We start from the raw sequence: 111,614 nt of genomic DNA, 5'->3' as shown, positions 1-111,614 counted from the left end.
CTCGGGGGGGAGGAGGAGAGCCCATAAAGCGCTCACCATCCTGACGATACGATCTTTCATAGGTCGTTCAGCTCCTCGTAGCTGTTCGGCTTAGCCCTGGCTCGACCGGTGAAGCGGCCGGGTCAGGGCGCTTTGATGACCCTTCAGGTCAAGCGCCACTGCTGGTGGCATACGTTCTCTTGGTGCACGCGCTGGCGCAGCTCGGCATACATGTTTGTCTCGTGCGGCTGCTGCTCTGCCTTGGCCTGTCTGGCCCATGGGCAGATGGGGGCTCCGCAGCCGCACGGCGGGTACTTCAGTGGTGACTCATACGCCCTTGTGTCTGCGGTTTCCGCAAAGACCTGCGAGACGACTCGGTGTTCCGGGGTGTCCAGTTGGGTTGCGGCTTGCTCGTCTGTGCTCACGCCTTGGCCCTCCCTGTGTGCTTGTTCCTGGCTGGCCCGTGCTCGCACTAGGCAACCGCCCGACCACGCTCAGCGGTACCCTCGGGAAGGCGGCAAGAGTTAAGAGCGCTAAGCGGTCACAGCAGGGGAGTTGGGGACAGTGACGACACGTCATCCGAACGCCGGACTGGAGCGGCTGCACCGGGAGACCGGCTGGACCCTTCGCCAGCTTGCCCAGGAGATCAACCGGTTAGGCACGGAGCGGGGCACCCCGGTGGCCTACCAAAAGCCGTCCGTTCATCAATGGTTAAACGGTCAGCTCCCGAAAGAATCGGTCCGGCCGCTGATCATTGAGGCGTTCTCTCGAAAGCTGCTGCGGCCCGTTACATACGGGGAGGCGGGATTTCCCGAACCCGCAGAAGAGTCGAAAAACCCTCCGGCCACCGTTGAGGGTTTGATGGAACTCGGAAGGCAAGACATGGACCCGTCACGCCGTAGCGTTCTAGGTGCAGGGCTTTTCTCTGTCGCCCTTACTGTCCCTGGCTGGCAAGATGTGGTCGACCGCATGGAAGCGATTAAGCAGAATCCGAAATTACGTATCGGTCAGGCTGAGGTAAGGGCCGTTTTGGCAATGACTGAGCGCCTTTCAGATCTTGATGATGATTTCGGCGGACGCTATGCCCGGCCTATGGCTGCCGCCTTCCTTGTGAATACGGTGAGCCCGTATCTCAAGGCCGAATCATCCAGCGAGACGCGCAATTCAATGCTCTCCGCAGCCGCATTTCTTTGCTACTTGACTGGATGGATGGCGGTGGACGAAGGGGCCCATGGGAGAGCACAGCAGTATTACGTGACGGCCTTGGAACTTGCGGGAGCAGGCGGCGACCACCGCACGTACTGTCACGTCCTTCGCGGCATGTCAGTGCAGGCGGCGAACCTGGGTCATGGGGCACCAGCCGTCAGGCTCGCTAACGCAGCCACCGAAGCGGCCCCGGAGTCCACCCCACGAATGCGAGCCTTTATGGCTGGGCAACAAGCTCACTCCTACGCCCTGGCTGGCGAGAGGGCAAACGCACTCACCGCCCTGCGCGAGGCAGAGCGAGCGGTTAGTCAGGCAGAGAGTGGGCTCGGTACTTTTGGCGGCTTCAGCTCAGCCACTTTGGCGTACTCAACTTCCGAGGTGCGATATGCCTTGGGTGACGTGAAAGGGAGCGTGGAATCACTAGGCGATCATTTTCGTCTGCGCGACTCAACCGACAGTAAGAGGTCAGAGATCAAGTTCAATGCCATGCTGGCGCAAAGGCAACTTGAGATCGGACACCTTGAGGCGGCCTGTGCAACGTGGGGCCTCGTTCTTGATGCCTACCCCAACATCCATTCCGGCCGCATCGATGAGCTTGTAGGTAGGATTCCCTCTCTCCTGCGTCCCTATCGATCGAACTCGACGGCCCGCCAGATTTACGGGCGCTCACTGGAGGCAACTCCAGTTTGAGAGAGACCTGTTGGGCGGCTGGGTGGGTGTAGTCAGGCTAGGCCTGGATCCCGACTCTCCGGGGCGCCATCACTCAACGGGTGGTGGGGCTTCTTGCTGCCCTGGTTCGGCTGAGCTTGGGCGCGGATGGGCGGCCTGCCTGCTTTTGGCCGGCTGGCCCGGCACACCCGCAGGATCTTGTCTTGGTGGGGTGACGGGGAGCTGCCTAAAGCCTGTCGCCGTCCTCCGCCCCCGGCCATCCTGGAATGGGCATAGGTGAAGGGAAGATCAACTGTGTTACGGCGTAAGAAGGTCGGGGCGGGCGTCCGCACGAAGGGGCGCGGCATGGTCTACGTCCTGGAGGACGCGGACGGGCATCAGTGGGTCCAGTGCACGGGGTACCGACTGGAGTCGCCGTGTCGCGCAGTTCGAGCTGGGCACCGAGAACGTTTACCAGTAGGTCGGTCTCCTGGCTTTCATCGTCAAGGTGCCCTATGCCGTCGTACGGCCCCATTCGATCGGTAAGCCACGGGCTCAGTTTCGGGCGCTTCAACGGGTCCATCGCGCCGGACACTTCCCAGTCATCGGCCCATGCGATGATGTGGGCGTCGTTAGCCTTGGTTACGGCAAGAACCTGGTCTAGCTGCTTCTCTGGGCTCTGGCTTGCTTCATTCTTCCGGCTGAGTCGGCGGACCGCTACCAGGCAGCGACCGCAGCCGTCATACGGTGTCGTTGCGGGAGTTTCCGCGTTCTCCATGGTGCGCCTCCTAGAAACTGTGTTCTAGGGATTTTTGCCTTGTCGAACGCGGGTAGAAACCGTACCGGCGCAGGCGTGTCGGCGTCCGGGCGCGGCGCGTCGGGGAGGTCCAGCAGCTCCCGGCCCCGCTCGTCCCGGAAGGTGACCAGCTCCCCGCGGAGCGCGGCGTCCGCGCCCGGCAGCCCGGTGAGCCCGGACCAGGCGCGTACGTCGGCGGTGGCGGCGGGACCGTACGCGGCGAGGTAGCGCCGGACCAGCGCCTGCCCCACCGGGTCGGACCCGTCCGGGGACGGCGGGTCGATCTCGCGCCCCAGCCAGGAGGAGACCAGCGCGTTGCGCACCCCCGCCTTCGTCCGCCACACCCCGCGCGGCGGCAGCTGCACCATCGGCAGGACACCGGCGACCAGCATCACGCCCAGTGGCCGCGTGCCCGGCTCCGGACGGCTTCCGGCGACCGCGCGGGCGAGCTCGGCCAGCGAGCGGGGCTCGCCGTCGGCCATCGCCGCCCGCCCCGCCGCCGCGAGTCCGTCCAGGTCGACCCCGGCGAGCTCGCGGCGGTAGACCCCGAGCACGCGCTGCCGCAGCATGGCCTGGTGGCGGGCCCGCCAGGCGAGGACGTCCTCGGCGGTGACGAGGTGCACGGTCCGGCGCATGAGATGGGTGCGTACGACGTGCCGCCCGGTCAGCAGGCCGGAGAGCGCGTCCGGCCGGAACCCGCGCAGCCGGGACCAGAGTCCGGTGAACGGCTCCTACGGCCGGTGGACCTACGGCTGTCGGGCGGGCGGCTCGCATCGGGGGCGGGGGGTGGGGGCTTGGGGGAGGTCATGGTGGTCGGGCCTTTCACCTCGTACGCGTTCTCCGGCACGGGCCCACCGTCCCAGGAGTAGCGGTCAGATGGTGTCCGCTACTCCGTGCACGGTGGGTGTCATGCCGAGGGAGACGAATCCCCTCAGCCGGCCAGCTCTCCGAGGAGCGCCCAGGTGCGGCGCCGGTCGGCGTCCCCGGCGACCTCCGTCCCCGCGAAGACCACCTCGGTGGCCCCCGCGTCCCGGTAGCGCCGAACCTCCGCGGCGACCGCCCTTTCATCGCCGATCACCGCCACATCGACCGCCTGCCTGCCGCCGGAGAGCTCGATGGCGCGTGTGTAGGACGGGATCTTCTCGTAGAACGCCAACTGCCCGGCGACCCGCTCCCGTACGGCGTCGACGTGGTCGGTCACCACGCCGTTCACCAGCGCGACGATCCGGGGCGCGGGCCGCCCGGCCGCCTCTGCCGCGGCGGTGACGGCCGGAACGATGTGGTCGGCCAGGGTGCGCGGCCCGGCCAGATAGGGCAGGATCCCGTCCGCCAGCTCCCCGCTGGCACGGAGCGCCTGGGGGCCCATGGCGGCGACGAGCAGGGGCACCCCGGCCTCGGCGCCCGGGACGCGCGCGGGGATCGGGGTGGTGGCCGTGAGCAGTTCCCCGTGGAAGTCGGCGGAGCCGGTCTCGGTCAACTGCCGCAGAGCGGTGAGGAATTCACGCAGCCGGGCGATGGGCCGCTCGAAGGGGATCCCGAAGCCCCCCTCGACCAGGTGCTTGGCGCCGAGCGCCAGCCCGAGGTGGTAGCGGCCGTGGGTGGCGGCCTGGGCGGTCTGGGCCTGGCTGGACACGAGCAGGGGGTGGCGGCCGAAGATGGGGATGGCGGACGTCCCCACCTGGAGGCCGGGCACCTCTCGCCCGACGATTCCCGCGAGCGCGGGTGAGTCCACGCCGAAGCGCTGACCGAACCACGCCGACCGCAGCCCGGCGGCGGACGCCTCGCGGGCGAGCTCCACGGTGGCGTCGATCTCGTTGTCGGCATCGCGCGCGTTGAGTGCTACTCCCATAGCCATACCGATGGCAACGGGCTGCGGAAGGGCCTATATTCCGTACGGTGTGACGGCTGCTTGTCATTCGTGTGAACGGGTGCACCGCCCGCACGGGGATCGGACCACCCGACCGGGCCGTCACCCAGCGACCGGCTCAACGCCCCGCCCTTCAGCACCACTTGACCGGCGCCGCCCCAGCAACTCGGCGACCCGGTGGAACCCTTCCGCCCCGTGGCCGAGCCCGATGGCCTGCCGGGCGAGGCCCTCGGCCGCGCGCATGACACCTGCGTCGATGCCGTGGGCCTCGGAGGTGTGGATGACGTGGGCCATGGTCGACACCGTGGAGGTGAGCGGATTGCCCTCGCCGGAGAAGACCCCCTGGTCCACCTCCTCCGCGACCTCCGCGAAGATCGCCGGAAGGATGGCACCGATCCCCGCCGCGAAGGGCGCCAGCTCCCGGGCGGTGATCCCTTCGGCCCGTGCCACCGCCAGGGCGTGGTTGTAGCCGGACATCGCGGTCCAGAAGATGTCGAGCAGCGCGATGTCGTAGGCCGCCGCGCGGCAGATCCTCTCGCCCAGGTGGGTGTTGGGTGCCGCCCAGCGTGTCGAGTACGGCCCGGTGCTCGCGGTAGACCTCCTCGGACCCGCTGTAGAGGATCACCGCGTCGGGGGTGCCGATGGTCACGGTGGGCGTCATGATGGCCCCGTCCAGGTAACGGACCCCGTGCTCGACCGCCCACGCGGCGGCGTCCCGGGCCCGGTCCGGGGTGTCGGCCGTCAGATTGACCACCGTGCGCCCCTTGAGCGCGCCGGTGACCGCGTCGCGCCGCAGGATGGCGTCCGCCGCGTCGTAGTTCACCACGCAGACCACGGTCAGCCCGCTCGCGGCGACGGCCTCCTCCGCCGACGGGGCGCTGACCGCCCCTCGCTCGACCAGCTCCCGGTCCCGTCCCGGCGTCCGGTTCCAGACGGTGGTCCGCAGTCCGGCTTCCAGGAACGCGCCCGCCAGAGCCCGCCCCATGGGTCCCAGGCCGATGACGGTGACGGCAGACTGTTCACGCTGTTCACTGTGGAGAGACATGGCTCAACTCCGTACGTGTATAGGTATGTTCTCGACGAATGGGGCGATGATGACGCGCAGCCGTGCCCAGGACCCGAATGTCTGCGGGGTAACCGCCGCGATCGCTGTGATCGACGGAAAGTGGAAGACAGGCCTGATCTGGCTGCTGGCCTCGGGCCCGCGCCGCCCGGGCGAGTTGCGCCGTCAGCTGCCGGGCCTCAGCGAGAAGGTGCTGACTCAGGCGCTCCGCGAGATGGAGGCCGACGGGCTGGTGCGCCGGGAGGTGCACGACGTCCTGCCCCTGAAGACGACGTACTCGCTGACCACGAACGGCCAGGAACTCTCCGAACTCCTGGACGCCCTCTCCGACTGGGGCCACCGCCGCCTGGAGACGCTCACCGAGACACAGACCGCCTCCTGACGCATCACGGTCCCCCTTCCGTTCCGGCCCTCCGTTCCGGCCCTTCCGTTCCGGCGGCCCTCCACCAGGATCGGTCCGCCGCGGGCCGGTGCCCAGTACCCACTAGAAAGTGGCTACGGGGCCCGGCCGGGCCCCACCTGTCCGACCGTCGAGGTCAGCGCGCCGCGAGGTCGGCGAGTAGCTCGGCGGCGGGCTTCGGGTGGACGAGCCAGCGAAGGTGGCTCCCTTCGAGGGTCCGGACGTCGAAAGGGTTGTCCGGGGTGAGCGCGTCCGCTTCGCGGATCATCCGGTTTCTCGACTTGTTGCGCTGCCCGGTGTGCCGCGCCTGTCTCCGACCCGACCGTGGCTCACTGCGCTGCCCGGAGGGCCACACCTTCGACATCGCCCGTCAGGGCTACGTCAGCCTGCTGACGGGCATCCGCGCCACCAGCGGTGACGACGCAGCCATGGTTCAGGCCCGAAACCGGTTCCTGTCCACCGGCAGGTACGCCCCTGTCCACCAGACCCTGACTCGTATGACAGCCGACGCCCTGCCTGGTCAAGGCACGGTCGTAGACATCGGGTGCGGCACCGGCTACTGCCTGGCCGGCGTACTCGATCAACTGCCCGGCACCCGCGGCCTGGGGCTGGACACGTCAGCATGCGCCCTGCGCTCAGCAGCCCGAGCCCATCCGCGAGCTGCTGCGGCTAGCTGGGACGTCTTCCGCCCCTTCCCCTTGGTTGACCAGGGGGTCGACGTCGTGCTGGACGTGTTCGCCCCGCGCAACCCGTCCGAGTTCCACCGAGTGCTCCGTCCGACCGGCCGGTTGATCGTGGTGCGGCCCACCGAGCGGCACCTGGCCGAGCTACGGGGCCAGATCCCCGCGATGGTCAGGATCGACCCGGACAAGGAACCGCGCCTGCAACAGGCGCTGGACCCCTACTTCCAGGCCGCCGGTACCCAGCACGTCGAATACACCGCGCCCCTGAGCAGGCAAGAAGCCATCGACCTGGTGGGGACGACACCGAGCGCACGCCACCTGACCCACGCGGACCTGAGCGGCCACGGCTCCCTGCCCAGTCAGGTGACCGTCTCCGTGCTGGCCACCTCCTACCAGCCTCGGTAACCACGAGCGGGCGGATGCGCCTGCTGAACAGACAAACCAATGGGCGCACCTGGCGCCCCACCTTCCTGGCAACTCGGGCAAGGTGGGGCGGCCGTCCACTGGCCGTCGTGATCGCCCAGGCCATCCGACAGCCGGAGCGGTGGGCACTGCCCTCGCGGGCAGGTGGCTCTGGTGGGCTGGTTGCTGCGCAGATCAGCCGGGACCCGTTCACTTCACACTGCAGACCCGGTGGGAAATCGCAGATAGACCGGGAACGGACAACAGTTGTCGCTACGAGTCACCCCCGCCCGGACGTGGCACGCGACACTTTTGCAAGCATGTGCTTGCAAAAGTTAGCGATGGTGTTGCAGTATCGAACCATGGCATCACTCAACGTCGGCAATCTCGGTGAGTACCTCCGGGAGCAGCGCCGTGCCGCGCAGCTCTCGTTGCGGCAGCTCGCCGATGCCGCCGGGGTGTCGAACCCGTATCTCAGCCAGATCGAGCGGGGCCTGCGCAAGCCCAGTGCGGACGTGCTGCAGCAGGTCGCCAAGGCGCTGCGGATCTCGGCCGAGACCCTCTACGTACGGGCGGGAATCCTCGACGAGCGGGAGCGGGAGGAGCTGGAGATGCGGGCGGTCATTCTGGCCGATCCGTCGATCAACGAGCGGCAGAAGAACGTCCTGCTGCAGATCTACGACTCCTTCCGCCGCGAGAACGGGTTCGTGCCCGAGTCGGACGAGCCGGACGAGCCGGACGAGACACCCGGGGCGGATGACACACCCGGGGTGGATGAGACGCCCGAGACACCCGGGGTGGATGACACGCCCGGAGTCGATGCCGGAAAAGACGACAACCCTCATAGCTAACAGCTGGTTTCTGATGATCCGGGAGGACCACAGTCATGGCCATCACCGATGACCTGCGCAAGACCCTCACCGACCGCACCCCCCTCTACTTCGCCGCCGGTACGGCCGACCTGGCCGTGCAGCAGGCGCGTAAGGTCCCGGCGCTGATCGAGCAGCTGCGGGCGGAGGCGCCCGAGCGGTTCGAGGCCGTACGCAACACCGACCCCAAGGCCGTGCAGGAGAAGGTGACCACGCAGGCCAAGGAGGCCCAGGCCACCGTGCAGGCGAAGGTCACCGAGGTGTTCGGCTCGCTCGACGCCGCCGACCTGAAGAAGCTGGGCGAAAGCGCTCAGGACCTGGCGCTGCGCAGCGTGGGCATCGCCGCCGAGTACGCGGTCCGGGCCCGGGAGACGTACGAGAAGGTCGCCGTCCACGGCGAGCAGGCCGTACGGACCTGGCGCGGCGAGACGGCCGACGAGATCGTCGAGATCGCCGCCGCGATCGAGGCCGAGCCGAAGGCCGCCCCCGCCCCGAAGCCCGCGGCCAAGAGCGAGCCTCAGACGGCCGCCGTGAAGCCGACGGCTGCGCAGCCCGCCCCCACCGAGGCGAAGGCCGCGCCCGCCAAGAAGGCTCCCGCCCCGCGCAAGCCCGCCGCCAAGAAGACCACTCCGCCCGCCGGGAAGTGACCCGGACGGATCCGTTCGGCCCGTACGAAGAGTGACCGGGACGCGGGGCGGGCACCTTTACCGGTGGCCGGTTCGTTGTCCCGGTACCTTGGCCGCAGGGCGCTCATCCACTCACTAGGCGGTACACACCATGTTGCTCTCAGCATTCGGCTCATTCCTCCAGCTGCTCTATCTGGCGATGCTGGTGCTGGCCGTGGTCGCCTTCTTCTTCGCGGTGACCGCCCGGGAGGACGCCTACCGTGCCGCCGACAAGAAGAAGAAGTCCTTCTGGCTGATCATTCTCGGCGTCGCCGTCGCGGTGAACCTGCTCATCCCCTTCCTCTTCCTCCAGCTCGCGGGCGTGGTGGCGTCGATCGTGTTCATGGTCGACGTACGTCCCGCGCTCAAGGAGGTCTCGGGCGGTCGAGGTGGCCGCCGGGGCGGGTCCAGCAGCGACGGGCCCTACGGGCCGTACAACGGCGGGCGCTGAAGACCCCTGGCGATACCCGGGGCAGCGGCGGTCGACGCGGGGCCGGAGCGTGAGGCGCTCCGGCCCCGTCGCCGTGTCCGCTCCGGGTCGCGGCCCAGCAGCAGCACCGCCACGTCGTCCGTCAGCTCGCCGCCGTTCAGCTCCCGCACCTCGGCGACCGCGGCCTCCAGCAGCTCCTCGCCCGCCAGCCCCTGCTCCAGGCGGCTGTTGACCATGGCGACCATGCCGTCCTGGCCCAGCCGCTGACTGCTGCCCGCGCCGACACGGCCCTCGATGAGCCCGTCCGTGTACATCATCAGACTCCACTCCCCGCCCAGCTCGACCTGGCGGCGCGGCCACCGGGCGCGTGGCAGCAGCCCGAGCGCCGGCCCGCCGTCCTCGTACGGGAGCAGGCGCGCCGGCCGGCCGTGGCGGGCCAGCAGCGGTGCGGGGTGGCCGGCCAGGCAGAGTCCGGCGCGGCGGCCGTCGGGGGCGATGTCGACGGTGCAGAGCGTCGCGAAGATCTCCTCGCTCTGCCGTTCGTGCTCCAGCACCTGCTGGAGGGTGGAGAGCAACTGGTCGCCGCAGAGCCCGGCCAGCGTCAGCGCCCGCCAGGCGATGCGCAGCTCGACGCCGAGCGCCGCCTCGTCCGGGCCGTGCCCGCAGACGTCGCCGATCATCGCGTGGACCGTGCCGTCGGGAGTGCGCACGGTGTCGTAGAAGTCGCCGCCGAGCAGGGCGCGGCTGCGGCCGGGCCGGTAACGGGCGGCGAAGCTCAGGTCGGAGCCCTCCAGCAGCGGGGTGGGCAGCAGGCCGCGTTCCAGGCGGGCGTTCTCCTGGGCGCGCAGTCCGGACTCCGTCAGCTGGTGCTGCGCGATGTCCGCCCGCTTGCGCTCGACGGCGTACCGGATCGCGCGGCTCAGTACCCGCGCGTCCAGCTCGCCCCGGAAGAGGTAGTCCTGAGCCCCGACGCGTACCGCCTCGGCCGCCAGCTCCGTGTCGTCCTGCGCGGTGAGCACGAGGACCGCGTGGAGCGGGGCGATCCGCAGGACGTGGGTGAGGACCGCCAGCTCGGCGACCCGCCCGGGGACGGGCTCCGGCCGGTGCTCCGCGCCGGGTCCGGTGGAGGCGGTCGAGATTGCGGTGGTGGCCGGCACGGGCAGCGCGAGGTCCAGCAGGATGCAGTCGACGTCGTCGGTGAGCAGCCGGCCCGCCTCGGTGAGGTTGCGGGCCGTACGGATACGGACCCGGGTTCCGGCCGCTGCCGAGAGTTCGGGTCCCGTGATGCTGCCCGCCGGGTCGTCCTCGATCACCAGGACGGTGAGGTCGCCGCCATGGTTGGTCTCCGCAGCGGGAGCGTCACGTTGCTGCGGTACGGGTACGGGCATCGGTTCGGGTCCTTCCCTCCCCCCGAGGGCGCGGCGGGACGACGATCGACGACCCGCCAGTCGGGGACGATAGCGGTCTCCGGCGGGGGAACGGAATGGCGCACGGGGACCGGCCCCCGTCATATGCGCCGTCATAAGCCGCTTCCTGGCACGGATCCGGCGGGATGGGGCGCCCCGGGGGCGGGGGAGAGGCCATGACAAACATCACCCGCGTACGCCCGCGCCCAGACCCGTCGCGTGGCGCCGCTCACGTCCCTTGCGGGGAGCTCACGTTCGTCCCTTGCGGGGGAGCTCACGTTCCCTGCCGGGGCTCGCAGGGAAGCTCACGTTCCTCGTAGGGAAGCCCACGTTCCTTGTGAGGGGAGGGGAGAAGGGGCCCTTCGGAAGAAGACGAGCCCTACTTGTCCGGCCGGACCACGCCGAGGATCTTCATCGAGCCCGCACCCGCCAGGGTGACGTGGCGGCCGGGGCGCGGGGAGTGGACGATCGCGCCGTCACCGACGTACATCCCGACGTGGCTGGCGTCGGCGTGGTAGATGATCAGGTCGCCGGGGCGCATGTCCTGGATGCCGACGCGCGGGAGCAGCCGCCACTGCTCCTGCGAGGTGCGCGGGATCGGCCGCCCCGCCGCTGCCCACGCCTTCGAGGTGAGTCCCGAGCAGTCGTACGAGCCGGGGCCCGTCGCCCCCCATACGTACGGCTTGCCGATCTGCGCGGTGGCGAAGGCTATGGCCGCCTTGCCGGCCGCGCTCGCCTCGCCGCTGATGTCCCCGACGCCTTGGCCGGGGCGGGTGGCGAGCCAGGCGGACTGCGCCCTGTTCGCGGCCTCCTGCTCCAGCTCGCGCAGCCGGACTCGTTCCTTCTTCTCCAGCCGCGATTCGAGCTTCTCCGCCGCGGCTATCTGGGCGTTGATCTTCTTCTTGGCCTTGGCCTGCTTGACCCGGTCGGCTTCGAGCTTCTCCCAGTGGGTGCTCGCGTCCTGGGTATAGGTCTGCAGGTCCTCCTGGGTCCGGTTCAGCTCGGCGAGGACCGTCTTGTTCGCCTGCTGGCTCGTACGGATCTTGTTGACGCCGTCCAGGAAGAGCCGCGGGTCGTCGCTGAGGACCAGCTGGGCGCCGGGCGGCAGGCCGCCGTTGCGGTACTGCTCGCGCGCCTGGGCGCCGGCGCGGTCCTTCAGCTCGGCTATGCGGGCCTGGCCGTCGACGATGGCCTTGGCCAGCTTCACGATCTCGCCGGACTGCTTCTTGGCCTGCTCCTCGGCGAGGTTGTACGCGTCCGTGGCCGCTCCGGCCTTCCGGTACAGCGTCTCGATCTGCGCACGGACCTTTTCGAGGTCCTCCTCCGAAGACGGGGACGAGGAGGAGGACGAAGGCGCGCGGGAGCCGGGAGCCGAAGCGGAAGGGGGCGGCGACGAGTCCGGCGTCGGCGCGGCCATCGCCTGGACCGGGACGGTCAGCAGGCCCAGCGCGCAGACCAGCGTGATGGCTGCGGCGGCACAGTGGCGTCGGTTCACGAGCTCCCCCTCCCGGCTGGATCCGGGCCGGTCTCCGGGTCCAGGCAAGGACAACGGTCAAGACAAAAAGCGACAAGAGCCACAAAGGCAACTAGCGTTGGATAGCGTGCACTTGACTTACCGTCAGTAACGTCAGGTGACGTCGTGATCGTGCCATGTCGTCCGGTAAAGCAACAGGGGCAGTCAGCAGCTGATGCCTCGTACCCCCGCCGGCTGACGCCTCGTACCCCCATCCCCAGGGACGAACGACACACCTGTGGCGTTCCCCGCAAGAGCATACTTTCGCCCGGTCAGGCGACGTTCAGCGACGTTCAGCGACGTGCAGCGACGTGCAGCGACATCCAGCGACGTTCAGCGAAGGTCGGGCCGCAGCGCGTCCCACGCGACGGTGATCTCGCCCTGCCGCCACCTCCGCACGCCGTCCGTCACCGGCCAGTCGGCCGCCAGCGCCCGCACCGCCGCGATCCAGCGCTGCCGGGCACCGAGCGACGCGTACGGGGAGGCCGCCGCCCAAGCCCGGTCGAAGTCGCGCAGGAACGCGTGGACCGGCTCGCCCGGCACGTTCCGGTGGATCAGCGCCTTCGGCAGGCGCTCCGCGAGGTCGGAGGGGCGCTCCAGCGAACCGAGCCGGGCTGCGAAGGTGACCGTGCGCGCCCCCTCCGCCCCCAGGGCCACCCATACATGCCGGCGCCCGATCTCGTCGCAGGTCCCCTCCACCAGCAGCCCGCCGGGGGCGAGCCGGGAGCGGAGCCGCGTCCAGACCTCGGGGACCTGGTCCTCGTCGTACTGGCGCAGCACGTTCGCCGCCCGGATGAGCGTGGGCCGCGCCTCCAGCGGGATCTCGAAGCCACCGTGGACGAAGGTGAGCCCTTCGCGCTCGTACGGCTTCGCGGCGGCGACCCGCTCCGGATCGATCTCGATGCCGGCCACGGCGGTGCGGGGCTCGACCGTACGAAGCCGGGCCAGCAGCTCGACGGCGGTCCAGGGGGCCGCCCCGTACCCGAGATCGACGGCCACGGGGGCGTCGGCGCGGCGCAGGGCCGGGCCGTGCGCGGCGGCGATCCAGCGGTCCATGCGGCGCAGCCGGTTCGGGTTGGTGGTCCCGCGGGTGGCGGTGCCGATGGGGCGCTGACGCATGCGGCGAGCGTATGCGACGGGGGAGGGGCGGGTACCCGCAGGCCGGAGGGGACGGCATCCCGTCCGTGCCCCCCTCAGGGCCGGGCGCGGGCGGAGATGCCGCCCCTTCCCGCGTCCGTAATGATTTGGCAAAGCGGAAATGAAAGGCGGGATTCCGCTGTTCTCGCCCTTCGGAGGGCCCCGCGCCCCTCCGCAGTGTGCCCCGAGCGAGGAGGACCGACGACGTGAGCCAGTACGTCTCCCGGCTCGGCTCCACCCGGACCGGCCCCCGGATCCGGTTCCCCGGCGGCTTCTCCGGGTCCTCCCGCAAGCCGCGTCGCATTGCGATGCTCTCCGTGCACACCTCCCCGCTGCACCAGCCGGGCATGGGCGACGCGGGGGGGATGAACGTCTACATCGTCGAGCTGGCCAAGCGCCTTGCCGCGATCAACATCGAGGTCGAGATCTTCACCCGGGCCACCACCGGCTCGCTGCCCCCCGAGGTCGAGCTCTCGCCCGGCGTCCTGGTCCGGCACGTCGACGCGGGCCCGTACGAAGGGCTCGCCAAGGAGGACCTGCCCGCCCAGCTCTGCGCCTTCACGCACGGCGTGATGCAGGCCTGGGCCGGACAGCGCCCGGGCTACTACGACCTCGTGCACTCCCACTACTGGCTCTCCGGTCAGGTCGGCTGGCTCGCCGCCCAGCGCTGGGGCGTCCCGCTCGTGCACGCGATGCACACCATGGCCAAGGTCAAGAACGCCGCGCTCGCCGAGGGGGACACCCCCGAGCCGGCCGCCCGGGTCATCGGCGAGACCCAGATCGTCCGCGCCTCCGACCGGCTGATCGCCAACACCGCCGAGGAGGCCGACGAGCTGGTCCGCTTCTACGACGCCGACCCCTCCGCCGTCGCCGTCGTGCACCCCGGTGTCAACCTGGACCGCTTCCGCCCCTTCCCCAAGGACTCCGGCAAGCTCCGTCCAGGGCATGCCCGATCCGGGGATGCCCGATCCGCCCGCGCCGCCGCGCGGGCCCGCCTGGGGCTGCCGCAGGACGCGCTGATCCCGCTGTTCGCGGGGCGCATCCAGCCGCTGAAGGCCCCGGACGTGCTGCTGCGCTCGGTCGCCGTGCTCCTGGAGCGGGACCCCTCCCTGCGCTCCCGGATCGTGGTGCCCGTCGTGGGCGGCCCGAGCGGCAGCGGGCTCGCCAAGCCCGAGGGGCTGCAGAAGCTGGCCGCCCGGCTGGGCATCGCCGATGTCGTACGGTTCCATCCGCCGGTGGGCCAGGACCGGCTGGCGGACTGGTTCCGGGCCGCGTCCGTGCTGGTCATGCCGTCGTACAGCGAGTCCTTCGGCCTGGTCGCCATCGAGGCCCAGGCGGCCGGTACGCCGGTGGTCGCGGCGGCGGTGGGCGGGCTGCCGGTGGCGGTGCGGGACCAGGTCAGCGGCTTCCTCATACCCGGCCACGACCCGGAGGCGTACGCCCGCGCGCTCGAACGGTTCGCGGACGCGCCGGAGCTGGTGGAGCGGATGGGGGCGGCGGCCACCGCGCACGCGCAGTCCTTCGGCTGGGACACGGCGGCCTCGGCGACGGCCGACGTCTACACGGCGGCGCTGGCCGATTACCGCCGCCGGGCGCGTACGCACCACGGCTGAGGCCGCCGGGCGCGTACGCACCACGGCTGAGGCACTCCTGCCGGCCGCCCGGGGCTGACGTACGCTCGCTGCATGGCTGACGTACCCGATGAAACAGCAGCGGCCCAGGTCATCGAGGCGACGCTGAACGAGGCCGGGCTCACATGGGAGAGCCCGGCACCCGGCAGCTACGTGGTGACGCTGCCGGGCACCCGCAAGCTGTCGACGACCTGTTCGCTCATCGTCGGCAAGCACTCCCTCTCCCTCAACGCCTTCGTCGTCCGCCACCCGGACGAGAACGAGGCCGAGGTCCACCGCTGGCTCCTGGAGCGCAATCTCCGTCTCTTCGGGCTGAGTTACGCGATCGACTCGCTCGGTGACGTCTACCTGGCCGGGAAGCTCCCGCTCTCCGTGGTCACCCCCCAGGAGCTGGACCGGCTGCTCGGCACGGTCCTGGAGGCGGCCGACGACTCGTTCAACACCCTTCTCGAACTGGGTTTCGCCAGCTCGATCCGTAAGGAGTACGCGTGGCGGGTCTCGCGTGGCGAGTCGACGCGGAACCTCGACGCGTTCAGCCACCTGATCAAGCGCTCGTCCGACGGCTGACGTCGTCCAGGGCGCCCCAGGAGACGGGCGTCCGTCCGGGCCGGCGTCTCAGGGCACGGTCTCGACGAGCATGACGAGCATGACGAGGCAGAGGTAACTCCGTTGCGGGCGAGCCGCATCCGTACGGACTCGGTGGACTCCGGGACCCCGCCCGCTCGCGGCGAGGGTTGTGCGGCGGCACCGCACAGTGGGTTCACAGGATGATCACAGCGGAATCACGATCGAGGGGGAGGGCCGCTGGGCGGGGCATCGGTCAGAGGTTCGATCGTAAAGTGTGGATCACTGCGACGGGCCGTCCCAGGCGGCGTCGAAGTGCCGTACGGGGGAAGGGCGGTCGCTCCCCGAACTGGAGAGAAGAACCATGCGCGCCACTGTCGTACGCCGTACCGCCCTCGCCGCCTGTGCGGTCTCCCTGACCCTGCTGGCCACGGCCTGCGGCGGCTCGTCCGACTCCGACGCCGAGGGCGGGAAGGGCGGCAGGGCCGGGAACGCGGCGGAGGGTGGTTCGAGCGCCTCGAAGACGTCGGCCAAGGCGCTCAGCGCCGCCGAACTGGAGACCGCGTCGCTGAAGCAGGGAGACGTCGCGGGCCACAAGGTCGCCAAGGCGGGTCCGGACGACGAGGTTCCGGCGGACGGCATCAAGGTCGACAAGGAAGCCTGCCTGCCGGTCGCCCACGCCATGTACGGCGTGGCGCAGGAGGGTTCGGTGGCCACCACGAAGCGCAAGGTGATCACGGAGCCGAAGGCCGGCGGCAAGAAGTCGCTGAAGGACATGACGGAGGGCGAGGCCGAGGACGCGCTGACGGCGGCCTTCGACCTGACGTCCACGTTCGTCGCACTGAACTCGTACGACGGGACGGCGGGCCCGGACGCGTTCGCCGCGCTGAAGAAGGCCGCGGCGGACTGCGCGGGCGGCTTCACCGCCACGGTCGCCGGTGAGCCGACGAAGATCGCCTCGGTCACCGAGGAGAAGGTCACCGGCGGCGACGAGTCCGCGGCTTGGACGGTCACCTCGCAAGACGACGGCAACCAGGCCCCGTTCAAGCTGGCCGCGCTGCGCGAGGAGGGCACCGTGGCGACGTTCTTCGCCTTCAACCTGGCAGCGGCGGGCGGCGGCGCGAAGTTCACCGTGCCGACGGAGGTCGTGGCGGCGCAGGCCAAGAAGCTCGGCTGAGGCACCGTCGTACGTCCCCCTGCCCTGGGGGCTCGGGTGCAGGGGACGAAGGCCCCTGCACCGGCCCCCGGGCAGAGGCGAAGGCACCCCTGTCCTGGGGGCTCGGATTCAGGGCAGGGGCACGAGCCGGACGACGGTGACGGTCAGCACGGACCGGGAGACGTAGTAGAGGACGATGGCCCCCGAGACGGTGGCCTCCCGCCGGTCGCGCTCGCTCTTGACGGCGGACGAGGCGTGCCCGTACGGCTCCCTGCCCAGGGTGCGGGCCATCTCGTCCCGGAAGGACTCGCCGTCGCGCATCTTGGCCAGGGTGTCGTCGGCCGGCGGGGCGTAGGAGATGCGGAAGCTCAAGCGACGCTCCGCCTCTCGGCCTCGTCCTGCGCCAGCCGGTCCAGGATCCGTTCGGCCTCGGGATCGGGAACGGCCTCCAGCATCCAGTGCCGCATGACGGCCTGGATCTCGTGGACTCCGGCCTCGTTGATGGCGAGGTCGAACTCGTCGCGTCTCTCCTCGGGGAGCGCGGCCCGGATGTCCGGGATGCTGTTGGGCACCTCGACCTCGGTGCCGCCGACGAAGGTCTTCAGAGACTCGCCCATGATCGCTCTCCCCGATCTCCTCGCCCTTGAGGCATTGCGCCGGATGCCCGGGCCGCCCCCGCCGGGCGCCCGCGATCACCCGTGGGATCGCCACGGGGCGGCATGGCCCCACGGTAGTGCGTATGCCGGGCACTTGGACCTCGTAGGCCACGCCTCGTGCTTGCCGCTGCACGGTGCCGCTGAGGGGCTCGCCCCTCAGCCGCGCCCGAGCTTCTCCGCCACCCGGTCGCGCAGGAGAACGTACTCCTCCCGAAGCCGCCGCCACTCCTCGATGGGCGGCCGAGGTATGGCGATGCCCCCGCTGACGATCTCCTCGGGCCCGAACTGCTCCCGGGTCAGGTCGATTTCGACGCCCGTGCGCAGCCGGTTCCACCAGTGATAGTCGATGCGCCGTCCGTCGACACGCACCTCGCCCCGGATCAGCTCTCCGCCAAGCAGATCGTTGAGCACCATGGCGGTCACCCCGCACTGGTCCCGCGCCGGATTGTCCGGACTCCACCGGTCCCGGTACTCCGGTGTACAGGTCTCGGCGCTCCAACTGTCGCGGAGGGCACGTTCGATGTCGGTGAGCAGGTAGGTCGCCATGGGGCCATCGTGGCAGGACCCACTGACAACGCAGCGGCCCGTCGCATCGCGGGCCGTACGGATGGACACGCCCCGCGGCCGCTTGCAGCAACCGGCCACGTACCGGCGCAGCCTCTCCGTGCCGAACCCCGTGGCTGAGCGCGGCACGGGAACCCGGTGACAACGAGCTACGGCCCCCTGGCAACCGGATACGGCGGACTCGTACTCTCCAGGTCATGGAATGGACAGCGTTGGTCGCCGCGGTGGTGGGTGCGGTCATCGGGGTGGGCAGCACGCTCGTCACGGACCGAGCGACGTGGCGACGGGACACGCGTGAGCAGGACAGAGAGACCCTGCGCACACTGGCTGCCCAGTTCCTGGAGGCCCTGACCGAGGCGCGCGACACCATAAGCGATGCCAGCAGATCGGGGCACCTACCCGTGGACGAGCGGGCCCAGCTTGCTCGCGCCGGGGTCCTCGCCCACGGCGTGCACGCGAAGCAGTACCAACTGGAGCTGGTGGCCACAGCAGAGGTGGCCGAATTCGCCAGGGACGCCGCCTACCAACTGGTCCTGTATCGGGACGCCGTAGTCACCGGACATCTCCGTGACGATCCGGAGTGCGCGGAGGCACGGCGCGCATTCCGGGAGGCCCGTCACAGGCTCATGGCAGCCTTGCGGTCCTCACTGGTTCGCCCCTGAGCGGCCGGAGGGGCGTCGGTACGCCACGGTGGAACGACGGCCCGCTCCGGGCACGACAAGCCCCCCACCCGCGGTCGGACCGCAGGCGGGGGGCTCGCCGGGAAACGCGCGGGCTACTTCTTCTTGCCCTGGTTCTTCACGGCCTCGATGGCCGCCTTCGCCGCGTCCGGGTCGAGGTACGTGCCGCCCGGCTTCAGCGGCTTGAAGTCGGCGTCGAGCTCGTAGGAGAGCGGGATGCCCGTCGGGATGTTGAGGCCCGAGATGTCCTCGTCCGAGATGCCGTCCAGGTGCTTCACCAGGCCACGGAGGCTGTTGCCGTGAGCGGCGACCAGGACCGTGCGGCCGGTGAGGAGGTCGGGGACGATGCTGTCGAACCAGTATGGGAGCATCCGGACGACGACGTCCTTCAGGCACTCCGTGTCCGGGCGCAGCTCCGGGGGGAGGGTCGCGTAGCGCGGGTCGTCGAACTGGGAGTACTCGGCGTCGCGGTCCAGCGACGGCGGCGGGGTGTCGTACGAGCGGCGCCAGAGCATGAACTGCTCCTCGCCGAACTCGGCCAGCGTCTGGGCCTTGTCCTTGCCCTGGAGGGCGCCGTAGTGGCGCTCGTTCAGGCGCCAGGAGCGGCGGACCGGGATCCAGAGGCGGTCGGCGGACTCCAGGGCCAGCTGCGCGGTGCGGATCGCGCGGCGCTGCAGGGACGTGTGCAGGACGTCGGGGAGCAGACCGGCGTCCTTGAGCAGCTCACCGCCGCGGACTGCTTCCTTCTCGCCCTTTTCGGTGAGGTTGACGTCCACCCAACCGGTGAACAGGTTCTTCGCGTTCCATTCGCTCTCGCCGTGGCGGAGGAGGATCAGCTTGTACGGTGCGTCGGCCATGAGTCCGAGCGTAATCGAACCCGTACGGCCTCCGCGCGCCCGCCCGGGTGGCGGACACGCGGGCCGCCGGGGCGTGGAGCGGGGCTGATGACCGGCGCCCGCCGGGGGGGGGTAGTGCGTGCTGACGCGCGGCGCCCGCCGAGAGGCAGGGCGTGCTGACGCGCGGCGCCGTCACGAGGTGGGGCGCGCTGACGATTGACGGTCGGCGTCAATCCGGTGGCGGGTGGGAAGCGCGGCTTCGTAACGTACGGACTGCCATCGGGGCGCTTACCCGATGTGCCTCGTTCCGTACGTCCCGTGGGGGGAACCGCATGTCCGTCGCCGGTCTCAGAACAGCCGTCCGCGAGACCGTCTCCGGGCTGCCCCGGGCGTTCTGGTGGCTCTGGCTCAGCACGCTGGTCAACCGGCTCGGCGCCTTCGTCGCCACGTTCATGGCCCTGTATCTGACCCTGGAGCGCGGCTACTCGGCCTCGTACGCCGGTCTCGTCGTCGCCCTCCATGGGCTCGGCGGTGTCATCTCCTCGCTCGGCGCCGGGGTGATGACCGACCGGCTGGGGCGGCGGCCCACCATGCTCATCGCGCAGACCTCCACGGCCGTCTCCGTGGCGGTGCTCGGGTTCATGGAGCACCCCTTCGCCATCGCGGGCGTCGCCTTCCTCGTCGGCATGGCGAGCAACGCCTCCCGCCCCGCCGTGCAGGCGATGATGGCGGACATCGTGCCCCCCAAGGACCGCGTGCGGGCCTTCTCGCTCAACTACTGGGCCATCAACCTCGGGTTCGCGGTCTCCTCCGCCGCGGCCGGGTTCATCGCCGAGTACAGCTACCTCGCCGGCTTCGTCGGCGAGGCGCTCATGACGCTCGTCTGCGCCGTCGTCGTCTTCGTGAAGGTGCCGGAGTCGCGTCCCGCGCAGGCCCCCGTGAAGACCGTCGGCGGCAAGCGGGCCAAGGACGAGGTGCGGCTCACCACCGTCCTGCGGGACGGGCGCTTCATGGGCGTCGTGGGGCTGTCGTTCCTGGTGTCGCTGATCTTCCAGCAGGGGTACGTGGGGCTGCCGGTGGCGATGGGGGCGGACGGGCTCTCCAGCTCCGACTTCGGTACCGCCATCGCCGTCAACGGTGTGCTGATCGTGGCCCTCCAGATCCCCGTCACCCGCTTCATCCAGCACCGCGACCCGCGTCGGCTGCTGATCGTCTCCTCGTTGCTCGCCGGGTACGGCTTCGGGCTGACGGCCTTCGCCGGGTCCGTCGGGGTGTACGCCCTGACGGTCTGCGTCTGGACCCTCGCCGAGATCGTGAACGCGCCCACCCAGACGGGGATCGTCGTGCAGCTGTCGCCGGCTCAGGGCCGGGGCCGCTACCAGGGCATGTACACGATGTCCTGGTCGGTGGCCGCGCTCGTCGCGCCCCTGATGTCCGGCTTCGTGATCGACCACTACGGCGCGGCCTGGCTCTGGGGCGCCTGCGCGGTGATCGGTACGGTCGCCGCCTTCGGCTACTGGCTGCTGATGCGCAACCTGCCCCGCGAGGAGATCCTCGACGAGGAGAACGTCCCCGAGCCCGCTCCCGTACCCGCTCAGGCCCGGCCGGACCAGGCCGAGCCCGGCGCGGCGGCGGTGTCGGTGTCGGTGGAGCGCGCGGTCTGACCTCCGTACGGGGGAGGCTCCGTACGGGGGAGGCCCCGTACGGAGAAGGGGACGCGGCGACATCGCCCGGCCGCGGAGACACGGCGGCGGCGCCCGCCCGGCGAGACCACCGGGCGGGCGCCGGCGCATGCCTGCGAGGTGCGTGGCGCCGGTCAGCCCGAGCAGCCGCCGCACTGGCACGGAGCACCGGACTGGCAGCCGCACCCGCAGCCCGAGCCGCAGCCGCAGGCGCCGAGCACGGGCAGGTGCACCACTTCGGTCGGGGTCTCCAGCTGGGGTTCGGTCATGGGGGAATCGGCCATGGTCCCTCCTCAGGGGCGTACGGCTGGGCGGCCGACGCCGATGCGCCGCCGCCGGGGACGTGACGACACGGCGCGTACCGCGTACGGCCATGGCGCCGTCCCCGCCCCATTGCATGCCCATCCCGCCCGGCGCATCAACGGCGCACACGTGCAGGAACGCATGTGCGACTCGCGTGCGCCGGGTGCGTACCGGGCGGATACGGGGTGCGTGCCGGGTGCGTGCCTGCTGTGCAGGGGTGCCGTGCGCGCCCTCTCGTAACGGTCAGGAGCCCTCCACCGGCGTCGCCGCCTGGAGCTCGTCCGCGTGTTCACCCGTCACCAGGTAGACGACGCGCTTCGCCACCGACACCGCGTGGTCCGCGAAACGCTCGTAGTAGCGGCCCAGCAGCGTCACGTCGACGGCCGTCTCGATGCCGTGCTTCCAGCGGTCGTCCATCAGGTGCTGGAACAGCGTGCGGTGCAGCAGGTCCATCTCGTCGTCGTCCTGCTCCAGCTGGAGTGCCAGATCGACGTCCTTGGTGATGATGACCTCGGCGGCCTTGGCCATCAGCCGCTGGGCGAGCTGGCCCATCTCCAGGATCGTGGCGTGCAGGTCGTGCGGGACCGCCGACTGCGGGAAGCGCAGCCGGGCCAGCTTCGCCACGTGCTGGGCGAGGTCGCCCGAGCGCTCCAGGTCGGCACTCATCCGCAGCGAGGTCACCACGATCCGCAGATCGGTCGCCACCGGCTGCTGACGGGCGAGGAGGGCGATCGCGCGCGCCTCCAGGTCGTGCTGGAGTTCGTCGACCTTCTGGTCGCCGGCGATCACGCTCTCCGCGAGCTTCAGGTCGGCGTCGAGCATGGACGTGGTCGCCCGGCCGATCGCCGATCCGACCAGCCGGGCCATCTCGACCAGGCCTTCTCCGATCGAGTCGAGTTCCTCGTGGTAAGCGTCGCGCATGGAAGTCCCTCTCCAGTTCCAACTGAGGCCGGGGTCTCGGACCGACCCCCACGGTTACACGGTGCGGCCGCAACGCGTCCGTATCCGGCCCCCTAAGTGAACCGGCTCCATCCCCTCGGTGAACTCTGGGCGACGAGTGTTCGAGATGGCACTCGGACGGCTGGGAGAGTGTCTGCGCACCCGCATAACCTTGAAGCATGGACGTGAACGCGGCGGTCGCCGCAGCTGCAGCGATCGCCGGGCTCTGTACCGGTGTGATCGCCATGCTGGCGTTCCGCTGGAGCGAGCGCGACCTGAAACGGCCCACGCGTACGTCTCTGCGGCCGGACGGCAACGCCGCCCTGCCGCCGGGAGTGGACACGGTCCTCTCCGTGCTCAGCTCCTCCGCCGTCGTGCTGGACGAGAGCGACGGGGTGGTCAAGGCCAGCTCCGCCGCGTATGCGCTGGGCCTGGTCAGGGGCGGTCGCCTCGCTGTCGAGCCGATGCTCAACATGGCCCGCGACACCCGGCGTGACGGTGAGATACGCCAGGGCGAGCTGGACCTCCCCCGGCGCGGCACCGGCCGGGGGGACACCCTCGCCGTCTCCGCCCGCGTCGCCCCGCTGGGCTCGCGGCTGGTGCTGCTGCTGGTCGAGGACCTCACGGAGGCCCGCCGGATAGAGGCGGTACGGCGCGACTTCGTCGCCAACGTGAGCCACGAGCTCAAGACCCCCACGGGAGCGCTTTCACTCCTCTCCGAGGCGGTCATGGACGCCTCCGACGACCCGGAGGCGGTGGTGCGGTTCGCCGGGCGAATGCAGATCGAGGCGACCCGGCTGACCAATCTGGTGCAGGAGCTCATCGACCTCTCCCGGGTGCAGAACGACGATCCCCTGGAGGACGCCGAGCCGGTCAAGGTGGAGGTGCTCGTCGCCGAGGCGATCGACCGCTGCCGCCAGCAGGCCGGCTCCAAGCAGATCACCATGGCCTCCGGCGGCGCCGAGGGCCTCACCGTCTGGGGCAACCGGGGCCAGCTCGTCGGAGCCCTCGGCAACCTCGTCGAGAACGCCGTCAACTACAGTCCCGCCCGCACCCGGGTCGGAATCGCGGCGCGCCGCACCGCCGGGCCGGGCGGGGACCTGATCGAGATAGCCGTGACCGACCAGGGCATCGGCATCTCGGAGAAGGACCGCGAGCGGGTCTTCGAGCGGTTCTACCGCGTCGACCCGGCCCGCTCCCGCGCCACCGGTGGCACCGGTCTCGGCCTGGCCATCGTCAAACACGTGGCCGCCTCGCACGGCGGGGAGGTCACCGTCTGGAGCTCCGAGGGACAGGGCTCCACCTTCACCCTCCGGCTGCCCGAATCGGGCGCCGTGAGGGAGCGCACCACCGGCGGACCGCTTATCGTCAACGGCGTCAACGGCGTCGGCGGCGAAGACAAGCCCCCGTTCGAGACCGACTCCTATGACCCCTTCCCTGCCCCGGAGGCTCTTCCGTGACCCGAGTGCTTGTCGTCGAGGATGAGGAATCCTTCAGCGACGCCCTGTCCTACATGCTGCGCAAGGAAGGCTTCGAGGTAGCGATCGCCGCGACCGGCCCCGACGGCTTGGACGAGTTCGAGCGCAACGGCGCCGACCTGGTCCTGCTCGACCTGATGCTGCCCGGCCTGCCCGGCACCGAGGTGTGCCGCCAGCTGCGCAGCCGCTCCAACGTCCCGGTGATCATGGTCACCGCCAAGGACAGCGAGATCGACAAGGTCGTCGGGCTCGAAATAGGAGCCGACGACTACGTCACCAAGCCGTTCTCCTCGCGCGAGCTCGTCGCCCGCATCCGCGCCGTCCTGCGCCGCCGCGGCGAACCGGAGGAGGTCACCCCGGCCGCCCTGGAGGCGGGTCCGGTCCGGATGGACGTGGACCGGCACGTGGTCACGGTCTCCGGCGGCAAGGTCGACCTCCCGCTCAAGGAGTTCGACCTCCTGGAGATGCTGCTGCGCAACGCAGGCCGCGTGCTGACCCGCATGCAGCTGATCGACCGGGTCTGGGGCGCGGACTACGTCGGCGACACCAAGACCCTCGACGTCCACGTCAAGCGCCTGCGCGCCAAGATCGAGCCCGACCCCGGCGCACCGCGCTACCTCGTCACCGTGCGGGGCCTCGGGTACAAGTTCGAGCCGTAAACCGCGGGACCCGTAGTACTGACTGGCACGACGTGCGGGACCCGTACGACGCGAGGGGGCGCTTCCCGACCGGGAAGCGCCCCCTCGCGTAGCCGCGCGCGTGTTCCGTACGAACGCGGGCGCACGCCCGCGGGCGGCGTCCGACGTTCGTGACCTATGCGGTCGGCGTCGGCCGTTCGTGTCGTGCACGGTCAGCGTCGGCCGTTCGTACACGTACGCGGCCAGCGTCAGCCGTTCGTGTCGTGCACGGTCAGCGTCAGCCGTTCGTATACGTACGCGGTCGGCGTCGGCGTTCGTGTGCGTACGCGGTCAGCGTCAGCCGCTCGTCCCGGTCTCCGGGGAGCCCTCCGTGCCGCCCTGCTGCTCCGCACCGGTCGCCGGGGACTCCGGGGCGCCCGGGGTCTCGCCCGCCGGCGCGCCCGGCGTCTCGGAGCCACCTGCGCCCGGGGTCTCGGAGCCATCCGCGTCCGGGGTCTCGCTCGGCTTCGGTGCCGGGGCCTCGGGCCGCGCGGTGGGACCGAAGTCCTTGTAGTAGCCGGTCGCCGGGACGACGTTCGCGCCGAGTGCGACATCGCCGGTGCGGCTCAGCTTGAAGACGACCTGCTGGACGTTGCCGTCCTGGGTGGCCTCGCGGCCCTCCTCGATCACGGCGGAGGCGTTGCCCTCGCCGCCGAGGATGACCCGGCCGCCGGCCGGGATCTCGACGGGGCCGCTGCCCTTCGAAGCCTGGAGCTTCACGCGGACGTCGGTGCCGGGCAGCGTGATGCTCTCCAGGACCTCGGCCTCGCTGCTGTCGTTGAACAGTGTCGCGGTGACCGCGGCGGGGCCCTCGGCCTCGGGCTCGGCCTGCGTGATCACGTTCACGTTCTGGACCTTGACGGAGCCCACCGAGGTGGCCGCGTTGTCCGGCCTGACCTTGAGCGTCTCGGCACTGTTGCCCGCCGCGCAGGCGGACAGGGAGACGATCGAGAACGCGATGGCAGTGGCGGCGAGAGCGCCGTGTCGAAGGCTGCGGCTCACGGCGGCGGCAACTCCTTGAACGATCGGACTGCGGACTTCGGACGTCGGGCGTTGGGCTGCGCGCCCCGCGGACGGCCGGGGAAGGGATGACGTAAAGCCGTCCTAAGGGTGTGTCAGCGGCCTTAGGCTACCGAGCCGCCCGCCCCGCCCCGCACCCGACCCGCCTCTAGGACGTGCGGGTCTTCCCGCAGCGTCCGGCCGGCCGCGGTGAGCTGTCACGGACCTGCCGCGGCGAGCGGCGACCGGGGCGCACCCGCCCCGGGCCCGGCGGCCGACACGACATGTGCCGTTCACGTAATCCCCGTGATCAATTCCTTGGGCCGCGGCGCATTCCCCGGGAAAGGCGTCGTGTGGAGCGGGCCTTGATCAATTTCATTGGACACCGGTACATACATCCGTACGGGTGATCGACGGCCGAACGGAGTACGGAAAGTTCACCATCCGGAACCCGACAAAACGGGACTTTCGCCCTCTTCTGTGGGGCTTCCGGGCCGTGTGACGCGAGCGTTTCGCTCCGGTCGTACAGCCGCTCCGACCTGCGAATACCGTCTTCCGGAAGCCTTCCGCAGCACGTTCGTGTTGCTGTTGTCAAGCCCCGAGATATGCCCTGACCTGCGAAAACGCCATTCAGGAGAGGGGATTCTCGTGTTACTCTGGATAGCCACGGAAGGGGTACCTGTCACATGACGTTCAAGGTTGGCGACACCGTGGTCTATCCCCATCACGGGGCCGCGCTGATCGAGGCTATCGAAACTCGCCAGATCAAAGGCGTGGACAAGACCTACTTGGTGCTCAAGGTCGCCCAGGGCGACTTGACGGTTCGTGTGCCGGCGGACAATGCGGAGTTCGTGGGCGTGCGCGACGTGGTCGGGCAGGAGGGGCTGGACCGGGTCTTCGAGGTGCTTCGCGCGCCGTATGCCGAAGAGCCGACGAACTGGTCCCGGCGTTACAAGGCAAATCTGGAGAAGCTCGCCTCGGGCGATGTCATCAAGGTCGCTGAAGTGGTGCGTGACCTGTGGCGTCGTGAGCGCGAGCGCGGTCTCTCCGCCGGAGAGAAGCGCATGCTTGCCAAGGCCCGCCAGATCCTGGTGAGCGAGCTCGCTCTCGCGGAGAACACGAACGAGGACAAGGCCGAGGCCCTGCTCGACGAGGTCCTCGCGTCCTGAACCGGATCGCACCGGTCATGAGAATGTGCCGCGGTGCCCGCTGACCAGCCGTTTGTACGGTGTGTCGTCGGGCGCTGCGGCATGTCCGGGCCCGCACAGCCAAGAGCCCGGACCCCGGACCCCGGATATACCGGACGTATGAGACCGGACCGGATTCAACGGGTTACCGAAAGTGCCGGAGCGAGAGCCCGACTTCCGGTAACCCCGTGCTCGTCCGTACTCGACGTACCCGTCCCTGCCCGGTGACGGACGGGTGGGTGCGTCAGCCGGACCACTGTTCACCGCTGCGACTCCGCTCGATCCGGGTGTCACGGAAGGGGCCCGGTCCAAGTCAGGGCGTCACGCCCGGCTTGGTGGGCCCCTACCCACGTCGCCCGTGGAAACAAACCTGCCGAACCTTCGGACCTTTCCTCCCGGCCCCCTCGGGCCCTCGGACCTTCGGAGTGCAACCGATGTCATCGACGCCACCCCCGCCCGATCGGCCGCGCCCCCTCCGTACCGCCGCGGTGATTCCCGCAGCCGGGCGGGGCATACGGCTCGGACCGGGCACGCCCAAGGCCCTTCGGGCGCTCGGCGGCACGCCCATGCTCATCCACGCGGTCCGCGCCATGGCGGCCTCCCGGGCCGTCTCCCTCGTCGTGGTGGTCGCCCCGCCGGACGGCGCGCCCGAGGTGAAGCACCTTCTCGACGAGCACGCCCTGCCCGAGCGCACCGACTACCTGGTGGTGCCCGGCGGGGACACCCGGCAGGAGTCGGTGGGCCTCGGACTCGACGCGCTGCCGGAGGACATCTCCGTCGTCCTGGTCCACGACGCTGCCCGCCCTCTGGTGCCGGTCGACACGGTGGACGCCGTCGTGGAAGCCGTACGGAACGGGGCGCCCGCCGTCGTGCCCGCCCTGCCGCTCGCCGACACCGTCAAGGAGGTCGAGCCCGCGGCGGTGGCGGGGGAGCCGGAGCCGGTGCTCTCCACCCCCGTACGGGCCAGGCTGCGCGCGGTGCAGACCCCGCAGGGTTTCGACCGGGACACGCTGGCGCGGGCCCACGCCGAGGTCGCGCTCGACGGCGAGGGCGCCACGGACGACGCGGGCATGGTCGAACGCCTCGGGCAGCCGGTCGTCGTCGTCCCCGGACACGAAGAGGCCTTCAAGGTCACCAGGCCGCTCGACCTCGTGCTGGCCGAAGCGGTACTCGCCCGCAGGAGGGCCCACGATGGCTTCTGAGCACACCGCGGGTGAGCACACCGCCGGCGCGCCCGTCATCCCGCTCGTCGGGATCGGCACCGACATCCACGCCTTCGAGGAGGGCCGCGACCTGTGGTGCGCGGGCCTGAAGTGGGAGGGCGAGGGCCCTGGTCTGGCCGGCCACTCGGACGCCGACGTCGTCGCGCACGCCGCCTGCAACGCCCTCTTCTCCGCAGCCGGCCTCGGCGACCTCGGTCAGCACTTCGGCACCGGCCGCCCAGAGTGGTCCGGCGCCGCCGGCGTGACGCTGCTCACCGAAGCCGCCCGGATCGTCCGCGCCGAGGGGTACGAGATCGGGAACGTCGCCGTCCAGGTCGTCGGCGTACGCCCCAAGATCGGCAAGCGGCGCGACGAGGCGCAGAAGGTGCTGTCCGCCGCGGTGGGCGCCCCGGTCTCGCTGTCCGCCGCCACCACGGACGGCCTCGGCTTCACCGGGCGCGGCGAGGGCATCGCGGGGATCGCGACAGCGCTGGTCTACCGGGCGCGCTGACCCGAGAGGGCCCGTACGCCTTGCCCATCGCCCATCGCCTATCGCCTATCGCCCACGGCCTCTCGCCCATCGCCCATCGCCCACGGCCTCTCGCCCATCGCTCGGCACGCTCGGAACTAGGGCGACGCGGGAAGTATCAGAGGGAACGCGAGGTTGGGGGGAGAGTCAGAGGATCACGCGCCAGCCACCAGGAGGACGTACGTCATGACCGCCGCACTCTCCACCGAGCTCAAGGACCTGCTCGACTCCCCGGTCTTCGTCAACATCGCCACCATCCAGCCGGACGGCAGCCCGCAGGTCTCACCGGTGTGGGTGAAGCGCGACGGCGACGACCTCCTGGTCTCCACCACCGTCGGCCGCCGCAAGGAGACGAACCTCCGCCGCGACCCGCGCGTCACCGTCGTCGTCCAGCCGGCCGACAACCCGTACACCTACGCCGAGATCCGCGGCCGGGCGGAGCTGACCACCGAGGGCGGCCAGGAGCTGATCGACGAGCTGTCGCTGAAGTACAGCGGCAAGCCGTACGCGGAGTTCAACCCGAACTCCGCCCAGGACGCCCCCCGGGTCGTGGTCCGGATCACCCCGCGCAAGGTCGTCGGACGCCTTTGAGGAGCACCTGAGAGCCCTCGGCGGCGCTGCCCCGACCAGGCCGGTATCAGAAAGTTGCCCCGCGATCGCCCATGGGTCGCGGGGCACTGGTGTCGGCCTACTACCCTTGAGGCGTGACTATTCGCCTGCACGACACCAGCGCCCGGCAGATCCGTGACTTCGTCCCGCTCGCAGCGGGCTGTGTCTCGATCTACCTCTGTGGCGCTACCGTCCAGGCCGCACCGCACATCGGGCACATCCGTTCCGGACTCAACTTCGACATCATGCGCCGCTGGTTCACCTACCGCGGCTACGATGTGACGTTCATCCGGAACGTCACCGACATCGACGACAAGATCATCAAGAAGTCCGCCGAGCAGGGCCGCCCCTGGTGGTCGATCGGTTACGAGAACGAGCGCGCGTTCAACGACGGCTACGACGCGCTGGGCTGCCTGCCGCCCACCTACGAGCCCCGGGCCACCGGCCACATCACCGAGATGATCGAGATGATGCGCGGCCTCATCGAGCGCGGCCACGCCTACGAGGCCGACGGCAACGTCTACTTCGACGTCCGGTCCCTCCCCAGCTACCTGGAGCTCTCCAACCAGGAGCTGGACGACCTGCGCCAGCCCTCGGGCGAGGGCGAGACCGGCAAGCGCGACCAGCGGGACTTCGCCATGTGGAAGGCGGCCAAGGAGGGCGAGCCCAGCTGGGAGACCCCCTGGGGCCGCGGCCGGCCCGGCTGGCACCTGGAGTGCTCCGCGATGGCCCACAAGTACCTGGGCTCCGCCTTCGACATCCACGGCGGCGGGATCGACCTGATCTTCCCGCACCACGAGAACGAGATCGCCCAGGCCAAGGCGTACGGCGACGCGTTCGCCAACTACTGGGTGCACAACGGCTGGGTCACCATGTCCGGCGAGAAGATGTCCAAGTCGCTGGGCAACTCCGTCCTCGTCAGCGAGATGGTCAAGCACTGGCGCCCCATCGTCCTGCGCTACTACCTGGGCACCCCGCACTACCGGTCGATGATCGAGTACAGCGAGGAGTCCCTGCGCGAGGCCGAGTCCGCGTTCGCGCGGATCGAGGGCTTCGTCCAGCGCGTCACCGAGAAGGCGGGAGAGGTCGTCGCCCCCGCCGCCGAGGTGCCGCCCGCCTTCGCCGAGGCGATGGACGAGGACCTGGGTGTGCCGCAGGCCCTGGCGATCGTCCACACCACCGTCCGCCAGGGCAACAGCGCGCTCGCCGCCGACGACAAGGAAGCCGCCGTCGCCCGCCTCGCCGAGGTCCGGGCCATGCTCGGCGTCCTCGGCCTCGACCCGCTCGACGAGCACTGGGCGGGCGAGGGCGACCGGGGCGAGGACCTCCATGGCGTCGTCGACACCCTCGTACGCCTGGTCCTCGACCAGCGGCAGTCGGCCCGGGCCCGCAAGGACTGGGCCGCGGCCGACGCCATCCGCGACCAGCTCAACCAGTCCGGACTCGTCATCGAGGACAGCGCCAGCGGTCCCCGGTGGACGCTCGGACCGCGCTGAGCCGCACCCTTCCGAACGGCGCGATTGTGCCGCCCGGCGATCCGGGCGGCACACTTGTCCTCATACGTACGCACGTCTGAAAGCAACGAAACAGGTAGGTCATGGCCGGGAACAGCCAGCGCAGGAACCGCCGCACGTCCAACAAGAAGGGCATGCAGGTCGGCAGCGGTGGTCAGCGACGCCGTGGTCTCGAAGGCAAGGGACCCACGCCGCCCGCCTCCGCCCGCAAGGGACACAAGAAGAACCGGGTGGCCAACGCCCAGGCCAAGCAGGCCGCCGCCCGCCGCCCCGCGCCCCGGCGCGGCGGCGTGAAGGGCACCTCCGAGATGGTCGTGGGCCGCAACCCGGTCTACGAGGCCCTGCGCGACGGCGTGCCCGCCACCACCCTGTACGTCCAGCAGTACATCGACAACGACGAGCGCGTCCGTGACGCCCTCAAGCTCGCCGGCGAGCGCGGCAACATCAACCTGATGGAGGCCCCGCGCCCCGAGCTGGACCGGATGACGAACGGCCTGAACCACCAGGGCCTCGTCCTCCAGGTCCCGCCGTACGAGTACGCGCACCCGGAGGACCTCACCGCCGCCGCGTACGACAACAACGAGGACCCGCTGATCGTCGCCCTCGACGGCGTCACGGACCCGCGCAACCTGGGTGCGATCGTCCGTTCGGTCTCCGCGTTCGGCGGCCACGGCGTGGTCGTCCCCGAGCGCCGCGCGGCCGGAATGACCGCCGGCGCGTGGAAGTCCTCGGCCGGTACGGCGGCCCGCACCCCGGTCTCCCGGGTCACCAACCTGACCCGCGCCCTGGAGGGCTACCAGAAGGCGGGCCTCACCGTCGTCGGCCTGGCCGCCGACGGTGAGCACACGGTGGAGGACCTTCAGGAGCTCGCCGGTCCGGTCGTCATCGTCATCGGCAGCGAGGGCAAGGGGCTGGGCCGCCTCGTCGGCGAGACCTGCGACTACCGCGTCCGGATCTCCATGCCGGGCGGCGCCGAGTCGCTCAACGCCGGTGTCGCGGCGGGCATCGTGCTCTACGAGGTGGCGCGCCGCCGCGGATAGCCGCGCCGCACCCCGGTACGGCGTTCGCGCGGTGACGGCCCCGGCGACGGGCTCCCCGACCCGCCGAGTTGACGCGCGAACGCCGAACAGGGTTCCAGGATGCCCGAGTTTGGCCGGATCTTGACGGGTCTCGGACACATCGGGCCGGTCAAGGCAGTGTCCTAAACACCCATCACTCGGTTAGATGAGTGTGGACACCAGAACGCCTCGGTTCGACGAGCAACCCGCCCTGAGCATGACCAAGGTGGACAGCGACCCCGCGCAGGTCATCGTCAACCACGCCAGCTTCCGGGTGCAGCTCGCCCCGGGCCAGCGCGCACGGCTGCGCGCTGCCCCCGCGGAGACGGCCCGTATCCCCGCCATGAGCGGTGCCGGCGGCGGCCGCAGGCGGGCACCGGTCGTCTGGAGCGGCAGATCGGCCCCGGGCGACCCCGGCGCCACCGGCCTCCTCCAGGCCGTACGCAACTCCACCGCCGACCACCTCGACACCGCGCTCGTCGCCGGCACCGCGGACGGCCACGCGGCGGGCGCGACCCAGGTCATCCCGCTCCTGGAGGAGACCCAGCCCAACCCCGTACTGACCGCCCCGCAGCAGCCCGGACGCACCGGACCCCTCCTGCCGCCCATGCGCCGGGCCGTCGGCGCGTACGACTCCGCCGACGACGAGCCGGACATCCCCGCCGCCGACGACGACGGCTACGAGGACACCTCCGAGGCCCGCGCCCGGCGCCACGGCAACGACCCCGTCCGGCACGCCTACTACCCCGGCCACCGGATGAACCTCGGCGTCGTCCTGCTGCCCATGCGGGTCCTCCTCGGCTTCATCTCCATCTACGCCGGCATGGGCAAGCTCTGCGACCCCGTCTACTTCGACGGCGGTGAGCGCGGCTCCATGGTCAAGTGGCTGAACTCCCTGCACCCCTGGGCGCTCGCCGAACCGCTCCGCGACTTCGCCCTCTCCCACCCGGTCGGCGCCGGACTGTCCGTCGCCTTCCTCCAGGTCGTCGTCGGCGTCCTCACCGTCCTCGGGCTCTGGCAGCGCGTCGCCGCCTCTGTCGGCGCTCTGCTGTCCGCCGCCCTCCTGGTGACCGTCAGCTGGCGCACGGTCGCCGTGTACGACGCCCCCGACATCATCCTGCTCGCCGCCTGGAGCCCCCTGATCATCGCGGGCGCCCCCGTCTACTCCCTCGACGGACGGCTCGCCGGAGAAGCCTGGCGCAGGCTCGGCCCCCGCTCCGAGATCTGGGACCTGCGCCGACGCGTCCTGCGTCGCGGGGCCGTCGTCGCCAGCGTCGTCATCGGCCTCACCCTGCTCATCGGCTCCATCCTCGGGGGCGCCGTCCGCTCCACCGAGGTCGTCACCGTCCCCGGCCGCAACGACAACCCCACCAACCGCCTCCCCGGCATGCCGCTGCCCCAGGAGTCCACCGGCGAACGCCAGGCCTCCCGTACGCCCCAGGAGCAGAAGCGCCGCCCCGAGCCCACCCGCTCCGGCGAGGCCGACACCCCCGCCCCCGGACAGGCCACGCCCGGCGCGACCCGCGACTCCGGCGGCGGGCAGAGCACCGGGGCCGGCACCCAGCCCAGCCAGACCCAGGGCACCGGCCAGGCACCCCCGCAGCAGACCACCCCCCAGCAACCTCCCGCCACCACCAGCGCCGGCCCCACCTCCTCCGGCTCCACCGGCTCGGGCGGCTCCACCGGCGGCGGCTCGGAGCCGGAAGCCCCGCCCACCTCCGGCGGCGGCGAAGGCTCGACGTCGGGCGGCTCCTCCGGCGGCGGCCGCAACCCGATCGGCGGCCTGCTCGGCTGACCCGCGGAACGAACGAAGAGGGGCGGCCCCCACCCGGCTTCGGGTGGGGGCCGCCCCTTGGTGGCACGTCCTGCGGCGAGGGCTGTCAACCCGCCTGGGCGCCCAGCTCGCGCGCCGCCTCGGTGAGGTCCTTCGCCGTGTCGATCGCCCGCCAGTACGCCCCATGAGGCAGCGGATACCCGGCCAGCCGGCGCCCCCGGGCCAGCCGGGGGAATGTGGTCCGCTCATGGTCGCCCTGGTCCGGCAACATCCCCGTGAAGGCAGGGGAGAACACGTACACCCCCGCGTTGATCAGATACGGCGAGGGCGGCGACTCGATGAAGTCCGTGATGTGCCCGAACGCGTCCGTCTCCACCGCACCCCAGGGAATCCGGGGCCGAGCGAGGGCCAGTGTGGCGGTGGCGTCGCGCTCCGCGTGGAAGGCGGCCATCTCCCGCAACGAGAAACGGGTCCAGATGTCGCCGTTGGTGGCGTACCAGGGCTGCTCCGGATCGGGCAGCCGCTGCGCCGCGTACTTCAGCCCGCCACCCCGGCCCAGCGGCTCCTGCTCCACCACGGTCGTGACCCGCAGCGGCAACGCGGCGGACTCCAGCCACTCCTGTAGCACCTCGGCGAGATGCCCGCAGGAGACCACGGCATCGGTCACGCCCTCGGCGGCCAGCCAGGAAAGCTGATGGCCGATGATCGGGGTCCCGGTTCCCGGGATCTCGACCATCGGCTTCGGGCGGTCATCGGTGTACGGCCGCAGCCGTGACCCCTGGCCACCGGCGAGGATCACGGCCTGCGTCGGATACGTATGCATGGCAGGCACGATATGCGGTGCCCGCGGACGGCGGCCCCTGGCGGCCGCCGTCCCGCGTCAGCTCCGCGCGGCTCCGCTCGGTCCAGTTGAACCGAACGACTCAACCGGACCGAGCGACTCAACCGGATCGAGCGACTCAGCTGAACCGAGCGACGCCCGAGGCGAACGACGTGTCGCAGACCGGGCGGGAGAAGCGCTGCGCGCGCGTCGGGCCGTACTGCTCGACGGCGGCCCTGCCGAGCGCCCGCGCGATCGACATGCAGTGCCGCGCCAGCGACGGGCGCTGCTCGACGGCTCGCTGGAGGCCCGTGAGCGCGGTGCCCGGGTCCTTCTCCTGGAGCTCGACGAGCAGCTTGTCGCGCAGGATGTCCTGCGCGGCGCGGGGCTTGGCGGGCTTGGACACGGTCTCCGATGAGGCGGCCAGCAGCGTGGAGTCTTTGTCCGCTGCCGCCCACGGAACGCTGGTGACCGCGAGGGTCCCGGAGAGCACCATGACGACGGGCAGGACGAGGGCGAAGGATCGGCCGATGCGCCGAGCGGTGTGGGTCACGCAGCGAGCGTAGCGTTCGGTGATGACTTGGCGACATTTCGTCACTCTCGCGGGGGATGGTTCGACGCGCCCTTTCGAATGCCAGGTTGACGAACCAGGGGGAAATGCCCTGTGTGCCGGGGTATTTGACGCTGCCCGGCACCGAAACCCCCAACCGCCCCGGACCATGCGAACGGCCCCGCGCCCCTTTGGAAGGGGCACGGGGCCGAGCGTACGACAGGGAGGCAGGCCGCGTCGGTCGGCGCGGCGCTCGCCGGTGACGGGGTCCCGTCAGTTGGTGAGGCGCTCACCGGTCGAGGTGGCGAAGACGTGCAGCTCGTCCGGGCGCGGGACGACGTGCAGCTCGGTGCCCTTCTCCGGCACGGCACGGCCACCGACCCGGACGACCAGGTCCTTGTGCTCGCCGCCGACGGTGGTGGAACCGTAGACGAACCCGTCGGCGCCGAGCTCCTCCACCACGTTGACGGAGACGGCGAGACCGGCCGGCGCGTCCGAGGAGTCCTTGGAGAGGGTCCTCGCCGCGGCGCCGCCGTGCTCGACGATGTCGAAGTGCTCGGGACGGATGCCGACCGTGACGGTGGTGTCGCCGCGGTCCGCGGCGGCGGTCAGCGCCTCACGCGAGACCGGGACGACGCTGTTGCCGAACTTCACGCCACCGTCGGTGATCGGCACCTCGACCAGGTTCATCGCGGGGGAGCCGATGAAACCGGCGACGAAGAGGTTGGCCGGGCGGTCGTACATGTTGCGCGGCGAGTCGACCTGCTGGAGCAACCCGTCCTTCAGTACCGCGACCCGGTCGCCCATGGTGAGGGCCTCGACCTGGTCGTGGGTGACGTAGACGGTGGTGATGCCGAGGCGGCGCTGCAGCGAGGCGATCTGCGTACGGGTGGAGACACGGAGCTTGGCGTCGAGGTTCGACAGCGGCTCGTCCATGAGGAAGACCTGCGGCTCCCGCACGATGGCCCGGCCCATCGCCACCCGCTGACGCTGACCACCGGAAAGCGCCTTCGGCTTGCGGTCCAGGTAGTCGGTGAGGTCCAGCATCTTGGCGGCCTCTTCGACCTTCGCCCGGATGTCGGTCTTGTTCACACCGGCGATCTTCAGCGCGAAGCCCATGTTGTCCGCGACGGACATGTGCGGGTAGAGCGCGTAGTTCTGGAACACCATGGCGATGTCCCGGTCCTTCGGCGGCAGGTGCGTGACATCGCGGTCACCGATGCGGATCGCACCGCCGTTGACGTCCTCAAGACCCGCGAGCATGCGCAGGGAGGTCGACTTGCCACAACCGGAAGGACCGACCAGGACGAGGAACTCACCGTCCGCGATGTCGATCTCGAGCTGGTCCACAGCCGGCTTCGTGGAGCCGGGGTAGACGCGGGACGCCTTGTCGAACGTGACACTGGCCATGCTGAATCTTCTCCTCCACCGGCAGGAACGTGCCGGACGATCCGAGTAGGGAGTGGGCTGGTCCACAGACGCGAACCTGCCGTGACGCTACCTGGCGTTCCCCGATCTGTCAGTAGTCCGGGGCACAGGGAAACCGCGAACGGTCCGGGCGCGCGGTTGGTTACACTGCTCCGGCACGCCTCCTTAGCTCAGCTGGCCAGAGCAACGCACTTGTAATGCGTAGGTCGTCGGTTCGAATCCGACAGGGGGCCCGGTGGGAAGCCCAGGTCAGATCCGTTCTGACCTGGGCTTTCTTGTGTGTTGTGGCCGTCCCGTGCTGAGGGTCAGGCCGAGACCGGGGCGCCGAGCGTCAGCTCGACCTCTTCTCGTGTTCCGGTGAACTCGCGGACCGCCCAGGTGCGGGCGCCGATGGCCGTACCCGCACCGGTGGTGTACGCCGGGACGGTGAGCACCGGGCCGGCCGGGTCCTCCGTGCGGAGTTCCGCGTCCGTGGCCGCTCCGTCGGAGAAGCGCAGGTACACGTCGATCGGTTGCGGGGCCGCGGCGAAGGCGGCGGGGTCGGGCAGGCCCTGGAGGTGGCAGCGGGCGCCGGGGAAGAGGTGGGTGTGGCCGCAGAGGGCCAGGAACGTGGTGGCGTTGTCCGCATCGGTGGGGGGCTGGGGCATGGGAGTGCTCCTGGAGGGGCGGGGAGGTGCGAAAGGGGTGGGTCTGGGCCCTGTCCACTCTGGTGGCCGGGAGCGTCGGTGGTGGGGAGGCGGCGGTGGTCCGGGAGTCGTGTTCCCTCCTTCCGCGCCGCTGGGCCCAGCACCCTGGGTGTGAACTCCGCGCGCCGGGAGCGTAGTTGTGCGCGGGTCAGGCCTTGTTCCGCATCAGTGGCTGCGAGGGGAGGGAGGTGCGGACGCGTTCGTGTGGTGGTGTGGAGGGGCCCGGTGGGTGGGCCGATGACGGCGGTCTCTCGGTCGTCCGTATGCGGATCGCGGGGGTGGTGGTGTACTGGGAGGGATGGCCGATCGATCGTGCGGCCCGTCCCGCCCCGGCCGGGCCGGTGACTGATGGGGATGCCCATGCGCCGCCCTCGTAGTGTTCCGAAAGCTCTGGCCTGCGCCGGTGCCGTCGTCCTGATGGCGGCCGTCGGGTGCGCCTCCACGGGAGCGGCCGTCGGTGCGGAGGCGGGTGCCGAGAGCCGGGCAGGTGCCGGGACCGGGGCCGGTGCGTCGAGCGGCGTGATCGCCGACAAGGCACCTGCCCCTTCCGTCGCGCGTACGGCCCCGGAGTCCGGCCCGGCCATCGTCCCCGCCGGGCCGGCCGAGCGCACCGTCTCCGCCGGGCCGGCCGAGCGCACCGTCTCCGCCGGGCCGGCCGAGCGCACCGTCTCCGCCGACCGGACCGACCCCCGTACCGAGACCGCCGTCCTTGCGATCCCCGCCATCGGCGTCGCGGACCTGGACGTCGTGCCGTACGAGGGGACGACGGACGACCGTCCCGGCAGCCGGATCCAGGACCGGGGCGTGGCCTCCAGCCCGTACGGGGAGGGGGGCGGGGTCGGGCCGGGAGAAGTGGGCAACTACCTCGTCACCGCGCACCGGCTGAGCGCCGGAGGGGTGCTGCGGGATCTGCCGGATCTCGGCAAGGGCGATCTTGTGTACGTGGTGGAGGACGGCACCCGGTACACGTACGAGATCACCGGGACCCGGCAGACCTCCTTCCGCAGTGAGCGTTCGCTCGCCGAGCAGCGGGCCGAGGTACCGGGGCGGCCCGGTGAGGAGCCGGCCCGGGCGATGATCACGATCTCCACCTGTGCGACGCCCGAGGACGACGCGGCCGGGAACTTCTGGCGGGACGCCCTCGGCAATCCCGAGCACCGGATCGACAAGGTGGGCGTGCTGGTGGCCGAGAGCCCGGCGCCTTAGCCCGGCCTCAGTGGCGGCCCGAGACGCGGTCCGCCGCCTTCGCGATCGGGTCGGTGCCGGGGCGCGGCGAGGTCGTCTCGCGGCGGTCGGCGGCGCGGTAGGCGGCGTACAGGCCGTGGACGCCGAGCCAGCGGAAGGGTTCGGGCTCCCAGCGGCGGACCTTGTGGTTGACCCACGGGAGCGTCGTGAGGTCGGTGGGGCCGGCCTGGCCGGAATCCTGCTGGATCAGGTCGCGCAGGGTGCGGGCGGCGAGGTTGGCGGTGGCGACGCCGGAGCCGACGTAGCCGCCCGCCCAGCCGAGCCCGGTGGAGCGGTCCAGGGTGACGGTGGCGCACCAGTCGCGGGGGACACCGAGGACGCCGGACCAGGCGTGGTCGATGCGGAGGCCCGCGGTGGTGGGGAAGAGGCGGACCAGCAGGTCGCGCAGGGCATCTATGGTGGCGGGCTGGGTGCGGCCGTCGTTGTCGGTGGCGGAGCCGTAGCGGTAGGGGTAGCCGCGGCCGCCCAGCGCGATGCGGTCGTCGGCGGTGCGCTGGGCGTAGAGGTAGGCGTGGGCCATGTCGCCGAGGGTCTCGCGGCCCTCCCAGCCGATGGTGTCCCAGATGCGGGCGGGGAGCGGTTCGGTGGCGATCATGGAGGAGTTCATCGGGAGCCAGGTCCGCTTGAGCCCCTTGAGGCCCGCCGTGAAGCCCTCGGTGCAGCGCAGGATGTAGGGGGCGCGGACCGTGCCGTACGGGGTGACGGCGTGCTTGGGCTTGATCTCGGTGACCGGGGTCGACTCGTGGATCGTGACGCCGAGCGCCTCCACGGCGTTCGCGAGGCCCTTGACCAGCTTGGCGGGGTGCAGCCGGGCACCGTGCGGGGTCCAGGTCGAGCCGACCGCGCCGGTGACCTTGACACGCTCCGCGGTCTCGCGTGCGCCGCGCAGGACCCGGTCGGTCTCGCCGAAGGCGATCTCGACGCTGTGGAAGTCCTTGAGCCGGGCGAGCTGCGCCGGGGTGCGGGCGACCTCCAGGACGCCGCCCTGGTGGATGTCGGCCTCGATCTTCTCCTCGGCGGCGGCCCGTACGACCTCGCCGACCGTCTCGTTCATCGCCTTCTGGAGCCGTACGGCCGCGTCGTGGCCGTGCAGCTTCGCGTACCGCTCGCGGCCGGCGATGCCGTTGTACAGCCAGCCGCCGTTACGGCCGGAGGCCCCGTAACCGCAGAACTTGGCCTCCAGCACGGTGATGTTCAGGAAGGGGACGGCCTTCTTCAGGTAGTACGCCGTCCAGAGCCCGGTGTAGCCGCCGCCGACGATGCAGACGTCGGCGCTCGCGTCGCCGGGGAGGGGTTCGCGGGGGGCCGGTGTGCCCTCCTGCGCGTACCAGAACGATATGCCGCCGTTGACGGTACTGACGGTGCTCATGATGCCCCTGGTGTCCCTGTCCGGTGTGATGCCGAGCGTACGTGTGGCGGGACGTTACTGCGCGGCGGGGTGTTTCGTCTCGCCCAGGGTGCGCACGGGGCGCCCCCGCTCGCCTGTGCGCGGGAGTGGGGGCTGCGGGGGCGGTGGGGGTGCTGGTGGTGCGGTGACCGGCTGGGCCGGGGCGGGGGCTGATCAGGGTTCCAGCACCACCTTGCCGATCGTGCCGCGCGTCTCCAGTGCCCGGTGTGCCGCGGCCGCTTCGGCGAGCGGGTAGCGCTGGACGGCGGGGCGCAGCCGGCCGGCAGCCGCCTCGGTAAGGGCGCGGGTCTCCAGGGCACGCAGGCCGCCGCCCCGCTCGATCATCTGGGGCCCGAGGACGGAGTCGGAGGTGATGGCGCGTTCGGCCAGTTCCTCAGGGGTGAAGGTGAGGGGTTGCCCGTCGCGGAGCCCCTCGCCGGACCAGCCGTAGACGATGTGCTGCCCGCCCTTGCCGAGCAGGCCGACGGCGCTGCGGGCGGTGGTCCCGCCGACGGCGTCGTAGACGACGGTGGCCCGCAGGTCCGTCGCGTCGAGGAAGGCCCGGGCGTGGCCGGACCAGTCGGGGAGGGTGTAGTCGAGCGCGAGATCGGCGCCGTTCGCCTCCGCCCGGGCCACCTTGGCGGGGCCGCCGGCCAGGGCGATCACGGTGGCCCCCGCGCCCTTGGCGTATTGGACGAGGAGGGTGCCGATCCCGCCCGCCGCCGCGGTGACGACGGCTACGGAGTCTGGGCCGAGGTCGGTGAAGCCGAGGATGCCGAGGGTGGTGCGGCCGGTGCCGATCATGGCGACGGCCTCGGCGGCGCCGAGTGCCCCGGGAAGCTCGTGGAGCCTGTCGGCCTCGGTGACGGTGAGTTCGGCGTAGCCGCCCGGTGCCATGCCGATGTGGGCGACGACGCGCTTGCCCAGCCAGCCGGGGTCGGTGCCCTCGCCGAGCGACTCGACGGTTCCGGCGACCTCGCGGCCGGGGATGGTGGGGAGTTCGGGGGGAGCCGGGTAAGGGCCGCTCCCGCCTTCCCGCAGGGCGGTGTCCAGGAGGTGCACCCCGGCCGCCTCCACGGCGATGCGGACCTGGCCGAGGCCGGGGACGGGGTCCTCGGCCCGCTCGTACGTGAGGTTCTCGGCGGGGCCGAAGGCGTGGAGGCGGATGGCGTGCACGAAGGGCTCCCTGGGACGGAGGGGCGGGCTGTGCCCCCAGCCTCGTACCTCAGGTGCGGTTGCGGTCAACCCTGGGTCGTCAGGTGCGGTTGCGGTCGGCTCGGGCCGTCAGGTGCGGTTGCGGTCGGCCCCGGACCGTCAGGTGCGGTTGCGGTCAACCCTGGGCCGTCAGGTGCGGTTGCGGTCGGCCCGGGCCGTCGGGTGCGGTTGCGGTAGCCCTGGGCCGTCAGGTGCGGTTGAGGTCGGTCCTGGATCCGGAGTGCTGTCCGACGGCCTTCACGGCGAGCAGCGCGGCTTCGAGGCCGCTGGTGAAGGAGACCTCGCTGAGGAGTCCCGGGGCGGCGACCTGGTCGCCCGCCAGGAAGATTCCGTCGCCGCGGATGACGGAGGGTCGGTCTCGCCAGGTGGTGCCGGGGAGGTCGACGGCGCCGGTGCGGCCGTCGGCGAGGGCCTCGCTGCGCCAGGTGGTGCGCTCCCGCCAGCCGGGGAAGCCGAGGTCGAGGAGTTCCTCGGCGCGGGCGGTGCCCTCCGCCCTGCGCGCGTGCGGGCCGATCGGGAACTGGCCCTGGAGCAGTTGTTCCCCGGCCGGGGCGAGACCGGGGTCCTGGGCGGTGAACCGTTCGAACCAGCCGGGCGCGTCCAGATCCGACATGACGAAGGCGTCGCCGCGCCGGGTGCGCACGGCCAGGTCCACCAGGACGGTGCGCCCGCTCTCCCAGGTCAGGGTCGCGTCGTCGAGGAGGACGCGGGCGGCGTCGAGGGAGGTGGCGACGATCACCGGTCCGGTGCGGGCCAGCTCACCGAGCGTACGGGTGTCGACGCGGGCGGCGGTCTCGACGGCGACCCCGAGACCGCGGGCGTGCCCGGCCATCCGTCCGACGAGCCGCTCCCAGCCGCCGACCGGGTAGCGGGCCTCGGGCGGGAGCGAGGCGAGCCGGTACAGGCGTTCCTGGACGAACCGGGCGGAGAGGGCACCGGGGTCGTGATGGAACAGCGCGGTGGCGGCGAAGTTCGCGGCGGCCCGGGCGCCCTCCTCGCCGGCCTGTCCGGTGGCCCAGCCGGAGAAGTCGGCGTCCACGGGGGTCGTGCGGGGGTCGCGGCGCGCGAGCCGCAGCAGAGCGGCGGGCGGCATCCGGCGGGCGGCTCCCGCCCACCGGAAGCGGAAGCGGAGGACTTCGCGGGGTGGTACGGAGACGACGGGGCCGAGGAGATCGCGCCGGGCGAGCCAGGCCCAGTGCGGTCCGCGCCGGTACAGGGCGTGCGGACCCTCGTTGGCGCGGTGCGCGCCCTCGGTGGTCCTGGCCCGGCCGCCGAGCGTCCGGTGGCCCTCGTGCAGGGTGACCCGGGCGCCGGATTCGGCCGCGGTGATCGCGGCGGTGAGCCCGGCGAGCCCTCCGCCGATGACGTGGATGTGCCCCATGGCTGGATCTCCTTCGCTTCTTCGATGATGCGACGGATCGGGGGCCGCGTCGCGTGACACGGGGCGCGGGGGCGTTGTCAGTGGGGTGCGTCACGATGGGGTCATGGCAGCGAGTGCGGGCAGGACGAGCGGGAGCAAGAAGGGCACCATCGCGGCGGCGCGGCGCCCGGAGGTGCGACTGCCGCCGCTCGTCGCGTACGGGGGGAAGGGCCTTGAGCCGGACGGCGACTACGACGGGGTGCGGTTCGACGGGGTGGACCTGGCGGACGCGTCGGGAGCGGGCGCCCGGTTCATGGACTGCGCGCTGGACGGCTGCGTCCTGGACCGTACGGAGCTGGGGCGGGCGCGCTTCATCGACTCGGTGCTGACGGGTGTACGCGGGGTGGGCACCGACCTCGCGGGGGCCTCGCTGCGGGATGTGGAGGTGGTGGACGCGCGGCTGGGCGGGGTGCAGCTGCACGGGGCGGTGCTGGAGCGGGTGGTGGTGCGGGGCGGAAAGATCGACTACATGAACCTGCGCAAGGCCCGGCTGAAGGATGTGGTCTTCGAGGGCTGCGTGCTCTCCGAGCCGGATTTCGGTGACGCGCATCTGGTGCGGGTGGAGTTCCGGGACTGCGTGCTGAAGCGGGCCGACTTCAGCGCGGTGCGGATGGACTCCGTGGATCTGCGGACGGTGGCCGAGCTGGACATCGCGCGCGGGGTGGAGCGGCTGGCGGGTGCGGTGATCAGCCCGGCACAGCTGATGGAGCTGGCCCCGGCGTTCGCGGCGCAGATCGGGGTGCGGGTGGAGGGGTAGCCGTCGGCGGGGGTCCGCGCGGTCAGATTCGGGGGAAGCGGGCCTGGAGGTCCCAGATCACGGGGTTGTCGGCGAGGCCGTCGTGCAGGTCGGCCAGGTCGGCGATCAGGTCGTGCAGGAAGTCGCGGGCCTCGCGGCGCAACAGGGAGTGGCCGAAGGTGAGCGGGGGCTCGTCGCCGGGCATCCAGTCCGCCTCGACGTCGACCCAGCCGAAGCGCCGCTCGAAGATCATGACGTCCGAGGACTCGGTGAAGTCCAGCTCCGCGTACTGCCGCCGGTGCGAGCGGTTACCGCGCGGGTCCTGGTCGATCTGCTCGACGATGTCGCACAGCGCCCACGCGAAGTCGAGCACCGGCACCCATCCCCAGGCTGTGGACACCTCACGGTCCGCCTTGGTGTCCGCGAGGTAGACGTCACCGGAGAACAGGTCGTGCCGCAGGGCGCGGACGTCCGCCCGGCGGTAGTCGGTCTGCGGGGGATCGGGGAAGCGGCGGGAGAGGGAGTAGCCGATGTCGAGCACGGATCGATGGTGTCATGCCGACGGGGTGGTCCGACCCGACCGGGTGACGCGAGTGGATATGCCGGACGCACACGCCGAGCGGTGTGTCCGTCCCGGACGAGGCGCGGCAGCGCGTCACCGCCTGCACGGACCTCTCGGTGTTCGACGTGTGGTTCGAGCGGGCAGTCACCGCGCCGACCGCCGATGCGGTGTTCGACACAACTGACCCCGAGAGGCGAGGGAGCGGCGGTTCGTGCTCTCACGGCAGCAGCCGCTGCTCCTTCGCCACCGAGACCGCGCCCGCGCGGGTGTCGACGCCGAGCTTGTCGTAGTCCGCCGTGCGGAAGGCGTTCACCGCCGTCTCCTGGAACGCCCCCACCTCCGAGCTGGTCAAGCGCCTGGAGCAGGCCCCGAACCTCAAGGACATCCCCGGCACCCTGTTCCTCGCCGGCGGCGCCCCGGTGCAGGTCAAGGGAGCCCCGGTGGCGGGCATCGGGGTGGCCGGCGCGCCCAGCGGCGACCTCGACGAGAAGTTCGCCCGGGCGGGCGTCGCGGCGCTCGCCCGATAGCCAACGCCCGCCGGCCGGCCCGCACGCAGCGACACCGGCCCCTTGCTACCGCTGTCCTCCGAGCCCGAGCCGTCCGCCCGTCCCCCGGGGCGGGCGGCTCGGGCCTGGTCTCCCCCCCGGGGCCGGGGAGCCGAGGCCCGGTCTGCCCCCCGGGCCGGGGAGCCGAGGCCCGGTCTGCCCCCCGGGCCGGGGAGCCGAGGCGCGGTCCGCCCCCGGCCCCGGAACCGGCCCCGGAACCGGCCCCGGAACCGGCCCCGGAACCGGCCCCGGAACCGGCCCCGGAACCGGCCCCGGAACCGGACTCGGCCCCGGCCCCGGAACCGGACCCGGCCACGCCCCCGGCCACGGCCCCGGCCCCGGAACCGGACCCGGCCACGCCCCCTGCCACGGCCCCGGCCCCGGAACCGGACCCGGCCACGCCCCCGGCCACGGCCCCTAGGATCGACCGGTGAACCTCCGACCCCCGGCCGCCGCCCCCCTCCTGCTCGTCCTGGCCCTCCTCGGCTCGGGCTGCTCCGGCGGCGTCGAGGGCACCCCGGGTGCGGCCGGACTGCGCGACCCGTACTTCCCCGGGCTCGGCAACGGCGGCTACGACGTCACCCACTACGGCCTGGAGCTCGACGTCGACCCGGCCGCGAACCGGCTGCGCGGCACGGCCACGATCACCGCCCGCGCCACCCAGAACCTGAGCGCCTTCCACCTCGACCTGGCCGGGCTAGAGGTCGAGGGCGCCACCGTGGAGGGGCGCCCGGCGGCCGTGAACCGGGCGGGCAAGGAGCTGACGATCCGGCCGGGCGCCGCGGTGGAGGACCGGCTGCGCAAGGGGCGCACGTTCACCACCGTCGTGCGCTACTCCGGCTCCCCGCAGGCGATCACCGACGCCGACGGCGAGGAGGAGGGCTGGCTGCGCACGACGGACGGCGCGGTCGCCCTCGGTGAACCGACCGGCTCCATGGCCTGGTTCCCCGGCAACCACCACCCGAGTGACAAGGCGGCGTACGACATCGAGGTGACCGTCCCCGACCCGCTGACGGCCGTCTCCAACGGAGAGCTGGTCTCCCGGCGCACGGCGGGGGGCCGCACCGCCTACGGCTGGCGGACCGCCGAGCCCATGGCGAGCTATCTGGCGACCGTCGCGGTGGGGCGGTTCACCACGCGGCAGTCACGCACGCCCGAGGGCGTCCGCCTGTTCACCGCCGTGGACCCGCAGTCGGCGGCGGCGAGCAGGGACGTGCTGGCGGAGATGCCGGCGGTGCTCAAGTGGTCGGCGGAGAAGTTCGGTCCGTACCCCTTCACCTCCGCCGGGGCGATCGTGGAGCGGCCGGACGACTCGGCGTACGCGCTGGAGACCCAGAACCGGCCCGTCTTCCCCGGCCCGCCCGACACCGCACTCCTCGTCCACGAGCTGGCCCACCAGTGGTTCGGGAACTCCGTCACCCCCGCCACCTGGCGGGACATGTGGCTCAACGAGGGCTTCGCCACGTACGCGGAGTGGCTCTGGGCCGCCGACCACGACGACGTACCGATCCAGGAGAGCTTCGACGAGGCGTACGAGGACGAGGCCAACTGGGCCTTCCCGCCAGCCGCCCCGCCCGCCGCCGTCGACCTCTCCGACCCGCCGGTGTACGGGCGCGGGGCCATGGTCGTCCACCGCATCCGCCTCGCGATGGACGACGACGAGGCGTTCTTCGCCCTGGTCGGAGGGTGGACGAAGGCGCACCGGCACGCCAACGCCTCGACCGACGACTTCACCGCGTACGTGGAGGAGGAGACCGGCCAGGACCTCACCGAGCTGTGGGACGCCTGGCTGTACGGCGAAAGCCGGCCGCCCGCGGCGGGCTGACCGGCTCCCGTGCCTCCGTACGGCGGGGGCTCCTTGACGTCGACCCCGGCCAGGTGGCCGAGACCGCCTTCAGCTCCTCGCTGTCCGCGCCGAACAGGTCGGTCGCCGCCTTCTCGGTGGCGACGCGAGCGCCCGCGTAGTCGGCGGTGGAGGTCATGTGGACGGAGAGCGTCCTGTACCGGGTCTGGTACGCCTTCTCCCGGCCGATGCCCGTCAGCGTCGAGCCGTCCGAGGCCGGTGAGTCGTACGCGACGACGTTGACCGTCTTCTTCCCGCTGCCCTCGACGAGCAGGTGGAAGAAGTGGTTGGCGACGCCGGAGGCGTGGTGGTCGTCCAGGCCGCCGAGGCTCCCGTCCCCGTGGTCGGCCGAGCTGCCGTCCTTGCCGGGCTGGTCCATGCAGCGCAGCGGGGGGTGCGGTGGTGTCCGGTGTTCGGTGGAGTGGCGGGATTTTGGTGTGCCGCACACGCGAGTTGACGGCACATCACGGGCGGGAGCCCCCGGCCGCGTGTGCGGCCGGGGGCTCCCGCGCGTGATCTCGTGCGCTCGGGTCAGAGGTTGACGCCGAAGTCGCGGGCGATGCCGCTCAGGCCGGAGGCGTAACCCTGGCCGACCGCGCGGAACTTCCACTCGGCCCCGTTGCGGTAGAGCTCGCCGAAGACCATGGCGGTCTCGGTGGCGGCGTCCTCGCTCAGGTCGTAACGGGCGATCTCGGCGCCGCCGGCCTGGTTGAGGATGCGGATGAACGCGTTGCGGACCTGGCCGAAGTTCTGGCTGCGGGTCTCGGCGTCGTAGATGGAGACCGGGAAGACGATCTTGTCCACGTCGGCCGGCAGGCCCGCCAGGTTGACGTTGATCTGCTCGTCGTCGCCCTCGCCCTCACCGGTGACGTTGTCGCCGGTGTGCACGATGGTCTGGTCAGGCGTCGACTTGTTGTTGAAGAAGACGAAGTGGCTGTCGGAGACGACCTTGCCGGCCGCGTTGACCGCGATCGCCGAGGCGTCGAGGTCGAAGTCGGTGCCGGTGGTGGTGCGGACGTCCCAGCCGAGGCCGACCGTGACGGCGGTCAGGCCCGGGGCCTCCTTGGTGAGCGAGACGTTGCCGCCCTTGGACAGGCTTACAGCCATGGGAAGTCCCTTTCCTCGTCGTGCGCGGGCGTTCGTGCCATCACGAAAGCTACCGTCACCTGTCCTAACGCGGTCGGCAGACCACGAGGTTCCTGTTCGCTTTACTTTCTTTGCCGAACTTCCTCCCGACGGGGCATCGGGGCGACGTCAGGAGGGGACTTCGGGCGCAAAAGAAGGTGACGTACGGGGCGTCGGGCGGGGAACATGGGGGTCATGTCCGGGCCCTATGTCATCCGCGGCTCGGTCTCCCTGCCGGAGGCCGAGCTCATGTGGCGTTTCTCCCGCTCCTCCGGGCCCGGCGGCCAGCACGTCAACACCAGCGACTCCCAGGTGGAGCTGCGCTTCGACCTCGCGGCGACCGACGCGCTCCCCGAGGTGTGGAAGGCGCGGGCGCTGGAGCGGCTGGCGGGCAGGCTGGTGGGCGGAGTCGTCTCCGTACGGGCGTCCGAGCACCGCTCCCAGTGGCGCAACCGCGAGACGGCCGCCGTCCGCCTCGCCGCACTCCTGGCCGAGGCCACGGCACCGCCGCCCAAGCCGCGGATCAAGCGCAAGATCCCGCGCGGGATCAACGAGCGCAGGCTCCGCGAGAAGAAGCAGCGCGGCGACACCAAGCGCGGCCGCTCGGGCCGGGACTGGTAGCCGCCGCTCGGGCCGGGTCGCGGCGGCCGTCCAGGCCGCCGCGGGGACAGTAGCCCCTCCGGCAGCGACCGGCAGCGTCAGCCCGCCGCCCGACCGGCAGCGGCAGATCCCGCACCCCTCCGGCAGCGACCGGCAGCGTCAGCCCGCCGCCCGACCGGCAGCGGCAGATCCCGCACCCCTCCGGTAGCGGCAGATCCCGCCCCTCCGGTAGCGGCAGACCCCGCACCCTCCGGTAGCGGCAAGCCACGCGCCCGACCGGCAGCGGCAGATCCCGCACCCCTCCGGTGGCGGCAGGCCGCGGGCCCGGTCACCCCAGCTGTCGGTAGCGCCCCTTGAAGTACGTCAGCGGGTCCCCGTCCGGGCTCGGCAGTTCCGCCGTCACCACCCGCCCGATCACCAGCGTGTGGTCGCCGGCCACCACGCGCTGCTCGGTGCGGCACTCCAGCGTCGCCAGCGCCCCGCCGATCAGGGGCGCGTGCGTGACCTCGCCCCGTACGTACGCCAGGTCCTCGAAGAGCAGCCGGTCGCTGATCCGGCCCTTCATGGCGAACCGCCCCGCGATGTGCCGCTGGCTCGCCGCCAGGACGGAGACGGCCCACAGCGGTTGCTCGTCGAGCAGGTCGTCCATCCGGGAGTCGTTGCGCAGGCTCACCATCACCAGAGGCGGGTCCAGGGACACGGACATGAAGGCGGTGGCCGTCATCCCGACGTCCTCGCCACGGCCCTCCTCGTCGAGCGGCGGCTCCTGGGCGGTGACCAGCACCACTCCGGCGGCCAGCCGCGCGAGTGCTGCGCGGAACTCGTCGTTGCTCACCCCCTCAGCATGGGGGATGGGCTCGGGACGCGGGGTGGCGGGAGTCGTCTGCAGCACACCGGAACGCTAACCGGGGGCGACGGCCCGCGACATCGGGCCGGAGGACCAGGCCGGCCCCGTCCGGTCCTAGGACTCGGGGTCCGACGGGCGAGGGCGGGTGCCGAAGGCCTCCGAATCCCGGCGGGTGGCCGAATACGTGCGGCCGGATTTGCTTCAGGGAAAACGACGGACCATCCGAAGAGTCACCCTCACCACTGGACCATCTGTTGTGACTTGAGTCACAGAGTCCATTTTCTGCTGACCCTGTGTACCGGGTGCACAGCTCACTGTGATTCAGTGGCCGTGACACTGCAAACAAGTACGTCGATATGAAACCTGGAGTTGCTGTCGAGGTCTCGGGGAGTGCGAGCAATGGAGGCCGAGTCGGAGCCCTACGTCCGCCTTGCGACCATGCGGCAGCTGCACCAGGCCGTCGCTGATCTCAACACGGCGCGGAGCCTGGCGGACACGCTGCAGACCGTGGCGGACGGCATCGTCACCGGTCTCGGCTACGAGCTGGGCTGCGTCAACCTGGTCCGGCCCGACGGCGACCTCGTCATCGCCGCCTTCGCGGGCAACGCCGCCGCCGAGGCCCTGATCACCGGCCGCGTCGGCTCCCGCGCGTCCTGGGAGCGCCGGCTCTCCATGGGCGAGTCCTGGGACCAGCTGCGGTTCATCCCGCACACCGAGGGCTGGGTCCTGCTCGACGACGACGTACCGCAGTGGCACACCGAGGGCCCCGAACCCCGCTTCGAGGACGAGTGGCACCCGCTGGACCGGCTCTACGCCCCGATGTACGCCTCCGGGGGCGGGCGGGATCTCCTCGGGGTCATATCCGTCGACCGGCCGCGCAACGGGCGCCGCCCCGGCGCATGGGGGCGCGAAGCGCTCCAGATGTACGCCTCACAGGCCGCCATCGCGATCAGTAACGCTCGCTTGCGAGCAAACATGCAGCGCGCACTGGTCAGGCTGGAGCGCGAACAGCAGGCGCTGCGGGCCAGCGAGGAGTCCTTCCGGCAGGCCTTCGAGTACGCGCCCAGCGGCATGGCCATCGCCGAGATGGGCGGCGACCAGCACGGCCGGCTGCTGCGCACCAACGACGCGCTGTGCCGGCTGCTCGGCCGCCCCGCCTCCGTGCTGCGCCGCTACTCCTTCGCCGACCTGGTCCACCCCGAGGACATCGGCACCCTGCTGCGCACCTCCGCCGAGGGCGGCCGGGCGGAGCTGCGGCTCGGCCGGCGGGACGGCACCTATCTCTGGGTCTCCCTGCGCAACTCGGTCGTCGCCGACACCGCCGACGGGCCGCGCTTCCTCCTCACCCACGTCGAGGACATAGAGGAGCGCAAGCGCCATGAGCTGAACCTGGCCCACCGCGCCTCGCACGACGCGCTCACCGGGTTGCCCAACAGCGCCGAGCTGAGGTCCCGCCTCAGCGACCGGATCTGCGAACGCCCGCACTCCCCGGCGGCGACCGCGATCGAGGCGCTGGACGCGGCGTACGGGGACGTCGAGTCGTCCCTCACCCACGGCTATCCGGCCGACGGGTACGAGGGCGAGGCGGTGCCCGGCGGCGGGCTCTACGACCACCACGTGCACGCGGTCGCCCCCGACGAGGACCACGACGACGGGACGAAGGGGCTCGCGGTCCTCTTCTGCGACCTCGACGGCTTCAAGTCCATCAACGACCGGTTCGGGCACCACACCGGTGACGCGGTCCTCATCGAGGTGGCGCGGCGGCTGTCCACCTGCGTCCGGGACGGTGACACGGTCGCGCGGCTGGGAGGTGACGAATTCGTCGTCCTCGCCGACGGCCTCGGGGCCGCGGACGCCGCTGACCTGGCGGTCCGTCTGCGAAACGCCATCATTCCGCCGATCAGGGTGGACGGGCGTGCCGTCCGGGTGGGGGCGAGTTTCGGCATCGGCTGGGCCGAGTGCGGGATGAGCGTGGAAGAGGTCCTGCGCTCCGCCGACCAGCGGATGTACGTCGAGAAGCGGTCCCGGTCGAAGGTTCACCGCAGGGCCGGCTGACGTTCACGGCCGATCCCTCCCCCTACCCCGTACCCGTTCCCCCGAACCCGGCCCCGCCCATGATCGCAATTCGGGCCGTGCTCCGTTCGAGGTAGGCTCGGCCGGTCGGCGACGGCTGGCGACATGGTGAGGAGTGACCCAGGGATGACGGCCGGAAACAACGGCGCGAGTAAGCCCGAGGACGACGATCCGTTCGGCTATCTGTACGCGGACGGACAGGCGGCGGGCGCCCAGCCCCCCGGTCAGGGCGGTTACGGCTACCCGGGTCCGGCCGCGCAGCCGGGCGTGCCCAGAACGTCGTACAACCAGGTGCGGACGGTCGGCGAGCGCCAGTACGGGCAGCACCAGGTCCCGCCGCAGCAGGGCGGGTACGGCTACCCGCCCCAGCAGGCTTACGGCCAGCAGCCCGCGCAGCAGTACAACCGGCCGAACCCGCAGTACGCGGCCCCCGAGACCTACCCCGGCGGCGCGACCACCGCACAGCACGGCTCGGTGCCGGGCGGCGGCGCTTCCGGCCGCGGCGGCCCGAACACCAAGGCGCTGCTGATCGCGGCGGTCGCCGTGGTCGCGGTCGTCCTCGTCGGCATCGGCGCCGCCCTGCTCTCGGGCGACGACGACAAGGACAAGAAGAACAACGAGGCCGTCTCCTCCCAGGGCCCCGCCGACAAGGTCGAGGAGTCCGACAAGCCGGAGAAGAAGCCCGAGAAGTCCGCGAAGCCGGTCGAGCTCCCGAAGCAGGACGCGGCGACGCTGACGCTGGGCGGCTCGGCCTCCCTGGACAGCACGGTCAAGGGCGCCAAGGGTGCCAACGGCAACTACATCAACCTGAACGAGGTCGGCCGGTCGGCCACCTGGACGGTCGATGTGCCGGAGGCCGGCCCGTACACCCTGTACGTGACCTACGGCGTGCCCGGCAAGGACGCGAAGACGACCCTGACGGTCAACGCGCAGGAACCGCGCTCCATCAACATGAAGAACTTCGCGCAGGCTCCCGAGGGCGACCTGGAGAAGGGCTGGACGAACACGTACGCCTACGTCCAGCTCGACAAGGGCTCCAACACCCTCAAGCTGTCCTGCGAGACGGGCGACCAGTGCGATGCCAATCTCGACCAGCTGGAGCTGAAGTCGGGACACATCAAGTCGAACGGCTGACCGCGAGCCGCCGCACCTACGCCCTGACCGCCGCCGAGGTGGTCAGGGCGTAGGCGTGTGCGGCTCCACGCTCACCCGCGGCAGCAGCTCCGCGTAGGCCGCCGCGTCGAACTCGCCAGCCGTCGGGGCCAGTACCGTCGCCGTCGACAAGGCCACCGCGCGGGCCAGCCGGCCGGGCCAGTCGAGCCCTTCGGCCAGGGCGGAGAGCAGCCCGGCCACCGCGGAGTCACCCGCTCCGGTCGGGTTGCCGCGTACGGCGGCGGGCGGGGCGGCGCGCCAGGTGCCCTGCGGGGTGACCGCGAGCAGCCCGTCCGGCCCGAGCGAGGCGATCACCGCGTGGGCCCCTCGGCGGCGGGCGTCCCCGGCGGCGCGCAACGGTTCGCGGAAGCCGGTGAGCTGGGCCAGCTCGTCCGCGTTCGGCTTGACCAGGTCGGGGCGGGCGGCGAGGCCCCGGCGCAGGGGTTCGCCGCTGGTGTCCAGCAGGACGGGTACGGAGGCGGTGCGGGCGATCCGGACCAGTTCCGCGTAGGCGCCGACGTGGATGCCGGGCGGCAGCGAGCCGCAGAGCGCGACCGCGTCGGCGGCATCGACGAGCTCCTCGTACGTCCGCAGGAACGCGGCCCATTCGGCGGGGCCCACCTGCGGTCCGGGCTCGTTGAACTGGGTGGTGTCGCCGGTCGAGCGGTCGGTGACCGCGAGCGTGCGGCGGGTGTTCCCGGCCACCGGTACGAGGGCGTCGCGTGGCGGGAGCGGGGCGAGGAGGCCGCGCAGGACGTCTCCGGTGGCCCCGCCGACGAAGCCGGTGACCACGCTCTCGTGGCCCAGCGCGCCCAGCACCCGGGCGACGTTGAGCCCCTTGCCCCCGGGGCGTTCGGCGACCTCGCCGACCCGGTGGCTGCTGTGCGGGACGAGTGCGTCCACGGTGTACGTCACGTCGAGCGCGGTGTTCAGAGTGACGGTCAGGATCACCTGGTCCGGCCCCTCCCTCGATCCGTCGATCCGTGGCACGTGACTCGCGGTGCGAGCCTGGTGATCATGTCAAAGGGAGGGCGGCCGGGCCCAGTCCCGGGGTCCGACCGCCATCTCTTCGTTACGTGCTCACCACGTGCTCACCGGGTGGGGGCTCAGGCCGTCTTCGGCTCGATGATCCACTCGCCCTTGCGCATGACGCCGGCCAGGACGAAGTCCTCGTCCAGCACCACCAGGTCCGCGTCCTTGCCCGGTTCCAGCGAACCGACCCGGTCGTCCACGCCGAGGAGGCGGGCGGGGTTGGCGGAGATGGACCGGACGACGTCCTCCACCGGAATCCGGTCGATGGTGACGGCCCGGCGGAACGCGGTGTCCAGGGTGAGGGTCGAGCCCGCGATGGAGCCGCCCTCCACCAGCCGGGCGACGCCGTCGCGGACCTCGACGGCGAGCGGGCCCAGCTCGTACAGCCCGTCGCCGAAGCCGGCCGCGTCCATCGCGTCGGTGATCAGCGCGACCCGGCCGGCGCCCTTGTGGCGGTAGGCCAGCTCCAGGACGGCCGGGTGCAGATGCGTGCCGTCGTTGATCAACTCGACGGTGATCCGGTCGTCCTCCAGGAGGGCGGCGATCGGACCGGGCTCGCGGTGGGCGAGCGGGGGCATCGCGTTGAACAGGTGCGTGGCGACGGTGGCGCCCGCGTCGATCGCCTCGGCGGTCTGCTCGTACGTCGCGTCCGTGTGGCCGATCGCGGCGATGACGCCGAGCTCGGCGAGCAGCCGTACGGAGTCGAGTCCGCCGGGCAGTTCGGTGGCGAGGGTGACCATCCGGGCGGCGCCGCGTCCCGCGTCGACCAGCTTGCGGACCTCGGCCGGGTCCGGATAGCGCAGCAGTTGCTCGCTGTGGGCGCCCTTGCGGCAGGGCGAGATGAAGGGGCCTTCGAAGTGGATCCCGGCCAGGTCGCCCTGTTCGACCAGCTCGGAGAGGATGCCGGCGCGCCGGGCGAGGATGTCCATCTCGTCGGTGACCGTGGAGGCGACCAGGGTGGTGGTGCCGTGTTCGCGGTGCGTACGGATGCCGTGGAGGACCTCGTCCACGGTGCCGGAAGTGAAGGAGGCCCCGCCGCCGCCGTGGTTGTGCATGTCCACGAAGCCGGGGACCACCCAGTGGCCGGTGAGGTCGATGACCCGGGCGTCCTGGGGCGCCGAGGCGGAGATCCGGGTGGACTCGACGGTCACCCGGCCGTCCGCCACGGTGCCGGTGGGAAGGACCACCCGGGCGCCCGCGAGGACCGTGCTGTCTGCTGCGCGTCCGGTCATCAGGCGGATACCTCCGTGGCGAGTAGATCCCAGGCGAGCAGCCCCGCGCCCAGGCATCCGGCGGTGTCCCCGAGGGCCGCCGGGACGATGTGGGGCAGCTTCTGGAACGTGACGCGTTCCTCGACGGCCGCACGCAGTGGTGTGAACAAGGTTTCCCCGGCCTCGGCCAGACCGCCACCGATGATGAGCGTGCGCGGGTCCAGCAGGGTGAGCGCGGTGACGAGCCCGGCGGCGAGCGCGTCGACCGCGTCCTGCCAGACACCGATCGCCGCCGGGTCGCCCGACTCGACGGCCTTGGCGCAGTCCGCGGCGTCCGCCTCGGGGTCCCCGGAGACGGCGGCCCAGGCCCGGGTCACCGCGGAGGCGGAGGCCAGGGTCTCCAGGCAGCCGCGCTGGCCGCAGCCGCAGTCCGGGCCGTCCGGACGGACCACGATGTGGCCGATCTCGCCCGCGTACCCGTGGGCGCCGGCCTCGATCTCGCCCGCGATCCCGATGGCCCCGGCGATCCCGGTGCCCAGTGGCACGAACAGGAAGCGGTCCGCCCCCCGCCCGGCGCCGATGCGGCCCTCCGCGAGGCCGCCGGTGCGCACGTCGTGGCCCAGGGCGACCGGGATTCCGCCGAGGCGTTCGCCGAGCAGGGCGCGCAGCGGTACGTCGCGCCAGCCCAGGTTGGCGGCGTAGACCGCGATCCCCTTCTCGGCGTCGACGATGCCGGGCACGGCGACCCCGGCGGCGACCGCGGCCTCACCGAGGTGCTCCTCACCGTGGGCGCGCAGGTCCGCGGCGAACGCCAGGATGGTCTCCACGACCGCGTCGGCGCCGCGCTCGCGGCCGGTGGCCCGCCGCGCCTCGTGCAGCAGCGTGCCGTCGGTGCCGACCAGCGCGGCCTTCATTCCGGTGCCGCCCACATCGAGGGCGATGACATGTCTCACGAGAGACAGTTTCGCCCGGCGACCCCTAAAAGGTCTAGTCCACTAGCGCGGTTTGTTGCGCACCCATACAAAATGAAGAACGAGGGAACTCGGACCGTTTTCCACGGGAAAGCCATGAAATGGGCACCGGGAACGGAGTCCGCTTCACTCAATGGTCTGGACCAAGATACGGGTTCGGGGCGCCGACTGCCAGAGGACGCGGGCCAGTTGTGGCCCGCGAGGTCCCCAGACGTTGCCGAAGCGATACGCCGGTGGTGTAGACCTTCCCCTCGGCCTGAGGGAAAATCGCAGTTCATCCGGACGGTGGCAGGACGGGTGGCGGGACCGAGGCCGGCCGATGAGAGGTCCGCACGGCGACGCCGCGCCTGCCGTCCGTGAGCCAAGGTGATCGACGAGGATGGGCGAGGCTGTGCAGCGGCGCTTTACGGTTCTGACCGCGGTGGTGGCCGCGCTGGGTATGACGGCAACGTTGTCGGGGTGCGGCGGTGACAGCGGCACGGGCGACGTCACCCTCAAGCTGGTCGCCGCCGACTACGGCAACAGCGCGGCCAACAGCTCCGAGAAGTACTGGAGCGGTGTCGCGGCGGGCTTCGAGAAGGACAACCCCGGCATCAAGGTCGAGGTGAACGTCTACTCCTGGAAGGACGTCGACCGGAAGGTCGCCGAGATGGTGAAGGCGGGCCAGGCCCCCGACATCGCCCAGATCGGCGCCTACGCCGACTACGCCAAGGCCGGCAAGCTCTACACCGCCGACGAGATGCTGGCCATCCGCACCCAGGCCAACTTCCTGCCCTCCCTCACCGACGCGGGCAAGGTCGACGGCACGCTGTACGGGCTCCCGTTCGTCGCCAGCACCCGGCTGCTCTTCTACAACGAGAAGCTCTTCGGGCGGGCCGGCCTGGACGCCCCCAAGACCTGGGACGACATCCAGAAGGACGCCACCGCGCTCAAGGCGAAGGGGGTCACCTACCCCTTCGCCCTGCCGCTCGGCCAGGAGGAGTCCCAGGCGGAGACGCTGATGTGGCTGCTCAGCGGCAGCGGCGGTTACGTCGACGACGTCGGCTCGTACGACATCGACTCGGGCCAGAACATCGCCACGTTCACCTGGCTGCGGGACAACCTCGTCGGCCAGGGCCTCACGGGCCCCGTCGAGCCGGGCAAGCTGGACCGGGCGAAGGCGTTCGAGGCCTTCACCAAGGGCGAGGTCGGCATGCTCAACGGCCACCCCACGCTGATGGAGGAGGCCGAGGCCAAGGGCGTCAAGGTCGGCATGGTGCCGCTGCCCGGCGCCGAAGGGCCGACCAAGGGCTCGATGGGTGTCGCCGACTGGATGATGGGCTTCAAGCAGAACGGCAACCGCAAGGCGATCGGCAAGTTCTTCGACTACGCCTACACCGACGAGAACGTGCTCGCCTTCGCCGACGAGTACGACCTGCTCCCGGTGACCGGCACCGCGTCCGCCGAGATGGAGACCGACGCCAAGCACGCGAAGCTGCGCGCGTTCCTCGCGGCGCTGCCCAACTCCCAGCTGCCCCCGTTCGGCAAGACGTCCTGGGCGACGGTGAGCGAGTCGATCAAGACGAACATCGGCGAGGCGGTCGCGCCCGGCGGGAGCCCGGAGCGGGTGCTCGGGGCGATAGCCGACGAGGCGACGAAGGCGGAGAGCGCGGAGTAGGCGCAGTGCCCAGAGTAGGCGCGGAGCGCGGGGTGGGCGCAGTGCCCGGAGTAGGCGCGGAGCGCGCAGTGGGCGGGCGCGGTTAGGTTGGTCGTATGACCGCTCCTGACGCCGAGCCCGCGCCTTCCCCCCGGGACCTGTCCGACCGTGACCGTGCTCTGCTCGCGCTGGAGCGCAGGTCCTGGGCGGGGCCGGGGGCGAAGGAGCGGGCGATCCGGGAGGAGCTGGGGATCTCGCCGGTCCGCTACTTCCAGCTCCTGAACGCGCTGATCGAGGACGAGCGGGCGCTGGCCGAGGACCCGGTCACGGTGAACCGCCTGCGCCGGCTGCGGGCGGCGCGGCGGGAGCGGCGCTGAGCCTTTTCGGGGGACGCTGCCCCTGGGCCCCCGCTCCTCGATCGCCGAAGGGGCTCGCTTTTGCCCGGTCGGGCGCTTTCGCCCGGTCGGCCCGCACCTCCGTGTCCGGCCGAACCCCGCTAGGCTCACCCCCATGGGCAGCCACTCCGCACAGTCGCCGATCCCGATCCCGACCCCGACCACCCCGGCCGGCCGCGAGGGTCTGGACGCCATCCTCGCCCGCCCCGACCGCGCGGTCATCGCCCTCGACTTCGACGGCACGCTCGCCGACATCGTCCCCGACCCCGAACGCGCCCGCGCCCACCCCGGCGCCGTGGACGCGCTCGCCGCGCTCGCCCCGAAGGTCGCCTCCATCGCCGTGATCACCGGCCGCCCCGCCGGCGTCGCCGTCCGCCACGGCGGCTTCGCGGGCGTCCCCGGCCTCGATCACCTGGTGGTCCTCGGCCACTACGGCGCCGAGCGCTGGGACGCCGTGACCGGCACCGTGAACGCCCCCGCCCCGCACCCCGGCGTCGCCGCCGCGAGGGCCGAACTCCCCGGCGTACTACACGAGTTCGGCTCCTGGCGCGGTACCTGGATCGAGGAGAAGGGGCAGGCCGTCGCCGTCCACACCCGCCGCGCCGACGACCCGCAGGCCGCCTTCGAGACGCTGCGCGGCCCCCTCGGCGAGCTGGCCGCACGCCACGGACTGATCCTCGAACCGGGCCGCCAGGTCCTGGAGTTGCGCCCGCCGGGCATGGACAAGGGCGTCGCCCTGGCCACGTACGTCACCGAGGTCGACGCCGAGTCCGTCCTGTACGCGGGCGACGACCTCGGGGACCTCGCCGCCTTCGCCGCGGTGGAGAAGCTGCGCGGCGACGGCCCCGACGGCATCCCGGGGCTGCTGGTGTGCAGCGGCAGCGCGGAGGTGCCCGAACTGGCCGAGCGCGCCGACCTGCTGGTCCCGGGCCCGGCCGCCGTGGTCGGTTTCCTGGCGGCCCTGGCCGAGCAACTCTGAGGGCCGCCGCGGCGGCGGCCCCTCACTCCTGCCGGAGCGCCTCCAGCTGGTCCAGGAACCACTGCTGCGGCGGGAGCGCCGTCGCCGCCTCGGCCAGCCGCTTGGTGCGGCCGGTCCGCTCCTCGGCGCTCATCGACAGGGCCTCGTGCAGCGCCTGCGCCGTGCCCACCACGTCGTACGGGTTCACCACGATCGCGTGCTCGCCCAGCTCCTCGTACGCCCCCGCCTCCCGTGACAGCACCAGTGCGCAGCCGTGGTCGGAGACGACGGGGACCTCCTTGGCGACCAGGTTCATGCCGTCGCGGATCGGGTTGACCAGGGCCACGTCGGCCAGCCGGTACGCGGCGAGCGAGCGGGCGAAGTCGTCCTTCACGTGGAGGACCACGGGCGTCCAGCCGTCCGTGCCGAACTCGCCGTTGATCTCGGTGGCCAGGGTCTGGACCGCCGCCGTGTAGTCCCGGTAGACCGAGAGGTCCTGGCGGGAGGGATAGGCGAAGGCCACGTGGACCACGCGCTCGCGCCACTGCGGTTGGGTCTCCAGCAGGGCCCGGTACGCGTGCAGGCCGCGCACGATGTTCTTGGACAGCTCGGTACGGTCCACCCGGACGATGGTCTTCCGGCCCTCGCCCACCTGCTCCCGCAGCGCCGCCATCCGCTCGTCCACGTCCGCCTCCTGCGAGCGCCGCCGCAGGAAGTCCGCGTCCGCCCCGAGCCCGTGCACCCCGATCCTGGTCCGGCCCGTCCCGCCGAGGATCTCCGTACAGCAGCCGATGAACGCGTCCGCCCATCGCCGGGTCAGGAACGCGGCCCGGTCCGCGCCGAGGATGCCGCGCAGCAACTGCTCGCCGATGTCGTCGGGCAGCAGCCGGAAGTAGTCCACCGGCGCCCACGGGGTGTGCGAGAAGTGGCCGATCTTCAGGTCCGGGCGCAGCTCGCGGAGCATCCCAGGGACCAGGGCCAGGTGGTAGTCCTGCACCAGCACCGCCGCCCCGGGCCCCGCCTCCTCGGCGAGCGCCTGGGCGAAGGCCCGGTTGTACGTCTCGTAGGAGGTCCACTGGCGGCGGAACTCCGCGCCGAAGACCGGCTCGACGGGGGTCTGGTAGAGCAGGTGGTGCACGAACCACAGCACGGAGTTGGCGATGCCGTTGTACGCGGCGGCGTGGATCTCGGCGTCGATGTCGAGCATCCGGACGCCCGGCTCACCGACCCCGCGCCGCACGGCCTCGCGGTCGCCGTCGCCGAGGGCCGCGCAGACCCAGAGTTTGTCGTCGACGGCGCTCAGGCCGGAGACCAGACCGCCCCCGCCGCGCTTGGCGTCGAGTGTCCCGTCCTCGCCGAGCGTGTACGTGATCGGGCCGCGGTTGGAGGCGACGAGGACCTGGGCGGTGGACGGGGCGGCGGGTTCGGGGTGCTCGGAGACCATGTAGCGGAACCTAGCCCGTAAGGGAAGCCGCCAAACGCCTCAGCGCCCGCCCGCCTCACCGGCCGCACGCCGCGCCACGCTCACGCCGTCCGCCACACCGGCCTCACGCCTCGCCACCCGCACGCCTCGCGCACCTCCTGCCTCACGCCCGCCCGCCTCGCCACCCGCACGCCGTGCGCACCTCCCGCCTCACGCCGCGTGGCGCTTCGCGTACTCCGCGATCTCCCGCATCGGCGGTCGCTCCTCGGTGTCCACCGCGTGGGTGCGCGGCACGAACCCCGCCTCGCCCCGCTCGAACTGCGTCAGCTCGGGCCGCACCAGATGGCCCCGGGAGAGCCGCAGCTGCGCCGTGCGGTAGATCGTCGCCGCCATCCGGCCCAGCGCCTGGCCGTCCTGGTGGCGGTGGCGCCGCACCCCGACGTCGACCTGGCCCAGCGCGTCCAGGCCCACGGTGTGCAGTGCGTCCACGAGGAGCCCCAGCTCCACTCCGTAACCGACCGGGAAGGGCAGCCGCTCCAGCAGGGACCGCCGCACCGCGTACTCGCCGCCCAGCGGCTGCACGAAGCCGGCCAGCTGCGGCCAGTGCAGATTGAGCAAGGGGCGTGCCACCAGCTCAGTGACGCGGCCGCCCTGGCCCGTGCTGCCGTCGAGCGGACGGTCGTACATCGCCTTGACGAACTGCATGGCGGGGTCGGTGAGCAGCGGCCCGACCGTCCCCGAGACGAAGTCCGGGGAGAAGTCCTTGAGGTCGGCGTCGACGAAGCAGACGATCTCGCCGCTGGTCACCAGGAGTGACCGCCAGAGCACCTCGCCCTTGCCGGGCAGGGCGGGTATGCGGGGCAGGATCGCGTCCCGGTGGACCACCCGGGCGCCCGCCGCGCGCGCGACGGCGGCGGTGGCGTCGGTGGAACCGGAATTGATCACGACGAGTTCGTCGACCAGGCGGACCTTCTCCATCAGCTCCCGGCGGATCGTCGTCACGATCGCGCCGACCGTGGCCTCCTCGTTCAGCGCGGGCAGCACGACACTCACCGAGGTGCGGTGCGGATCGGCGCTCCGGGCGTCCGTGAGCCGCCCCAGCGGGCGGTCGGCGGACGACCAGGAACGCCTGGCCAGCCAGCGTTCCACCTCTTCGATCACGGTCTGAACTCCTTGCTGGTGCGCTGCATGTGATCCATCTCGCCGTTCGGACGACTGTCTCGACGGTCCGGTCCGTCGGTTACAGTCTTGAACAACGCGGACGACCCCCGCATCTCGGGGTCCGCCGTCACACAAACGCCTGGATCGAAGATCCAGTGCCACAGAGCTCATCCAGAGGGACTGAGGGAACGGCCCGTTGAAGTCCCGGCAACCCTCCTACCGACCGCGAGGTCACGGTGGGGAAGGTGCCAATTCCGTCTTGCGGCGAAATGCGCTGCAAGGAAGATGAGGAGAAAGGGCCTCCGCCATCATGGCTGTTCAGACCATTGCAGGGAACACGACTTCTGCTGCCGACGCTTCTTCCGTCGATGCCTCCACCGTGGACCTCGGTCCCGCCGCGGCGCTTTCCTGCCGCGAGTGCGGCGAGCGTTTCGAGCTCGGCCCCCTTTTCGCCTGTGCGTCCTGTTTCGGGCCACTGGAAGTGGCGTACGACCTGCCCGTCGGCGATCCGGAAGAGCTGCGTCAGCGCATCGAGGCCGGCCCGAACAACATCTGGCGCTACGCCCCGCTGCTGCCGGTTCCCGCCGATGTCGCGGAGAAGCCCAATATCAACCCCGGTTTCACCAAGCTGGTCAAGGCCGACAACCTCGCCCGTGAGCTGGGCGTCACCGGCGGTCTGTACGTCAAGGACGACTCCGGCAACCCGACGCACTCCTTCAAGGACCGCGTCGTCGCCATCGCCGTCGAGGCCGCCCGCGCCTTCGGTTTCACCACCCTCTCCTGCTCCTCCACGGGCAACCTGGCCGGTGCCGTCGGCGCCGCCGCCGCCCGCGCCGGACTGCGCTCCTGCGTGTTCATCCCGCACGACCTGGAGCAGGGCAAGGTCGTCATGGCCGCGGTGTACGGCGGTGAGCTGGTCGGCATCGAGGGCAACTACGACGACGTCAACCGCTTCTGCTCCGAGCTCATCGGCGACCCGCTCGGCGAGGGCTGGGGCTTCGTCAACGTCAACCTGCGCCCGTACTACGGCGAGGGCTCCAAGACCCTGGCGTACGAGATCTGCGAGCAGCTCGGCTGGCGGCTGCCCGACCAGATCGTCATCCCGATCGCGTCCGGCTCCCAGCTGACGAAGATCGACAAGGGGTTCCAGGAGCTGATCAAGCTCGGCCTGGTCGAGGACCGGCCGTACAAGATCTTCGGCGCCCAGGCCGAGGGCTGCTCCCCGGTCTCCGCCGCCTTCAAGGCCGGTCACGACGTGGTCCGCCCCCAGAAGCCGAACACCATCGCCAAGTCGCTGGCCATCGGCAACCCGGCGGACGGCCCGTACGTCCTCGACATCGCCCGCCGCACCGGCGGCGCGGTGGAGGACGTGAACGACGAGCAGGTCGTCGACGCGATCAAGCTGCTGGCGCGCACCGAGGGCATCTTCGGCGAGACGGCGGGCGGCGTGACTCTCGGCGTGACGAAGAAGCTGATCGAGGCCGGCGTGATCGACCCGGCGCTCACCACCGTCGTCCTGAACACCGGTGACGGGCTAAAGACGCTCGACGCGGTCTCCGCGACCTCGCAGGCGACGGCCACCATCAAGCCGAGCCTGGACGCGTTCCGCGCCGCGGGCCTCGCCTCCGCCTGACCCACCGAGACCGAGCAGACCGCGACCGAGTCCGAGCGACCGAGTCCGAAGCAAGAAGGGCACCCACCATGAGCGTCAAGGTCCGCATCCCCACCATCCTCCGCACGTACACGGGCGGCCAGGCCGAGGTCCCGGCGGAGGGCGCGAAGCTCTCCGAGGTCATCGAGTCCCTGGAGAAGGACCACCCGGGCATCGCCGCCCGCGTCCTGGACGACCAGGGCAAGCTGCGCCGCTTCGTGAACGTGTACGTCAACGACGACGACGTGCGCTTCGAGGGCGGCCTCGACGCGGCCACGCCGGACGGCGCCGGCATCTCGATCATCCCGGCCGTGGCCGGCGGCTGCTGATCCGACTGCCCTCAGCTGAACAACCGTTGCCCCCTCCGCGACACAAAGCGGAGGGGGCAATTCTGCATGGTTGAGCGCGGTACAGTTGGGGAAGCCCCCTCCGCTGCTCGTGCCGCCCGCATATGAGAATGCGCCCGGCCCCGATAAGAAGCAGCCAAAGTACGTGAACCCCTTGCGGCATAAGTGGCCTTTGCCTGGCCCGACTTGCCCGTAAATCTCAGCAATCCCGCGTGTTCGGGCGTTCGTCTGTGCCCAGAATTCTCGTCCGATTGACCTGTTGCAGAGGGCAGTTGGGCGGATACATTCGGCCGCGGTCGACGCGCTGCGGCGCCGCGCACCCTCTCCTGTCGGAGGGTGAGTTCCGACCCGGGCCCGCGAAGTGCGGTCCCGTGCAAGGGCCAGTAATAGGGGAGTTAGGCATGGCTCAGGGCACCGTCAAGTGGTTCAACGCGGAGAAGGGGTACGGCTTCATCGCGGTCGACGGTGGTGCGGATGTTTTCGTCCACTACAGCGCGATCCAGATGGACGGGTACCGCACCCTCGAAGAGGGTCAGCGAGTTGAATTCGAGATCTCGCAGGGCCAGAAGGGGCCCCAGGCCGACATGGTCAAGCTCGCCGTCGGCTGAGCCCGGCGCGGCCGTCCGACGTCACTACTCACGCACCTAGGGCCCGACCCCGGATCAGGGGATCGGGCCCCAGGTGCGTCCCGGGACCGTATGGCGGGCACCGGCCTGAGGCGCTTGCACTCTCGGGGGTCGAGTGCTAATCATTGGCGTTAGCACTCTCCAGGTGAGAGTGACAGAAACTTGGACCGGGCCGGTGAGGCCCGCAGGCGCGGTGGGGCAAGGAACCACCACGCACGCTGGCCGTCCGTCGCGGGCGCCTCTCGGTCCGGAGAATCCACCCCTGTCCGGGAGGACCACTTCACATGGCCAAGATCATCGCGTTCGACGAGGAGGCACGGCGCGGTCTCGAGCGCGGGATGAACCAGCTCGCCGACGCCGTCAAGGTCACCCTCGGCCCCAAGGGCCGTAACGTCGTCCTCGAGAAGAAGTGGGGCGCGCCCACGATCACCAACGATGGTGTTTCCATCGCCAAGGAGATCGAGCTCGAGGACCCGTACGAGAAGATCGGTGCGGAGCTGGTCAAGGAGGTCGCCAAGAAGACGGACGACGTCGCCGGCGACGGTACGACCACCGCCACCGTTCTCGCCCAGGCTCTCGTCCGCGAGGGTCTGCGCAACGTAGCCGCCGGCGCCAACCCGATGGCCCTCAAGCGGGGCATCGAGAAGGCCGTCGAGGCCGTCTCCGCCGCTCTGCTGGAGCAGGCCAAGGACGTGGAGACCAAGGAGCAGATCGCTTCGACGGCTTCCATCTCCGCCGCCGACACCGAGATCGGCGCCAAGATCGCCGAGGCGATGGACAAGGTCGGCAAGGAAGGCGTCATCACCGTCGAGGAGTCCCAGACCTTCGGTCTGGAGCTCGAGCTCACCGAGGGTATGCGCTTCGACAAGGGCTACATCTCGGCCTACTTCGCCACCGACATGGAGCGTATGGAGGCGTCGCTCGACGACCCGTACATCCTGATCGTCAACTCGAAGGTCGGCAGCGTCAAGGACCTGATCCCGCTGCTGGAGAAGGTCATGCAGTCGGGCAAGCCGCTGCTGATCATCGCCGAGGACGTCGAGGGCGAGGCGCTCTCCACCCTGGTCGTCAACAAGATCAAGGGCACGTTCAAGTCCGTCGCCGTCAAGGCCCCGGGCTTCGGCGACCGCCGCAAGGCCATGCTCGCGGACATCGCCATCCTCACGGGTGGCACCGTGATCTCCGAGGAGGTCGGTCTCAAGCTGGAGAACGCCGGCCTGGACCTGCTCGGCCGTGCCCGCAAGGTCGTCATCACCAAGGACGAGACCACGATCGTCGACGGTGCCGGTGACAGCGACCAGGTTCAGGGTCGCGTCAACCAGATCCGTGCCGAGATCGAGAACTCCGACTCGGACTACGACCGCGAGAAGCTCCAGGAGCGCCTGGCGAAGCTGGCCGGCGGCGTGGCCGTCATCAAGGCCGGCGCCGCCACCGAGGTGGAGCTCAAGGAGCGCAAGCACCGCATCGAGGACGCGGTGCGCAACGCCAAGGCCGCCGTCGAGGAGGGCATCGTCGCCGGTGGTGGCGTGGCTCTGCTCCAGGCCTCGGCCGTCTTCGACAAGCTCGACCTCACGGGTGACGAGGCGACCGGCGCCAACGCCGTGAAGCTCGCGCTGGAGGCCCCGCTCAAGCAGATCGCCGTCAACGGTGGTCTCGAGGGTGGCGTCGTCGTGGAGAAGGTCCGCAACCTGCCGATCGGTCACGGCCTCAACGCCGCGACCGGCGAGTACGTCGACATGATCGCCGAGGGCATTCTCGACCCGGCGAAGGTCACGCGCTCCGCTCTGCAGAACGCCGCCTCCATCGCCGCGCTCTTCCTCACCACCGAGGCCGTCATCGCCGACAAGCCCGAGAAGGCCGGCGCGGCCGCTCCGGGCGGCATGCCGGGCGGTGACATGGACTTCTGATCCGCCGCGGAGCCCCGGGTCCGCCGGGTGCCTCCGGCCGATCGAAGTTCCGCGTACGTCGCGTAGTGCGTCCCACAGGGGCGGTACCTCCTTCACGGGAGGTGCCGCCCCTGTGGCGTGTCCGGGCGTCGGTGGGCGTGTTCCGGGCCGGTGGGCTTGTTCTCCGGGCCATTGGGGGTGATCTCCGGGCCGGTGGGGGGGTGATCTCCGGGCCGGTGGGGGTGTGCGAGGCCTGTTCCCGGGGTGCGCGAACGAGTGGCTGGGGGGGCGGACGGGCGGCTGGAGGGCGCGGCGAGTGGTCGGCTTGGCCGAATGTTTACTTGCCGCCCCCTTCCCCCTGCGGCAGGGCCAATCCTCGCGCGTAGGCCGATGCCGGTGGCGCGCCAGTCAACCATGGGATAGCGCGGTCGCGGAGGCTGCCGGGGGCGCGACAGCTGGTTCTCCCGTTCTGCCGGAGGCCGTTCGATTTCCGGGCAGCTCATTGCCGGTTCCGGACGCCGCGCACAGCCATTGGTCCAGTCCACTGCCCTGTGGTGCCCCACTGGTGTGCGACTGCACATGCCGACCGGTCGGTGCCTCACCGTACGGCCGGGCGGCTCGGCACCGGCCTCGTCCGCTCACGCTATCCGGCCAACTTCGCGCGGTAAGTCGGAATCATGCGTACCGGTCCGGCGGCGGGACATGATGGCCCTGGTGTTCACCTGGTGAACACCAGTCGCATGAACAACTCCAGTTATGCAGCTGCCAGTTGGGCATAACGGTCGTCAACCGCACAGAAGGGAAGGTGTCATGAAGCAGCAGAAGAAGGCTTACGTGAAGCCGTCGCTGTTCAAGCAGGGCGACTTTTCGAAGAAGACCGCCGGTTACTTCTACGGCTCGTACAAGGAGTACTGGGTGCGGCGCATCGTCTGATCCGCCGAGCCGCTCCCCGTACCCGTTCCCGGTATTCAGCGGGAGAACTTCCGAAAGGTGAAGATGCCCGGCCTGCTGCGTGACTACTTCGTCGTCCTGCCGGACAGCGTGGCGGGCCACGCGGTGGCCGGGCGGCTTCCCGCACCGGACGCGACCGGGGCGGTGGCGGACGCTCCCGCCGGGGCGAGGGGCGACGCCCGCACCGTCGCCCACCCCTCGGGCCGCCCCTGGGTCGTCGCCCGCCCGCTGGTCCGCAAGGTCAGCCACTCCAGCCGGGGCGACGACGCCCTCGTGCTCATCGGCCCGGACCGCGTCCCCGAGGCCGTGCTCGCCGGCCTCCTGGAGCGTGTCCGCGACCGGGCCGGCCTGGAGCGCCGCCTCGCCCGGCTGCCCGGCCTGCACCACGTGGTCGCCCGGCTCTCCGGTGAGACCTGGATCCGCGGTACCGCCTCCGGGCTGCGCCGGATCTACCACGCCCGGCACCCGGAGGCCGGCACCATCGCCTCCGACCGCCCGGCCGTCCTCGCCCGCCTGACCGGCGCACCCCTGGACGACGGGGCGCTCGCCCTGCGCATGCTCGACTTCCTGCCGCACCCCCTGAGCCGGCGCGCCCTGTGGCGGGGCGTGCACGAGACGGGGGCCGGGTACGGACTGACCCTGCCCGCCGCAGCACCGGGCACGGCCGCCGCTCCCGGCCCTCGCACGTACCGCTGGTGGGAGCCACCGCCCCCGGAACTCCCCCTGGCGGAGGGCGCCCGAAGGCTGGGGGACGCCGTCGCCGCCTCCGTACGGGCCCATGTCGGCGGCCTGGACCGGATCAGCTGCGAGCTCTCCGGCGGCCTGGACTCCACGGCCCTCACCTTCGCCGCCCGCGCCACCGGCCCGGCATCGCTCTCGCTGCTGACCGTGGCCGCCCGGGACCGCTACAGCGAGGACGAGACGTGGGCCCGCAGAGCGGTGGAGGCGGCGGACGGGAGCGCTCCGGGAACCAGCGCCCTGGACCACCACGTCATCCCCGCCGACCACGCCCCCTACTTCTACGCCGACCTCGCCGCCACGGCCGCCGAGCTCAACGACGAACCGCTCCCCGTCGCCCCCGGCCGGGCCCGCGCCCACCTGCTCCTGCGCCGCGCCCACGCCACCGGCTCCCGCTACCACCTCACCGGCTACGGCGGCGACGAACTCTTCCTCGGCCTGCCCCACGCCTACCAGGACCTCTTCCACGGCAACCCGCTCACCGCCTGGAACCACCTCAGCGGCCTGCGCCACCAGCTCGGCTGGCCCCTGCTGCCGACGCTGAAGGCCCTGCTGGACCGCTCCACCTTCCCCCGCTGGCTCGCGGGCGCGGTCACCACCGAACCCCAGCCCGTCACCCGCACCCCGTTGCTCTCCTGGGGCGTCCGGCAGTCCCTGCGCCCCTGGTTCACGGACCATGCCAACGCCCTGATCACCGAGGAGTTCCGGGCCGCCGCCGAGCGCGCCGAGCCGATCGACCCGTGGCGGGGGCGGCATGTGGACATCGACGCGGTACGGATGGGGGCGCGGCACTTCCAGGCCATGGAGGACATCGGCATGACGATCGGGCTGCCGGTCGCCGCGCCCTTCTACGACGACCGGGTCCTGGAGGCGACCCTCGCCGTACGCCTGGAGGAGCGCATCAGCCCCTGGCGCTACAAGCCGCTGCTCGTCGAAGCGATGCGCGGGGTGGTGCCGGATGCCTTGCTCGCCCGTACGACGAAGGACCACATGTCCTCCGACGAACACCAGGGCCTGCGCGAACACGCACCGGAACTGGCGGACTTGTGGACCGGCTCCCGCCTCGCCGAACGCGGCCTGACCGACGCCCGCCGGCTGCTCCGACTGGCGGCCGAACCCTTCTCGCCGGTCCTGGTCGAGCACTCGATCAGCTCCACCGTGGCCGGGGAGACCTGGCTGCGCACGGCGGAGAACGCCTGGCCCACCCCCTCCCCGTCGACCCCCACGACCAGCGAGGCATCCCTGTGAAGCTCAGAAAAGGCATCGCCGTCACGACGACCGAGTACGGAGCCGTCCTGCTCGACGAGAAGGACGGCTCCTACTGGCAGTTGAACGACACCGGCGTCATCGTCGTCGAGACCCTGGCGGCGGGCCTCGCCCCCGAGGCGGCCGTCGAGCGGATCGTCGCCGAGTTCGACGTCGAGCGCGCCGAGGCCGAGGCGGACGTCGCCGAACTGACCCGGCAGCTCGTCGAGGCGAAGATCCTGCGCCCATGACCACCGAGATGACGATGCCCCGCCGTGGCGCGGGCCCGGGCGGACTGCGGCTGCGCACCGCGATCGCCGCCGCGTTCGTCCTGGCCCGCCTCAAACCGGGCCGCCTGCGCCGGGTGCTGGCCCGGTGCAGCCGGGGCGCGCGCCCGGCCACGTACGACGGGACGCTGGAGGTGTACGAGGCCGTCACCGCCACCAGCCGCCGCTGCGCGGGCCGTTACGGCTGCCTGCCCCGCTCGGTGGCCATCGCGCTGGCGTGCCGGATGGCCGGGACCTGGCCGGACTGGTGCGCGGGGGTCCGGACGGCACCGCCGTTCTCGCCGCATGCTTGGGTACAGGCGGGGGGCCGTACGGTCGGCGAGCAGGCGGAAGCGGCCGATCTGCGTCCTTTGATGGTGGTGACGGTACGCGAGGGGGTTCCGGGTGAGCGCGGTGGCGGGGACGACGGGGGCGGGGACGGGCGGGGTGTCTGAAGAGGCTCAGGGGGCGAGGGCACCCGGGCTGGACGCGCCCCACGCGAAGGGCCCCGGCGGTTCGGGCACCACCCCCCTCCGCCTTCTCCTGGCCCGGGTCCGCCCCCACCGGGGCGTACTGATCCGCGCGGGCCTGCTCTCCCTCGCCGGGTCCGCGGCCGGGCTCGCGATGCCGCTGATGGCCAAGTACGCGGTCGACGCGTTCGCCGCCGACCGCTCGCCCGTGGCCCCGCTCGTCGCGCTCACCGCTCTGGTACTCGCCGGGGCCTGCCTCTCCGCGTACGGGCGGTACCTCATGGCTCGTACGGGCGAAGGCGTGGTCCTCCGGGCGCGCGATCAACTCGTGGGCCGCATCATGCGGTTGAAGGTCCCGGCGGTGGACCGCCTCACCCCCGGCGACCTCCAGTCACGGGTGACCAGCGACACCACCCTCCTGCGAACCGTCCTCTCCAGCGGCCTGGTCGAGTCGTTCAACAGCGTGCTGATGCTGCTGGGAACGGTCGCGTTCATGGCGTACATGGACCTCACGCTGCTGGGCGTGACGCTGGTGGTGATCGTCGGTATCGGAGCCGTAACCGCCTTGCTCATGCCGCGCATTCAGCGCGCGCAGCTCCGCGCACAGGAGTCCGTCGGGGCGATGGGCGCGGCACTGGACCGGGTGCTCCAGGCGTTCCGTACGGTCAAGGCGAGCGGCGCGGAGGAGCGCGAGACGGCGGCGGTCGCCGAGGCGGCACGGCACGCGCACGACCGGGGCGTGTCGGTGGCGAAGTGGTCCTCGGTCTCCGACGTCACGATGATGATGTCGATCCAGCTGGCCTTCCTGGCCGTGCTGGGCGTCGGGGGCGCGAGGGTGGCGTCCGGCTCCCTCGACATCTCCTCACTGATCGCGTTCCTGCTCTACCTCTTCTACCTGATGGGCCCGATCGGCGGCCTGGTCGAAGGCTGGACCGGCCTGCAGAGCGGTCTCGCCGCCGTACGCAGGATCGACGAGGTGGAGTCCCTGCCGGGCGAACCCTCCGGTGGCGGAGCCGGGGGCGTGCGGGGGGAGGGCACCCCGCTGGGTGTCACCTTCCAGGACGTGACCTTCGGGTACGGGGACGAGCGCGCTCCCGCCCACAAGGGCGTCACGTTCGACGTGCCGACGGGCGGGCTGGTGGCGCTGGTGGGCCCGTCGGGGGCGGGCAAGTCGACGGTGTTCAGCCTGCTGGAGCGGTTCTACGACCACGACGGCGGCACGATCACCGTGGACGGCCGGGACATCCGGGACTGGCCGCTGGCCGAGCTGCGGGCCTCACTCGCGTACGTGGAACAGGACGCCCCGGTCCTGGCCGGGACGCTGAGGGAGAACCTCCTCTTCGCCGCCCCCGGCGCCCCGGAGGACCGGCTGACGGAGGCGGTGGCCCGCACCCGCCTGGACGCGTTGGTCGGCCGGCTGCCGGACGGCCTGGACACGGCGGTCGGCCACCGGGGCGTCACCCTCTCCGGCGGCGAACGCCAGCGCATCGCCATCGCCCGCGCCCTGTTGCGCCGCCCGCGCCTGCTCCTGCTGGACGAGGTGACCTCGCAGCTGGACGCGGTCAACGAGCAGGCGCTGCGCGATGTCATCCTCGAACTGGCCGAGCAGACCACGGTGCTGGTCATCGCCCACCGCCTCTCCACGGTCCGCCACGCCGACCGCATCGTGGTCCTGGAGGAGGGCCGCGTCCGCACGGCTGGCACGCACGAGGAGCTGATCGCCTCGGACGACCTCTACCGGGAGCTGGCGACGACGCAGCTGGCGGCGGAGGTGCGGTGAGGGGTCAGCGGGCGTAGTTCTTCAGCTCCTCGGTGTCCAGGGTGAGGTCGACGGGGGCAGGGAGGGTGACGGCGTCGCCATAGTCGTAAGAGCGCTCGGATCTCGTCGTTTGAGCTTCGGAGGACGGCCGGAGCGGGCCCCCGGGAGCAGCGGTGCGGCGAGATCGCCCGGACGGGGCAGGTGACGACGATCACTCCGATGCCCCGCCGGTGATGTAGACCGGATGTCCGGTGGCAGGCGTATACCCGGTGAAACGAAAGATCCGGGAGCCACTTTTGACCGTCGAGGAGTTCGAAGAGTTCTACGCCCAGACGGTCGCGCGTCTCACAGGCCAGTTGTACGTGATGACGGGGGACCTCCAGGAGGCGCAGGACGTCGTGCAGGAAGCGTTCGTCAAGGCGTGGGTCCGGCGTGGGCGGCTGGAGCGGGACGGGCAGCCCGAGGCGTGGATCCGTACGGTCGCCTGGCGTCTGGCGGTGAGCCGGTGGCGCTTCCGGCGGCGGTCGGCGGACGCCTGGGGCCGCGGGAGCGGGGTGCCGGAGCACGTCGCGCCGCCGGACCCGGACCACGTGGTGCTCGTCGACGCGCTCCGTGAGCTGCCCGCCCAGCAGCGGCGGACCCTGACCCTGCACTACCTGTGCGACCTCACGGTCGAGCAGATCGCCGGTGAGACCGGGCTTTCCACCAGCACGATCAAGACGCATCTGGTTCGCGGACGGACGGCGCTCGCCCACCGTCTGCGGGACCCCCGCATGGAGGAGGCTCCTGATGTCTGAACCACGGGACCCGGTGGGGCCGGGCGATCCGTTGCGGTCCCTGTTCCGGCAGGCCGGGGAGTTCGGGCAGGGCCGGTCCGTGGCGGACCCCGCCGCCCGCATCACCGAACGCGGTATGCGGGCCCAGCGGCGCCGGATGGCCGCGCTCGCGGTGGGGGTGTGCCTGGTCGTCGGGGGCGGCGGGGCGGCCGCGGTCGGCCTGCTCCCCGTCACGCCGACGCCCGCGCCTCCGGCGACGAGCCCGTCGCCCAGCTACCGGTCACCCGCGCCGCCGCCGCCCGCCGGGACGCCGACGGAACCGCCCACGCCCGGCAACACGATGCCGGGGACGCCGGGTTCCCTCACCAGGACGTCCGCTCCGGGGGGCCGGTCGACGACGGGGGCGCCGACGGCTTCGTCGTCGGCGACCTCGAACCCGACGCTCGGGGCGACGTCGACGCCGTGATCGCGGGCTGTTGACCCGGGCCCCGCACCCAGCCCCGTACGCCCGACTCTCCCGTACCCCCGTACCCCCGCACCCCCGTACCTCCGTACCCCGTACCTCCGTACCCCGTACCTCCGTACCCCGTACCTCCGTACCCCGTACCTCCGTACCCCGTACCTCCGTACCCCGTTCCTCCCGTCCCCCGGCGTCCCCAGCGTCCACGCCGGGCGATACCGCACGCCTTGGCGCGTCCGAAAGGTGGCTGAGTGTCTACGTTGTCCCCCGGGTTGCGGCCGGCCAGGCCACGGCCCGAGACCTCCGAGCCGCGGGCGACCCGACCCGCCCGGCCCGCCCGGCCCGCCCGGCCCGCCCGGTCCGCACCGCGCGAGCCCCGGGCGGCCCGGCTGGGCAGGGCGTCGGCCTGGTTCACCCCCGCCGACCGCAGGGTGCTCTGGCTCTACCTGCTGACCCGCATATCGGTGTGGATCACGGCCCACGGCGCCCGGTGGCTCTTTCCCCGGGGCTCCGACGTGACGGGGGCGGGGCCGGTCCTTGCCCCGTTCCAGCAGTGGGACGCGAACCACTATCTCCACATAGCCCGCGACGGCTACTTCCCCGCCGACGCGGGCCCCTGGACGAGCGGTTGGGACAACCGGGAGGCCTTCTTCCCCGGCTTCCCCCTCCTCCTGCGCGCCGTGCACGTCGTCGTCCCGAGCTGGACGGCGGCGGGCCTGCTGATCTCCTTGGCCGCGGGCGCCGTGGCCGTACTCGCGCTGGCACGCATAGCCCGCACCTACGTCCCCGAGGACTGCGACGGCCGGCGCACGGTCCTGTTCTTCCTGCTCTCACCGTGCGCGATCTTCCTCGCCGTCGGCTACACGGAGGCGCTGTTCCTCGCGTTCGCGCTCCCCGCCTGGCTCGCCGCCCAGCGCCATCGATGGGCGGCGGCCTGCGCACTCACCGCCCTGGCGACGACGGTGCGCGTCAGCGGTCTGTTCCTCGCGGCCGCGATCGCGGTGCTGTTCGCCCTCGCGGCCCGGTCGGGGGTGGGGTGGCGTGGGGTGGCCTGGCTGGTGCTGCCCGCGCTGCCGCCGGCCGCGTACAGCTGGTACCTGCATGCGCACACCGGTGACTGGATGGCCTGGAAGCACGCACAGGAGCGCGGCTGGTACCGGGACTTCCACACCCCGTGGAAGGCGTGGACGAACACCTGGAACGCGGCGTTCGACGGCGTGCACACGACCGGCTACGCGGCCATGTTCCAGGCGGAGTTGGCGGCGATGCTGGTGGGCCTGGCCCTGGTCGCGCTGCTGGTACGCCACCGCCGCTGGCCGGAAGCGGTGTACGTGGCGCTGAGCCTGTGGGCGCTGGGCACTTCGTACTGGTACGTGTCCATCCCACGCGCCACGCTGCTGTGGTGGCCGCTGTGGATCGGCCTGGCGGCCCTGAGCCTGCGCCGTCCGTGGTTCAGGACGGCGTACCTGTGCGCCGCCGTGCCGCTGGCCGCGCTCGTGGCCCTCGCCTTCCTCACCGGGCGGTGGGCGGGGTGAGGGGGCCCGGCGGCGTACCGCGGGACGGTGTGGCAGAGAGGAACTGGTGCCCTGACTCCCCGCTTTGCGGAGGATGTCACGCACGGGTCCGCAAGGGTGCGAACCGGACATGTGGGACCCGCAAGAGTGCTGGCCGATAAGAGGGTTCCCGATGTCTGTCGAGCCCGAGGCGTAACCGCCCAGCACCCCTCCGGACCGGCGACCCGACAACCGGGCGGGCACGAGCGGCCCCTGCCTCTCGTGGCAGGGGCCGTTTCACGCAACGGCTGCGGGAACCCTGCGCGCGGGACCCTCGGGAACTCAAGCGCCGCCGGGTGCCACAGGGCTCAGCGAACGTCGCTGACGAACGCCGACCAAGCGGAGGCACCGAAGACGAGGGCCGGCCCCTCCGGTTGCTTGGAATCACGGACGGGGACGAGGCCCGCAAAGTCGTCGGACACCTCGACGCACTGTCCGCCGTCTGAGTTGCTGTACGAGGATTTCCGCCAGGTCACGGATGTCAGGTCGGCTCGGCGCGATGGCATGTTCGGATCTCCTTGACCAGCTGCTGGATGAACTCGGTTGTCTTCTCCGGAGAGAGAGCCTTGTCTCGCTGCAAATCGTAGGACAACCGCAGTTCCTCGACGCGTCCTGATTCCTCAACCAGTTCACCGGACTTGCTGCCCTCCAGGTAGGCCACGGCCTTGCCGTTGGCCAGCCACAGGATCGTCAGCGAACCGCCCATCAGATCGTGCAGTCCTGCCGAGAAGGGCAGCAGCTGAAGCGTCACATTCGGCCGCTTCTGCCACTCCAGCAGGACCTCCAGCTGTTCCAGCCATACGGCGGGCTGCGAAGCCGCCCGGCGGAGCACCGCTTCGTCGAGCAGCGCTCGGAAGTAGGGAGCGTCCTCGCCTTCCAGGATGGACTGACGGCTCATGCGGGCATCGACATCTTCTTGCAGCGCCGCTGCTTCCCGGGGGCGCGCGTGCTCCAGGACCTCCGTCGCGTACGCCCTCGTCTGGAGCAGTCCCGGAATGGTGCTGCTCGCGTATTGATACTGAACCGTCGCTTCCCGCTCCAGCCTCATGAACCGCTGATACCGGCTGCCGAAAGCGTCGTCACGGGCCAGCTCCCAGAGCTGTTGCAGCTGCTCGCCCGTGCCATAGACCTTGTCGAGCGCCGCCATGACCTCCTCAGAGCCCAGGCGCGCTCCCGTCTCCAGCTTGTGCAGGTACGAACGGTCGTACGTCGTCTCCTCGTACAGCTCCTCCAGCGTCTTCCCGGACCGGTCCCGAAGCCGCTTCAGCGTCTCGTGCAGCATCTTGCGGGCGGACGCCTCCCCGCCCGAATCGGACGCACGTCTGGGCATTCCAACTCCCCTGTGTCCTGGAGGGATAGGGCTACAGAGACTCCCTTCCGAGCGTAGCCAGGATCACCGATGCTCGTCACAGAAAGAACTGAAGTCTTCACAGAAGGTGAGAGCCATGAGCGCGCTTCCGAAGTACGACCCCGAGTGCAGCTGGCGGGCCGAACGCATCCCCGCCCGTCCCGTCATGCGCGTCATCGACGTGCAGCGGCAGGACACGTACTTCGACCTCCCGCTGATGATCACCTTCAATGGAGGCGCGCAGGGCCCCGCGTGCCTCCGCCTGGAGGTGGACGGGGCGATCGACCTCGTGGACGAGCTGAATCTCGCGCTGGACACGCGGGTCAGGGAACCCGTTGCCCAGCCGTGCACCCCGTTCGGCTCCTGACGCGAGGCACGCGCGGCCCTCATGGCAACCCCGTACATGCGCGGGGAGCGCGTCGTCGGGAGATCGCGAGCCGGGACCGTTTTCCTGCCCCGGGCGGCATGCGAATCGTTCACTTGGCACATGCCACCCGGGTCGAAGTCGGCTGGACGGCAGAGCAGAGCCCGGCCCCCAGTCCTGCCGCTTCCGATGCCCGGAGCAGCCCCGTCAATCTGTACGAGGAAAGGGAAGCTTCACGTGTTCATCGACATTCCGAGCGAACTCGAAGCCGCTCTGATCGACCTCTCTCTCCCGACGTGGAAACTGGACGGCCCGTTCCTGGGCGAAGTCCTCCATGGAGCGGTACCGGATCGAGCTGACGGCCGCCCCGCAGTTCGAGGAGACCGTTGCGACGCTGCGCCGCGCGCTGTCCGGAGAGGGCGGCGGATACGCCGTGTTGCGCATGGGCAACCTCATCAAGGCGCTGGGGGCCGAGGACGACCGGTTCTTGCGGCTGGCGACGGGCTTCGCGGCCGAGGTGGGCGTCCCGTTCTCGCCCTTCCCGCGGTGGCCCCTCTGGAAGGACATCGGGGTCAAGGTCGACAAGGATCCTGGCAAGTCCAGCGGCATCGGGTACAACGCGTTCCACATGGACCTGGTGAACGGAACCCTGCCTCCGGACTTCACCGCACTCCTGTGCGTTCGCCCCGACCCGCTCGGTGGCGGCCTCAGCATCCTTTCCGACGCCCACGCCGCGGTGGCGCGGCTTTCGCAGGACAGCCGCGCCCTGCTGGCCGAGTCGGCCTACCACTACGGGATCTTCTTCGACCTGTTCGGCGTGGGGGAGGAGTACAGGCCGTTCCCGATCCTGGACGGCTCCGACCCGGGCGAGGGGTTCGTCCGGTTCACCGCCAAGATGCTGGAGCGGTCCCAGCTCGGCCAAGCGCACGCCGACGCCGCCAGGGAACTTGCCGAGGAACTCATCCGGGGTCAGGTCTCCTTCATGCTCCGGCCCGGGGACTACCTCATGGTGAACCAGCGCTGCACCCTGCATGGCCGGGAGGCGCTCCAGAACGGTCAGGAGACCGTCCCGGTCGCCGACCGGCGGCTGCTGCTCCAGTTGTTCCTGCGCGCGAGCGCCGACGACGGCTCGGCCGCTCAGTCGGTCGGCGGTACCGGTGACTCACCGTGTCCCACCTCCAGGCTCAGCCCCTGAGCACGCGGCTGGCCACAGGGTGGCCAGCCCGGTCGGGCGCTCGCGGAAACGATCGCGCACCGAGCTTCATCCCGTACAGGGGCCTAGATGCGCGAGTTGCGCAGCGACTGCCACACAGCGCCCATCAGCGCCCGCGTCGACCGCGCGACCGACAGATGCTCGTGCTCGCGGTACAAATTCCAGTTGTACGGAACGAGCGACAGTTTGTTGGAGGACAGCGAGCCCGCCTGGTGGGCCCTGTACACCGCAAGCGGCTCAGTCAGGCCGCGGGCGTCCGCGCCGTCCCGCATGATGCTGAGCCACAGCGCGTAGTCCTGGCGCTTGCGCATCTCCGGCATCAGCCTCGCGCCCAGGACATTGCGGTCATACATGGCGGTGAGAGCACCGATGTGGTCCTGGACCAGCATCGCGCGGTAGTCCACGTGCGCCCGCGCACGGATCACCCGCCCGTTCGGTTCCCAGTCGGTGCTCTCGCCGTCGTAGTCGGCGTCCATCTTGAAGTACGAGGTGAACGTCAAAGGCGCAGCGGCCTCCGCAGCGAAGGCGAGCTGCTTCTCGGTCTTCCCCGGCAGCCACATGTCGTCGCTGTCGAGAAAGGCGATGTAGTCCCCTCGGGCCCTCTCGATCGCAAGGTTGCGAGCACGGCCCGCACCGCCCCGTTCGGGTGCCGACTGAGGCAGGACGCGCTCGTCCTGCTCGGCGAACTCGCGGAGCAGGTCCATGGAGGCATCGGAGGACTGGTCGTCGGTGACCAGCAGCTCCAGGTCGCTGTGGGTCTGCGTCAGCACCGATCGGACGGCTGCGCCGAGGGTGGCTGCCGAGTTGTACACGGGCATCACGACAGACACCAAGGGCACAGCGCTTCTCCTTGCCAGGTCAGGAACAACGGTCCATTCAAGCACCGCAACTGAGTAGGAGCTGCCATGCAGATAGTCGTCGCTGGTCAGGGCTACGTAGGGCTCCCCCTGGCCGTACGCGCCGCAGAGGTGGGTCACCGTGTCGTCGGCTACGACGTGGACCCGCACCGCGTGCAGCAGCTCGCCGCCGGCCAGTCCTCCATGAGGGATGTGGACTCCTCGCGCCTGCGCGCAGTACTGGACTCCGGGGCCTACTCCGCGACCGTCGGCGCCGCCGCGCTGGCCGGCTTCGACATCGCGGTGATCACCGTGCCCACCCCGCTGCGGGACGGCGTGCCCGACCTGACCTACGTCGAGTCCTGCGCCCGGACGCTGGGTGAACGCCTTCGTCCCGGTGCGACGGTGGTCCTGGAATCCACGAGCTACCCCGGCACTACCGAGGAGCTGCTGCTGCCGATCCTGGAAGAGGTGTCCGGCCTCAAGGGCGGGGTGGACTTCCTGGCCGGATTCAGTCCGGAGCGGATCGGAAACAAGCGATGGTCGTTCGACGGGACGCCGAAGCTGGTATCCGGAATCGACGCCAAGTCACTCGATGTGATCAAGAAATTCTACGACGGCATCTTCGAGACCACGGTGCCCGTGTCCGGGACGAAGGTCGCCGAGCTGGCCAAACTGATCGAAAACACGTTCCGGTTCGTGAACATTTCCATGGTCAACGAGATGGCGATGCTGGCCGCTTCCCTCGGCGTGAACATCTGGGAGGCGATCGACGCCGCCGCGACCAAGCCCTTCGGCTTCATGCGCTTCACCCCGGGGCCGGGTGTGGGTGGGCACTGCTTGCCCGTTGACCCGATGTTCCTCTCGTGGAAGGCCCAGCAGGAGCTTGGCATCCCGTTCCGGTTCGCAGAGCTCGCCGCCGATGTCAACCGCCACATGCCCGACTACGTCGTCCGGCGTCTCATGGAAGCGCTCGGCAAGCGCGGCATGCCCATCCGCGGATCTCGGATTCTGCTGCTCGGCCTGACCTACAAGTACAACGCCACCGACCTTCGCAATTCCCCTTCGGCGCGTGTCGCCGAACTTCTCACCAACCTCGGCGCGGAGGTCCGTGGCGCCGAACCCAACATCCCTGATGGGGACGACACCGGGCCGAATGTACTCCGAGTCGATGCCGCCCCGGACGAGGTAGCCACCGCTGACGCAGTGGTTCTTCTCATGGACCACCCACGATTCGACCTCCCGATGATCGAGAATTGTGCAACCTATGTGCTCGACTGCCGAAACCGCCTTTCCGGGCCGAACGTCGAGACGCTTTAGTCTCCCCCCCCGCCCCCGCCGCCTGTCCTGCATCCCTGGGAGTTGTCTTGCGCGACGAATGGGAAAACGCCCACACGGACTACACAAAGCCCGCGCAGCGTCAAATTCCTGCCTCGCTGGCCGAAAGTGAGAGTGACTGGCGCAACTACCTGGAATGTTCGACCGCCAACGGCTGGTTGATACGCCACAACGCCATGACCGAAGCGCTCGTCAGCGGAAAGCCGATGTACCTGCTGCACACCACCAAGGACATCGACGCCGTCCGCGCCAGTGGGGAGTTGCACGTCTCCACCGGATGCCTGGTCGGGGCCCTGTACTGCACACCTCTCGCCAGTCGGCGCGGAGGGCTGCGCCCTCACAACCTAGGTGCCTACCTGATGCGGTCCAAGCCCCGCGCCACGCCCATGGTCTTCGAGGTGACCCCGGACGCCCCGGTACCGCCCAAGGGCGTCGACTACTTGCATCTCGGTGCCATTCACCTGCGTACCTACGAGCGCTACCAGAGCTTCCTCACCCCGGACGAAACCCATCGGCTCGACCAGGCACTGGTGGCCGGACTGCGCGCCGCGGCCGGGTTCCTCGACGTCGCTCTGCGCAACGCCGCCGGCCATGCCACTCCGGCATCCGCGTTCATCGACCAGGCGTCCGACGCCGTGACCCACGTACCGTTCCTCGGCTATCTGTACTTCGAGGTTCTGTCCGAATATCTGATGCTCCACTCCGCCGCTCCGGAGACCAAGACCTGCGCCCAAGCGGGAGAGCTGAACAACGGGCTCTACAAGCGACTCGCCTTCACCGCCGTAGGAGGCATGGACCAGTTATTCGACTTGGCCCGCTTCGCACCACGCCATGACCGGCTCGTCCAGCTCATCGAAAGCATCGAACCGGCTCTTGGCCCGGGGGTTGCCGAATACGTCCGGCGACGACTGTCTCACCTGTTCGCCCGGACCGTGCTGCACCCGTCCCAGGACGCGTCATCGGTCTCCTTCCGGGGGGCTGATCTCAACGCGATCCGGACAGTCGCGCCTGGACTGATCGGCCAGATGATCTTCCGCCAGATCCGGTACATGCCTCGCTACCAGCAGCTCTACCACTGCTTCGAGAAAGCCAAGGCTCTTGAGGCATGGGACTACTGGAACAACGAGGGGATACCCACACCCTTCAACGGAATCCTTCCCAAGGGGGAGATAGGGATAAATCCCGTCTACCCCAGATCGACAGTCCGGGTATGGACAGCAGAGCAGGACAGCAAGGGCTACTTACATCCGGCCGAGGAAATTGCGGCCGTCTTCACGCCGCACCTGGCCTCGTGGTGGGCGCCTCCCCATCAGTGTGATGCGCAGAACGCCACCGACGGCTCACGAGTCGATTCGGCTCTGGAATTTCCGATGCTCACCCAGCGATCATCGGCGAACGGAGTTTCCGCATGACTGCCGAACGCCTGAACATCCTGACCGGCATCAACCGCATCTCCGAGCCTTCGTCGGGGAGCATGATCCTCGTCAACGACCTCTACGGCGGGATGCCTGACACCCGCACGACTTTCCTCGGCAGGGCACCGGTCGATCCGGCTTGGAAGGCCGCGTTCGATCATCTGATCACTCTCTCCACAACGAAGCGCCCTCAAGGACCCGACTTCGACCCGTACGTTGACGCGCTGACGCGTGAGGTCGGTGCGCTCATCGAGGAGATCCAGCCGAACGCCATCCACGCCCAATACCTCGGGTTCGCTCTCAGCCTGGCCTTCACCCGAACCGCCGACAACATCCCGATCATCGCCATCGCCCACGGCCCCGACGTGATGATGGCCGAGCGCAGCGCATCGGAACGCGAGACCATGAATCACGTTGCGGCCGCAAGCGCCGCGATCGTCGCCCCGACCTCCGCCCTCGCCGACCGCATCGACAGTCTCACCGGACGTCGATTCACCGATCGACTCACCGTCATCCCGTGGGGAATCCGTTTGAGCGATACCCGCGTACGCGATCGACCGCCTACTACAGCAGGGGCCCTATCTTTGGTGCACGCAGGTCGTCTGGATGACAACAAATCCACGATCACCGCCGTCGAAGCCCTCGCTTTGACCGATCGGCCGCACCACTTGACCGTGATCGGTAGCGGACCTCTGCGGGAGCGCCTGGAACAGCGGGCTATCGGACTCGGACTGCGGGGTCGAGTTCATTTTGATTCATTCCTGCCCCGTGCCGAGCTGTGGCGCCGCCTGCCGAACTTCGACGCCTTTGTCTTTACCACCAGAGTTAGGGAGGCTTTCGGGCTCGTCCTCATTGAGGCCCAAGCCCACGGACTTCCGGTCGCCTACTCCGATCTTCCCGGTGTGAGGGAGATCCTCGGTAGTAGTGGCTTCCCCTACACGCCCGGCAACCCCCGCTCGCTGGCCATGGCCTTGGACGAGATGGGCCGGAACTTTCATCGACGTAGAGCCCTGACCGAGGCAGCTCTCCATAACGCGCGCCGATACGACATCACTACCACCGGCCGTCAGCTGCGCGAACTGACGCTCCGCGTGATCTCCGACCGCGATGAGGGCAGTCTCGTCAGCGCCGTCCCGCGCTAGGCTCCGGGCTCGCCCGGACGTGAGGAGAAAGGATGGCCTGCCTGCGGCCCCGGGGATGCCCCCAGGGCCGCGAGCGGTTGCGATCCCCTCAGTCGCGCTCCAGCCCGCCCCGCGCGATGACGCCCGCGTACCAGCGCGCACTGTCCTTCACCGTGCGCCGCTGCGACGCGAAGTCCACGTGGACGATGCCGAAGCGCTTGCTGTAGCCGTACGCCCACTCGAAGTTGTCCAGCAGCGACCACAGGAAGTAGCCGCGCACGTCCACCCCGTCCTCGATCGCCCGGTGTACGGCGCCCAGGTGCGCGTCCAGGTACGCCACCCGCTCCGGGTCGTGGACCTGGCCCTCCGGGTCCGCGTAGTCGTCGTACGCCGCCCCGTTCTCGGTCACCAGCAGCGGGACGTCCGGGAGTTCGTCGCGCAGGCGGGTCAGCAGTTCGTACAGCCCGTTCGCGTCCACCGGCCAGTCCATCGCCGTGCGCGGGCCCTCCGCCGGGGTGAACGCCACGTGCTGCTCGGCGCCCGCCCAGGGGGAGGGGGAGTCGGACCTGCCCGCCGAAACCACGCTGGGGGAGTAGTAGTTGATGCCCAGCGAGTCGATCGGGGTGGAGGCGACCTCCAGGTCGCCGTCCCGCACGAACGACCAGTCCGTCACCGCCGCCGTGTCCGCCACCAGGTCCTCCGGCAGCCGCCCGTGGAAGACCGGGTCCAGGAAGATCCGGTTCGCCACCGCGTCGATCCGGCGCACCGCGTCCCGGTCCGCCGCCGTGTCCGTCAGGGGGCGCAGCGCGTGCAGGTTCAGGGTGAGGGAGACCTCGGCGGTGGACGGGAGGCGGTCGCGCAGCACCCGGGCCGCGCGGCCGTGCGCCAGGTTGAAGTGGTGGGCGGCGCGCAGCGCGGCGAGGTCGCTGGTGCGGCCGGGGGCGTGGACCCCGTTCCCGTACCCGAGGAACGCCCCGCACCAGGGCTCGTTCAGCGTCGTCCACGTCGACACCCGGTCGCCCAGCGCCCCGGCCACCAGCCCCGCGTACTCCGCGAACCGGTGCGCCGTGTCCCGCTCCGGCCAGCCGCCCGCGTCCTCCAGCTCCTGCGGCAGGTCCCAGTGGTAGAGGGTGGCGACCGGTCGGATGCCGGCTCCCAGCAGCTCGTCCACCAGCCGGCGGTAGAAGTCCAGGCCGCGCTCGACGGCCGGGCCCCGGCCCGTCGGCTGGACCCGGGGCCAGGAGACGGAGAAGCGGTAGTCCGTGACGCCGAGCTCCCGCATCAGCTTCACGTCGTCCGGCATCCGGTGCAGGTGGTCGGCGGCGATGTCACCGGTGTCGCCGTTGCGGACCTTGCCGGGGGTACGGCTGAAGGTGTCCCAGATGGAGGGCGTACGGCCGTCCTCGGTGGCCGCCCCCTCGATCTGGTAGGCGGCGGTGGCTGTGCCCCACCGGAATCCGGCGGGGAAGCGGAGTCCCGTCCCGGTCTCGGGGCGGGTGCCCGGGGAGGTCGCCGGGCGGGCATCGACAGCGGTCATGAGAGGGACACTCCAGAAGGGGGAGGAGGAGAGGAAGAGGCCGGGCGGGCACCCCACACAGCCCGGAAGGGTGAGGAGGAAGAGGCACAGCCCGGAAGGGTGAGGAGGAAGAGGCACACGGCCCGGAAGGGCGAGGTGGAAGAGGCACACAGCCCGGAAGAGGGAGGACGCAGAGACCCTCGGCGGACAGGCCAGGGCTTACGGGCCTCAGCCCTTCACCGCGCCCTGCATGATGCCGCCGACGATCTGCCGGCCCAGCAGGCCGAAGACCAGCAGCACCGGCAGCGTGCCGAGCAGCGTGCCGGCCATGATCACCGACTGGTCGTTGACATAGCCGCCGCCGAGCTGCCGCAGCGCCACCTGCACGGTCGGCTCCTGCGAGGAAAGCGCGATGATCGGCCAGAAGAAGTCGTTCCACGCCGTCATGAACGTGAGCATCCCGAGCACCGCCATCCCCGGCCGCGCGATCGGAATCACGATCGACCAGAAGATCCGGGCCGTCGACGCCCCGTCCACCCGGGCCGCCTCGATCAGCTCGTCCGGCAGCGACTGCACCAGGTACTGGCGCATGAAGAACACCCCGAACGCGGAGACCAGGCCCGGCAGGATCACCGCCTGGAGCTGGTTCACCCACTGGAGTTCGGCGATCAGCATGAACAGCGGAATCACGCCGAGCTGCGGCGGGATCATCATCGTCCCGATCGTCAGCGTCAGCAGCGCACCCCGGCCCCGGAACCTCAGCTTGGCGAAGGCGAATCCGGCCAGCGTGCAGCACAGGACCGTGCCGAGCGTGATCGACGACGACACGATCAGCGAGTTCAGCAGCGCCTTGCCGATGTCCGCCTCTTCGAGGACCTGCTCGAAGTTCTTGATCAGGTTCGGGCCCGGCAGCAGGCTCGGCGGCACCTGCGCCAGGTCCGCGTTGGACCGGCTGGCCGCGACGATCGTCCAGTAGAAGGGGAACGCCGAGACCAGCAGCGCGAAGCCGAGGATGAGGTAGGAGAGCCAGCCGCCCTTCATCGTGCGGCCCGCGCCCCTCCTACGTACCCGCTTGCCGGGCGGGTCCTGCGGCGGGTGGCCCGTCCCGGGCGCTGTCGGCGGTGCGGCGAGCGTGGTCATCGGCCGGCCTCCTTGCGTGCGCGGCGGCGCGCGATCAGGGCGTTGGCCCCGACGAGCACCACGATCAGGACGAACATCACCCAGGCGATGGCCGCGGCCCGGCCCAGGTGGAAGAAGCCCCAGCCCTGCTCGTACATGTAGAGGCCGAGGGTCTGGTACTGGTGCGAGATCCCGCCGGAGATCGACCCCTCGAACAGCAGCGGCTCCCCGAAGAGCTGGGTCGCCCCGATCGTCGAGATGATCACCGTGAAGATGATCGTGGGCCGCAGTCCGGGGAGCGTCACATGGACGAACTGGCGCCAGCGCGAGGCCCCGTCCATCTCCGCCGCCTCGTACAGCTCGTGCGGGATCGACTGCATGCCCGCCAGGTAGATCAGCGCGTTGTACCCCGTCCACCGCCAGATCACGATCGTCGACACCGCGATCTGTGAGGCGACCGTGCCCGTCTGCCAGTCCACCGGGTCGAGGCCGACCAGCCCGATCACGTAGTTGATCAGTCCGAAGTCGCGGCCGAAGAGCTGCGCGAAGACGAGTGTGGCGGCGGCGACGGAGGTCGCGTACGGGAGCAGGATCGCGGTCCGGATGAAGGTGCGGCCACGGAGCTTGTAGTTGAGCAGGTGGGCCAGGCCCAGGGCCATCGCCAGCTGCGGGACCGTGGAGAGCACGCCGATGGTGAACGTGTTGCGCAGCGAGATCCAGAAGTACTCGTCGGTGAAGAGCGCCGTGTAGTTGGCGATGCCCCGCCACTCCATCTCGCCGCTCGTCTGGAGCTCGACCCGGTAGAGGGAGACGAACGCCGTGTAGAGGAGCGGGAAGAGGCCGAAGGCGAGGAACAGCGTGAAGAAGGGGGCGATGTAGGCGTACGGGGAGGCCTTGCGCCAGGTACGCCGGAGAGTGGCTGCCCGACCGACGTCGGGCCCGGGTCCGGTTCCGGCGGGGCTGCGGGGCCCGGCCTTCGCGGTGGCGGTGAGGGACACGATGCGGCCCTTCGGGATCGGGGGAGTCCGTTACGGAGAGGGGTACGGGGGCGGGGCCGGCCCAGCGTGGTGCGCACCGGTGGGCCGGCCCCAGGGGGAGGAGGGGAGGAGCAGCGCGTCCCGGCGTCAGCCGATCACGTTCGCCACGCCCTTCTTCGCCGTCTCCCACGCCTTGTCCGACGAGACCCCCTTGCGCTCGACCTCGCTCAGCGCGTTCGTCAGCTGCTGCATCACGTTCTGGTCGTGCACACCCAGCACCTGGACCGGGGACTCCTTGGCCGCGTCACCGAAGATCTGGCCGATCGGGGCGTTCGAGAAGTACGGGTCCTCGGCGTCCGCGATCTTCTCGATGGCACCCGTCGAGGAGGGGAAGTTGCCCTGCTTCTGGAAGACCTTCGCCTGCTGCTCGGGGGCGGTCAGCCACTCGATCAGCTGGTACGCCTCCTTCTTGTGCTTGGCCGCACGCGGGATCGAGAGGTACGAGCCGCCCCAGTTGCCGGCCCCGCCGGGCAGCTTGGCGATGTCCCACTTGCCCTGGCCGCCGTCACCGGCCTGGCCCTTGATGTAGCCGAGCATCCAGGCCGGGCACGGGATGGTGGCGAACGAACCGGCGGCGAACGCCTGGTTCCACTGCGGGGACCACTGGTCGAGCTTGGCGCTCAGGCCCGCGTCGGCCGCCTCCACGGAGGTGTCCCAGGCCTCCTTGACCGCCGGGTTCTTCTCGTAGATCAGCTCGCCGGAGGCGTCGTAGTACCGCTCCTTCTCCTGGCCGATCATGATCCCGTAGAGCGAGCCGACGCTGTCCAGCCAGGCGCTCCTGGCGGGGGCCTTCTTCTTGTACTCCTTGCCGAGCTCCAGGTAGCCGTCCCATGTGGACCACTTCTGCGCGAGCTCCGCGCGGTCGGTGGGGAGGCCGGCCTGCTCGAAGAGGTCGGTGCGGTAGCACATCGCCTCGGGGCCGACGTCCGTGCCGAGGCCGAGGATCCTGCCGTCCTTCGTGGTCGCCGCCGACCACTTGGCCTCGGCGAACCCGCCCTTGAGCTCGTCGGCCCCGAACTCCTTCAGGTCCTGGAACTTGTCGGCCTGCTGCTGGGTGACCGACGCGATCCGGCCCACCTCCACGCCCTGCACGTCCGCGAGCCCGCCGCCGCCCGCGAGGCGGGTCTGGAGCGACTTCCAGTAGTCCGCCTCGTCCTGGGTGTCGCTCTGCTTGATCGTCACGTCCGGGTGGAGCTTCTGGTACTCCTCGTAGAGCCCGGCCTCCTTGAAGCCGAAGGACCCGAAGAGGTCGACCGTCAGCGTGACCTTTCCGCCCGCGCTGTCGGAGGTGTCCGACGAGTCGCTGGATCCACAGGCGGCGAGGAGGGCCCCGGCGAGGACGACCGCGCCGAGGCGGGCGGTGGCTCTCTTGGCGGCTCGGGCGATGGGCATGGGAAGCCTCCCTTGGCTTCGGGATGAACCGAGCGCCTTGAGAGCGCTCTCAAAACCTGCGTCTGGAGCGTCCCCCACCGCCCCCTCCCCGTCAAGACTCGAACGCATAACAGCTTGGCGTTACACCCGGCCACCGCCCAACTGCCTTCCCTGTGCGTTCTCTTGACACCCACGTTTCAGGAGTTTTACGTTCCTTGGCACTTGAGAGCGCTCTCGAACGCGCTCCTCCCCCCCATGATCGAGGTGCTGCCCGTGCAAGCCTCCCTCTCCAGCTTTGCCTCCAGACCCGCAGCGGCGGCGCTCCTGGCCATCGCCCTGGCCGCCGTGAGCCTGGGCCCGGCCGCCTCCCCCGCGGCCGCCGCCACCATCCCCGCGGGTTCCGGCAGTTACACCGACGCCCGCCCCGCCGGTACGTCCGGACCCACCACGAACACCGGCGCGCCCGTCACTCCCAAGCTCACCGCCGCCGCCCGGGACAAGCCGGTCCCGACCAACGACTGGTGGTCCTCGCTCGCCTACCAGCGCTACGGCGACAACCCGTACTCCACGCCCATGTACGGCCACCCCCTCACGTACCAGGCGAAGGCGTCCGGTCTGGAGGTCGGCTACCCGACCACGCCCGCGATCGTCGGCGACGGCCGGCAGTACGAGTACGCCCACAAGGCCGACCTCACCGTCGGCCTCACCGGCCTGAACTCCCCCGACACCAAGGCCGACGCCTGGTCCGACTGGACGGTCACCCCGTACTGGGCGGACGGCTCCCGCACCTTCCGGGCCACCATCGGCCACGGCATGCCGTTCGTGTACGCCAAGGGGTCCGGCGGCGACGCCCGCATCACGACCGCCGCCGCGCCCACGGTCTTCTCCGACCAGGGCAACGTCCTCGGCATCACCGTCGCCGGGCATCACTACGCCCTCTTCGCCCCGACCGGCGCCGACTGGAACGTCTCCGGCACCACCATCACCGCCGGGCTCGCGGGCAAGGACTACTTCTCGCTGGCCGTGCTGCCCTCCACGGACGCGCTGGCGACCTACCGCAAGTACGCCTTCAGCTTCGTCACCGGCTCCCAGGTGGCCTGGCAGACCACCGGCGGCAACGTACGGGCGACCTACTCCCTGACCACGGAGGCCAAGGAGGGCACCGAGCGCGGCACGCTCCAGGCGCTCTACCGCCACCAGTGGCTGCATACGACCGACGCGCTGACCCCGTACACGTACGTCTCACCGCGCGGCACGATGAAGGTGCGCGAGTCCGCCTCCTTCACCACCAGCCAGAGGAACAACGGCGTGGTGCCCGCCCTGCCCGTCTCCAGCGGCGTCGACCGGGCCCGGCTGACCGGCTACCTCAACGAGGTCGCCAATGCCTCCGACCCGTTCTCGGGGGCCTCGGACACCTACTGGACCGGCAAGGCGCTCGGCCGTCTCGCCCAACTGGTGCCGGTCGCCGACCAGATCGGCCAGACCGCCACCCGCGACAAGCTCCTCGGCCTGATGAAGGGCCGCCTCCAGGAGTGGTTCACGGCGGGCGGGGCCGGTGAGTTCAGCTACGACAAGGCCTGGAGGACCCTCACCGGCTACCCGGCCTCGTACGGCAGCGACACCGAACTCAACGACCACCACTTCCACTACAGCTACTACGTCTACGCGGCGGCGGTCATCGCCCAGTACGACCAGGCCTGGGCGGCCGACTCGGCCTGGGGCGCGATGATCAAGCACCTGATCCGCGACACCGCCAACCCCAGCCGCACCGACTCCGCCTACCCCTTCCTGCGCGGCTTCGACGTCTACGCGGGCCACAGCTGGGCCTCCGGCCACCAGGGCTTCGCGGCGGGCAACAACCAGGAGTCCTCGTCGGAATCCATCAACCTCAGCGCCGGACTGGTGCTGTGGGGTGCGGCCACCGGTGACAACTCCCTCCGGGACCTCGGCAGTTACCTGCTGACGACCGAGTCCGAGGCGATCACCCAGTACTGGTTCGACGCGAGCGAGCAGGTCTTCCCCGCCTCGTACAAGTACGGCACCGTCGGCATGGTCTGGGGCAGCGGCGCCTCCTACTCCACCTGGTGGACCGCGAACCCGGAGGAGATCCACGGCATCAACGTCCTGCCGGTGACCGGTGGTTCACTCCACCTGGCCCGGGAGAAGGCCGCGATCAAACGGAACATCGCCGAGATGGAGCGCGAGAACGGCGGCCCGGCCCAGGAGTGGCGCGACCTGCTCTGGGAGTTCGAGGCACTGTCCGACCCGGCGGCGGCGAAGGCCAAGTGGGACGCGGCGAACGGCAATTACGGGCCGGAGCAGGGTGAGTCCAAGGCCCACACCTACCACTGGATCACCACCCTCGACACGCTCGGCGCACCGGACATGACGGTCAGCGGCGACCTGCCGACCTCGGCCGTCTTCGCCAAGAACGGCACCCGCACCTACACCGCCCACAACCACGGCTCCACCACCCGCACGGTGACCTTCTCGGACGGCAGGACGCTGTCCGTACCGGCCCGTTCGACGGCCGTCAGCACGGGGCCCGGCGGCGGCAACCCCGACCCGGACCCGGAGGAGCCGGGCCCATCCACCGGCAACACCTTCCGCCTGAAGACCGGCGGCGTCCTCACCACCGCCACCACCGACCCGGCGGGTGCGGACACCATCGCCTCGGCCGACGGGGTGAACCGGGACGGCACCCCGTACCGCCCGACCGTCTACGAGGTGAAGAAGGTCAACGGCAAGGTCTCCGCCGGGGCCGCCACCGCGTTCCGCCTCCGGGTGGACGCGGGCACCAAGGTCGGGCTCGCCCCGCAGGTCAGGGTCGGCTACGACCTGACCGGCGACGGCACCTTCGACCGCACCGAGACCTTCCGCTACTTCGCCACCGACCCGGTCGACGGGTGGGAGGAGTACACGCAGGCGGTCGGCGCGCAGGCGACCACCGGCAGCCTGGGCGAACTGAAGAACGGCACGGTCCGCCTGGAGATCTGGAACGCGCTGGGCAACGGCACGTCCCAGGTGCAGACGGGGACGGACGCGGCGGTGCTCAGGATCCCGTACGTGTAGAGGTGCTGAGGGAGAACGTCCCGTACGTGTGAGGAACTGCTGTACGGGCATGATCGGTGCGGCGGGTCTCCGGCTCCTCAGGGCGGAGGCCCGCCGTGCTCGTGTACCTGGGCTCGGGCCGAGGGCCCGCCGTGCTCGTGTACCAGGGCTCGGGCCGAGGGCCCGCCGTGCTCGTCGACCAGGGGTCAGGCCGAGGCCCGCCGAACCAGCGTCGTCGGGGTGATCACCGACTCCGGCGCCGAGCCGTTGCCCGTACGGTCCCGGTCCAGGCCGCGCAGCAGCAGCCGGGCCATCAGCCGGCCCTGGCCCTCGATGTCCTGGCTGACGGTGGTCAGCGGCGGATCGGTCGCCTCGGCCACCGATTCCATGTCGTCGAACCCGACGATCGCCACCTGTCCCGGCACGGCGATCCCCCGCTCCCGCAGGACCCGCAGCGCACCCGAGGCCATCAGGTCGTTGGCGACGAACACCGCGTCCAGGTCGGGCCGCCGCTCCAGCAGCTCCGCCATCGCCCGCGCCCCGCTCTCCACGGTGAACGCGCCCTCGGCGACGAGCGTCGGGTCCACATCGATGAGCACGTCCCGGTAGCCGTCGAGGCGGTCCATCGCGGAGGTCTGGTCGGGCGGCCCGCCGATGTGGGCGATCCGCTCCCGCCCGAGGTCCCGCAGATACCGCACGGCGACCCGCGCCCCGCCCCGGTTGTCGGCGTCCACATACGGGACGGCCTGGTCACCGGGGTCGGCGGTCCAGCTGGGCCGGCCTCCGTACACCGTCGCGATCCCCGCCCGCCGGGTGATCGCGGGCAGCGGGTCGTCCGTGTGGAGCGAGAAGGCGAGCGCACCGTCCACGTGGCCGCCGGAGAGGTAGCGCGCGATCCGGTCGAAGTCGCCCGGCCCCTCGACGAGCAGCAGGACGAGCTGGGTGTCGTGGGCGGTCAGCTCCTTGCTGATGCCCCGGATCTGCTGGGAGAAGAAGGGGTCCGAGAAGATCCGTATCTCCGGCTCGGCGATGACGACGGCCACCGCGCCCGTCCGCCGGGTCACCAGCGTCCGGGCCGCGTGGTTGGGGATGTAACCGAGCTCGTCGACCGCCTGGAGCACCTTGTCGACCAGCGGCTTGCGGACGCCGTCGCCCCCGTTGACGACCCGCGAGGCGGTGGCCCGGGAGACCCCCGCACGCGCCGCGACGGCTTCCAGGGTGGGCCGGGGCCCGGGGGACTGCTCGGGCAAGGCGGTCGCTCCTCGTCGACGGGGACGGCGGCACGCGGGGTGGTGCTGGCCCGGTGCCGTCGCCGGATCGTCTACAGCCTAGCGCCGGGGCGGGCGCGGCTGAGAGCGCTTCCCATCGGCGGCCGTACCCCGGATCGGCCCGTGGGCGCCTCCTCCGGGCCCGCTGCGCGTTGGACACGCTGGGTAGGCATTGCCCTGACTCGGAGCGGAAGGTGTGCAGCATGGAAGCGACGGAGCGGCGCAGGGTGGCGGCGGGCCGGGTGCGGACGGCGGAGGACGTGGTGGCGCAGCTGAAGGAAGGGCTGGCCGGGCTGGGCCTGACACTGCCCTCGCTGCGGGTCGACCCCGTCTCGTGTGCGGGCAACGAGCCGACGCCACTGGTCGACCTGGGCCGCTGCAACATCGACACCGCCTTGCGGCTGTGCGAGGTGCTGGTGGAGAAGGAGAGCGGTCATGACGGGTGAGGGAGCCGAGCCGTGTACGCCCGAGCCGGGGGTGTACGTGCCCGAGCCGGGGGTGTGCGGGCCCGAGTCGCAACCGTACGCGTCCGAGTCGCGGCCGTACGCGTCCGAGCCGGAGTCGTGCGTGCCCGAGCCGGAGTCGTGCGTGCCCGAGCCGGGGGCGTTCGCGGTGGACGGTCGGGACGGGCGGGTCGGCCGGGTGGTGGGCCGGGCCGGGACGGACGTGCGGTTGCGCCCGCCGGGCGGGGGGTCGGAGTGGGCCTGCCCGTCCGACGCCGTCCAGGCGGCGACGCCGGGCGCGGTGCTGCGGGCCCGGGTGACGGAGATCAACCGGGAGGGGCAGCTGCCGCGTTGAGCGGTGGTGGTGCGGCCGGACGCGCGAAGCGGCGGGGCCGGCCCCTCCTCGGGGTCGGGCCCGCCGCCGTTCGGGGGTGTACGCGCCGGCGCGTGGCCGGCGTACACGGATCGGTCACATGATGCGGAAAGCCATGTAGTACGTCGACAGTTGGGCGTGGTAGCCCGGGTCCTCCGCCTGCCGGTGGCGGTCGAACTCCGGCGAGTCCTTCACCTGGTCCTTGGTGAGGTCCACGTAGACCTTGCGGTCCTGCGTGTCGATCTGCCGCACCGTGCCCGCCGGGATGAGGACGTCCTTCCCGAAGATCCAGGTCCCGGTGTCGACCAGTAGATAGGCGGAACCGGGCTCGTCGGAGTGCTTGTCGACCTTGCCGATACTGCCGTCGGTCGCCTCCACCGCATACCCGGCGAGGTCGATGCCCGCAGTGTGACCGCTCGACGGCTGGTAGCCCCAGAGGGAGTCGCTCATTGTGGCCCCTTTCGAGAAGGTCAATTCAGATCACCGTGGATGAATCAATTGATCGGTCCCGGAAATTCGGGTTCCCGGCACCGCTTTCCCTACACATCGCGGGCACCGGTCATTTTTATCTTCTCTTCACGCGGCGAACGCGCCTGTCAGAAGGGTGTGCGCGAGGATGGGCGCGGGCAGGCGGAGTTCGTCATGGTATGGACCCCTGGGGTCACCTTTTCGTCGTATGAGGAGCCGAGGAGTCATCGTGGTCGACGTCAGGCGCTCGTTCACCGTCGCGTGCCCGTTGGAGCGGGTCGTCGCGTTTCTCGCCGACTTCTCCCGGGCGAAGGAGTGGGACCCGGGGACGCGGGAGTGCGACCGGGTCGACGGGTCGGCCGGCGCCCCGGTCGTCCAGGGCGCCCGGTGGCACAACGTCTCGGAGTTCCGGGGGCGGCGCACGGAGCTCACGTACCGGCTGGACGTGAAGGAGCCGGACCGGCTGGTCTTCGTCGGCACCAACAAGACGGCCGCCTCCACCGACGACCTCACCTTCCGGGCGGAGGGCGAGGAAACGACCAGGATCACCTACCACGCACACATCCGCTTCAAGGGCGTCGCCCGGCTCGCCGACCCCTTCCTGCGCAAGGAGTTCGAGCGGCTCGGCGACGAGATCACCCGGACCATGCCGCGCGCGGTGCTGGCCCACTGCGGGGACACCGCGCCCTGAGCCCTGGGTGGCAGGAAGACGTGGGCGGGGTGCGGTGACGGGCGGCGGGACGGAGCGAGGGCAGTGTCCGACGAGGTACGGGGATGGCTCTCCCCGAAGGCGGTGGCGGCCGAGGCCGGTGTGAGCCAGGAGTTCGACCTCTCCCAGTGCGTCCGGGAGCCGATCCACCTGCTCGGCGGCGTCCAGTCGTACGGGGCGCTGGTCGCGGCCCGGCTGCACGACGGTCTGGTGGACACGGTGAGCCGGAACACGGGTGAAGTGCTGGGCCGGGCGGCCGAGGAGCTGGTGGGGCGGCCGATCGCGGAGGTGATCGGGGACGATCAGTGGGCGCTGGCGCGGGAGAGCACGGAGGCGGCGGGCCTGTCGGAAGGGCCTTCGGACGGGCCCGCCGCCTCCGGGGTGCTCTCCCTCGCGCTGGAGTCGGACGGGCAGGCCCGGCTCTTCGACGTGACCGTCCACCGGGTCGACGAGCTGCTGGTGCTGGAGTTCGAACCACGGGCCGCGGCCGGTCCGTTCGTCTTCCAGAACTTCTACCCCCGGGTGCGCCGGGCCCTGCACCGGCTCCAGGGCGCGGCCGACGTCATCGAGTGCTGTGCGGCCGCCGTCCGGGAGGTCCAGGCGCTCACCGGCTACGACCGGGTGGTGGCGTACCGGTTCGACGGCCCCGACGGACCCGGCCAGGTCATCGCGGAGGCGCGTAACGAGGGGCGGGAGCCGTGGCTGGGGCTGTGGTTCCCGGCCAGCGACATCCCGCCGCAGGCCCGCCGCCTCTACGCCCGCAACTGGATCCGGGTCATCGGCGACGTGGACGACCGGACGGTGGGGCTCCTGCCCGAGCTGCGGGAGGGGACCGGCGAGCCACTGGACCTGTCGGGCTCGATACTCCGCACCGTCTCCGGCTACCACCTGGAGTATCTGCGCAACATCGGTGTGGCCTCCTCCATGTCGGTCTCGCTCCTGCACGACGGTGAACTGTGGGGGCTGATCGCCTGCCACGGCGACGAGCCGACGCGGCTGACCCCCGAAGTGCGGGCGGCCTGCGAGTTCTTCGGGATCGCGCTGTCCCTGCAGCTGACGGCCGTCGCCGAGCGCGAGCAGGCCGACGAGCTCTCCGGGTACCGCAGGGCGCTCGCCACGCTGCTGGCCCGGCTCACCTCCCAGGCACCGGACACCCTGATGCACCCCGACTCCGGGCTGGCCGGACTCCTCCACGCCGACGGGGCTCTGCTGCTCAGGGGCCGGGGCACCGAGAGGCTGACGACGGGGGCCCCGCTCCCGGCCGGGCTGCCCGGCCTGCTGGAGCGGCTGGCGGGTCGGAGCCCGGTGGGTGAGGTGTGGAGCACCGACCGGGTACCGGAGACGCTGGGCCTCGATCCGCTGGACGCCCAGGAGCAGGGGCTGCCCGCGGGCCTCCTCTTCCTCCCCTTCAACCGGGACGGTGACCTGCTGGCCTGGTGGCGCCGGGAACGGCCCGCCCCCCGGGAGTGGGCGGCCGACCCGGCGCGCCCGGTGCGTACGGGACCGGGCGGTGAGCGGCTGACCCCGCGCGGTTCCGCCGCCGTCCATCGGGCGACCGTACGCGGGCGGAGCCTGCCGTGGACCCCCGCGCAGCGGGTCGTCGCCGGAGAGCTCTGGCGGGAGATGTCGGGCCTGCTCAGCCGGCAGATGGCGGAGCTGGAGGCGCGGAACACCGAGCTCGCCCGGACCAACGAGGACCTGGACTCCTTCGCGCACGCGGCGGCCCACGACCTGAAGGAGCCGCTGCGGGGGATCTCGAACGCGGCTGCCTTCATCGTCGAGGACGCAGGTGGCGAACTGGACACGACCTCCCTGCGCCGGCTGACCACGGTGCGCCGGCTCGCGGAGCGCATGGACGGGCTGCTCGACTCCCTGCTCCACTTCTCCCGCCTCGGCCAGGTCGGCCTGGAGCGGGAACTGCTGTCGCTGGACGAGGTGGTGGACGACGCGCTGCTGGTCGCCGGTGACCGGCTGGCGGAGCAGGGTGTGACACTGGTGCGCCCCGCCCCTCTGCCCCATCTGCGCGCGGACCGGGAGCGGCTGCGCGAGGTGCTGGAGAACCTGTTCGTCAACGCGGCCAAGTACGCGGCGGACGAGGGCGCGGGCGAGCGGCGGGTGTGGGTGGAGGCGGTCCCGGTGGTGCCGCCCGGCGCCGAGGACGGGCGGGAGGTGACGGCCGTCGCCGTACGGGACAACGGCATCGGCATCCCGCCCGCCCAGCACGAGGACGTCGTCCAGCTGTTCCGCCGGCTGCACCGGCGCGAGGAGCGGGGCGGCGGCTCGGGCGTCGGCCTCGCGGTGGTCAAGCGGATCGTGGAACGCCACGGGGGCCGGCTGTGGCTGGAGAGCCCCGCCACCGCGCCGGACGGCAGCCGGCCGCCGGGCGGGGGTCCGGGGACGGCGGTGTGGTTCACGCTGGGCGGGGCGGACGCTCCGTCAGGGTGAACCTGGTCAGGGCGTCGGCCACTCGGCAGCTGGTCGGCCGTCCGCCTGCGCGACCAGAAGTCGACCGCACCCCGCAGAACGGTCTGGAACAGCTCGAAGTTGACGGGCTTGTAGATGTAGCTGTCCGCGCCCGCCGCATAGCACGCGTCCTCCTCCGCCGATGAGGTGGACGAGGTGAAGACCACCACGGTCAGGGAGGCGCACTCCGCGTGCGCGCGCAGGTCGGACAGGAGCGTCAGGCCGTTGACGCCCGGCATGTTGAGGTCGAGCAGCACCAGGTCCGGGGTGGGGGCGTGCGGGTCGAGGAGGCGGGGGACCACGGTGTCGCCGCGCGGGGCGAATTCCACGTGCAGGGAGGGGTGGGAGCGGGACAGGGCGCGCTGGATGGCCTCGGTGTCCTCCTCCGAGTCCTCCACGACGAGGATCAGTCCGTCGCTGTTCATCCCAGGGCCGCCTGTTCGAGCTGGAGGTGGTGGGGAGGCAGGTCCGCGCCGGGCGGAACACCGGTCCAGCGGGCCACGAGCAGGGCGATGTCGTCCTGCCCTGAGGCACGGAACAGCTTGGCCTGCCGGGCCAGGCTCTCCGCGATGTGCGCGGCGTCGAACCCGCGCAGAGCGGCGAGCCGCCCGGGCAGGACGCTCTCGAAGAAGGTGCCGCCCGCCTCCCGTGACTCGGTGAGCCCGTCGGTGAAGAGCACCAGGGTGTCGTCCGGGGCGATGCGTTCCTCGTGGCTCTCGTAGGAGACGTCGTCCAGGACCCCGAGGAGGAGTCCGCCGGTGAGCACCTCGGAGACCGTGCCGTCGCTGCGGAGCACCAGGGGCGAGGGGTGTCCCGCGCTGCACGTGCTGAGCAGCGCCGTGCCGTCGGCCTGGGGTGTCAGGGTCACCACGACCGCGGTGAGGAAGCGGCTCGCCCGCTCCTGGCGCAGCGCCCGGTTGAGCCGGCTGAGGGCGGTGCCCGGGTCGGTGCCCTCCTCCAGCAGGGTGCGCAGGGTGTGGCGGGCCAGGCCGGTCAGGGCCGCCGCCTCCGCGCCGCGCCCGCAGACGTCGCCGATCAGCAGGGCGATGCTGCCGTCGGGCCGGGGGACGGCGTCGTAGAAGTCGCCGCCCACGTCGAGCATGGGGTCGCCGACCTCGTAGCTCGCGGACAGGTCCCACTGGTCGGTGACCGGGAACTGTGAGGGGAGCAGGTGCTCCTGGAGCGAGAGGACGGCGTTGCGGCGGAGCTCGTAGAGCAGGGCGTTGTCGATGGCGAGGGCGGCCCGGGTGGCGAGGCTGCGGAGGAAGGCGCTGTCCGGCAGCCGGGCCGGGGGCCGCTGGTAGACGAAGGTGATGGAGCCGACCACGCGGCCCCGGGCCCGGAGGGTGCTGATGCTCACGACGGTGGAGCGGCGACCGCCCCCGGCCGGGTTCGCACCGGCGGGGCTGGTGGGGCCGGCGTGGCCGGCGGGGCCCCCGGTTTGGGTGGGTCCGGTGGGTCCGGTGGGGCCCCCGATGTGGATGGGTCCGGTGGGTCCGGTGGGTCTCCCGGTTTGGATGGGTCCGGTGGGTCCGGGGGCGCGGGCTGCGTCGGCTGCGTCGGCCGCTTCAGCCGGGTCCGCCGCCTCGGCCGCCTCGGCCGGGTCCGCCGCCTCGGCCGGGTCCGCCGCCTCGGCGAAGGGCGAGCCGTTGAGTGCGGCGCCGCTGAGGAACACCGTGTCCTCGTCCTCGCCCCGGCGCGCGAGCAGCGCCGCCAGCCACGGGTCGTCGCGGCCGACCGCCTCCAGCGCGCGCTGCTGCCGTACGGCGACGTGCGTGGCGGCGACGAACTCCGGGCCCTCGCTGCGCAGCAGATGGACCAGAGCCCCGTCGGCGACGGCCGGAACGGCGATCCGGGCCACCCGCCGCAGGGTGTCCTCCACGTCCAGCGACGAGTCCATCTGGAGGGAGGCCTCGGCGAGCAGCGCGTCGTCCGCACCCCGGCGGGCCTCACGGCCGCGCTGGAGGATGCCGGTGTGGCAGGCGACGATGACGTCGACGGTCTGGGTCAGCCGGCTCTCGACGGCCGGCAGGTCCGCCGAGGCGTCCACGGCGAGTGCCAGCGCCGCCCAGCCCCGCTGGTCCAGCCGGAAGGTGCAGGCCACGACGGAGGCTCCCGGTGTCCGCCGCAGGAACTCCGCCTCCGGCCACGCGGCATCGTCGAGCCCGTCCACGGCGGACCGGGTCACCACGGGCCCGGCCCCCGGCTCCCGTACGGCCGCCCCCGGCATGGGCCGCGTGGTGGCGACGGTCACCGGGGTGTCGCTCCCGGCGCTCAGGGCGCGCACGTACCGCAGCACCTGTCTCTCGTCCCAGCGGGTACCCACCACGAGGTGGACTCCCGGGGTGGCGAGGAGCGGCGCGTAGACGTCGTCCGCGAGCGCCGCGACGTCCTCGGCCCGCGTGGCGGCCTGCCAGAGCCGGTGCAGCGCACCGGACCAGGTGTCGTCGCCCATGTCCCCGCCCTCCGGTTCCCTCTCGCCCGCCGTACTCGGACTCGTGTCCGGTACCCGGCCAGTATGACCGGCAGGCCGCGATGCATGCCGTGGGAGGGATCACGGGGACGTGCGGAAAGGGGACGTGCGGAAACAGGCGCTGATGAGCGGGCTGTCCTGTGCGCGGCCACTCGTTCGTGGGACCCTGGGAAAAGCGGCCTGCGGCCCGCGAGATCTGCGATCTGGCCCGTTCGCCAAGGCCACGGAAGAAGGGACCCGCGATGACCGCAGCGTTCGTCGGGAACGGCCACGCACCGGGCGCGCGCGTGGGACTACCTGCCGCAGACATGGCGTGAACTGGCCGTGCCGTCGCCGTTCGGCGTGACGCTTTCGACCGGGGAGTTCCCGGGGTCTGCCGTTCCTCAGGCGCGCGGCTCCACCGTACGGTCGAGCGGCCCGCCGTCAGCCCGCAGAGCCCCCCGCTCCCGGGCCTTGCGCCTCCTCCCGCGCCCCCTCCCGGCTCCCCCCGCTCCGCTCGGCGATGTACGCGTCCATGCTGGTGCTCAGCTCGGCGAGCAGTGTCTCGAAGCCGGCCAGGAGCTCGGGTGGATGCCCCGCCATGACGGCGTCCAGGCGGACGCCCAGCGGGCGGAAGAACTCGTCCGCGCACTCCTGGACGTACGCGCTGCTGCGCAGGGTGATGACGCGCCGGTCGGTGTGTTCCCGGCTGCGGATGACGTGTCCGGCCTGTTCCAGGCGGTTGAGCAGGGCGGTCGTCGCGCTCGGGGAGAGCAGGATGCGCTCGCTGAGACGGGCCGGTGACAGCGGGGTGCCCCGCTCCTCCGCCGCGGCGACCTCCAGCAGCGCCACCGCGTCCGTGGAGTGCAGGCCCAGCCAGTCGGCGAAGAGGCGGCTCAGCTCGGTGAACTGGCCGCCGTAGGCCCGAAGGCCTTCGATCAGCCGTTCCCGCTGCCCGGCCGCACCGCCGTGCGCTGATTCCTCCTCGGCCAACGCCAACGCCACCCTTCCTGCGGATTCCCGTCCGGCACCCCGTGCCTTTGACAACCTATCGCCCTCAGCTTACTTTCATCGTGGAACTATTCCACGATGGAAGGACTTGTTGTGCGTGAACCGTCCGCCACCCGCCGATGGCTGGGTCTGATCGCGATCGCGTTGGGGGTGGCACTGATCGTGGTGGACACCACGATCGTGAACGTGATCGTCCCCGCGGTCATCGAGGACCTGGACGCCACTTCCGCCCAGGCGCAGTGGATCCAGGAGTCGTACGCGATCGTCTTCGCGGCGCTGCTCCTGCTCACCGGCCGTCTGGCCGACATCTTCGGGGCCCGCCGGATCTTCCTCGGCGGTGTCGTCGTCTTCGGTGCGACCAGCGTGCTGGCCGGTCTCGCACCCGACAGCGGGCTGCTGATCCTGGCCCGCTTCCTCCAGGGCGCCGGAGCGGCGATGCTGCTGCCGACCTCGCTCTCCCTGCTGAAGGCGACCTTCACCGGCAAGGCGCGCGGCCAGGCGTTCGCCGTGTGGGGCTCGACCATCGGGGCAGCCGCCGCACTCGGTCCGCTGCTGGGCGGCTGGCTCGCCGAGCACGTCTCCTGGCGCTGGGCCTTCGGCATCAACGTGCCGCTCTCCGTGCTGGTCGGGGCCGGTGTGCTGCTGTACATGGCGCCCTCGCCCCGGACGCGCGGCCGTATCGACGTCCCCGGAGCGCTGCTCTCCGTCGCGGCTCTCGGGCTGCTGGCCTTCGGCCTGGTCGAGGGGCGCAGCTACGGCTGGATCACCACCGTGCACCCGCTGGAGGTACTCGGCCTCACCTGGTCAGCCGGCCCCTCACCGGTCCTGGTGGCACTGGTCCTCTCGGCGGTCAGCCTCGCCGCGTTCGTACGGCGGCAGATCGTGCTCGGCCGTCAGGGTGACGCGGAGCGGGTCCTGATGGACGTGAACCTGTTCTCCATCGCGTCGTTCCGCAGCGGCAACATCGCCACGCTCATCATCGGCATCGGCGAGTTCGGCGTCGTCGCGATCCTGCCCCTGTGGCTGCAGTTCACCCTCGGCTACAGCGCCCTCCAGGCCGGCCTGGCCCTCGTACCCGTGGCCATCGGCTCCTTCGTCGCCAGTGGCGCCGGCTTCGGCATGGCCGCCAAGGTCGCCCCGCTCGGCCAGCTGCGCGTGGGACTCGCGCTGGAGGTGGTGGGACTGGCCGGGATCGGGCTGATCGCCGCCCCGGACAGCTCCTGGTGGTCGGTCTCCCTGGTCCTCTTCCTGTACGGGATCGGCGTCGGCTTCGCCACCGCGCAGGTCACCAATGTCGTCCTCGACGACATCCCCGAAGCCAGCTCCGGGCAGGCGTCCGGGGTCCAGAGCGCCTTCCGCCAGCTCGGCTCCGCTCTCGGCATCGCCGCCCTGACCACGGTGTTCTTCACCACGCTCAGCACCCGGCTGAACGACCGGCTCACCGGTGGCGGCGTGCCCGCGGGCGAGGCGGACCGGCTCACCGGGGCCGTCACCGACAGCGCGGGAGCCGCGATCGGTCCCCTGGCCGCCAACCCGCAGACGGCCTTCGTCGCGGACGCGGCCCGCGCGGCGATGACGGACGGAGTCGTCCTCGGGGGATACGTGGCCGCCGGCTTCGTCCTGCTGGGGCTGATCGCGTCGTTCCTCATCCCGTCCGGTCCGGTGGCGGACGGGGACGCTTCGGGCCCCGCGCGGGGAGCGGAACCCGCGCTGCACTGAGGGCCGGCCGCCGCCTCCTGGCCTAAGGGACGTCGGGGCGCGTCACCTCCGTGATGTTGAAGGTGTGCGAGACCAGCCCGCCCGCGACCCCCATGAAGAGGAAGGAAGCCGTCCCGGGTTCGGTCAGATCACCCGGGGGCCGACCCCGACGTCGGTCAGCAGGGTCCCGGCCGGGGTGCCCGGCCCGGGCCGCCCCGCCTCGGGCCGTCAGACCCGCGCCGGTGCCTTCTCCGGGGAGCCGGGGTCCGTGGGGCCGCCGGGCGCGTCCGGGGCTGTTGCGGAATGCGGGCCCCCCGTCGCCGCCACCGTCGACGGGGCCGGGTCCTGGGAGACGTTGAACTCGGTCAGCAGGTCCTTGCTGAAGCCGAAGGCGTACGTGGCGACGAACCCGGCCACGTACCCGACGAGCAGGCCGCCCGCGTAGACGGCGATCGTCGAGCCCAGGCCGTGGTTGCCGTCCAGGAGAGGGAACAGTGCCCAGCCGGAGGGGCCGATGGCGGTCGAGCCGACCGTGTCGCCGAGCTGGTTGAACAGGCCGACGAAGCCGCCGCCGAACGCGCCGCCCACGCACGCCGTGACGAAGGGGCGGCCCAGGGGGAGCGACACACCGTAGATCAGGGGCTCGCCGACGCCCAGCAGGCCCGCCGGGAGCGCGGACCTGATGGTGCGGCGGATCGACTCGTTGCGGGGGAGGCGGACGTAGACGGCCATGGCCGCGCCGACCTGGCCCGCCCCGGCCATGGCGAGGATCGGAAGCAGGACCGTGTAGCCCTGCTGCTCGATCAGCGTGGTGTGGATCGGGATCAGCGCCTGGTGCAGGCCCAGCATGACCAGGGGGAGGAACAGGCCGCCCAGGACGAAGCCCGCGCCCGCGCCGCCGTTGGAGAGCAGCCAGTCGGCGAACGTACCGATCGCCGAGGACACCTCGCCCGCCACGTACATCAGGCCGAAGACGGTCACCAGGCCGGAGACCAGCACCGTCAGCGTCGGGGTGACCAGGACGTCCAGCGCCTCCGGCACCCAGCGCCGGCACCACTTCTCCACGTACACCGCCAGCACCGCGGCCCCCAGCGCGCCGAGCACACCGCCCTGGCCGGGTGAGAGCGTCTGGCCGAAGGCGTCGATGTTCGCCACGCCCGGGAAGACGATGATCGCCGCCACCGCACCGCCCAGGATCGGCGTACCGCCGAACTCCTTCGCCGTGTTGTAGCCCACGAACACCGCGATCAGCGCCAGGAAGCCGGACGCCATCGCCGCCAGGGCCGGCGTCACGGCGGGCAGCCACCCCAGGTTCACCAGCAGCCCGTTGAGGCCCGCGATGATCCCGCAGCCGATGAGGGCCGGGATCAGCGGCACGAAGATGTCGGCGATCCTGCGCAGGAACAGCTTGAAGGGGGTGGCGTTCTTCGTCTTCCGCTGTGCCTTGATCGCCGCGCCCTGCGCCGCCGGCTCCTCGGCGGAGACGGAGGCCGTTCCCGGTTCGGGGGTGGCCACGCGGCCTTCCTCGACCAGCTGCTCGAACTCCGGCGTGACCCGCGCGACGGTGCCCGGACCCAGCACGATCTGGTACGTGTCGTCCTCGACCACGCCCATCACGGCGGGCACCGCCCTCAGCGCCTCGTCGTCGACGAGGGACCGGTCGCGCAGACCCAGGCGGAGCCGGGTCATGCAGTGGGCGACGGAGCTGATGTTCGCGGCGCCACCGACGAGCGGAAGGATCGCGGCGGCGGTGGCGCGGTTCTTGTCTTCTGTGGCCATGGTGCTCGGTGCCTTGCTGTGCGGGGCGTGGGGGCCCGGGGGTGGGTCAGGTGGTGCGTACGGCCGCGAGGGCGGCGCGGAGGTGGCCCTCCGACCCGGTCAGGAGCCGGGCGGCGGTGGGGGCGTCGACCTGGCCGAGGACGACCAGGATCGCGTTCTTGACCTCGCCGTCGGTGGCGGCGAGCGCGGCCTCGATCTCGGCGTCGGAGGCGCCGGTGGCGAGGGAGACGATGTGCCGGGAGCGGGCCCGCAGCTTCTCGTTGGAGGCGCGGACGTCGACCATGAGATTCCCGTACGTCTTGCCGAGCCGGATCATGGTGATCGTCGAGATCATGTTGAGGACGAGCTTCTGGGCCGTGCCCGCCTTCAGCCGGGTCGAGCCGGTGAGCAGCTCGGGGCCGGTGACGACCTCCAGGCCGTGTTCGGCGGCGGCGGCGAGCGCCGAGCCCGCGTTGCAGGAGAGCCCGACGGTCAGCGCGCCCTGTGCGCGGGCGTGTTCGACGGCGCCGATCGCGTACGGCGTGCGGCCGGAGGCGGAGATCCCGACCACCGTGTCGTCGGCGCTCACCTTCAGCGCGTCCAGGTCGGCGGCGGCCAGCTCCTTGCTGTCCTCGGCCCCCTCGACCGCCTTCACCATGGCGGTCGGGCCGCCCGCGATCAGGCCGACGACCTCGGAAGGGTCGGTGTTGAAGGTGGGCGGGCACTCGCTCGCGTCCAGCACCCCGAGGCGTCCCGCCGTGCCCGCGCCCGCGTAGATCAGCCGGCCGCCGCGGGCCATGCGCTCGGCGGCGGCGTCGATCGCGGCGCTGATCTGCGGCAGCCGCTCGGCGACGGCGGCGGGGACGGTGGCGTCCTCGCCGTTCATGATCCGCGCGATCTCCGCCGTGGCCAGCCGGTCGATCTCGGCGAACTCGGGGCGGAAGGCCTCGGTGGTGAGCGTGGCCAGCTGGGCGCGGAGCTCGCCGTAGCCCTCGGGGGAGGCGGGAGTGTCGGTGGTGGAGGTCATGGAGGGCGGCTCTGCTTTCTCGGTCTCGTACGCGTACGGGTGGTGCGGGCGGTTCGGGTGGTGCGCGGCCCGTTCCGGGGCCGGGGAGGTCAGCGGGCGCGCGGGCTGTGGCGGTGGGCTAGTGCTTCGTAGGAGGCGGCGAGGGCGGGCGCGGCCGTCTCGTACGTGCGCTGGGCCACGCCTATGAACAGGCAGTCCACGACCAGGAGCTGGCTCGTCCGGCTCGACATGGCGGCGGGGCGCAGCTCGCTCTCGCGCGCGGTGGACGTGGTGAGCACATGGTCGGCGTACTGCGATACGGGCCCGTCGGGCCGCCCGGTGATGGCGACCGTCGTCGCCCCCCGGTCGAAGGCGACCCGCAGCGGCTCGATGACGTCACCGGTCGAGCCCGAGTGCGTGATCGCTATGGCCACATCGCCCGAACGCAGCTGCACGGCGTTGGTCACCGCGAGGTGCGGGTCGGTGTGGGCGTGGGCTATCAGACCGATCCGGAGCAGCTTCTGCGCCAGGTCCTGCCCGACGAGGGAGGAGGCCCCCACACCGTAGACGTCGATGCGGCGGGCGGTCGACGCGGCGGCCACGGCGGCGCCCAGCTGCACGGTGTCCAGCCCGGCGGCGGTGTCCGCGAGGGTCTGCTGCTCGTCGAAGGCGAGCTTGGCGACCACCTCGGCGATCGGGTCGTCCACCGCGATGTCCGCCGTGACGGCGGGCGACCGTCCCGACTCCTGGTGCGCGGCGAGCCCGGCCAGCGCGAGGCGCAGGTCCCGGTAGCCGGGGTAGCCGAGCAGGCGGGCGGTGCGGACGACGGTGGCCTCACTGGTGCCGGTGCGCTCGGCGAGACCGGTGACGGTGAGGGCGGCACACCCGGCCGGGTCGCCGGCGACGGCTTCGGCCACCAGCTGCATGGAGCGGGTCATGGAGGGCGCGAGCGTGCGCACCTTCGCGGCGAGGGCCGCGGGGGCGGGCGGGGAGTCGCCGCTGAAAATTTCCTTCACGTCTTGGGTCACATCTGAAAGATATTTTCAACCCTGGGAGCCCGTCAACCCCCTCGCCGCCCCGTGGTCCCTGCCTCGGGAAGTGCCCTTCCCTGCCGGGCGCACAATGGGGGCATGGAGCTGAACCCCCTGGAGCGGGCACTGCACACCGCCCGCGCGCTGGTCATGGCCGATCTCGTCGCGGGCGACGTGGCCGAGGCGGAAGTCGTCTCGCTCGTCGAGGATGCCGTGACCCACCGCCGGTGGTGGGTCGAGCAGTGGCCCGAGGGTGCGGAGTTCGTCGCCGGGCTGGTCGCCCAGGACGTGCAGGACGCCCTGCTGGAGAAGTACGGGCGGTGGCCGCTGTGCCCCGCCTGCGCCGAGGGCGAGCCGCACGCGCTGGACGTCGAGCCGGAGCTCGGGCCCGACCCGCACTGGGTGTGCGTCAAGGTGGCGGTGGCCGTCGCGCCGGTGGGGGCGCTCGGCGAGGTACTGCGGCGGTGACCCTCTACATCGACCCGCCCACCTGGCCCGGACACGGCCGCCTCTGGTCGCACCTGGTCAGTGACGTGTCGTTCGAGGAGCTGCACGCCTTCGCGGCCGGGATCGGCTGCCCGCCACGCGCCTTCGAGCGCGACCACTACGACGTACCGGAGGCGCACTACGTGGACGCCGTACGGGCAGGTGCGCGGGAGGTCGGCTCGAAGGAGCTGGTGCGGCGGCTCACCGCCGCCGGGCTGCGGCGGCCCAAGGGGCGGGCGGCGCCGGGGTAGGCCGAGGGGGGCCGGGTATTGGGCGGCCGCCGGGAAGCGGGCCGCCCGCCCCGGCCTAGGAGAGTGCGCCGTCGTAGTCGGGGAGCTTGAAGCTGCGTTCGGCGTGGCCGCCGACGATGTCGGTGGTGTTGTTGCCGATGTTGGCGATGATCTTGTAGCCCTTCGCCTCGATCTCAGCCCGCTGCTCGGTCTTGTAGGCGCTGACCTCCTCGAAGAGGTCGGGCAGGCTCCGCACGTACAGCCCGTCGACCGGGTAGCCGGCCTTCTTCAGGTTCCAGTCCGTGAGCGAGTGGATGATGCCCGGCCGGGCGGTGACGAAGAAGACGGCCACGCCGCGGGTGTCGGCGTAGCGGGCCAGGTCGCGGACGTCCCGGACAGCGGGGGTGGGCAGCTCCCAGAACGGGTGGAAGTGCGTCTCCAGCGCGGTGTTGTCGATGTCGAGGACGATGGCCTGCTTCTCGCCGCCCGCGCTCCCCGTACGGGACTCGATCCAGGGGCGCGCCTCGCCGACGACGGCCGCGACCTCCTGCCGCCAGACGTTGTAGTCGACTCGCGCGGCGAGGGCGTCCGCAGCGGCCGGGGTGGCGGGTACGGCCGGGGTGGCGGTGGGCGGGGTGGCGGGTACGGCCGGGGTGGCGGTGGCCGGTGCGTTCGTACGGGCGGGGGCCGTCTCCGTCGCGTCGGCCGAGGTGACGGGGACCGCGACGAGGGCGAAGGCCGCGGCCAGTGCCGCAGCCGTGCGCTGGATGGTGGCGCCTGCATGCATGGGGACTCCTGGTGGGGAACCTGCCAATGGCCCGTACGCCGCGTTCGGGCGACGGGTTGTCATGCTCGCGCTCAATAATGACGTGCGGGTGGCCGTGCGACTACTGGTCGGTAGCGGCTTTTTCGGCTGCCGTTCGTCCGCTCGGTGGGAATCGGCCGGGCAGGTGGCCGGAAGACCGGGCGGGTGGCCGGAAAGGCGGGTGTGTTGGCCGGATGTGCCGGGTCACGCGCTCGGCGACACCGCGGAATCCGCCCGTGCCGCCGATCCCGTGGATCCCGGTCGCACCGCACGGCCCGGGTTCGCCGCACTCCCCGTGCCGGTGGCCGTGCTCTTGGCGATCAGCCGCGACCGGGCCCGGCAGCCCCCGCCACCGCCGCGCTGCAGTCGCAGCGACACCGCCACGGCCGCCAGGGCCAGGACCGTCATCGCCGCGCCCGCCCAGGCCGTCGCCGCGAAACCGAAGTCCGCGTCGATCACCGTGCCGCCCAGCCAGGGTCCGCTCGTGTTGCCCAGGTTGAACGCGGCCGTCGTCGTGGCACCGGCCAGCGTCGGGGCGGCACCCGCCACGTTGAACATCCGGGCGTTGAGCGCCGGGGCCGTGAAGAAGGCGGACAGGCCCAGCAGGAACGCCAGCACGACGACCGCGACCTGGCTGGAGGCGAACAGGGCCAGCGCCGCCAGGAACACCGTGGACGCCGTGATGCCGCCCAGCAGCACCCCGAACAGGTGCGCGTCCGCGACCCGGCCGCCGATCATCGTGCCGATCAGCGCGCCGATCCCGAACAGACCCAGAATCCACGGCACCCAGCCCGAGTCCAGACCCGCCACGTCCGTCAGCAGCGGCGCCAGATAGCTGAAGGCGCAGAACACCCCGCCCGCCGCGAGCGCGGTGATCACGATCGCCAGCCGGACCTGCCGGTCGCGGTAGATCGCCAGCTCCCGCCTGAGCTCCGGCTTCCGCTCCGGCAGCGGGATGTGCGGGATGCGCGTGACGACCCCGAGCAGCGCCACCGCCGACGCCACGCCCACCGCCCAGAACGCCGACCGCCAGCCGAAGTGCTCGCCGAGGAAGGCGCCCATCGGCACGCCCAACACGTTGGCGATCGACAGCCCGCCGATCATCACGGCCATCGCCCGGGCGCGCGCGTTCACCGGGACCATGGCGATGGCCACTGCCGCCCCGACCGCCCAGAAACCCGCGCAGGCGAGCGCGCTCACCACGCGGGAGGCGAAGAGCACCTCGTACGTCGGAGCCAGCGCGCCCGCGACCTGCCCGAGGCCGAAGACCGAGATCAGCGCGATCAGGGTCGTGCGGCGCGGCAGCCGCAGCGTGGCAACGGCGAGCAGCGGGGCGCCGACCACCATGCCGATGGCGAAGGCGGATATGAGGAGTCCGGCCTGCGGGATCGAGACGTTCATGTCGTCGGCGATCGGCGGCAGCAGGCCCGACAGCATGAACTCACTGGTGCCGAGAGCGAAGACCGAGAGGCCGAGGACATATACGGCCAGCGGCATGGGCGTGCGGCGGCGTGAGGTGGAGTCGGGCATGACACCTCGGAACACCGGAGAACGTGCCCGCATTCCCCCGGCAGCCGGCAGCCGGCAGCCCGCAGCCCGCGCCGGCCCACCCGCCATCCCCTTGCCCCTCGCCCCCTCGCCCGCTCGGCCCTTCACCTGCCACCGGGTCACGGGGGGCCCCGACCACCCTCCGCCCCCCCGCCCGATCGCCCGGACCCCTGCCACCGGGTCACGGGGCCCCGGTCACCCTGCCGCCCGGTCACCCGGTCACCGTGGGTCGGACGACCCCAGCAGCTCCAGTTCCGTCGCCAGGTTGTGCCGGGCGCGCGCCTCCCACTCGGCGGCCCCGTGCGGCGTACGGAACAGCCTCGGCAGCGCCAGGAGCTGCCGCAGCACCGCCGCCCGGCCGGCCCGGAACGCCTCGTCGGGGACGAACCCGTACTCCTCCCGTACCTGCGCCGCATAGGCCGCGTACTCCTGCGGGCTGCCCGCCAGGACCGCCAGGTCCGCGTCGCACAGCACCTCGCCGTTGCGGTCCCCCTCGGCCGGGTCGTGCGTCACGGTGAGCCGGACCAGCCGGGCGACCTCCGCCGTCACCGCCTCCGCCACCCCCGCCTCGGGCAGCGCCCGCTCGGCGAGGGCGGCGCTGCGCTCCTCGTTCTCCGTGCGGTCGGGGCGGTAGACCGCGTCGTGGAACCACGCGGCCAGGCGCACCGCGTGCACATCGACGGCGTACCCGGCGAGGGTGTCGATCCGGTCCAGCACCGCCGTCAGATGGGCGGTGGTGTGGTAGCGCCGCTGCGGCTCGGCCCAGCGGGCGAGGAGGTTCTCGGCGTACGGCAGGGGGTCGGGGCCGGACGCTCCGGAACGGGCGGCGAGGAGCGTGTCCCGCCAGCGGTCGGGCAGGGCGCGGATGTCGCGGGGGCGCGGACTGTCGGTCATGGGGCGACCTTAGAGGCCGGGCGCCTCGGGCCCCGTAGCCCGGGTCGCGGGGCGCCCCCTCCCGCTCGGCCCGGTCCGGCCTCGGGGGTCTGCGCCATATCCCGTACGGATTCGGGCATCGGGCCTCGGCCGCCACCCTCCCTGCGGTTGGCTGGAGCCATGACCACCACGGCCTCCGCCCCCGCCGCCCCCGTACGCGATCCCGAACTCCCCGGTCTGCTCCTGCGGACCGAGCGCGATGTGTTCCTCCCCTTGCTGCGCGCCACGCCCGAGCCCGCCTACGCGCTGCGCACCGCGTGCCCCGGCTGGACCGTCCGCCATGTCCTCGCGCACTGTGCCGCCGCGCTGACCAGGGTGGTCGAGGACCGGCTGGAGAAGGGGGTGTTCTCGCCCGAGTCCAACGAGCGGGACATCGCGGAGCGGGCCGGTCTGCCCCTGGCCGCGCTCCTGGACGAGCTGGAGCGCGGGATGACCGAGGCCGGTCCGGTGATCGCCGCCGGGGGCGGGAAGCTGGACGGGGTCGCGCTCGGCGAATGGGTGCACGCCGGTGACGTACGCGAGGCATGGGGTCTCGACGGGGCGTACGCCGGGCGCGGGCTGGGGTACGCCCTGGGCCTGCTGGAGGGTGTGGCGTACCGGAAGGAGCTGCCGCGGATCGTCGCCGGGGTGGCGGGGGAGGGGCCGCCCGGCTGGAAGGCGCCGCGCCCGATCGGCGTCCCCTCACCCGAGGGGCGGCCGGCGGGCCGGTACCAGGGCGACGGGCCCACCCTGATCCGGCTGTACGCCGGCCGGCCTCTGGTGGGCACCCGGTACGAACTCCACGGCGTACGGGAGGACGAGCTGCGTCTCTTCGACCAGCCACCGAAGCTGGACGGCTGAGGGCTGGACGGCCGAGGGCTGGACCTGAGAGGCGGCAGGTGGTGTCGCGAGCGCCGGGCCGGGCCTTCCGTCCCTCGGACCGCCCTTGTCGCCCCGGGGCGCAGTCAATAGCGTGCACGCGTGAAGATGGATCTGAACGCGGACCTCGGCGAGGGCTTCGGCCGCTGGACCCTGACCGACGACGAGGCGCTCCTCGCCTGCGTCACCAGCGCCAACGTGGCGTGCGGCTTCCACGCGGGCGATGCCTCGGTCATGCGGCGGGTCTGCGACGCGGCGGCGGCGGGCGGCGTACGGATCGGGGCCCAGGTCTCCTACCGGGACCTGGCCGGGTTCGGGCGCCGGTCGATGGACGTGCCGCCCGGCGAACTCACCGCCGAGATCGCCTACCAGATCGGCGCCCTGCGGGTGTTCGCCGAAGCGGCCGGGTCCACCGTCTCGTACGTCAAACCGCACGGCGCCCTCTACAACCGGACCGTCCGCGACGAGGAGCAGGCCGCCGCCGTCGTCGCGGGCGTCCGGCTCGCGGGCGGCGGCCTCGCCGTCCTCGGGCTGCCCGGCTCCCACCTGCTCGCCCACGCCGCCGCCGCCGGGCTGCCCGCCGTGGAGGAGGCCTTCGCCGACCGCGCCTACACCGCGCGGGGCACCCTGGTCCCCCGCGGCGAACCGGGTGCGGTGGTGCACGACGCCGACGACGTCGTACGCCGCGGTGTCGGCATGGCGCTCGACGGGGCGGTCACCGCGGCGGACGGCAGCCGGGTCCCCGTCGAGGCGCGCTCGCTCTGCGTCCACGGCGACACCCCGGGCGCCGCGGCCCTCGCGCGCCGGGTGCGGGCCGCCCTGGAGGAAGCGGGCGTGCTGGTGGAGGCGTTCACGTGAGCCAGGGGGACGGCGGCGGTACGGCGGCGGGGGAGGGGGCGCGAAAGGTACGGGTGCTGCCCGCCGGGCCGCACGCCCTCCTCGTCGAACTGGCCGACGGCGAACACGCCGAGGCCTTCCACGCCGAGCTCCTCCGCCGCCGCGAGCGGGGCGCACTCCCCGGCGTACGCGAGATCGTCCCCGGCGCCCGGACCGTCCTGCTCGACGGCATCGAGGAGCGCGGAAGCAGTGGTGGCCGGGTGCCCACCGCCCGCGACCGGCTCGCGCGCGATCTCCTCTCCTGGCCCGTACCGCCCCCGCACCGCGAGGTGGGTGACGCCGTCGAGATCCCCGTCGTGTACGACGGCCCCGACCTGTCGGAGGTCGCCGCGCTCTGGGGCGTCGGTGCCGACGAGGTGTCCGGCCTGCACTCCCGTACCGCGTTCCGGGTGGCCTTCTGCGGGTTCGCGCCCGGGTTCGGCTATCTGACAGGGTTGCCCGAGCACCTGCACGTGCCCCGGCGTGCGACCCCGCGAACGAAGGTTCCGGCCGGGGCCTTGGCCCTCGCCGGGCCGTACACCGGGGTATACCCGCGCCCCTCGCCCGGCGGCTGGCAGCTCATCGGGCGGATGGTGGACCCCGGGGCCCTGTGGGACCCGGGCAGGGAGCCGGCGGCGCTGCTCGGGCCCGGGACCGCGGTGCGGTTCGTCCCGGTGGCCCCCGTGCCCCCGTCCCGTGCGGAGGTGCCCTCGGCCCCGTCCCGTGCGGAGGTGCCCTCGGTCCCGTCCCGTGCGGAGGCGGCCTCGGCCCCGTCCCGTGCGGAGGCGCCCCAGGCCCCGTCCCGTGCGGAGGCGCCCCAGGCCCCGTCCCGTGCGGAGGCATCCGGATGACCTCCGCGCGGGGGGCCGCCGCCCTCCACGTCGTCCGACCCGGCGCCCTCACCACCGTCCAGGACGCCGGCCGCCCCGGCTGGGCGCACCTCGGCGTCGGGCGGGCCGGGGCACTGGACGCGCCCGCCGCCCGGCTGGCCAACCGGCTGGCGGGCAACCGGCCGGGCGCCGCCGTCCTGGAGACCACCGTCACCGGGTGCGCCGTCCGCCCCGACCGGGCCGTGGTGGCCGTCGTCGGCGGTGCGGCGAGCCGGGTGACCGTCGACGGGCGGCCCGTGGCGTGGGGCGCGCCCGTGCGGGTTCCGGCGGGCGCGGTGCTGGACGTGGGCGCCGCGGTGAGCGGGGTGCGCGGCTACCTGGCGTTCACGGGCGGCCTGGCGCCGGAACCGGTGCTGGGCAGCCGCTCGGCCGATCTCCTCTCCGGCCTGGGCCCGGCCCCGCTGCGCGAGGGCGACACGCTGCCCCTGGGCGAACCGGCCGGGGAGCCGCCGACCTGCGAAGGCCCCGTGCCCTGGCCCGGCGCCCCCGCCGAGCTGGTGCTGCCCCTCCATCTCGGCCCGCGCCACGCGTGGTTCACGGCCGCCGCGCTGCGTACGCTCACCACCGCGGCCTACCGGGTCTCCCCGCACAGCAACCGCATCGGCCTGCGCACCGAAGGACCGGCCCTGGAGCGGGCACGCGACGGCGAACTGCCCAGCGAGGGCGTGGTGCTGGGGGCGATCCAGGTGCCCCCGGACGGCCGGCCCGTCGTCTTCCTCAACGACCATCCGACGACCGGCGGTTACCCGGTCGTCGGTGTCGTACCGGAAACCGCCCTCGCCGTGGCGGCGCAGGCGGTTCCGGGAACGCGGGTGCGGTTCGTACGGGCGTGAGAAGCGACTCCCAGCGGCCCCTCACGCGCCCTTGAAGCCGCGCAGCCGCAGCGAGTTGCCGACCACGAACACCGAGGAGAACGCCATCGCGGCCCCGGCGATCATCGGATTGAGCAGCCCCGCGGCGGCCAGGGGCAACGCCCCGACGTTGTAGGCGAAGGCCCAGAACAGGTTCGTCCGGATCGTGGAGAGGGTGCGGCGCGAGAGCCGGATGGCGTCGGCGGCGACCCGCAGGTCCCCCCGTACGAGGGTGAGGTCACCGGCCTCGATCGCGGCATCCGTCCCCGTCCCCATGGCCAGGCCCAGGTCGGCCTGGGCGAGGGCGGCGGCGTCGTTGACCCCGTCGCCGACCATGGCCACGCTCCGGCCCTCCCCCTGGAGGCGCTTGACGACGTCCACCTTGTCCTCGGGCATGACCTCGGCGTACACCTGATCGGGGGCAATGCCGACCTCGGCCGCGACCGCCTCGGCGACGGCCCTGTTGTCGCCGGTGAGGAGGATCGGGGTGAGCCCCAGGGCGCGCAGCCGCTCGACGGCCTCGGCGCTGGTGTCCTTCACCGCGTCCGCGACCTCCAGGACCGCCCGCGCCTCCCCGTCCCACGCGACCGTGATGGCTGTACGCCCCGCGCCCTCGGCCTCCGCCTTGGCCCGGGCCAGCCCGTCCGGCAGGTGGATCTCCCACTCACCCAGCAACCGCTCCCGGCCGACGAGGACGGCGTGCCCCTCGACGACGCCCTGGACGCCGAGTCCGGGGATGTTGGCGAAGTCCTCGGGGGTGGGGAGGGTGGTTCCCAGGCGGTCGGTTGCGCCCGCTGCCACGGCTTGGGCGATCGGGTGCTCGGAGGAGTGTTCCAGTGCACCGGCCAGCCGCAGGACGTCGTCCTCGTCCGTGCCT

102 protein-coding genes, 1 tRNA gene, 7 pseudogenes and 1 riboswitch are annotated in these 111,614 nt (G+C 71.5%); of the genes and pseudogenes, 60 read left to right on the top strand and 50 right to left on the bottom strand.

Features of this window, described 5'->3' with window-relative positions; genetic code table 11:
• Window positions 1-543 precede the first annotated feature (543 nt).
• Window positions 544-1,875 carry a tetratricopeptide repeat protein gene (locus tag ACIQAK_RS26035; RefSeq protein ID WP_366391515.1) on the top strand — a complete coding sequence of 444 codons (1,332 nt, stop codon included), beginning with the start codon at window positions 544-546 and terminating at the stop codon, window positions 1,873-1,875.
• A 771-nt stretch (window positions 1,876-2,646) separates the two neighbouring features.
• Here ACIQAK_RS26035 and ACIQAK_RS26030 read toward each other — a convergent pair.
• The 3 genes and pseudogenes from ACIQAK_RS26030 to ACIQAK_RS26020 all read right to left on the bottom strand — a co-directional run.
• Window positions 2,647-3,360: pseudogene (locus ACIQAK_RS26030) on the bottom strand (winged helix DNA-binding domain-containing protein); the annotation flags it as partial.
• A 200-nt stretch (window positions 3,361-3,560) separates the two neighbouring features.
• Window positions 3,561-4,484, bottom strand: a complete 924-nt coding sequence (locus ACIQAK_RS26025; protein ID WP_366391516.1) for an LLM class F420-dependent oxidoreductase — start codon at window positions 4,482-4,484, stop codon at window positions 3,561-3,563.
• A 114-nt stretch (window positions 4,485-4,598) separates the two neighbouring features.
• Window positions 4,599-5,541, bottom strand: a pseudogene (locus tag ACIQAK_RS26020) (NAD(P)-dependent oxidoreductase).
• A gap of 49 nt (window positions 5,542-5,590) precedes the next feature.
• On the opposite strand from ACIQAK_RS26020, the gene ACIQAK_RS26015 reads away from it, so the two are divergent.
• Window positions 5,591-5,941: a helix-turn-helix domain-containing protein gene (locus ACIQAK_RS26015; protein WP_366391517.1), complete on the top strand. Its 351-nt coding sequence runs from the start codon at window positions 5,591-5,593 to the stop codon at window positions 5,939-5,941.
• 154 nt (window positions 5,942-6,095) lie between these two features.
• On the opposite strand, the pseudogene ACIQAK_RS26010 reads toward ACIQAK_RS26015, so the two are convergent.
• Window positions 6,096-6,233: pseudogene (locus ACIQAK_RS26010) on the bottom strand (alpha/beta hydrolase); the annotation flags it as partial.
• Between ACIQAK_RS26010 and ACIQAK_RS26005 the strand changes: the two are divergent.
• From ACIQAK_RS26005 to ACIQAK_RS25990, 4 genes are all read left to right on the top strand, one after another.
• Window positions 6,202-7,047 carry a putative RNA methyltransferase gene (locus ACIQAK_RS26005; protein WP_366391518.1) on the top strand — a complete coding sequence of 282 codons (846 nt, stop codon included), beginning with the start codon at window positions 6,202-6,204 and terminating at the stop codon, window positions 7,045-7,047. The pseudogene ACIQAK_RS26010 and the gene ACIQAK_RS26005 sit on opposite strands and share 32 nt — an antisense overlap.
• A gap of 359 nt (window positions 7,048-7,406) precedes the next feature.
• A complete protein-coding gene (locus ACIQAK_RS26000) occupies window positions 7,407-7,895 on the top strand; it encodes a helix-turn-helix transcriptional regulator (RefSeq protein ID WP_366391519.1) in 489 nt (162 codons plus the stop codon).
• 35 nt (window positions 7,896-7,930) lie between these two features.
• Window positions 7,931-8,560, top strand: coding sequence for a hypothetical protein (locus tag ACIQAK_RS25995; protein ID WP_366391520.1), 630 nt, complete (start codon window positions 7,931-7,933; stop codon window positions 8,558-8,560).
• A gap of 130 nt (window positions 8,561-8,690) precedes the next feature.
• Window positions 8,691-9,029, top strand: a complete 339-nt coding sequence (locus ACIQAK_RS25990; protein WP_366391521.1) for a DUF2516 family protein — start codon at window positions 8,691-8,693, stop codon at window positions 9,027-9,029.
• Here the strand turns inward: ACIQAK_RS25990 and ACIQAK_RS25985 are convergent.
• The 3 genes from ACIQAK_RS25985 to ACIQAK_RS25975 form a co-directional block, all read right to left on the bottom strand.
• Window positions 9,002-10,396, bottom strand: coding sequence for a SpoIIE family protein phosphatase (locus ACIQAK_RS25985; RefSeq protein WP_366391522.1), 1,395 nt, complete (start codon window positions 10,394-10,396; stop codon window positions 9,002-9,004). The genes ACIQAK_RS25990 and ACIQAK_RS25985 overlap by 28 nt on opposite strands.
• A 397-nt stretch (window positions 10,397-10,793) precedes the next feature.
• Complete coding sequence (locus ACIQAK_RS25980) at window positions 10,794-11,909, bottom strand: NlpC/P60 family protein (RefSeq protein WP_366391523.1); 1,116 nt, start codon at window positions 11,907-11,909, stop codon at window positions 10,794-10,796.
• Between the two features lie 351 nt (window positions 11,910-12,260).
• Window positions 12,261-13,046 carry a class I SAM-dependent methyltransferase gene (locus ACIQAK_RS25975; protein WP_366391524.1) on the bottom strand — a complete coding sequence of 262 codons (786 nt, stop codon included), beginning with the start codon at window positions 13,044-13,046 and terminating at the stop codon, window positions 12,261-12,263.
• Window positions 13,047-13,270: 224 nt separating this feature from the next.
• Between ACIQAK_RS25975 and mshA the strand changes: the two genes are divergently transcribed.
• From mshA to ACIQAK_RS25960, 3 genes are all read left to right on the top strand, one after another.
• Window positions 13,271-14,677: a D-inositol-3-phosphate glycosyltransferase gene (mshA, locus tag ACIQAK_RS25970; RefSeq protein ID WP_366391525.1), complete on the top strand. Its 1,407-nt coding sequence runs from the start codon at window positions 13,271-13,273 to the stop codon at window positions 14,675-14,677.
• 72 nt (window positions 14,678-14,749) lie between these two features.
• Entirely contained in the window at window positions 14,750-15,262 is a 513-nt protein-coding gene (locus tag ACIQAK_RS25965) for a YbjN domain-containing protein (protein WP_366391526.1), read from the top strand.
• A 361-nt stretch (window positions 15,263-15,623) separates the two neighbouring features.
• On the top strand, window positions 15,624-16,436 hold the full coding sequence (locus ACIQAK_RS25960) for a hypothetical protein (RefSeq protein ID WP_366391527.1): 813 nt from the start codon (window positions 15,624-15,626) through the stop codon (window positions 16,434-16,436).
• Window positions 16,437-16,544: 108 nt separating this feature from the next.
• On the opposite strand, the gene ACIQAK_RS25955 is transcribed toward ACIQAK_RS25960, so the two are convergent.
• The 3 genes from ACIQAK_RS25955 to ACIQAK_RS25945 form a co-directional block, all read right to left on the bottom strand.
• Complete coding sequence (locus tag ACIQAK_RS25955) at window positions 16,545-16,787, bottom strand: hypothetical protein (RefSeq protein WP_366391528.1); 243 nt, start codon at window positions 16,785-16,787, stop codon at window positions 16,545-16,547.
• Window positions 16,784-17,032, bottom strand: a complete 249-nt coding sequence (locus ACIQAK_RS25950) for a hypothetical protein (RefSeq protein ID WP_366391529.1) — start codon at window positions 17,030-17,032, stop codon at window positions 16,784-16,786. The genes ACIQAK_RS25955 and ACIQAK_RS25950 overlap by 4 nt, the downstream gene beginning before the upstream one ends.
• A 195-nt stretch (window positions 17,033-17,227) precedes the next feature.
• Window positions 17,228-17,617, bottom strand: coding sequence for a hypothetical protein (locus tag ACIQAK_RS25945; protein ID WP_366391530.1), 390 nt, complete (start codon window positions 17,615-17,617; stop codon window positions 17,228-17,230).
• A gap of 215 nt (window positions 17,618-17,832) precedes the next feature.
• Between ACIQAK_RS25945 and ACIQAK_RS25940 the strand changes: the two genes are divergently transcribed.
• Window positions 17,833-18,297: a hypothetical protein gene (locus ACIQAK_RS25940; RefSeq protein WP_366391531.1), complete on the top strand. Its 465-nt coding sequence runs from the start codon at window positions 17,833-17,835 to the stop codon at window positions 18,295-18,297.
• A 113-nt stretch (window positions 18,298-18,410) separates the two neighbouring features.
• On the opposite strand, the gene ACIQAK_RS25935 is transcribed toward ACIQAK_RS25940, so the two are convergent.
• Window positions 18,411-19,172, bottom strand: coding sequence for a phosphoglyceromutase (locus ACIQAK_RS25935; RefSeq protein WP_366391532.1), 762 nt, complete (start codon window positions 19,170-19,172; stop codon window positions 18,411-18,413).
• Window positions 19,173-19,483: 311 nt separating this feature from the next.
• Here ACIQAK_RS25935 and ACIQAK_RS25930 point away from each other — a divergent pair, with 311 nt between their 5' ends.
• Window positions 19,484-20,815, top strand: coding sequence for an MFS transporter (locus ACIQAK_RS25930; protein ID WP_366391533.1), 1,332 nt, complete (start codon window positions 19,484-19,486; stop codon window positions 20,813-20,815).
• 152 nt (window positions 20,816-20,967) lie between these two features.
• On the opposite strand, the gene ACIQAK_RS25925 is transcribed toward ACIQAK_RS25930, so the two are convergent.
• Window positions 20,968-21,117, bottom strand: coding sequence for a hypothetical protein (locus tag ACIQAK_RS25925; protein WP_015610292.1), 150 nt, complete (start codon window positions 21,115-21,117; stop codon window positions 20,968-20,970).
• A 262-nt stretch (window positions 21,118-21,379) separates the two neighbouring features.
• The gene (gene phoU, locus ACIQAK_RS25920) at window positions 21,380-22,057 is read right to left on the bottom strand and encodes a phosphate signaling complex protein PhoU (protein WP_366391534.1); all 678 of its coding nucleotides are present in this window, start codon (window positions 22,055-22,057) and stop codon (window positions 21,380-21,382) included.
• A gap of 197 nt (window positions 22,058-22,254) precedes the next feature.
• Here phoU and ACIQAK_RS25915 point away from each other — a divergent pair, with 197 nt between their 5' ends.
• Together ACIQAK_RS25915 and ACIQAK_RS25910 are read left to right on the top strand one after the other, a co-directional pair.
• Window positions 22,255-23,535 carry an ATP-binding protein gene (locus tag ACIQAK_RS25915; protein ID WP_366391535.1) on the top strand — a complete coding sequence of 427 codons (1,281 nt, stop codon included), beginning with the start codon at window positions 22,255-22,257 and terminating at the stop codon, window positions 23,533-23,535.
• Window positions 23,532-24,212, top strand: a complete 681-nt coding sequence (locus ACIQAK_RS25910) for a response regulator transcription factor (protein ID WP_003968183.1) — start codon at window positions 23,532-23,534, stop codon at window positions 24,210-24,212. The genes ACIQAK_RS25915 and ACIQAK_RS25910 overlap by 4 nt, the downstream gene beginning before the upstream one ends.
• Before the next feature lie 315 nt (window positions 24,213-24,527).
• Here ACIQAK_RS25910 and ACIQAK_RS25905 read toward each other — a convergent pair whose 3' ends face one another.
• Window positions 24,528-25,232 carry a DUF461 domain-containing protein gene (locus ACIQAK_RS25905; RefSeq protein ID WP_366391536.1) on the bottom strand — a complete coding sequence of 235 codons (705 nt, stop codon included), beginning with the start codon at window positions 25,230-25,232 and terminating at the stop codon, window positions 24,528-24,530.
• Between the two features lie 683 nt (window positions 25,233-25,915).
• Between ACIQAK_RS25905 and ACIQAK_RS25900 the strand changes: the two genes are divergently transcribed.
• The 7 genes from ACIQAK_RS25900 to ACIQAK_RS25870 all read left to right on the top strand — a co-directional run bounded on the left by ACIQAK_RS25900 (window position 25,916) and on the right by ACIQAK_RS25870 (window position 33,123).
• On the top strand, window positions 25,916-26,398 hold the full coding sequence (locus tag ACIQAK_RS25900; RefSeq protein ID WP_006380568.1) for a CarD family transcriptional regulator: 483 nt from the start codon (window positions 25,916-25,918) through the stop codon (window positions 26,396-26,398).
• Between the two features lie 452 nt (window positions 26,399-26,850).
• Window positions 26,851-27,618, top strand: coding sequence for a 2-C-methyl-D-erythritol 4-phosphate cytidylyltransferase (ispD, locus tag ACIQAK_RS25895; RefSeq protein ID WP_366391537.1), 768 nt, complete (start codon window positions 26,851-26,853; stop codon window positions 27,616-27,618).
• A complete protein-coding gene (ispF, locus tag ACIQAK_RS25890; protein WP_366391538.1) occupies window positions 27,608-28,129 on the top strand; it encodes a 2-C-methyl-D-erythritol 2,4-cyclodiphosphate synthase in 522 nt (173 codons plus the stop codon). The genes ispD and ispF overlap by 11 nt, the downstream gene beginning before the upstream one ends.
• Window positions 28,130-28,333: 204 nt before the next feature.
• Window positions 28,334-28,738 (top strand): PPOX class F420-dependent oxidoreductase, encoded by a 405-nt coding sequence (locus ACIQAK_RS25885; protein ID WP_366391539.1) that lies wholly within the window; start codon window positions 28,334-28,336, stop codon window positions 28,736-28,738.
• Between the two features lie 113 nt (window positions 28,739-28,851).
• Window positions 28,852-30,252, top strand: a complete 1,401-nt coding sequence (cysS, locus tag ACIQAK_RS25880; protein WP_366391540.1) for a cysteine--tRNA ligase — start codon at window positions 28,852-28,854, stop codon at window positions 30,250-30,252.
• Between the two features lie 101 nt (window positions 30,253-30,353).
• Window positions 30,354-31,310, top strand: coding sequence for a 23S rRNA (guanosine(2251)-2'-O)-methyltransferase RlmB (gene rlmB, locus ACIQAK_RS25875; RefSeq protein WP_366391541.1), 957 nt, complete (start codon window positions 30,354-30,356; stop codon window positions 31,308-31,310).
• 184 nt (window positions 31,311-31,494) lie between these two features.
• Window positions 31,495-33,123, top strand: a complete 1,629-nt coding sequence (locus ACIQAK_RS25870) for a DoxX family membrane protein (RefSeq protein WP_366391542.1) — start codon at window positions 31,495-31,497, stop codon at window positions 33,121-33,123.
• Window positions 33,124-33,208: 85 nt separating this feature from the next.
• Here the strand turns inward: ACIQAK_RS25870 and ACIQAK_RS25865 are convergent, their stop codons facing one another.
• The 3 genes from ACIQAK_RS25865 to ACIQAK_RS25855 all read right to left on the bottom strand — a co-directional run bounded on the left by ACIQAK_RS25865 (window position 33,209) and on the right by ACIQAK_RS25855 (window position 35,882).
• Window positions 33,209-33,925 carry a nucleotidyltransferase family protein gene (locus tag ACIQAK_RS25865; RefSeq protein WP_366391543.1) on the bottom strand — a complete coding sequence of 239 codons (717 nt, stop codon included), beginning with the start codon at window positions 33,923-33,925 and terminating at the stop codon, window positions 33,209-33,211.
• A 136-nt stretch (window positions 33,926-34,061) separates the two neighbouring features.
• The gene (locus tag ACIQAK_RS25860) at window positions 34,062-34,475 is read right to left on the bottom strand and encodes a hypothetical protein (RefSeq protein ID WP_366391544.1); all 414 of its coding nucleotides are present in this window, start codon (window positions 34,473-34,475) and stop codon (window positions 34,062-34,064) included.
• Between the two features lie 270 nt (window positions 34,476-34,745).
• Window positions 34,746-35,882: a sn-glycerol-3-phosphate ABC transporter ATP-binding protein UgpC gene (locus ACIQAK_RS25855; RefSeq protein WP_366391545.1), complete on the bottom strand. Its 1,137-nt coding sequence runs from the start codon at window positions 35,880-35,882 to the stop codon at window positions 34,746-34,748.
• A 177-nt stretch (window positions 35,883-36,059) separates the two neighbouring features.
• Here ACIQAK_RS25855 and ACIQAK_RS25850 point away from each other — a divergent pair.
• Window positions 36,060-36,133: transfer RNA gene (locus ACIQAK_RS25850), tRNA-Thr, on the top strand.
• Window positions 36,134-36,205: 72 nt separating this feature from the next.
• On the opposite strand, the gene ACIQAK_RS25845 is transcribed toward ACIQAK_RS25850, so the two are convergent.
• Window positions 36,206-36,547 carry a hypothetical protein gene (locus ACIQAK_RS25845; protein WP_366391546.1) on the bottom strand — a complete coding sequence of 114 codons (342 nt, stop codon included), beginning with the start codon at window positions 36,545-36,547 and terminating at the stop codon, window positions 36,206-36,208.
• 399 nt (window positions 36,548-36,946) lie between these two features.
• Here ACIQAK_RS25845 and ACIQAK_RS25840 point away from each other — a divergent pair, with 399 nt between their 5' ends.
• A complete protein-coding gene (locus ACIQAK_RS25840) occupies window positions 36,947-37,792 on the top strand; it encodes a class E sortase (protein WP_366391547.1) in 846 nt (281 codons plus the stop codon).
• A 7-nt stretch (window positions 37,793-37,799) separates the two neighbouring features.
• Here ACIQAK_RS25840 and ACIQAK_RS25835 read toward each other — a convergent pair whose 3' ends face one another.
• The 3 genes from ACIQAK_RS25835 to ACIQAK_RS25825 form a co-directional block, all read right to left on the bottom strand.
• A complete protein-coding gene (locus ACIQAK_RS25835; RefSeq protein WP_366391548.1) occupies window positions 37,800-39,200 on the bottom strand; it encodes an FAD-dependent oxidoreductase in 1,401 nt (466 codons plus the stop codon).
• 192 nt (window positions 39,201-39,392) lie between these two features.
• A complete protein-coding gene (locus ACIQAK_RS25830; protein WP_366391549.1) occupies window positions 39,393-40,394 on the bottom strand; it encodes a zinc-binding dehydrogenase in 1,002 nt (333 codons plus the stop codon).
• Window positions 40,395-40,620: 226 nt separating this feature from the next.
• Window positions 40,621-41,814 (bottom strand): NAD(P)-binding protein, encoded by a 1,194-nt coding sequence (locus ACIQAK_RS25825; protein WP_366391550.1) that lies wholly within the window; start codon window positions 41,812-41,814, stop codon window positions 40,621-40,623.
• A gap of 103 nt (window positions 41,815-41,917) precedes the next feature.
• On the opposite strand from ACIQAK_RS25825, the gene ACIQAK_RS25820 reads away from it, so the two are divergent.
• Entirely contained in the window at window positions 41,918-42,610 is a 693-nt protein-coding gene (locus ACIQAK_RS25820; protein ID WP_366391551.1) for a pentapeptide repeat-containing protein, read from the top strand.
• A gap of 22 nt (window positions 42,611-42,632) precedes the next feature.
• Here the strand turns inward: ACIQAK_RS25820 and ACIQAK_RS25815 are convergent, their stop codons facing one another.
• Both ACIQAK_RS25815 and ACIQAK_RS25810 read right to left on the bottom strand, forming a co-directional pair.
• Window positions 42,633-43,130: a hypothetical protein gene (locus tag ACIQAK_RS25815; protein WP_030078222.1), complete on the bottom strand. Its 498-nt coding sequence runs from the start codon at window positions 43,128-43,130 to the stop codon at window positions 42,633-42,635.
• Between the two features lie 238 nt (window positions 43,131-43,368).
• Window positions 43,369-43,443, bottom strand: a pseudogene (locus ACIQAK_RS25810) (DNA-binding response regulator); the annotation flags it as partial.
• On the opposite strand from ACIQAK_RS25810, the pseudogene ACIQAK_RS25805 reads away from it, so the two are divergent.
• Both ACIQAK_RS25805 and ACIQAK_RS25800 read left to right on the top strand, forming a co-directional pair.
• A pseudogene (locus ACIQAK_RS25805) lies at window positions 43,442-43,678 on the top strand (heme-binding protein); the annotation flags it as partial. The pseudogenes ACIQAK_RS25810 and ACIQAK_RS25805 overlap by 2 nt on opposite strands.
• 448 nt (window positions 43,679-44,126) lie before the next feature.
• The gene (locus ACIQAK_RS25800; RefSeq protein ID WP_366391552.1) at window positions 44,127-45,521 is read left to right on the top strand and encodes a M1 family metallopeptidase; all 1,395 of its coding nucleotides are present in this window, start codon (window positions 44,127-44,129) and stop codon (window positions 45,519-45,521) included.
• A 43-nt stretch (window positions 45,522-45,564) separates the two neighbouring features.
• On the opposite strand, the pseudogene ACIQAK_RS25795 reads toward ACIQAK_RS25800, so the two are convergent.
• Both ACIQAK_RS25795 and ACIQAK_RS25790 read right to left on the bottom strand, forming a co-directional pair.
• Window positions 45,565-45,930 (bottom strand): annotated as a pseudogene (locus ACIQAK_RS25795) (M4 family metallopeptidase); the annotation flags it as partial.
• A 140-nt stretch (window positions 45,931-46,070) separates the two neighbouring features.
• Complete coding sequence (locus tag ACIQAK_RS25790; RefSeq protein ID WP_366391553.1) at window positions 46,071-46,646, bottom strand: TerD family protein; 576 nt, start codon at window positions 46,644-46,646, stop codon at window positions 46,071-46,073.
• 204 nt (window positions 46,647-46,850) lie between these two features.
• Here ACIQAK_RS25790 and arfB point away from each other — a divergent pair, with 204 nt between their 5' ends.
• Window positions 46,851-47,285, top strand: a complete 435-nt coding sequence (gene arfB, locus ACIQAK_RS25785; protein WP_030088019.1) for an alternative ribosome rescue aminoacyl-tRNA hydrolase ArfB — start codon at window positions 46,851-46,853, stop codon at window positions 47,283-47,285.
• A 307-nt stretch (window positions 47,286-47,592) separates the two neighbouring features.
• Here arfB and ACIQAK_RS25780 read toward each other — a convergent pair whose 3' ends face one another.
• A complete protein-coding gene (locus ACIQAK_RS25780) occupies window positions 47,593-48,099 on the bottom strand; it encodes a flavin reductase family protein (protein ID WP_366391604.1) in 507 nt (168 codons plus the stop codon).
• A 411-nt stretch (window positions 48,100-48,510) separates the two neighbouring features.
• Between ACIQAK_RS25780 and cdgB the strand changes: the two genes are divergently transcribed.
• Window positions 48,511-50,166 carry a diguanylate cyclase CdgB gene (gene cdgB, locus ACIQAK_RS25775; RefSeq protein ID WP_366391554.1) on the top strand — a complete coding sequence of 552 codons (1,656 nt, stop codon included), beginning with the start codon at window positions 48,511-48,513 and terminating at the stop codon, window positions 50,164-50,166.
• 144 nt (window positions 50,167-50,310) lie between these two features.
• Window positions 50,311-51,318 carry a carbohydrate-binding protein gene (locus ACIQAK_RS25770; protein ID WP_366391555.1) on the top strand — a complete coding sequence of 336 codons (1,008 nt, stop codon included), beginning with the start codon at window positions 50,311-50,313 and terminating at the stop codon, window positions 51,316-51,318.
• 42 nt (window positions 51,319-51,360) lie between these two features.
• Here ACIQAK_RS25770 and ACIQAK_RS25765 read toward each other — a convergent pair whose 3' ends face one another.
• From ACIQAK_RS25765 to ACIQAK_RS25755, 3 genes are all read right to left on the bottom strand, one after another.
• The gene (locus ACIQAK_RS25765; protein ID WP_366391605.1) at window positions 51,361-52,287 is read right to left on the bottom strand and encodes a 1-phosphofructokinase family hexose kinase; all 927 of its coding nucleotides are present in this window, start codon (window positions 52,285-52,287) and stop codon (window positions 51,361-51,363) included.
• Window positions 52,288-52,442: 155 nt separating this feature from the next.
• The gene (nagA, locus tag ACIQAK_RS25760) at window positions 52,443-53,600 is read right to left on the bottom strand and encodes an N-acetylglucosamine-6-phosphate deacetylase (protein ID WP_366391556.1); all 1,158 of its coding nucleotides are present in this window, start codon (window positions 53,598-53,600) and stop codon (window positions 52,443-52,445) included.
• Window positions 53,600-54,493, bottom strand: coding sequence for an ROK family protein (locus ACIQAK_RS25755; RefSeq protein ID WP_401370891.1), 894 nt, complete (start codon window positions 54,491-54,493; stop codon window positions 53,600-53,602). The genes nagA and ACIQAK_RS25755 overlap by 1 nt, the downstream gene beginning before the upstream one ends.
• 436 nt (window positions 54,494-54,929) lie before the next feature.
• Between ACIQAK_RS25755 and ACIQAK_RS25750 the strand changes: the two genes are divergently transcribed.
• The 3 genes from ACIQAK_RS25750 (at window position 54,930) to otsB (ending at window position 57,560) form a co-directional block, all read left to right on the top strand.
• The gene (locus ACIQAK_RS25750) at window positions 54,930-56,207 is read left to right on the top strand and encodes an extracellular solute-binding protein (RefSeq protein WP_366391558.1); all 1,278 of its coding nucleotides are present in this window, start codon (window positions 54,930-54,932) and stop codon (window positions 56,205-56,207) included.
• A gap of 95 nt (window positions 56,208-56,302) precedes the next feature.
• The gene (locus ACIQAK_RS25745) at window positions 56,303-56,563 is read left to right on the top strand and encodes a DUF3263 domain-containing protein (RefSeq protein WP_366391559.1); all 261 of its coding nucleotides are present in this window, start codon (window positions 56,303-56,305) and stop codon (window positions 56,561-56,563) included.
• Between the two features lie 133 nt (window positions 56,564-56,696).
• Window positions 56,697-57,560 carry a trehalose-phosphatase gene (otsB, locus tag ACIQAK_RS25740; RefSeq protein ID WP_366391560.1) on the top strand — a complete coding sequence of 288 codons (864 nt, stop codon included), beginning with the start codon at window positions 56,697-56,699 and terminating at the stop codon, window positions 57,558-57,560.
• 22 nt (window positions 57,561-57,582) lie between these two features.
• Here the strand turns inward: otsB and ACIQAK_RS25735 are convergent, their stop codons facing one another.
• Entirely contained in the window at window positions 57,583-58,983 is a 1,401-nt protein-coding gene (locus ACIQAK_RS25735; RefSeq protein WP_366391561.1) for a trehalose-6-phosphate synthase, read from the bottom strand.
• Window positions 58,984-59,172: 189 nt separating this feature from the next.
• Window positions 59,173-60,123, bottom strand: a complete 951-nt coding sequence (locus ACIQAK_RS25730; RefSeq protein WP_366391562.1) for a glucosyl-3-phosphoglycerate synthase — start codon at window positions 60,121-60,123, stop codon at window positions 59,173-59,175.
• A gap of 164 nt (window positions 60,124-60,287) precedes the next feature.
• Window positions 60,288-60,415, top strand: a riboswitch (SAM riboswitch).
• Window positions 60,416-60,433: 18 nt separating this feature from the next.
• Here ACIQAK_RS25730 and thrC point away from each other — a divergent pair.
• From thrC to ACIQAK_RS25670, 12 genes are all read left to right on the top strand, one after another.
• Window positions 60,434-61,756: a threonine synthase gene (gene thrC / locus ACIQAK_RS25725; protein WP_366391563.1), complete on the top strand. Its 1,323-nt coding sequence runs from the start codon at window positions 60,434-60,436 to the stop codon at window positions 61,754-61,756.
• A 68-nt stretch (window positions 61,757-61,824) separates the two neighbouring features.
• On the top strand, window positions 61,825-62,103 hold the full coding sequence (locus tag ACIQAK_RS25720) for a MoaD/ThiS family protein (protein ID WP_047177981.1): 279 nt from the start codon (window positions 61,825-61,827) through the stop codon (window positions 62,101-62,103).
• 419 nt (window positions 62,104-62,522) lie between these two features.
• Window positions 62,523-62,729 carry a cold-shock protein gene (locus tag ACIQAK_RS25715; protein ID WP_003967346.1) on the top strand — a complete coding sequence of 69 codons (207 nt, stop codon included), beginning with the start codon at window positions 62,523-62,525 and terminating at the stop codon, window positions 62,727-62,729.
• Window positions 62,730-63,031: 302 nt separating this feature from the next.
• Window positions 63,032-64,654 (top strand): chaperonin GroEL, encoded by a 1,623-nt coding sequence (groL, locus tag ACIQAK_RS25710; RefSeq protein ID WP_084748130.1) that lies wholly within the window; start codon window positions 63,032-63,034, stop codon window positions 64,652-64,654.
• Window positions 64,655-65,443: 789 nt separating this feature from the next.
• Window positions 65,444-65,566, top strand: a complete 123-nt coding sequence (locus tag ACIQAK_RS25705) for a keywimysin-related RiPP (RefSeq protein WP_366391564.1) — start codon at window positions 65,444-65,446, stop codon at window positions 65,564-65,566.
• A 63-nt stretch (window positions 65,567-65,629) separates the two neighbouring features.
• Window positions 65,630-67,570 carry an asparagine synthase-related protein gene (locus tag ACIQAK_RS25700; RefSeq protein ID WP_366391606.1) on the top strand — a complete coding sequence of 647 codons (1,941 nt, stop codon included), beginning with the start codon at window positions 65,630-65,632 and terminating at the stop codon, window positions 67,568-67,570.
• Complete coding sequence (locus tag ACIQAK_RS25695) at window positions 67,567-67,818, top strand: lasso peptide biosynthesis PqqD family chaperone (RefSeq protein WP_366391565.1); 252 nt, start codon at window positions 67,567-67,569, stop codon at window positions 67,816-67,818. Before ACIQAK_RS25700 ends, ACIQAK_RS25695 begins: the two co-directional genes overlap by 4 nt.
• Window positions 67,815-68,288, top strand: a complete 474-nt coding sequence (locus tag ACIQAK_RS25690) for a lasso peptide biosynthesis B2 protein (RefSeq protein ID WP_366391566.1) — start codon at window positions 67,815-67,817, stop codon at window positions 68,286-68,288. Before ACIQAK_RS25695 ends, ACIQAK_RS25690 begins: the two co-directional genes overlap by 4 nt.
• Window positions 68,281-70,083, top strand: a complete 1,803-nt coding sequence (locus ACIQAK_RS25685; RefSeq protein ID WP_401849047.1) for an ABC transporter ATP-binding protein — start codon at window positions 68,281-68,283, stop codon at window positions 70,081-70,083. The genes ACIQAK_RS25690 and ACIQAK_RS25685 overlap by 8 nt, the downstream gene beginning before the upstream one ends.
• Window positions 70,084-70,358: 275 nt before the next feature.
• The gene (locus ACIQAK_RS25680) at window positions 70,359-70,859 is read left to right on the top strand and encodes a SigE family RNA polymerase sigma factor (protein ID WP_366391567.1); all 501 of its coding nucleotides are present in this window, start codon (window positions 70,359-70,361) and stop codon (window positions 70,857-70,859) included.
• Window positions 70,852-71,304: a hypothetical protein gene (locus tag ACIQAK_RS25675; protein WP_366391568.1), complete on the top strand. Its 453-nt coding sequence runs from the start codon at window positions 70,852-70,854 to the stop codon at window positions 71,302-71,304. Before ACIQAK_RS25680 ends, ACIQAK_RS25675 begins: the two co-directional genes overlap by 8 nt.
• Window positions 71,305-71,549: 245 nt before the next feature.
• A complete protein-coding gene (locus tag ACIQAK_RS25670; RefSeq protein WP_366391569.1) occupies window positions 71,550-72,833 on the top strand; it encodes a mannosyltransferase family protein in 1,284 nt (427 codons plus the stop codon).
• Window positions 72,834-73,159: 326 nt separating this feature from the next.
• Here ACIQAK_RS25670 and ACIQAK_RS25665 read toward each other — a convergent pair whose 3' ends face one another.
• Window positions 73,160-73,357: a DUF397 domain-containing protein gene (locus tag ACIQAK_RS25665; RefSeq protein ID WP_366391570.1), complete on the bottom strand. Its 198-nt coding sequence runs from the start codon at window positions 73,355-73,357 to the stop codon at window positions 73,160-73,162.
• Window positions 73,333-74,133: a helix-turn-helix transcriptional regulator gene (locus ACIQAK_RS25660; protein ID WP_366391571.1), complete on the bottom strand. Its 801-nt coding sequence runs from the start codon at window positions 74,131-74,133 to the stop codon at window positions 73,333-73,335. Before ACIQAK_RS25660 ends, ACIQAK_RS25665 begins: the two co-directional genes overlap by 25 nt.
• A gap of 163 nt (window positions 74,134-74,296) precedes the next feature.
• Between ACIQAK_RS25660 and ACIQAK_RS25655 the strand changes: the two genes are divergently transcribed.
• Together ACIQAK_RS25655 and ACIQAK_RS25650 are read left to right on the top strand one after the other, a co-directional pair.
• Window positions 74,297-74,566 carry a hypothetical protein gene (locus tag ACIQAK_RS25655; protein ID WP_366391572.1) on the top strand — a complete coding sequence of 90 codons (270 nt, stop codon included), beginning with the start codon at window positions 74,297-74,299 and terminating at the stop codon, window positions 74,564-74,566.
• A 331-nt stretch (window positions 74,567-74,897) separates the two neighbouring features.
• Complete coding sequence (locus ACIQAK_RS25650) at window positions 74,898-75,758, top strand: TauD/TfdA family dioxygenase (protein ID WP_366391573.1); 861 nt, start codon at window positions 74,898-74,900, stop codon at window positions 75,756-75,758.
• Window positions 75,759-75,841: 83 nt separating this feature from the next.
• On the opposite strand, the gene ACIQAK_RS25645 is transcribed toward ACIQAK_RS25650, so the two are convergent.
• Window positions 75,842-76,615: a glycosyltransferase family A protein gene (locus tag ACIQAK_RS25645; RefSeq protein ID WP_366391574.1), complete on the bottom strand. Its 774-nt coding sequence runs from the start codon at window positions 76,613-76,615 to the stop codon at window positions 75,842-75,844.
• Window positions 76,616-76,681: 66 nt separating this feature from the next.
• On the opposite strand from ACIQAK_RS25645, the gene ACIQAK_RS25640 reads away from it, so the two are divergent.
• Genes ACIQAK_RS25640 through ACIQAK_RS25630 form a run of 3 tightly spaced genes read left to right on the top strand, consistent with a single transcriptional unit; the run spans window position 76,682 to window position 80,507 of the window.
• Window positions 76,682-77,932, top strand: coding sequence for a nucleotide sugar dehydrogenase (locus ACIQAK_RS25640; RefSeq protein ID WP_366391575.1), 1,251 nt, complete (start codon window positions 76,682-76,684; stop codon window positions 77,930-77,932).
• Between the two features lie 47 nt (window positions 77,933-77,979).
• The gene (locus ACIQAK_RS25635; RefSeq protein WP_366391576.1) at window positions 77,980-79,362 is read left to right on the top strand and encodes a hypothetical protein; all 1,383 of its coding nucleotides are present in this window, start codon (window positions 77,980-77,982) and stop codon (window positions 79,360-79,362) included.
• Window positions 79,359-80,507 carry a glycosyltransferase family 4 protein gene (locus ACIQAK_RS25630; protein ID WP_366391577.1) on the top strand — a complete coding sequence of 383 codons (1,149 nt, stop codon included), beginning with the start codon at window positions 79,359-79,361 and terminating at the stop codon, window positions 80,505-80,507. The genes ACIQAK_RS25635 and ACIQAK_RS25630 overlap by 4 nt, the downstream gene beginning before the upstream one ends.
• Window positions 80,508-80,595: 88 nt before the next feature.
• On the opposite strand, the gene ACIQAK_RS25625 is transcribed toward ACIQAK_RS25630, so the two are convergent.
• The 4 genes from ACIQAK_RS25625 to ACIQAK_RS25610 form a co-directional block, all read right to left on the bottom strand.
• Window positions 80,596-82,023 (bottom strand): GH1 family beta-glucosidase, encoded by a 1,428-nt coding sequence (locus tag ACIQAK_RS25625; RefSeq protein WP_366391578.1) that lies wholly within the window; start codon window positions 82,021-82,023, stop codon window positions 80,596-80,598.
• A gap of 207 nt (window positions 82,024-82,230) precedes the next feature.
• A complete protein-coding gene (locus tag ACIQAK_RS25620; protein ID WP_366391579.1) occupies window positions 82,231-83,142 on the bottom strand; it encodes a carbohydrate ABC transporter permease in 912 nt (303 codons plus the stop codon).
• On the bottom strand, window positions 83,139-84,119 hold the full coding sequence (locus tag ACIQAK_RS25615) for a sugar ABC transporter permease (protein ID WP_366391580.1): 981 nt from the start codon (window positions 84,117-84,119) through the stop codon (window positions 83,139-83,141). The genes ACIQAK_RS25620 and ACIQAK_RS25615 overlap by 4 nt, the downstream gene beginning before the upstream one ends.
• Window positions 84,120-84,245: 126 nt before the next feature.
• Window positions 84,246-85,550, bottom strand: a complete 1,305-nt coding sequence (locus tag ACIQAK_RS25610; RefSeq protein WP_366391581.1) for an extracellular solute-binding protein — start codon at window positions 85,548-85,550, stop codon at window positions 84,246-84,248.
• Between the two features lie 234 nt (window positions 85,551-85,784).
• On the opposite strand from ACIQAK_RS25610, the gene ACIQAK_RS25605 reads away from it, so the two are divergent.
• Window positions 85,785-88,601 (top strand): glycosyl hydrolase, encoded by a 2,817-nt coding sequence (locus ACIQAK_RS25605; RefSeq protein WP_366391582.1) that lies wholly within the window; start codon window positions 85,785-85,787, stop codon window positions 88,599-88,601.
• A 185-nt stretch (window positions 88,602-88,786) separates the two neighbouring features.
• Here ACIQAK_RS25605 and ACIQAK_RS25600 read toward each other — a convergent pair whose 3' ends face one another.
• The gene (locus ACIQAK_RS25600; protein WP_366391583.1) at window positions 88,787-89,830 is read right to left on the bottom strand and encodes a LacI family DNA-binding transcriptional regulator; all 1,044 of its coding nucleotides are present in this window, start codon (window positions 89,828-89,830) and stop codon (window positions 88,787-88,789) included.
• A 221-nt stretch (window positions 89,831-90,051) separates the two neighbouring features.
• Here ACIQAK_RS25600 and ACIQAK_RS25595 point away from each other — a divergent pair, with 221 nt between their 5' ends.
• Window positions 90,052-90,294 carry a hypothetical protein gene (locus tag ACIQAK_RS25595; protein WP_366391584.1) on the top strand — a complete coding sequence of 81 codons (243 nt, stop codon included), beginning with the start codon at window positions 90,052-90,054 and terminating at the stop codon, window positions 90,292-90,294.
• Window positions 90,295-90,436: 142 nt separating this feature from the next.
• Window positions 90,437-90,646, top strand: coding sequence for a hypothetical protein (locus ACIQAK_RS25590; protein WP_366391608.1), 210 nt, complete (start codon window positions 90,437-90,439; stop codon window positions 90,644-90,646).
• Between the two features lie 114 nt (window positions 90,647-90,760).
• Here the strand turns inward: ACIQAK_RS25590 and ACIQAK_RS25585 are convergent, their stop codons facing one another.
• A complete protein-coding gene (locus tag ACIQAK_RS25585; RefSeq protein WP_366391585.1) occupies window positions 90,761-91,114 on the bottom strand; it encodes a PRC-barrel domain-containing protein in 354 nt (117 codons plus the stop codon).
• 247 nt (window positions 91,115-91,361) lie between these two features.
• Here ACIQAK_RS25585 and ACIQAK_RS25580 point away from each other — a divergent pair, with 247 nt between their 5' ends.
• Together ACIQAK_RS25580 and ACIQAK_RS25575 are read left to right on the top strand one after the other, a co-directional pair.
• Entirely contained in the window at window positions 91,362-91,823 is a 462-nt protein-coding gene (locus ACIQAK_RS25580; RefSeq protein ID WP_366391586.1) for an SRPBCC family protein, read from the top strand.
• 63 nt (window positions 91,824-91,886) lie between these two features.
• Complete coding sequence (locus ACIQAK_RS25575) at window positions 91,887-94,286, top strand: ATP-binding protein (RefSeq protein WP_366391587.1); 2,400 nt, start codon at window positions 91,887-91,889, stop codon at window positions 94,284-94,286.
• Window positions 94,287-94,429: 143 nt separating this feature from the next.
• Here the strand turns inward: ACIQAK_RS25575 and ACIQAK_RS25570 are convergent.
• The 3 genes and pseudogenes from ACIQAK_RS25570 to ACIQAK_RS25560 all read right to left on the bottom strand — a co-directional run.
• Window positions 94,430-94,729, bottom strand: a pseudogene (locus ACIQAK_RS25570) (response regulator); the annotation flags it as partial.
• The gene (locus ACIQAK_RS25565) at window positions 94,726-96,759 is read right to left on the bottom strand and encodes a PP2C family protein-serine/threonine phosphatase (protein WP_366391588.1); all 2,034 of its coding nucleotides are present in this window, start codon (window positions 96,757-96,759) and stop codon (window positions 94,726-94,728) included. The gene ACIQAK_RS25565 and the pseudogene ACIQAK_RS25570, both read right to left, overlap by 4 nt.
• Before the next feature lie 441 nt (window positions 96,760-97,200).
• Entirely contained in the window at window positions 97,201-97,755 is a 555-nt protein-coding gene (locus tag ACIQAK_RS25560; RefSeq protein ID WP_366391609.1) for a MarR family transcriptional regulator, read from the bottom strand.
• Between the two features lie 90 nt (window positions 97,756-97,845).
• On the opposite strand from ACIQAK_RS25560, the gene ACIQAK_RS25555 reads away from it, so the two are divergent.
• Window positions 97,846-99,486 carry a DHA2 family efflux MFS transporter permease subunit gene (locus ACIQAK_RS25555; RefSeq protein ID WP_366391589.1) on the top strand — a complete coding sequence of 547 codons (1,641 nt, stop codon included), beginning with the start codon at window positions 97,846-97,848 and terminating at the stop codon, window positions 99,484-99,486.
• A gap of 207 nt (window positions 99,487-99,693) precedes the next feature.
• On the opposite strand, the gene ACIQAK_RS25550 is transcribed toward ACIQAK_RS25555, so the two are convergent.
• The 3 genes from ACIQAK_RS25550 to ACIQAK_RS25540 all read right to left on the bottom strand — a co-directional run bounded on the left by ACIQAK_RS25550 (window position 99,694) and on the right by ACIQAK_RS25540 (window position 103,257).
• Window positions 99,694-101,244, bottom strand: coding sequence for a PTS transporter subunit EIIC (locus ACIQAK_RS25550; RefSeq protein ID WP_366391590.1), 1,551 nt, complete (start codon window positions 101,242-101,244; stop codon window positions 99,694-99,696).
• 46 nt (window positions 101,245-101,290) lie between these two features.
• Complete coding sequence (gene murQ / locus ACIQAK_RS25545; protein WP_366391591.1) at window positions 101,291-102,250, bottom strand: N-acetylmuramic acid 6-phosphate etherase; 960 nt, start codon at window positions 102,248-102,250, stop codon at window positions 101,291-101,293.
• 89 nt (window positions 102,251-102,339) lie between these two features.
• On the bottom strand, window positions 102,340-103,257 hold the full coding sequence (locus ACIQAK_RS25540) for a MurR/RpiR family transcriptional regulator (protein WP_366391592.1): 918 nt from the start codon (window positions 103,255-103,257) through the stop codon (window positions 102,340-102,342).
• A gap of 102 nt (window positions 103,258-103,359) precedes the next feature.
• On the opposite strand from ACIQAK_RS25540, the gene ACIQAK_RS25535 reads away from it, so the two are divergent.
• Together ACIQAK_RS25535 and ACIQAK_RS25530 are read left to right on the top strand one after the other, a co-directional pair.
• Entirely contained in the window at window positions 103,360-103,728 is a 369-nt protein-coding gene (locus tag ACIQAK_RS25535) for a hypothetical protein (protein WP_366391593.1), read from the top strand.
• A complete protein-coding gene (locus ACIQAK_RS25530) occupies window positions 103,725-103,997 on the top strand; it encodes a DUF4031 domain-containing protein (RefSeq protein ID WP_366391594.1) in 273 nt (90 codons plus the stop codon). The genes ACIQAK_RS25535 and ACIQAK_RS25530 overlap by 4 nt, the downstream gene beginning before the upstream one ends.
• A 55-nt stretch (window positions 103,998-104,052) precedes the next feature.
• Here ACIQAK_RS25530 and ACIQAK_RS25525 read toward each other — a convergent pair whose 3' ends face one another.
• The 3 genes from ACIQAK_RS25525 to ACIQAK_RS25515 form a co-directional block, all read right to left on the bottom strand.
• Window positions 104,053-104,763, bottom strand: coding sequence for an HAD family acid phosphatase (locus tag ACIQAK_RS25525; RefSeq protein ID WP_366391595.1), 711 nt, complete (start codon window positions 104,761-104,763; stop codon window positions 104,053-104,055).
• Window positions 104,764-104,985: 222 nt separating this feature from the next.
• Window positions 104,986-106,278, bottom strand: a complete 1,293-nt coding sequence (locus ACIQAK_RS25520) for a Cmx/CmrA family chloramphenicol efflux MFS transporter (RefSeq protein ID WP_366391610.1) — start codon at window positions 106,276-106,278, stop codon at window positions 104,986-104,988.
• A gap of 270 nt (window positions 106,279-106,548) precedes the next feature.
• Window positions 106,549-107,223, bottom strand: coding sequence for a hypothetical protein (locus ACIQAK_RS25515; RefSeq protein WP_366391596.1), 675 nt, complete (start codon window positions 107,221-107,223; stop codon window positions 106,549-106,551).
• Window positions 107,224-107,382: 159 nt separating this feature from the next.
• Here ACIQAK_RS25515 and ACIQAK_RS25510 point away from each other — a divergent pair, with 159 nt between their 5' ends.
• The 4 genes from ACIQAK_RS25510 (at window position 107,383) to ACIQAK_RS25495 (ending at window position 110,719) form a co-directional block, all read left to right on the top strand.
• Window positions 107,383-108,102, top strand: coding sequence for a maleylpyruvate isomerase family mycothiol-dependent enzyme (locus tag ACIQAK_RS25510; protein ID WP_366391597.1), 720 nt, complete (start codon window positions 107,383-107,385; stop codon window positions 108,100-108,102).
• A gap of 126 nt (window positions 108,103-108,228) precedes the next feature.
• Window positions 108,229-108,978 (top strand): 5-oxoprolinase subunit PxpA, encoded by a 750-nt coding sequence (locus ACIQAK_RS25505; protein ID WP_366391611.1) that lies wholly within the window; start codon window positions 108,229-108,231, stop codon window positions 108,976-108,978.
• The gene (locus tag ACIQAK_RS25500; protein ID WP_366391598.1) at window positions 108,975-109,847 is read left to right on the top strand and encodes a carboxyltransferase domain-containing protein; all 873 of its coding nucleotides are present in this window, start codon (window positions 108,975-108,977) and stop codon (window positions 109,845-109,847) included. Before ACIQAK_RS25505 ends, ACIQAK_RS25500 begins: the two co-directional genes overlap by 4 nt.
• On the top strand, window positions 109,844-110,719 hold the full coding sequence (locus ACIQAK_RS25495; RefSeq protein ID WP_366391599.1) for a biotin-dependent carboxyltransferase family protein: 876 nt from the start codon (window positions 109,844-109,846) through the stop codon (window positions 110,717-110,719). Before ACIQAK_RS25500 ends, ACIQAK_RS25495 begins: the two co-directional genes overlap by 4 nt.
• Window positions 110,720-110,740: 21 nt before the next feature.
• On the opposite strand, the gene ACIQAK_RS25490 is transcribed toward ACIQAK_RS25495, so the two are convergent.
• The coding region (locus ACIQAK_RS25490) for an HAD-IC family P-type ATPase (protein ID WP_401849028.1) at window positions 110,741-111,614 on the bottom strand (874 nt) is incomplete at its 5' end.

The organism is Streptomyces sp. NPDC088706, from assembly GCF_044752765.1.
Lineage (GTDB): Bacteria > Actinomycetota > Actinomycetes > Streptomycetales > Streptomycetaceae > Streptomyces.
Note: the sequence above shows the minus strand (reverse complement) of the source record. Positions and strands in the feature narration are given on the sequence as shown.

Coding starts and splice junctions, on each gene's coding strand:
- ACIQAK_RS25585 (WP_366391585.1), bottom strand. CDS start 91,114: ATGAGCGACTCCCTCTGGGGCTACCAGCCGTCGAGCGGTCACACTGCG.
- ACIQAK_RS25835 (WP_366391548.1), bottom strand. CDS start 39,200: ATGAGCACCGTCAGTACCGTCAACGGCGGCATATCGTTCTGGTACGCG.
- ACIQAK_RS25550 (WP_366391590.1), bottom strand. CDS start 101,244: ATGGCCACAGAAGACAAGAACCGCGCCACCGCCGCCGCGATCCTTCCG.
- ACIQAK_RS25660 (WP_366391571.1), bottom strand. CDS start 74,133: ATGCTGCACGAGACGCTGAAGCGGCTTCGGGACCGGTCCGGGAAGACG.
- ACIQAK_RS25840 (WP_366391547.1), top strand. CDS start 36,947: ATGCGCCGCCCTCGTAGTGTTCCGAAAGCTCTGGCCTGCGCCGGTGCC.
- ACIQAK_RS25745 (WP_366391559.1), top strand. CDS start 56,303: ATGACCGCTCCTGACGCCGAGCCCGCGCCTTCCCCCCGGGACCTGTCC.
- ACIQAK_RS25525 (WP_366391595.1), bottom strand. CDS start 104,763: ATGCATGCAGGCGCCACCATCCAGCGCACGGCTGCGGCACTGGCCGCG.
- ACIQAK_RS25755 (WP_401370891.1), bottom strand. CDS start 54,493: ATGAAGGCCGCGCTGGTCGGCACCGACGGCACGCTGCTGCACGAGGCG.
- ACIQAK_RS25650 (WP_366391573.1), top strand. CDS start 74,898: ATGGAGCGGTACCGGATCGAGCTGACGGCCGCCCCGCAGTTCGAGGAG.
- thrC (WP_366391563.1), top strand. CDS start 60,434: ATGGCTGTTCAGACCATTGCAGGGAACACGACTTCTGCTGCCGACGCT.
- ACIQAK_RS25735 (WP_366391561.1), bottom strand. CDS start 58,983: ATGGTCTCCGAGCACCCCGAACCCGCCGCCCCGTCCACCGCCCAGGTC.
- ACIQAK_RS25975 (WP_366391524.1), bottom strand. CDS start 13,046: ATGCGTCAGCGCCCCATCGGCACCGCCACCCGCGGGACCACCAACCCG.
- ACIQAK_RS25520 (WP_366391610.1), bottom strand. CDS start 106,278: ATGCCGCTGGCCGTATATGTCCTCGGCCTCTCGGTCTTCGCTCTCGGC.
- ACIQAK_RS25855 (WP_366391545.1), bottom strand. CDS start 35,882: ATGGCCAGTGTCACGTTCGACAAGGCGTCCCGCGTCTACCCCGGCTCC.
- ACIQAK_RS25515 (WP_366391596.1), bottom strand. CDS start 107,223: ATGACCGACAGTCCGCGCCCCCGCGACATCCGCGCCCTGCCCGACCGC.
- ACIQAK_RS25995 (WP_366391520.1), top strand. CDS start 7,931: ATGGCCATCACCGATGACCTGCGCAAGACCCTCACCGACCGCACCCCC.
- ACIQAK_RS25940 (WP_366391531.1), top strand. CDS start 17,833: ATGGAATGGACAGCGTTGGTCGCCGCGGTGGTGGGTGCGGTCATCGGG.
- ACIQAK_RS25640 (WP_366391575.1), top strand. CDS start 76,682: ATGCAGATAGTCGTCGCTGGTCAGGGCTACGTAGGGCTCCCCCTGGCC.
- ACIQAK_RS25900 (WP_006380568.1), top strand. CDS start 25,916: ATGACGTTCAAGGTTGGCGACACCGTGGTCTATCCCCATCACGGGGCC.
- ACIQAK_RS25565 (WP_366391588.1), bottom strand. CDS start 96,759: ATGGGCGACGACACCTGGTCCGGTGCGCTGCACCGGCTCTGGCAGGCC.
- ACIQAK_RS25555 (WP_366391589.1), top strand. CDS start 97,846: ATGGAAGGACTTGTTGTGCGTGAACCGTCCGCCACCCGCCGATGGCTG.
- ACIQAK_RS25610 (WP_366391581.1), bottom strand. CDS start 85,550: ATGCCCATCGCCCGAGCCGCCAAGAGAGCCACCGCCCGCCTCGGCGCG.
- ACIQAK_RS25870 (WP_366391542.1), top strand. CDS start 31,495: ATGAGTGTGGACACCAGAACGCCTCGGTTCGACGAGCAACCCGCCCTG.
- ACIQAK_RS26000 (WP_366391519.1), top strand. CDS start 7,407: ATGGCATCACTCAACGTCGGCAATCTCGGTGAGTACCTCCGGGAGCAG.
- groL (WP_084748130.1), top strand. CDS start 63,032: ATGGCCAAGATCATCGCGTTCGACGAGGAGGCACGGCGCGGTCTCGAG.
- ACIQAK_RS25595 (WP_366391584.1), top strand. CDS start 90,052: ATGGAAGCGACGGAGCGGCGCAGGGTGGCGGCGGGCCGGGTGCGGACG.
- ACIQAK_RS25620 (WP_366391579.1), bottom strand. CDS start 83,142: ATGACCACGCTCGCCGCACCGCCGACAGCGCCCGGGACGGGCCACCCG.
- ACIQAK_RS25630 (WP_366391577.1), top strand. CDS start 79,359: ATGACTGCCGAACGCCTGAACATCCTGACCGGCATCAACCGCATCTCC.
- ACIQAK_RS25700 (WP_366391606.1), top strand. CDS start 65,630: ATGCCCGGCCTGCTGCGTGACTACTTCGTCGTCCTGCCGGACAGCGTG.
- ACIQAK_RS25790 (WP_366391553.1), bottom strand. CDS start 46,646: ATGGCTGTAAGCCTGTCCAAGGGCGGCAACGTCTCGCTCACCAAGGAG.
- ACIQAK_RS25845 (WP_366391546.1), bottom strand. CDS start 36,547: ATGCCCCAGCCCCCCACCGATGCGGACAACGCCACCACGTTCCTGGCC.
- ACIQAK_RS25720 (WP_047177981.1), top strand. CDS start 61,825: ATGAGCGTCAAGGTCCGCATCCCCACCATCCTCCGCACGTACACGGGC.
- ACIQAK_RS25655 (WP_366391572.1), top strand. CDS start 74,297: ATGAGCGCGCTTCCGAAGTACGACCCCGAGTGCAGCTGGCGGGCCGAA.
- ACIQAK_RS25605 (WP_366391582.1), top strand. CDS start 85,785: ATGATCGAGGTGCTGCCCGTGCAAGCCTCCCTCTCCAGCTTTGCCTCC.
- ACIQAK_RS25820 (WP_366391551.1), top strand. CDS start 41,918: ATGGCAGCGAGTGCGGGCAGGACGAGCGGGAGCAAGAAGGGCACCATC.
- ACIQAK_RS26025 (WP_366391516.1), bottom strand. CDS start 4,484: ATGGCTATGGGAGTAGCACTCAACGCGCGCGATGCCGACAACGAGATC.
- ACIQAK_RS25625 (WP_366391578.1), bottom strand. CDS start 82,023: ATGACCGCTGTCGATGCCCGCCCGGCGACCTCCCCGGGCACCCGCCCC.
- ACIQAK_RS25950 (WP_366391529.1), bottom strand. CDS start 17,032: ATGGGCGAGTCTCTGAAGACCTTCGTCGGCGGCACCGAGGTCGAGGTG.
- ACIQAK_RS25690 (WP_366391566.1), top strand. CDS start 67,815: ATGACCACCGAGATGACGATGCCCCGCCGTGGCGCGGGCCCGGGCGGA.
- ACIQAK_RS25930 (WP_366391533.1), top strand. CDS start 19,484: ATGTCCGTCGCCGGTCTCAGAACAGCCGTCCGCGAGACCGTCTCCGGG.
- ACIQAK_RS25675 (WP_366391568.1), top strand. CDS start 70,852: ATGTCTGAACCACGGGACCCGGTGGGGCCGGGCGATCCGTTGCGGTCC.
- rlmB (WP_366391541.1), top strand. CDS start 30,354: ATGGCCGGGAACAGCCAGCGCAGGAACCGCCGCACGTCCAACAAGAAG.
- ACIQAK_RS25705 (WP_366391564.1), top strand. CDS start 65,444: ATGAAGCAGCAGAAGAAGGCTTACGTGAAGCCGTCGCTGTTCAAGCAG.
- ACIQAK_RS25865 (WP_366391543.1), bottom strand. CDS start 33,925: ATGCATACGTATCCGACGCAGGCCGTGATCCTCGCCGGTGGCCAGGGG.
- ispF (WP_366391538.1), top strand. CDS start 27,608: ATGGCTTCTGAGCACACCGCGGGTGAGCACACCGCCGGCGCGCCCGTC.
- ACIQAK_RS25885 (WP_366391539.1), top strand. CDS start 28,334: ATGACCGCCGCACTCTCCACCGAGCTCAAGGACCTGCTCGACTCCCCG.
- ACIQAK_RS25965 (WP_366391526.1), top strand. CDS start 14,750: ATGGCTGACGTACCCGATGAAACAGCAGCGGCCCAGGTCATCGAGGCG.
- ACIQAK_RS25535 (WP_366391593.1), top strand. CDS start 103,360: ATGGAGCTGAACCCCCTGGAGCGGGCACTGCACACCGCCCGCGCGCTG.
- ACIQAK_RS25935 (WP_366391532.1), bottom strand. CDS start 19,172: ATGGCCGACGCACCGTACAAGCTGATCCTCCTCCGCCACGGCGAGAGC.
- ACIQAK_RS25985 (WP_366391522.1), bottom strand. CDS start 10,396: ATGCCCGTACCCGTACCGCAGCAACGTGACGCTCCCGCTGCGGAGACC.
- ACIQAK_RS25925 (WP_015610292.1), bottom strand. CDS start 21,117: ATGGCCGATTCCCCCATGACCGAACCCCAGCTGGAGACCCCGACCGAA.
- ACIQAK_RS25915 (WP_366391535.1), top strand. CDS start 22,255: ATGGACGTGAACGCGGCGGTCGCCGCAGCTGCAGCGATCGCCGGGCTC.
- ACIQAK_RS25510 (WP_366391597.1), top strand. CDS start 107,383: ATGACCACCACGGCCTCCGCCCCCGCCGCCCCCGTACGCGATCCCGAA.
- phoU (WP_366391534.1), bottom strand. CDS start 22,057: ATGCGCGACGCTTACCACGAGGAACTCGACTCGATCGGAGAAGGCCTG.
- ACIQAK_RS25505 (WP_366391611.1), top strand. CDS start 108,229: ATGGATCTGAACGCGGACCTCGGCGAGGGCTTCGGCCGCTGGACCCTG.
- ACIQAK_RS25960 (WP_366391527.1), top strand. CDS start 15,624: ATGCGCGCCACTGTCGTACGCCGTACCGCCCTCGCCGCCTGTGCGGTC.
- nagA (WP_366391556.1), bottom strand. CDS start 53,600: ATGACCGGACGCGCAGCAGACAGCACGGTCCTCGCGGGCGCCCGGGTG.
- cdgB (WP_366391554.1), top strand. CDS start 48,511: ATGGAGGCCGAGTCGGAGCCCTACGTCCGCCTTGCGACCATGCGGCAG.
- ACIQAK_RS25990 (WP_366391521.1), top strand. CDS start 8,691: ATGTTGCTCTCAGCATTCGGCTCATTCCTCCAGCTGCTCTATCTGGCG.
- arfB (WP_030088019.1), top strand. CDS start 46,851: ATGGGGGTCATGTCCGGGCCCTATGTCATCCGCGGCTCGGTCTCCCTG.
- ACIQAK_RS25945 (WP_366391530.1), bottom strand. CDS start 17,617: ATGGCGACCTACCTGCTCACCGACATCGAACGTGCCCTCCGCGACAGT.
- ACIQAK_RS25715 (WP_003967346.1), top strand. CDS start 62,523: ATGGCTCAGGGCACCGTCAAGTGGTTCAACGCGGAGAAGGGGTACGGC.
- ACIQAK_RS25825 (WP_366391550.1), bottom strand. CDS start 41,814: ATGGGGCACATCCACGTCATCGGCGGAGGGCTCGCCGGGCTCACCGCC.
- ACIQAK_RS25495 (WP_366391599.1), top strand. CDS start 109,844: ATGACCTCCGCGCGGGGGGCCGCCGCCCTCCACGTCGTCCGACCCGGC.
- ACIQAK_RS25665 (WP_366391570.1), bottom strand. CDS start 73,357: ATGCCATCGCGCCGAGCCGACCTGACATCCGTGACCTGGCGGAAATCC.
- murQ (WP_366391591.1), bottom strand. CDS start 102,250: ATGACCTCCACCACCGACACTCCCGCCTCCCCCGAGGGCTACGGCGAG.
- ACIQAK_RS26015 (WP_366391517.1), top strand. CDS start 5,591: ATGACGCGCAGCCGTGCCCAGGACCCGAATGTCTGCGGGGTAACCGCC.
- ACIQAK_RS25770 (WP_366391555.1), top strand. CDS start 50,311: ATGACGGCCGGAAACAACGGCGCGAGTAAGCCCGAGGACGACGATCCG.
- otsB (WP_366391560.1), top strand. CDS start 56,697: ATGGGCAGCCACTCCGCACAGTCGCCGATCCCGATCCCGACCCCGACC.
- ACIQAK_RS25750 (WP_366391558.1), top strand. CDS start 54,930: ATGGGCGAGGCTGTGCAGCGGCGCTTTACGGTTCTGACCGCGGTGGTG.
- ispD (WP_366391537.1), top strand. CDS start 26,851: ATGTCATCGACGCCACCCCCGCCCGATCGGCCGCGCCCCCTCCGTACC.